This window comes from Clostridiales bacterium FE2011, from assembly GCA_017569305.1.
Taxonomy (GTDB): domain Bacteria; phylum Bacillota; class Clostridia; order Christensenellales; family Aristaeellaceae; genus Aristaeella.
Genome location: CP069418.1, coordinates 2,477,521 through 2,592,863, shown reverse-complemented (window position 1 = coordinate 2,592,863; position 115,343 = coordinate 2,477,521). Strand labels below are relative to the sequence as shown.

General features: G+C 55.8%; 109 protein-coding genes, 1 tRNA gene and 1 pseudogene (2 of these 111 only partly in view). 40 read left to right on the top strand and 71 right to left on the bottom strand.

Translation table 11 applies throughout. The annotated features are described in order from the left end of the window. Positions 1–614: the 5' portion of a class B sortase gene (locus JRC49_11695; GenBank protein QTE70456.1), read on the bottom strand. 352 nt of this gene lie to the left of the window's left edge; only the first 614 of its 966 coding nucleotides appear in the window; it begins with the start codon at positions 612–614; the stop codon falls past the left edge of the window. Between the two features lie 197 nt (positions 615–811). Between JRC49_11695 and JRC49_11690 the strand changes: the two genes are divergently transcribed. Further along, positions 812–2,311, top strand: coding sequence for a carboxypeptidase M32 (locus JRC49_11690; GenBank protein QTE70455.1), 1,500 nt, complete (start codon positions 812–814; stop codon positions 2,309–2,311). A 65-nt stretch (positions 2,312–2,376) separates the two neighbouring features. Here the strand turns inward: JRC49_11690 and JRC49_11685 are convergent, their stop codons facing one another. The 9 genes from JRC49_11685 to JRC49_11645 form a co-directional block, all read right to left on the bottom strand. After that, entirely contained in the window at positions 2,377–3,057 is a 681-nt protein-coding gene (locus JRC49_11685) for a dihydrofolate reductase family protein (GenBank protein QTE70454.1), read from the bottom strand. A gap of 160 nt (positions 3,058–3,217) precedes the next feature. After that, positions 3,218–3,853: a DUF4867 family protein gene (locus JRC49_11680; GenBank protein ID QTE70453.1), complete on the bottom strand. Its 636-nt coding sequence runs from the start codon at positions 3,851–3,853 to the stop codon at positions 3,218–3,220. 138 nt (positions 3,854–3,991) lie between these two features. Beyond that, on the bottom strand, positions 3,992–5,119 hold the full coding sequence (tgt, locus tag JRC49_11675) for a tRNA guanosine(34) transglycosylase Tgt (GenBank protein ID QTE70452.1): 1,128 nt from the start codon (positions 5,117–5,119) through the stop codon (positions 3,992–3,994). 194 nt (positions 5,120–5,313) lie between these two features. After that, positions 5,314–6,102 (bottom strand): RluA family pseudouridine synthase, encoded by a 789-nt coding sequence (locus JRC49_11670; protein QTE72872.1) that lies wholly within the window; start codon positions 6,100–6,102, stop codon positions 5,314–5,316. A 1-nt stretch (position 6,103) separates the two neighbouring features. Continuing rightward, entirely contained in the window at positions 6,104–6,967 is an 864-nt protein-coding gene (locus JRC49_11665; protein ID QTE70451.1) for a class I SAM-dependent methyltransferase, read from the bottom strand. A 168-nt stretch (positions 6,968–7,135) separates the two neighbouring features. Next, positions 7,136–8,434: a hypothetical protein gene (locus JRC49_11660; protein ID QTE70450.1), complete on the bottom strand. Its 1,299-nt coding sequence runs from the start codon at positions 8,432–8,434 to the stop codon at positions 7,136–7,138. Next, complete coding sequence (locus JRC49_11655) at positions 8,431–11,556, bottom strand: isoleucine--tRNA ligase (protein QTE70449.1); 3,126 nt, start codon at positions 11,554–11,556, stop codon at positions 8,431–8,433. Before JRC49_11655 ends, JRC49_11660 begins: the two co-directional genes overlap by 4 nt. Positions 11,557–11,627: 71 nt before the next feature. Further along, positions 11,628–12,359: a deoxyribose-phosphate aldolase gene (deoC, locus tag JRC49_11650; GenBank protein QTE70448.1), complete on the bottom strand. Its 732-nt coding sequence runs from the start codon at positions 12,357–12,359 to the stop codon at positions 11,628–11,630. Positions 12,360–12,462: 103 nt separating this feature from the next. Beyond that, entirely contained in the window at positions 12,463–13,872 is a 1,410-nt protein-coding gene (locus tag JRC49_11645) for a L,D-transpeptidase family protein (GenBank protein ID QTE70447.1), read from the bottom strand. A 188-nt stretch (positions 13,873–14,060) separates the two neighbouring features. Here JRC49_11645 and JRC49_11640 point away from each other — a divergent pair. The 3 genes from JRC49_11640 to JRC49_11630 all read left to right on the top strand — a co-directional run bounded on the left by JRC49_11640 (position 14,061) and on the right by JRC49_11630 (position 16,937). Beyond that, positions 14,061–14,133: transfer RNA gene (locus tag JRC49_11640), tRNA-Ala, on the top strand. A gap of 705 nt (positions 14,134–14,838) precedes the next feature. Continuing rightward, positions 14,839–16,365, top strand: a complete 1,527-nt coding sequence (locus tag JRC49_11635) for a CotH kinase family protein (GenBank protein QTE70446.1) — start codon at positions 14,839–14,841, stop codon at positions 16,363–16,365. Between the two features lie 17 nt (positions 16,366–16,382). Further along, positions 16,383–16,937, top strand: coding sequence for a flavodoxin family protein (locus tag JRC49_11630; protein ID QTE70445.1), 555 nt, complete (start codon positions 16,383–16,385; stop codon positions 16,935–16,937). A 213-nt stretch (positions 16,938–17,150) separates the two neighbouring features. On the opposite strand, the gene JRC49_11625 is transcribed toward JRC49_11630, so the two are convergent. Together JRC49_11625 and JRC49_11620 are read right to left on the bottom strand one after the other, a co-directional pair. After that, a complete protein-coding gene (locus JRC49_11625) occupies positions 17,151–17,948 on the bottom strand; it encodes a class I SAM-dependent methyltransferase (GenBank protein QTE70444.1) in 798 nt (265 codons plus the stop codon). Between the two features lie 722 nt (positions 17,949–18,670). After that, positions 18,671–19,420: an AAA family ATPase gene (locus JRC49_11620; GenBank protein ID QTE70443.1), complete on the bottom strand. Its 750-nt coding sequence runs from the start codon at positions 19,418–19,420 to the stop codon at positions 18,671–18,673. A gap of 198 nt (positions 19,421–19,618) precedes the next feature. Here JRC49_11620 and JRC49_11615 point away from each other — a divergent pair, with 198 nt between their 5' ends. From JRC49_11615 to JRC49_11595, 5 genes and pseudogenes are all read left to right on the top strand, one after another. Further along, a complete protein-coding gene (locus JRC49_11615) occupies positions 19,619–20,848 on the top strand; it encodes an aminopeptidase (protein QTE70442.1) in 1,230 nt (409 codons plus the stop codon). Between the two features lie 47 nt (positions 20,849–20,895). Then, positions 20,896–21,527, top strand: a pseudogene (locus tag JRC49_11610) (MBL fold metallo-hydrolase). Between the two features lie 33 nt (positions 21,528–21,560). Then, positions 21,561–22,319, top strand: a complete 759-nt coding sequence (locus JRC49_11605) for a class I SAM-dependent methyltransferase (protein ID QTE70441.1) — start codon at positions 21,561–21,563, stop codon at positions 22,317–22,319. 20 nt (positions 22,320–22,339) lie between these two features. After that, the gene (locus tag JRC49_11600; GenBank protein ID QTE70440.1) at positions 22,340–23,104 is read left to right on the top strand and encodes a class I SAM-dependent methyltransferase; all 765 of its coding nucleotides are present in this window, start codon (positions 22,340–22,342) and stop codon (positions 23,102–23,104) included. 41 nt (positions 23,105–23,145) lie between these two features. Next, on the top strand, positions 23,146–23,463 hold the full coding sequence (locus tag JRC49_11595) for a hypothetical protein (protein QTE70439.1): 318 nt from the start codon (positions 23,146–23,148) through the stop codon (positions 23,461–23,463). 65 nt (positions 23,464–23,528) lie between these two features. On the opposite strand, the gene JRC49_11590 is transcribed toward JRC49_11595, so the two are convergent. Further along, complete coding sequence (locus JRC49_11590) at positions 23,529–24,611, bottom strand: M48 family metallopeptidase (protein QTE70438.1); 1,083 nt, start codon at positions 24,609–24,611, stop codon at positions 23,529–23,531. A 270-nt stretch (positions 24,612–24,881) separates the two neighbouring features. On the opposite strand from JRC49_11590, the gene JRC49_11585 reads away from it, so the two are divergent. Continuing rightward, complete coding sequence (locus JRC49_11585) at positions 24,882–25,643, top strand: leucine-rich repeat domain-containing protein (protein QTE70437.1); 762 nt, start codon at positions 24,882–24,884, stop codon at positions 25,641–25,643. Between the two features lie 75 nt (positions 25,644–25,718). On the opposite strand, the gene JRC49_11580 is transcribed toward JRC49_11585, so the two are convergent. The 15 genes from JRC49_11580 to JRC49_11510 all read right to left on the bottom strand — a co-directional run bounded on the left by JRC49_11580 (position 25,719) and on the right by JRC49_11510 (position 38,850). Further along, the gene (locus JRC49_11580; GenBank protein QTE70436.1) at positions 25,719–26,669 is read right to left on the bottom strand and encodes a GNAT family N-acetyltransferase; all 951 of its coding nucleotides are present in this window, start codon (positions 26,667–26,669) and stop codon (positions 25,719–25,721) included. 254 nt (positions 26,670–26,923) lie between these two features. Beyond that, entirely contained in the window at positions 26,924–28,159 is a 1,236-nt protein-coding gene (locus tag JRC49_11575; protein ID QTE70435.1) for an amidase, read from the bottom strand. Between the two features lie 21 nt (positions 28,160–28,180). After that, the gene (locus JRC49_11570) at positions 28,181–28,834 is read right to left on the bottom strand and encodes a DUF402 domain-containing protein (GenBank protein QTE70434.1); all 654 of its coding nucleotides are present in this window, start codon (positions 28,832–28,834) and stop codon (positions 28,181–28,183) included. Beyond that, positions 28,764–28,955 (bottom strand): hypothetical protein, encoded by a 192-nt coding sequence (locus tag JRC49_11565; protein QTE70433.1) that lies wholly within the window; start codon positions 28,953–28,955, stop codon positions 28,764–28,766. Before JRC49_11565 ends, JRC49_11570 begins: the two co-directional genes overlap by 71 nt. 329 nt (positions 28,956–29,284) lie before the next feature. After that, the gene (locus JRC49_11560; protein QTE70432.1) at positions 29,285–30,172 is read right to left on the bottom strand and encodes an alpha/beta hydrolase; all 888 of its coding nucleotides are present in this window, start codon (positions 30,170–30,172) and stop codon (positions 29,285–29,287) included. 12 nt (positions 30,173–30,184) lie between these two features. Next, a complete protein-coding gene (locus tag JRC49_11555; GenBank protein ID QTE70431.1) occupies positions 30,185–30,760 on the bottom strand; it encodes a TetR/AcrR family transcriptional regulator in 576 nt (191 codons plus the stop codon). Between the two features lie 121 nt (positions 30,761–30,881). Further along, on the bottom strand, positions 30,882–32,141 hold the full coding sequence (locus JRC49_11550) for a hypothetical protein (protein QTE70430.1): 1,260 nt from the start codon (positions 32,139–32,141) through the stop codon (positions 30,882–30,884). Between the two features lie 29 nt (positions 32,142–32,170). Then, the gene (locus tag JRC49_11545; GenBank protein QTE70429.1) at positions 32,171–33,433 is read right to left on the bottom strand and encodes a hypothetical protein; all 1,263 of its coding nucleotides are present in this window, start codon (positions 33,431–33,433) and stop codon (positions 32,171–32,173) included. Positions 33,434–33,440: 7 nt separating this feature from the next. Continuing rightward, positions 33,441–34,580: a hypothetical protein gene (locus JRC49_11540; GenBank protein ID QTE70428.1), complete on the bottom strand. Its 1,140-nt coding sequence runs from the start codon at positions 34,578–34,580 to the stop codon at positions 33,441–33,443. 52 nt (positions 34,581–34,632) lie between these two features. Continuing rightward, complete coding sequence (locus JRC49_11535) at positions 34,633–34,782, bottom strand: hypothetical protein (GenBank protein ID QTE70427.1); 150 nt, start codon at positions 34,780–34,782, stop codon at positions 34,633–34,635. Next, positions 34,769–35,917 carry a hypothetical protein gene (locus tag JRC49_11530; protein ID QTE70426.1) on the bottom strand — a complete coding sequence of 383 codons (1,149 nt, stop codon included), beginning with the start codon at positions 35,915–35,917 and terminating at the stop codon, positions 34,769–34,771. Before JRC49_11530 ends, JRC49_11535 begins: the two co-directional genes overlap by 14 nt. Next, the gene (locus tag JRC49_11525; GenBank protein ID QTE70425.1) at positions 35,914–36,375 is read right to left on the bottom strand and encodes an RNA polymerase sigma factor; all 462 of its coding nucleotides are present in this window, start codon (positions 36,373–36,375) and stop codon (positions 35,914–35,916) included. The genes JRC49_11530 and JRC49_11525 overlap by 4 nt, the downstream gene beginning before the upstream one ends. 163 nt (positions 36,376–36,538) lie before the next feature. Continuing rightward, positions 36,539–37,252 carry a carbon-nitrogen hydrolase family protein gene (locus tag JRC49_11520; GenBank protein QTE70424.1) on the bottom strand — a complete coding sequence of 238 codons (714 nt, stop codon included), beginning with the start codon at positions 37,250–37,252 and terminating at the stop codon, positions 36,539–36,541. A gap of 10 nt (positions 37,253–37,262) precedes the next feature. Then, entirely contained in the window at positions 37,263–37,889 is a 627-nt protein-coding gene (locus JRC49_11515) for an HAD-IA family hydrolase (GenBank protein QTE70423.1), read from the bottom strand. Position 37,890: 1 nt separating this feature from the next. Then, positions 37,891–38,850, bottom strand: coding sequence for a hypothetical protein (locus JRC49_11510; GenBank protein ID QTE70422.1), 960 nt, complete (start codon positions 38,848–38,850; stop codon positions 37,891–37,893). Positions 38,851–39,142: 292 nt separating this feature from the next. Between JRC49_11510 and JRC49_11505 the strand changes: the two genes are divergently transcribed. The 5 genes from JRC49_11505 to JRC49_11485 all read left to right on the top strand — a co-directional run bounded on the left by JRC49_11505 (position 39,143) and on the right by JRC49_11485 (position 42,379). Beyond that, the gene (locus JRC49_11505; protein QTE70421.1) at positions 39,143–39,718 is read left to right on the top strand and encodes an ECF transporter S component; all 576 of its coding nucleotides are present in this window, start codon (positions 39,143–39,145) and stop codon (positions 39,716–39,718) included. Then, positions 39,715–40,989 carry a nickel pincer cofactor biosynthesis protein LarC gene (larC, locus tag JRC49_11500; protein QTE70420.1) on the top strand — a complete coding sequence of 425 codons (1,275 nt, stop codon included), beginning with the start codon at positions 39,715–39,717 and terminating at the stop codon, positions 40,987–40,989. The genes JRC49_11505 and larC overlap by 4 nt, the downstream gene beginning before the upstream one ends. Before the next feature lie 90 nt (positions 40,990–41,079). Beyond that, positions 41,080–41,487 (top strand): hypothetical protein, encoded by a 408-nt coding sequence (locus JRC49_11495; protein QTE70419.1) that lies wholly within the window; start codon positions 41,080–41,082, stop codon positions 41,485–41,487. Between the two features lie 14 nt (positions 41,488–41,501). After that, positions 41,502–41,822 carry a hypothetical protein gene (locus JRC49_11490; GenBank protein QTE70418.1) on the top strand — a complete coding sequence of 107 codons (321 nt, stop codon included), beginning with the start codon at positions 41,502–41,504 and terminating at the stop codon, positions 41,820–41,822. A gap of 26 nt (positions 41,823–41,848) precedes the next feature. Next, on the top strand, positions 41,849–42,379 hold the full coding sequence (locus JRC49_11485) for a nitroreductase family protein (protein ID QTE70417.1): 531 nt from the start codon (positions 41,849–41,851) through the stop codon (positions 42,377–42,379). 120 nt (positions 42,380–42,499) lie between these two features. On the opposite strand, the gene lepB is transcribed toward JRC49_11485, so the two are convergent. From lepB to JRC49_11440, 9 genes are all read right to left on the bottom strand, one after another. After that, positions 42,500–43,135: a signal peptidase I gene (lepB, locus tag JRC49_11480; GenBank protein ID QTE70416.1), complete on the bottom strand. Its 636-nt coding sequence runs from the start codon at positions 43,133–43,135 to the stop codon at positions 42,500–42,502. Positions 43,136–43,151: 16 nt separating this feature from the next. After that, positions 43,152–43,337: a hypothetical protein gene (locus JRC49_11475; GenBank protein ID QTE70415.1), complete on the bottom strand. Its 186-nt coding sequence runs from the start codon at positions 43,335–43,337 to the stop codon at positions 43,152–43,154. Further along, positions 43,330–43,860: a sigma-70 family RNA polymerase sigma factor gene (locus JRC49_11470; GenBank protein ID QTE70414.1), complete on the bottom strand. Its 531-nt coding sequence runs from the start codon at positions 43,858–43,860 to the stop codon at positions 43,330–43,332. The genes JRC49_11475 and JRC49_11470 overlap by 8 nt, the downstream gene beginning before the upstream one ends. A 66-nt stretch (positions 43,861–43,926) precedes the next feature. After that, entirely contained in the window at positions 43,927–44,688 is a 762-nt protein-coding gene (locus tag JRC49_11465; protein ID QTE70413.1) for a nucleoside phosphorylase, read from the bottom strand. Positions 44,689–44,701: 13 nt separating this feature from the next. Beyond that, the gene (locus JRC49_11460; GenBank protein QTE70412.1) at positions 44,702–45,154 is read right to left on the bottom strand and encodes a GNAT family N-acetyltransferase; all 453 of its coding nucleotides are present in this window, start codon (positions 45,152–45,154) and stop codon (positions 44,702–44,704) included. 17 nt (positions 45,155–45,171) lie between these two features. Next, on the bottom strand, positions 45,172–45,621 hold the full coding sequence (locus JRC49_11455; protein ID QTE70411.1) for an 8-oxo-dGTP diphosphatase: 450 nt from the start codon (positions 45,619–45,621) through the stop codon (positions 45,172–45,174). Beyond that, positions 45,608–46,078, bottom strand: coding sequence for a GNAT family N-acetyltransferase (locus JRC49_11450; protein QTE70410.1), 471 nt, complete (start codon positions 46,076–46,078; stop codon positions 45,608–45,610). The genes JRC49_11455 and JRC49_11450 overlap by 14 nt, the downstream gene beginning before the upstream one ends. A gap of 16 nt (positions 46,079–46,094) precedes the next feature. Further along, positions 46,095–46,910 carry a GNAT family N-acetyltransferase gene (locus tag JRC49_11445; protein QTE70409.1) on the bottom strand — a complete coding sequence of 272 codons (816 nt, stop codon included), beginning with the start codon at positions 46,908–46,910 and terminating at the stop codon, positions 46,095–46,097. 8 nt (positions 46,911–46,918) lie between these two features. Then, complete coding sequence (locus JRC49_11440; GenBank protein QTE70408.1) at positions 46,919–47,956, bottom strand: GNAT family N-acetyltransferase; 1,038 nt, start codon at positions 47,954–47,956, stop codon at positions 46,919–46,921. Between the two features lie 605 nt (positions 47,957–48,561). On the opposite strand from JRC49_11440, the gene JRC49_11435 reads away from it, so the two are divergent. From JRC49_11435 to JRC49_11395, 9 genes are all read left to right on the top strand, one after another. After that, on the top strand, positions 48,562–49,896 hold the full coding sequence (locus JRC49_11435; protein ID QTE70407.1) for a carbohydrate ABC transporter substrate-binding protein: 1,335 nt from the start codon (positions 48,562–48,564) through the stop codon (positions 49,894–49,896). A gap of 258 nt (positions 49,897–50,154) precedes the next feature. Further along, positions 50,155–50,982 carry a sugar ABC transporter permease gene (locus JRC49_11430; protein ID QTE72871.1) on the top strand — a complete coding sequence of 276 codons (828 nt, stop codon included), beginning with the start codon at positions 50,155–50,157 and terminating at the stop codon, positions 50,980–50,982. A gap of 17 nt (positions 50,983–50,999) precedes the next feature. Continuing rightward, entirely contained in the window at positions 51,000–51,875 is an 876-nt protein-coding gene (locus JRC49_11425; GenBank protein QTE70406.1) for a carbohydrate ABC transporter permease, read from the top strand. A 65-nt stretch (positions 51,876–51,940) separates the two neighbouring features. Next, entirely contained in the window at positions 51,941–53,230 is a 1,290-nt protein-coding gene (locus JRC49_11420) for an AGE family epimerase/isomerase (GenBank protein QTE72870.1), read from the top strand. Continuing rightward, positions 53,145–54,152 carry a LacI family DNA-binding transcriptional regulator gene (locus tag JRC49_11415; GenBank protein QTE70405.1) on the top strand — a complete coding sequence of 336 codons (1,008 nt, stop codon included), beginning with the start codon at positions 53,145–53,147 and terminating at the stop codon, positions 54,150–54,152. The genes JRC49_11420 and JRC49_11415 overlap by 86 nt, the downstream gene beginning before the upstream one ends. 178 nt (positions 54,153–54,330) lie before the next feature. Then, entirely contained in the window at positions 54,331–55,362 is a 1,032-nt protein-coding gene (locus tag JRC49_11410) for a glycoside hydrolase family 130 protein (protein QTE70404.1), read from the top strand. A 372-nt stretch (positions 55,363–55,734) separates the two neighbouring features. Then, positions 55,735–56,913, top strand: a complete 1,179-nt coding sequence (locus JRC49_11405) for a glycosidase (GenBank protein QTE70403.1) — start codon at positions 55,735–55,737, stop codon at positions 56,911–56,913. A gap of 6 nt (positions 56,914–56,919) precedes the next feature. After that, complete coding sequence (locus tag JRC49_11400) at positions 56,920–58,422, top strand: hypothetical protein (GenBank protein QTE70402.1); 1,503 nt, start codon at positions 56,920–56,922, stop codon at positions 58,420–58,422. 105 nt (positions 58,423–58,527) lie between these two features. Further along, complete coding sequence (locus JRC49_11395; protein QTE70401.1) at positions 58,528–59,478, top strand: class I mannose-6-phosphate isomerase; 951 nt, start codon at positions 58,528–58,530, stop codon at positions 59,476–59,478. 321 nt (positions 59,479–59,799) lie between these two features. On the opposite strand, the gene JRC49_11390 is transcribed toward JRC49_11395, so the two are convergent. Then, the gene (locus JRC49_11390; GenBank protein QTE72869.1) at positions 59,800–60,015 is read right to left on the bottom strand and encodes an aspartate dehydrogenase; all 216 of its coding nucleotides are present in this window, start codon (positions 60,013–60,015) and stop codon (positions 59,800–59,802) included. 577 nt (positions 60,016–60,592) lie between these two features. Between JRC49_11390 and JRC49_11385 the strand changes: the two genes are divergently transcribed. From JRC49_11385 to JRC49_11375, 3 genes are all read left to right on the top strand, one after another. Then, positions 60,593–62,185, top strand: coding sequence for a hypothetical protein (locus JRC49_11385; protein ID QTE70400.1), 1,593 nt, complete (start codon positions 60,593–60,595; stop codon positions 62,183–62,185). 355 nt (positions 62,186–62,540) lie between these two features. Beyond that, a complete protein-coding gene (locus JRC49_11380) occupies positions 62,541–64,403 on the top strand; it encodes an ABC transporter ATP-binding protein (protein QTE70399.1) in 1,863 nt (620 codons plus the stop codon). Next, complete coding sequence (locus tag JRC49_11375) at positions 64,400–66,181, top strand: ABC transporter ATP-binding protein (GenBank protein QTE70398.1); 1,782 nt, start codon at positions 64,400–64,402, stop codon at positions 66,179–66,181. The genes JRC49_11380 and JRC49_11375 overlap by 4 nt, the downstream gene beginning before the upstream one ends. A gap of 4 nt (positions 66,182–66,185) precedes the next feature. On the opposite strand, the gene JRC49_11370 is transcribed toward JRC49_11375, so the two are convergent. Next, positions 66,186–67,481 carry a C40 family peptidase gene (locus JRC49_11370; GenBank protein QTE70397.1) on the bottom strand — a complete coding sequence of 432 codons (1,296 nt, stop codon included), beginning with the start codon at positions 67,479–67,481 and terminating at the stop codon, positions 66,186–66,188. 279 nt (positions 67,482–67,760) lie between these two features. Here JRC49_11370 and JRC49_11365 point away from each other — a divergent pair, with 279 nt between their 5' ends. From JRC49_11365 to JRC49_11345, 5 genes are all read left to right on the top strand, one after another. Further along, the gene (locus tag JRC49_11365) at positions 67,761–68,213 is read left to right on the top strand and encodes an RNA polymerase sigma factor (protein ID QTE72868.1); all 453 of its coding nucleotides are present in this window, start codon (positions 67,761–67,763) and stop codon (positions 68,211–68,213) included. Next, a complete protein-coding gene (locus JRC49_11360) occupies positions 68,206–68,940 on the top strand; it encodes a zf-HC2 domain-containing protein (GenBank protein QTE70396.1) in 735 nt (244 codons plus the stop codon). The genes JRC49_11365 and JRC49_11360 overlap by 8 nt, the downstream gene beginning before the upstream one ends. Before the next feature lie 5 nt (positions 68,941–68,945). Beyond that, complete coding sequence (locus tag JRC49_11355; protein ID QTE70395.1) at positions 68,946–69,953, top strand: DUF4097 family beta strand repeat protein; 1,008 nt, start codon at positions 68,946–68,948, stop codon at positions 69,951–69,953. Between the two features lie 538 nt (positions 69,954–70,491). Continuing rightward, entirely contained in the window at positions 70,492–70,884 is a 393-nt protein-coding gene (locus JRC49_11350) for a pyridoxamine 5'-phosphate oxidase family protein (GenBank protein ID QTE70394.1), read from the top strand. A 143-nt stretch (positions 70,885–71,027) separates the two neighbouring features. Continuing rightward, complete coding sequence (locus tag JRC49_11345) at positions 71,028–71,702, top strand: SH3 domain-containing protein (GenBank protein QTE70393.1); 675 nt, start codon at positions 71,028–71,030, stop codon at positions 71,700–71,702. Between the two features lie 59 nt (positions 71,703–71,761). Here the strand turns inward: JRC49_11345 and JRC49_11340 are convergent, their stop codons facing one another. After that, positions 71,762–72,847: a hypothetical protein gene (locus JRC49_11340; protein QTE70392.1), complete on the bottom strand. Its 1,086-nt coding sequence runs from the start codon at positions 72,845–72,847 to the stop codon at positions 71,762–71,764. Between the two features lie 449 nt (positions 72,848–73,296). Here JRC49_11340 and JRC49_11335 point away from each other — a divergent pair, with 449 nt between their 5' ends. Further along, positions 73,297–73,986: an SH3 domain-containing protein gene (locus JRC49_11335; protein ID QTE70391.1), complete on the top strand. Its 690-nt coding sequence runs from the start codon at positions 73,297–73,299 to the stop codon at positions 73,984–73,986. A gap of 31 nt (positions 73,987–74,017) precedes the next feature. Beyond that, positions 74,018–74,563: a hypothetical protein gene (locus JRC49_11330; protein QTE70390.1), complete on the top strand. Its 546-nt coding sequence runs from the start codon at positions 74,018–74,020 to the stop codon at positions 74,561–74,563. Positions 74,564–74,704: 141 nt separating this feature from the next. On the opposite strand, the gene JRC49_11325 is transcribed toward JRC49_11330, so the two are convergent. Further along, the gene (locus JRC49_11325) at positions 74,705–75,709 is read right to left on the bottom strand and encodes a helix-turn-helix transcriptional regulator (protein QTE70389.1); all 1,005 of its coding nucleotides are present in this window, start codon (positions 75,707–75,709) and stop codon (positions 74,705–74,707) included. Then, entirely contained in the window at positions 75,709–77,079 is a 1,371-nt protein-coding gene (locus tag JRC49_11320; GenBank protein ID QTE70388.1) for an MATE family efflux transporter, read from the bottom strand. The genes JRC49_11325 and JRC49_11320 overlap by 1 nt, the downstream gene beginning before the upstream one ends. A 314-nt stretch (positions 77,080–77,393) precedes the next feature. On the opposite strand from JRC49_11320, the gene JRC49_11315 reads away from it, so the two are divergent. Then, on the top strand, positions 77,394–78,497 hold the full coding sequence (locus JRC49_11315; protein ID QTE70387.1) for an FMN-binding protein: 1,104 nt from the start codon (positions 77,394–77,396) through the stop codon (positions 78,495–78,497). Between the two features lie 80 nt (positions 78,498–78,577). On the opposite strand, the gene JRC49_11310 is transcribed toward JRC49_11315, so the two are convergent. The 7 genes from JRC49_11310 to JRC49_11280 form a co-directional block, all read right to left on the bottom strand. Further along, entirely contained in the window at positions 78,578–80,302 is a 1,725-nt protein-coding gene (locus JRC49_11310) for an ABC transporter ATP-binding protein (protein QTE70386.1), read from the bottom strand. Positions 80,303–80,306: 4 nt separating this feature from the next. Beyond that, positions 80,307–82,040 (bottom strand): ABC transporter ATP-binding protein, encoded by a 1,734-nt coding sequence (locus JRC49_11305; protein ID QTE70385.1) that lies wholly within the window; start codon positions 82,038–82,040, stop codon positions 80,307–80,309. A gap of 152 nt (positions 82,041–82,192) precedes the next feature. Beyond that, complete coding sequence (locus JRC49_11300; protein ID QTE70384.1) at positions 82,193–82,807, bottom strand: TetR/AcrR family transcriptional regulator; 615 nt, start codon at positions 82,805–82,807, stop codon at positions 82,193–82,195. A 169-nt stretch (positions 82,808–82,976) separates the two neighbouring features. Further along, complete coding sequence (gene gpmA, locus JRC49_11295; protein ID QTE72867.1) at positions 82,977–83,723, bottom strand: 2,3-diphosphoglycerate-dependent phosphoglycerate mutase; 747 nt, start codon at positions 83,721–83,723, stop codon at positions 82,977–82,979. 151 nt (positions 83,724–83,874) lie between these two features. Continuing rightward, the gene (gene eno / locus JRC49_11290; protein QTE70383.1) at positions 83,875–85,173 is read right to left on the bottom strand and encodes a phosphopyruvate hydratase; all 1,299 of its coding nucleotides are present in this window, start codon (positions 85,171–85,173) and stop codon (positions 83,875–83,877) included. A 264-nt stretch (positions 85,174–85,437) separates the two neighbouring features. Beyond that, complete coding sequence (locus JRC49_11285; GenBank protein QTE70382.1) at positions 85,438–87,735, bottom strand: ABC transporter permease; 2,298 nt, start codon at positions 87,733–87,735, stop codon at positions 85,438–85,440. A 73-nt stretch (positions 87,736–87,808) separates the two neighbouring features. Continuing rightward, on the bottom strand, positions 87,809–88,510 hold the full coding sequence (locus JRC49_11280; GenBank protein QTE70381.1) for an ABC transporter ATP-binding protein: 702 nt from the start codon (positions 88,508–88,510) through the stop codon (positions 87,809–87,811). Between the two features lie 260 nt (positions 88,511–88,770). Here JRC49_11280 and JRC49_11275 point away from each other — a divergent pair, with 260 nt between their 5' ends. The 5 genes from JRC49_11275 (at position 88,771) to JRC49_11255 (ending at position 94,978) form a co-directional block, all read left to right on the top strand. Then, on the top strand, positions 88,771–89,385 hold the full coding sequence (locus JRC49_11275; protein QTE70380.1) for a TetR/AcrR family transcriptional regulator: 615 nt from the start codon (positions 88,771–88,773) through the stop codon (positions 89,383–89,385). Between the two features lie 82 nt (positions 89,386–89,467). Then, entirely contained in the window at positions 89,468–91,231 is a 1,764-nt protein-coding gene (locus tag JRC49_11270) for an ABC transporter ATP-binding protein (protein ID QTE70379.1), read from the top strand. After that, entirely contained in the window at positions 91,224–92,960 is a 1,737-nt protein-coding gene (locus JRC49_11265) for an ABC transporter ATP-binding protein (GenBank protein QTE70378.1), read from the top strand. The genes JRC49_11270 and JRC49_11265 overlap by 8 nt, the downstream gene beginning before the upstream one ends. Positions 92,961–93,024: 64 nt before the next feature. After that, entirely contained in the window at positions 93,025–94,287 is a 1,263-nt protein-coding gene (locus JRC49_11260) for a hypothetical protein (GenBank protein ID QTE70377.1), read from the top strand. 46 nt (positions 94,288–94,333) lie between these two features. Continuing rightward, positions 94,334–94,978 (top strand): L-2-amino-thiazoline-4-carboxylic acid hydrolase, encoded by a 645-nt coding sequence (locus tag JRC49_11255; protein QTE70376.1) that lies wholly within the window; start codon positions 94,334–94,336, stop codon positions 94,976–94,978. Between the two features lie 73 nt (positions 94,979–95,051). On the opposite strand, the gene JRC49_11250 is transcribed toward JRC49_11255, so the two are convergent. From JRC49_11250 to JRC49_11145, 22 genes are all read right to left on the bottom strand, one after another. Continuing rightward, positions 95,052–95,687 carry an L-2-amino-thiazoline-4-carboxylic acid hydrolase gene (locus JRC49_11250; protein ID QTE70375.1) on the bottom strand — a complete coding sequence of 212 codons (636 nt, stop codon included), beginning with the start codon at positions 95,685–95,687 and terminating at the stop codon, positions 95,052–95,054. 34 nt (positions 95,688–95,721) lie between these two features. Next, a complete protein-coding gene (locus JRC49_11245) occupies positions 95,722–96,495 on the bottom strand; it encodes a hypothetical protein (protein ID QTE70374.1) in 774 nt (257 codons plus the stop codon). Beyond that, positions 96,492–97,103, bottom strand: coding sequence for a methyltransferase domain-containing protein (locus tag JRC49_11240; GenBank protein ID QTE70373.1), 612 nt, complete (start codon positions 97,101–97,103; stop codon positions 96,492–96,494). The genes JRC49_11245 and JRC49_11240 overlap by 4 nt, the downstream gene beginning before the upstream one ends. Positions 97,104–97,115: 12 nt before the next feature. Beyond that, positions 97,116–97,748 (bottom strand): L-2-amino-thiazoline-4-carboxylic acid hydrolase, encoded by a 633-nt coding sequence (locus JRC49_11235; protein QTE70372.1) that lies wholly within the window; start codon positions 97,746–97,748, stop codon positions 97,116–97,118. Positions 97,749–98,014: 266 nt separating this feature from the next. Then, positions 98,015–99,301 (bottom strand): hypothetical protein, encoded by a 1,287-nt coding sequence (locus tag JRC49_11230; GenBank protein QTE70371.1) that lies wholly within the window; start codon positions 99,299–99,301, stop codon positions 98,015–98,017. A 31-nt stretch (positions 99,302–99,332) separates the two neighbouring features. Further along, complete coding sequence (locus tag JRC49_11225; protein ID QTE70370.1) at positions 99,333–99,836, bottom strand: hypothetical protein; 504 nt, start codon at positions 99,834–99,836, stop codon at positions 99,333–99,335. Positions 99,837–99,862: 26 nt separating this feature from the next. Beyond that, the gene (locus tag JRC49_11220; GenBank protein QTE70369.1) at positions 99,863–101,605 is read right to left on the bottom strand and encodes an ABC transporter ATP-binding protein; all 1,743 of its coding nucleotides are present in this window, start codon (positions 101,603–101,605) and stop codon (positions 99,863–99,865) included. A gap of 2 nt (positions 101,606–101,607) precedes the next feature. Further along, on the bottom strand, positions 101,608–103,419 hold the full coding sequence (locus JRC49_11215) for an ABC transporter ATP-binding protein (protein QTE70368.1): 1,812 nt from the start codon (positions 103,417–103,419) through the stop codon (positions 101,608–101,610). Between the two features lie 35 nt (positions 103,420–103,454). Then, positions 103,455–104,234 (bottom strand): class I SAM-dependent methyltransferase, encoded by a 780-nt coding sequence (locus JRC49_11210; GenBank protein QTE70367.1) that lies wholly within the window; start codon positions 104,232–104,234, stop codon positions 103,455–103,457. A 57-nt stretch (positions 104,235–104,291) separates the two neighbouring features. Beyond that, entirely contained in the window at positions 104,292–105,083 is a 792-nt protein-coding gene (locus JRC49_11205; protein QTE70366.1) for a ZIP family metal transporter, read from the bottom strand. 118 nt (positions 105,084–105,201) lie between these two features. Next, positions 105,202–105,918, bottom strand: a complete 717-nt coding sequence (locus JRC49_11200) for a hypothetical protein (GenBank protein ID QTE70365.1) — start codon at positions 105,916–105,918, stop codon at positions 105,202–105,204. Between the two features lie 43 nt (positions 105,919–105,961). Continuing rightward, complete coding sequence (locus JRC49_11195) at positions 105,962–106,378, bottom strand: flavodoxin (protein ID QTE70364.1); 417 nt, start codon at positions 106,376–106,378, stop codon at positions 105,962–105,964. Continuing rightward, positions 106,375–106,974 carry a DUF3793 family protein gene (locus JRC49_11190; GenBank protein ID QTE70363.1) on the bottom strand — a complete coding sequence of 200 codons (600 nt, stop codon included), beginning with the start codon at positions 106,972–106,974 and terminating at the stop codon, positions 106,375–106,377. The genes JRC49_11195 and JRC49_11190 overlap by 4 nt, the downstream gene beginning before the upstream one ends. 170 nt (positions 106,975–107,144) lie before the next feature. After that, complete coding sequence (locus JRC49_11185) at positions 107,145–107,852, bottom strand: ABC transporter ATP-binding protein (protein QTE70362.1); 708 nt, start codon at positions 107,850–107,852, stop codon at positions 107,145–107,147. Position 107,853: 1 nt separating this feature from the next. Next, positions 107,854–109,059: an ABC transporter permease gene (locus JRC49_11180; protein ID QTE70361.1), complete on the bottom strand. Its 1,206-nt coding sequence runs from the start codon at positions 109,057–109,059 to the stop codon at positions 107,854–107,856. Continuing rightward, the gene (locus tag JRC49_11175) at positions 109,056–109,463 is read right to left on the bottom strand and encodes a DUF4418 family protein (protein ID QTE70360.1); all 408 of its coding nucleotides are present in this window, start codon (positions 109,461–109,463) and stop codon (positions 109,056–109,058) included. The genes JRC49_11180 and JRC49_11175 overlap by 4 nt, the downstream gene beginning before the upstream one ends. A 12-nt stretch (positions 109,464–109,475) precedes the next feature. Then, positions 109,476–110,183 (bottom strand): ABC transporter ATP-binding protein, encoded by a 708-nt coding sequence (locus JRC49_11170; GenBank protein QTE70359.1) that lies wholly within the window; start codon positions 110,181–110,183, stop codon positions 109,476–109,478. A gap of 190 nt (positions 110,184–110,373) precedes the next feature. Further along, entirely contained in the window at positions 110,374–111,834 is a 1,461-nt protein-coding gene (locus JRC49_11165; GenBank protein QTE70358.1) for an FtsX-like permease family protein, read from the bottom strand. 3 nt (positions 111,835–111,837) lie between these two features. After that, positions 111,838–113,136, bottom strand: a complete 1,299-nt coding sequence (locus tag JRC49_11160; GenBank protein QTE70357.1) for an ABC transporter permease — start codon at positions 113,134–113,136, stop codon at positions 111,838–111,840. A gap of 164 nt (positions 113,137–113,300) precedes the next feature. Continuing rightward, positions 113,301–114,590 (bottom strand): DUF2318 domain-containing protein, encoded by a 1,290-nt coding sequence (locus JRC49_11155; protein QTE70356.1) that lies wholly within the window; start codon positions 114,588–114,590, stop codon positions 113,301–113,303. 91 nt (positions 114,591–114,681) lie between these two features. Next, complete coding sequence (locus JRC49_11150; GenBank protein QTE70355.1) at positions 114,682–115,239, bottom strand: iron transporter; 558 nt, start codon at positions 115,237–115,239, stop codon at positions 114,682–114,684. An 88-nt stretch (positions 115,240–115,327) separates the two neighbouring features. After that, a protein-coding gene (locus JRC49_11145; GenBank protein QTE70354.1) for an FTR1 family iron permease crosses the window boundary here: on the bottom strand, positions 115,328–115,343 show its 3' portion. 1,730 nt of this gene lie beyond the right edge of the window; 16 of the gene's 1,746 nt are visible here — the last part of the coding sequence; the start codon falls outside the window, past its right edge; the stop codon is at positions 115,328–115,330.

The window sequence follows — 115,343 nt, the reverse complement described above, 5'->3', positions numbered from 1 at the left end:
CGCAGCCGGCCGAACATGTTCCCGCTCTTCATGTTATGGCCGAACAGAAATACCGTGTAGGGCCTTGTCAGCAGATTGATGCTGGAATCGGTAAAGATCGCGCCGTTCGCGTTTTTCTTTCCGTTGATGTCATGGGTCAGGAAGAAAGTGTTGTCCTTCAGGCCAACCGCTTCCTCCAGCTGGTCCACGCTCAGCCAGCCCATGATATAGCTGCTCTTCTTTTTCAGTTTCCGGAAGCGCTCCGAAACCTGGAGATTCGGATTATCCGGATACGGAACCGGCGGCAGGAAAACGGACTGTGTCGGTTCCGGTTCCGGGGTCGCCATTTCCTGCTGCGAGGCCGCTGTTACGGGCACAGCTGTCGGGGCCGCCGTCGGAGTGACAGCAACCGCCTCTGTAGGTTCTTCATAGAGTTCATAAAGGGCCTGGCTGGTCTCCCGGGAGGAATAGTATTCCGCGCCGTAGGCGATCAGCCGGATCACGCTGTATATAATCATCAGGGCAAACACGGCAGCAAGGATCAGCCGGCGGCGCTTTTTCCGCGCCGCGGCTTCTTCGATCCGCTTCCGCTCTTCCGCATACGGATCCGGTCTTCTCTCCGGATAATACGGCATGCCCTTGTCCCTCTTTTACTTCCTTCTCTTTTTGAAAGGAACCATCGCTGTTAATACAGCAAGTATACCTGCGCACAGGGTCATCAGGCAAGCCCGAAGGAAAATGTTTTTCATGGTCCCGGCATTCGGCGCCGGCTCGTCTTTCTTTTTCTCTCAGGTTTCTGCTATAATCATGCCCATAAAGGAGAGTGAACCCCATGACCCTGAATGAAGCAATCGCAAAACTTGATGAACTGGAAAAATCCACCTATGCCCTGAACCACGCCCAGAGCATTTTGTACGTGGATGGCGATACCGTCGCGCCCAAAAATTCCTGGAAAGGCCGGGGTATGGCCCTGGCTTACCTGACCGAGCTGGCCTACAAGCAGCTGGTCAACCCGGAAACCGGTGAAATGCTGGAGACCATCCTGCAGCATAAAGAGGAGACCGACGAAGTCACCTTCCGCAAGGCGGAACTGCTGAAGGAGAATTATGATGAATACAACATCCTGCCCATGGAGGAGTTCGTTGCCTATCAGGAGCTGACAAACGAATCCGGCGCCGTCTGGCATGACGCGAAGGAAAAGAGCGACTGGGACCTGTTTGCTCCCTATCTGGAAAAGATCGTAGCCTTCCGCCGCCGCTTCGCCTCCCTGAAGGATCCATCCAAGCCCGCCTATGACGTCCTGCTGGATCAGTTTGAAAAAGGCGCTTCCATGGAATCCCTGGATCCCTTCTTCCGCACCCTGCGGGAGGATCTGTCCCCGGTCATTAAGGAAGTGGCCGCCCGGGAAAAGCCGGTTCCTGCCTTTATGAAAGGACCCTGGGCCGTCAATGACCAGCGCCTGTTTTCCCGGAAGGTTATGGCCCTGGAAGGCATTGATCCCCTGAACTGCACCCTGGGCGAAACCGAGCACCCCTTCACCGACAGCACCAACAAGTGGGATGTGCGTATCACCACCCACTATTATGAGAATGATCCCTTCTCCAGCATGTACAGCGTCATCCATGAAGGCGGTCACGCCCTGTACGAGCTGAACATCCGGGACGACCTGCAGTTCTCCAATCTGGCCAGCGGCGTATCCATGGGCGTACATGAAAGCCAGTCCCGGTTCTATGAAAACCTCATCGGCCGCAGCCGCGCCTTCTGCACTCCCCTGCTGAAGATCATGAAGGAAGTCTTCCCCGCCCAGATGAAGGACGTCACGGAAGACGAGCTGTATTCCGCCATCAACCTGTCCAAGCCTTCCCTGATCCGGACCGAAGCGGACGAACTGACCTACTCCCTGCACGTCATGATCCGCTATGAACTGGAAAAGGCCATGATCGCCGGCGACCTGAAGGTGGCGGATGTTCCGGGTGAATGGAACCGGCTGTACAAGGAAGTGCTGGGCGTGGACGTGCCGGATCATAAGCGCGGTGTCCTGCAGGACAGCCACTGGTCCTTCGGCGGCATCGGCTACTTCCCCAGCTACGCCCTGGGCAGCGCCTACGGCGTGCAGATGCTGGGGCAGATGGAAAAGGACGTGGACGTCTGGACCACGGTGGAAAAGGGCGACCTTGCCCCCGTTACCGCCTGGCTGGCCGATAAGATTCACCAGTACGGCAGCCTGAAAAAGCCGCAGGATCTGCTGCCTGCCGCCATGGGCGGTCCGCTGGACGCGAAGGTTTATACAAACCACCTGAAGAAGAAATTCAGCGAACTGTATAAGCTTTAATTCACAGCATATGAATAAGCAAAGGACGCTGCGTCATTGCAGCGTCCTTTTCCTTTTGTCTTCTGTTATCCGATCACTTCATACCTCAGCCTGACGTATGAGTCTTCCAGCTGCTCGCAATCGATCAGCTTCAGTATCCCCAGCTTGTCCAGTTCCTCCCTGGTGGTAATGGATTCGCCGTCAATCAAGGTGGAGGTATTCGTTCCTCCGACCAGCACCGGCGCCACAACGATGTCCACAAAGTCAAAGAGCTTTTCCCTCAGGAACAGTCCGTTCACGGTTCCGCCACTCTGGATCGTGATCCTGTCGCACCCGTATTCTTCCTTCAGCCTCACAAGTGCCTCTTCCAGGCACTGTTTTTCCTGAAGGATAATCCCCAGGTTATCCGCCTTCACCCTGAAGGCCGGATGATCCGGATTGGTGGTAATCAGCACAAACTGCTTCGACAGTTCGCAGAAAAACCGGACTCCGTGCTCGTTCAGATGGGAATTATCGACCAGCACAAAAGAAACCGGTGTCTTGGGCGGCATCTCTTTTTCATTCACCCCAAGCTTTGCCTGCACCCTGCCGGTGTTCAGCGACCACAAGTCCGTGGTCTGCTCTATCTCATAATACTGATGAAGGCCTTCCTTGACGCCATCCATATAAGGGAAGTCCTGATCCACGTCCAGTACGTCAGATGCTCCCGTACTTATTTTTCCGTCCACCGACATCAGCATAAACAGTGTAGTAATGGGTCTGTCCATACTCTTTGCCTCCCGTCCTCGTATTGTTAATACATTAAACGATCCGCACGGAAACATCCTGTTTTTTCCTGCTTTGTTTTGTCAGCTTAACAGATATATTATACCACAACATGAAAAAGGACGCTGCGTTCATTGCAGCGTCCCCTGTTTATATTGCTGATCAGATCAGATCCGCGATGTCGGGGTTCACACCCTTGATGCAGACCTTCGCGCCGGAAGCGGCTTCAGCGGAATCCGCATGAGCCAGCAGCCACTTGTTGGCAGCGGTCATCAGTTCGTCTTCAGCGTTCTTCACGGTGAACTCGGGCTTCGCCAGGTTCGTTCCCTTGGGCAGAACCACGATCACTTTGAAGCCCTGGCCCTTCTTGGCGCTGCAGGGAGCATAGTGCAGGGTCGTGGCATATACTTCAACCATGGTGCCGGCGGGGCACAGATAGGCAACAACCTTGTCGGTGTCCAGAATGCCGTCCACGATATCTTCACGCTTGGCCAGCAGCAGGATGAAATCTTCCGTGCCGACGTTCAGCTCGCTGTCCCGGTGATACTCCAGGCAGTTCATCTTGGTGTTGTGGCCGTTGCACCAGCCGATCTGGATGGGCATTCCGCCATAGGCGTTGTTCCGCAGGTCCTTTTCGATGGCCAGCGCCTGCAGCTCGGGCTGCTCCGGCACATATTCCACACCGTCCGGGCAGGGAGTAACCTTGTCCAGGGTCTCCAGCAGTTCCTTCAGGTCGTAGCCGGTCATCACCTGGCCGTAGTTCTGGAATGACGGGTCGCTTACGGGTAAGATCTTCATGGGTTTGTCCTCCTTTATATAATGCATAATTCATAATGCATAATGCACAATGATACAGGACACGCACCGGGTAAATACACTAATCATAATTATGAATTATGAATTGTGAATTATGAATTCCTAAGAATTTCTGATCCATCAGAAATTCTTAGTGAGATCATATCTCTCGTAAAACTCCTTACGGTAGTCCAGCAAGCTGTCATTCGCGATCGCTTCCCGGATTTCCTCCATCATGTGGATCAGGAATCGCAGGTTGTGGATTGAGGCCAGCCGTCCGCCGGTGATCTCCTTCGCGTTGAACAGGTGCCGGATATAAGCCCGGGTGAAGTTCTTGCAGGCGTAACAGTCGCACTGGTCGTCCAGGGGGCTGAAGTCGTGGGCGTATTTCCCGTTCTTCACCACAACCCGGCCCTTGCTGGTCATCACGCTGCCGTTGCGGGCAATACGGGTGGCCAGTACGCAGTCAAACATGTCCACGCCCCGGATCACTGCCTCGATGAAGCAGTCCGGCGTTCCGACGCCCATCAGGTACCGGGGCTTCTGCTCCGGCATATGGGGCATCAGTTCATCCAGCATTTCATACATGATAGGCTTCGGCTCGCCCACGCTCAGGCCGCCGATGCCGTAGCCGATGAAATCCATATTGGAAAGCGCCTTGGCGCTCTCAACCCGCAGGTCCTTGTAGAATGCGCCCTGCACGATACCGAACAGTGCCTGATCTTCCCGGGTGTGGTGCTTCTTGCACCGTTCCGCCCACCTGTGGGTGATTTCCATGTTCTTCTTTGCCGTCTCCCAGTCGCAGGGATAGGGAGAGCACACGTCAAAGGCCATGGCGATGTCGGAACCCAGCGCCTGCTGGATATCCATGGACTCTTCCGGGCCGATAAACTGCCGGGAGCCGTCCAGATGGCTCTGGAAGGTAACGCCTTCCTCCTTGATCTTCCGGATTCCCGCCAGGGAGAACACCTGGAATCCGCCGCTGTCCGTCAGGATCGGGCCGTCCCAGCCCATGAACTTGTGCAGCCCGCCGGCTTCCTTCACCAGGGCTTCGCCCGGCCGCAAATGCAGGTGGTAGGTATTGGACAGCAGGATCTTGGTGCCGATTTCCTTCATTTCCCGGGGCGTCATCGCCTTGACGCAGGCACTGGTACCCACAGGCATATAAATCGGCGTGGGGATATCTCCATGCGGTGTGTGCAGCACGCCCAGCCGCGCGCCGGACTGCTTGCACACATGGAGCACTTCATAACTGAATGGTTTACTCAAGGCAAATCCTTTCTGAATTCATAATTCATAATTCACAATTCATAATTGAATATACTTATCTTCCTGAACTCCGTCAAAGCAGTGCAATCTCACTTTTCAGTCCGGATACAGAATCACAATTCAGCATACACTTCATAATTGTGAATTATGAATTATGAATTGTGAATTTGTAATCCAGCAGGTTTCCTGCTGTATTACAACAGTTCGTCTGTTTTGATTTCCTTGAACTTGTCGAACTCTTCCAGCTTCTGCACGACCTCTTCGCGCAGCACCAGCGCCGGGCGTTCCTTCGGGAGATCCGTATCCTCCGGAATTGTCAGCAGGTCTGCGTAAGTATCCCAGATGCCTCCGTCCGGCAGGGAGTGGAAGGTCATCAGCTCGTTCTGGGTGGGATGGCGGAAAGTCAGCTTGTAGCCCCACAGGGCGATCTGCTGTCCCGGGATGCCTTTGCCGTAGCGGTTGTCTCCCCACAGCGGCGCCCCGATATTGCTCATCTGTGCCCGGATCTGATGCTTCCGTCCGGTTTCCAGGCGGATCGCGCACAGGGCGGTTCCGTTCCGGCGGTCAATGCAGCGGCCATGGAGTATGGCCATCTTGCCGCCCTTTTCATCCGCCTCGCACACCACTTCCCGGTTCTTGATCTCGTCGTGGATCAGGTAATCGGTCAGGGTGAATTCATTCGGCACGTCGCCGGTCACCACGCACAGATACTGCCGGCCGATATCATGCTCCCGGAGCTGGGCGTCCAGTCGTGCTGCCGCCTTGCTCGTCCGGGCAAAGACCATCAGTCCGCCGACCGGCCGGTCCAGCCGGTGCACCAGGCCCAGATAGACATTGCCGGGCTTGTGATACTTCTCTTTAATATAGTTCTTCAGCACGCTCAGGATATCCGGATCCCCGGTCCTGTCTGCCTGGGACAGCATGTTCGGCGGTTTGACAGCCACCAGCACCTGGTTATCCTCGTACAGGATATCCCCGATCAGGTCAATCACGCTGCCACCTCCCGCTGGCGCCGCAGGGCAGCACACCGCCCGCGGTCACGGGCAGGCACAGCTCCTCGCTGTCCACCTTCCCGCCGAAGCGGCTCACCACGCACTTCTCCAGCATGTTGCTCAGCACGCTTGCCTGGAAGCCGGTGGTATAGCTGTTGATCAGGAAGAACAGGGGCTCCTTGCTCAGCGCCTGCGCGCAGGTTTCAATCAGCCCGTACAGTTCGTTTTCCAGTTTCCATACTTCGCCGGAAGGTCCCCGGCCGTAGCTGGGCGGATCCATCAGGATACCGTCATAGCTGTTGCCGCGCCGCAGCTCCCGCTGCACAAAGCGCAGGGCGTCTTCCACAATCCAGCGGAACCTGTCTTCCGGCAGCTTGCTCAGCTCCCGGTTTTCCTTGGCCCACTGCACCATGCCCTTGGCCGCGTCCACATGGGTCACATGCGCGCCCGCGGCAGCGCAGGCCAGCGTGGCGCCGCCGGTATAGCCGAACAGGTTCAGTACCTTGATATCTTTCCGTCCGTCCTTCCGGATCAGGTCGCTCATCCAGATCCAGTTAGCCGCCTGTTCCGGGAACAGGCCTGTATGTTTGAAGCCCGTGGGCCGCACATAGAAGGAAAGATCCCCGTGCTTCACGGTCCAGCGTTCCGGCAGTTTCTTCAGGAACTCCCATTCGCCGCCACCCCGTTCACTCCGGTGATAATGGGCCTGGGCGCTCTTCCAGAGCTTTTCCTGTGCTTTCGGCCAGATCGTCTGAGGATCCGGTCTGCGCAGGATAATATCGCCCCAGCGCTCAAGCTTTTCGCCGTCGCCGGTATCCAACACTTCATAGTCCTTCCAGCTGTCAGCTAAGAACATAAATCGGTTCCCTTTCAATTCATAATTCACAATTCATAATTCATAATGAAATATACTGCGCTAATCTATCCAAAGCTGATCACATACAATATGCTTACCACAGCAATGCCAGACTTTCCGGTTTCACACTTCATAATTGTGAATTATGAATTATGAATTGTGAATTGCTCAGAAGCGCGTCAGTACGTCTTCGTGCATCCTGATTAATGCGTCCACAACGTCACGGCAGTACAGCCGGTCCAGGCCGTCCAGCGCCGGATCTGTTTCCACATACTCCCGCAGGGCTTCCCGGTCGCCGAAGGCAGCCTTCGCCGCCAGCCGGTTCGCATTGTCCACTTCGCACAGGATATCCGCCAGCGCTTCCGGCACCCGGATCGCAGGCATCTCCTGCTTTCCGTCCTTCAGGATCAGGGCGGTCTCGATGATCGCTTCCGGAGACAGCTGCGGCATGGTGCCGCCATTCTTCCTCGCTACCGCGGGAATCTCCGCCGTCTCGTTACGCAGCAGCGCCAGCGCCAGCTTCATCGGCCGTACCGGCGGCACCTTGGAAAGCAGCAGCAGCTGGGCCATTGCGCCCTCACGGCTGTCCGCTCCCTGATCCCGCACGGTGTTCATATACAGGATGCGTTCCTTACGCTTTTCCACGGTCTCCCCGAATTCGGGGCGTTCATCCGGGATAAAGCCTTCCTGGGCGGGCAGGAACTCCGCGTGGTCCGTCACGTCCCCAACCGGGATCGCGTCCCACCATCCCAGCCAGCGCCTGGCCAGGCTGCCCAGTTCGCCGTTGTCCGCGGCTTTCTTCAGCTTTGTCAGCAGGTCCGTCTTTCCGTCCTTCATCTCGATCAGGAAAGCGAATCCCGGCAGGCCGGCGGTCACCGCCTGCACGTTTTCCGGGCGGATCTGCAGCCGCTTGGCATAGTTGTCTATACCGTTGGCGCCCCGCATAGGCGTCCGGCCCATGCCGTAGCAGCGGTATCCCCGGTCTTCAAACACCGCGGTGGTCCGCGCCACAGGCTGGCCCAGGTTGATCACCAGCGCCTTCGGGCAGTATTTGTCCATATCGTCGCAGAGCTTCAGGATCACTTCTCCGGCCCGCAGCGCGTGCAGCAGGCCTTCGATGCCGCCGTTCACCCGTGCCTGGTCCGTCAGGCCGGGATCTTCCTCCTCGTCGGAGTCCAGTGCGCTGCGGTCCTGGAAGAAACGGCTGGCAGCCTGGCAGTCGCCGGCGTAGATCACGCAGTCGGCGCCTTCCAGTACTTTTTCGCGCTCGGAAAAGACCTGAAAGGTTCCTCCCTTTCCGGCCTTTGCAAAGATCTTTTCCCCGTAGCCCTGCAGCAGCTCCTGCATCGCAGGATTGCCTTCCTCCACCGTCACTTCTGCGTTCGCTTCAGCTCCGGCAAAAAGCAGGTCAGTTAAAAGGGCGGGCAGGAGCGTCGGTACGTCCTGCCCGATCATGGCGATCCTCATGCTTTCGCGATCCCCAGTTCAGCTTTCTTTCCGTTGATATCCCACTTCTGGCTTACGCTGCCTTCCGGCGCGGTTCCCCGTGCCATGGAGGTGGCCAGTGTGGTCCGGCCGATCATTTCGGCGTAGGCTTCCAGTGCGGCGGCCAGCTCGTCATCGCCTTCGTAGTACAGGCTGATGCGGTCGGTCACTTCGAAGCCGGCGTCCTTACGCATGGTCTGCACCTTGGAGATGACCTCGCGGGCGTAGCCTTCGCGGATCAGCTCGTCATTCAGGTTGGTGTCCAGCACCACGGTCACGCCGCGGTCTTCCGCCGCGATGAATCCGGGCTTGTTCATGGGCGTGGTCAGCACGTCGTCCTTGTTCAGCTTCACTTCAGTGTCATCGATCATGAAGGAAACTTCCTCGCCGCGGGCGAAGGCGTCCACCACGTCGTTGCCGTCCATCTGGCCCAGGTACTGGCCGATCTTGCCCAGCAGCTTGCCGTACTTCGGTCCCAGTGTCCGCATCTGCGGCTTCAGCAGGTAGGTGGTGAAGGCGCGTGCGTCGTCGGTGAAGATTACTTCCTTCACGTTCAGTTCGTCTTCGCACAGTTCCTGGTAGGCCTTCTCGAATTTCGCGCCCTTGACGTACAGCTTCTGCACGGGCTGGCGCACCTTCAGGTTCGCGGTGTTGCGGCAGGCGCGGCCCAGCTGGATGGCTTCCACCAGGGCGTCCATCTGCTCTTCGATATCGGTGTTCACGGCAGCCTTGTCAGCCACCGGGAAGTCGCACAGGTGTACGCTTTCCGGAGCGCCGGGCACGTTGTTCACCACCAGGTTCTGGTAGATCTCTTCTGCCAGGAACGGGATGAAGGGCGCGCACAGCTTGCTCAGGGTCACCAGCACATGATACAGGGTGGCGAAAGCGGCTTCCTTGTCTCCGCCCATGCCCTTGCCCCAGAACCGTTCACGGCCGCGGCGCACGTACCAGTTGCTCAGCTCGTCCACGAAGGCTGCCAGCTTGTTGGCGCTCTCGGTCACCCGGTAGTTGGCCAGGTCATCGTCCACCTGGTCGATCAGGGTGTTCAGCTTGGACAGGATCCAGCGATCCATCAGGGTCAGCTCGGTCTTCTCCAGCGGATGGGCCACAGGATCGAATCCGTCGATCTGGGCGTACATGGCGAAGAACGCGTAGGTGTTCTGCAGGGTAGCCAGGAACTTCCGCTGTCCTTCCTGCACGGCCTCTTCGCTGAAGCGGCTGGGCAGCCACGGAGCGGAGGTGGTGTAGAAGTACCAGCGCAGCGCGTCGGCGCCGAATTTATCCAGCATTACGAAGGGATCCACCACGTTGCCCAGGTGCTTGGACATCTTGCGGCCTTCGGCGTCCTGCACGTGACCCAGCACGATACAGTTCTTGAAGGGTGCCCGGTCAAACAGCAGGGTGGAGATCGCTTCCAGGGTGTAGAACCATCCGCGGGTCTGGTCGATGGCTTCGGAGATGAAGTCCGCGGGGAAGTTCGCTTCAAACTCTTCCTTGTGTTCAAAGGGATAGTGCCACTGGGCAAAAGGCATGGAGCCGGAGTCGTACCAGCAGTCGATAACTTCCTTCACCCGGTGCATTTCCTTGCCGCACTCGGGGCAGCGGATGGTCACCGCGTCGATGAAGGGACGGTGCAGTTCGATGTCCGGACCCGGATCGTTGATGGCCATCTCGCGCAGCTCCTTGATGGAACCGATCACGTGCAGGTGGCCTTCTTCGCACTTCCATACCGGCAGGGGCGTTCCCCAGTACCGTTCACGGCTGAGGCCCCAGTCGATAACGTTCTCCAGGAAGTTGCCCATACGGCCTTCCTTGATGTTGTCCGGCATCCAGTTGATGGTCCGGTTGTTGCGCACCAGGTTGTCCCGCAGTGCGGTCATCTTGATGAACCATGTGGGCCGTGCGTAATACAGCAGGGGCGTGTCGCAGCGCCAGCAGAAGGGATAGTCATGGGCGAAGGGCACAGCCGCGAACAGCAGGCCGCGGTCCTTCAGGTCCTGCAGGATCAGGGGATCCGCATCCTTCACGAAGGTTCCGGCCCAGGTGGTTTCGGCAATGAACTTACCCTGGGTATCCACCAGGTTCACAAAGGGCACGTTGTTCTCGCGGCAGACCCGGTTGTCGTCTTCACCGAAGGCGGGAGCGATATGAACGATACCGGTACCGTCTTCCATGGTGACGTAGTCGTCGCAGACCACGAACCAGGCTTTCTTGTCCGGCTCCACAAAGCGGTACAGGGGTTCATACTCCATGCCCTTCAGGTCGGTGCCGACGAATTCGGCTTCAAAGGCCAGTTCCTGTCCCTCAAACACTTTCTCGGTCAGGGCCTTGGCCATGATGTATTTCTTTCCGTCCGGCGCGGTGAACTTGCAGTAGGTATCGCGGGGGTTCACGCACAGCGCCAGGTTGCTCGGTAGGGTCCACGGGGTGGTTGTCCAGGCCAGCAGATAGGTGTTCTCCTCACCCTTCACGGCAAAGCGGACAAACGCGGAAGTTTCCTTCACGTTCTTGTAGCCCTGGGCCACTTCGTGGCTGGACAGGGCGGTTCCGCAGCGGGGGCAGTAAGGCACGATCTTGTGGCCCTGGTACAGCAGTCCCTTTTCGTGGATCTGCTTCAGGCTCCACCACTCGGACTCGATGTAGTAGTTTTCATAGGTGATATAGGGATGTTCCATGTCGACCCAGTAGCCGACCTTCTCGGACATCTTTTCCCACTCGTGCAGGTACTTCCACACGCTCTTCTTGCACTCGCCGATGAAGGGCTCGATGCCGTATTTTTCGATCTGGGGCTTGCCGTCCAGGCCCAGGGCCTTTTCCACTTCCAGTTCAACGGGCAGGCCGTGGGTGTCCCAGCCGGCCTTGCGCAGCACGCTCTTGCCCTTCATGGTCTGGTAGCGCGGGATCAGGTCCTTGATAACGCGGGTTTCGATATGGCCGATATGGGGCTTGCCGTTTGCGGTAGGCGGTCCGTCAAAGAAGGTAAAGCGTTCGCTTCCATCCCGGTGATGATAGGACTTGCGGATGATGTCCTTCTCATTCCACATCTTCGCGATAGCCTGCTCCCGGGAAACAAAATTCATATCAGTCGCAACTTTAGTGTACATAGTCGATAACCTCTTCCAGTTATAATTCTGAATTCTGAATTCTTAATTCTGAATTTGTCTGTCCTTCGGACTCAATATCCACCAGACATCTCTTTGAGATCTTCAATCTCTTTCAGTGTGCCTTCCGCATACCGCTTCTCGGCTTCCGCCATGATCTTCTCCGTGGCGCTCACACCGCAGCGGCTTGCTCCGACGGCCCGTGCGGACAGGACCGTATCAAGGTCCCGGATGCCGCCGGAGCCCTTAATTCGGATTGCCTCCGACACATTGGCCCGCATCAGCTTCAGATCCTCAATCGTACATCCGGCAGAGCCGTAACCCGTGCTGGTCTTGACGAAGTCCGCACCGGCTTTCTCGCTCAGATGGCAGGCAAGGATCTTTTCCTCTTCTGTCAGGTAGCAGGTTTCGAGAATGACCTTCAGGATGGCGCCGGCCGCGTGGGCGGTCTCAGCCAGCTGACGGATCTCATTCTCCACATAGTCGGCGTCGCCGTGCTTCAGCTTGCCGATATTGAGGACCATGTCCAGCTCCTCGCAGCCTTCAGCCAGCGCCTGCTTTGCCTCAGCCACCTTGACGGCGGTCTGGTGCGCGCCGTGGGGGAAGCCGATTACGGTGCAGACCTTCACAGGGCTGCCCTTCAGCATTTCACTCAGGATCGGCACGTCGCAGGGGCGCGCGCACACGCTTGCTGTCTGATATTTCAGGGCGACCTCGCAGCCGCGCCGTATATCGTCTTCTGTCAGCCAGGGCTGAAGCGTTGAATGATCAAGCATCGCGGCGATATCTTTCGGGGTCAGAGCCATGGATACATCCTCCTTCATGCGATAAAAATCCGCATAATATACTAAATAGTTTTATTTCGTTGTCAATGACTTTTTTTCCTTCATTTATATAGGAAAAGATAAATTAGTCGTCCAGGATGAGGATTCGGGTGTGATACGGCAGGTGGATCCACAGCCAGTACATGTTGATCGGACTGCCTTCCCGGAGGAAAAGGCTGACCCTCGTGCAGCCGTGGGAAGCCTTCTTTCCCAGCAGCTGCTCGTTGTTGGAATAGTCCCGGGAACGGCCGTTCCGGACGTAGCCCACGCCGTGGATATAGTTGCCGCCGTCATACCGCAGCGGATACTCATACCGGTATCCCTCCTGGGCAAAGCTGGCGCCCGTATGCACATCCGTCAGGAATGCCCCGGGCGGCGTCTCCCGGTAGGAATTGCCCGGGGTCACCAGGCCGGTGGAAACCGGTACGGTGCCGATCCGCTTCCCGTCCTCAAATACGGTCAGCGTCTGTTCCTTCTTGTCAATCAGCACCCCGTAGTGCGGGTTCGGATTGTAAACCGTCAGGTTCTTGACCAGGTAATAGCCTTCCACCATCTGGCCGTCCTCGTGGCGGGCAGCCCGGACGTGCGCCCACACACCGTCAGTGTCCAGGATCTCCAGTCCCTGCAGGGCGCACCGCAGCGTACCGATCGGCCGTGTACCTGTCTTCGGCGTCCCGTACAGGTTAAAGCGGCGGAAGGTTCCGTTGTCGTTGATGACCACGGAGGGTTTCATCATGATCTCCCAGATTTCCTCATCGCTCATGCCCCTCTCCGGCATCACCGGGCCGGTAGCCGCGATTGCCGGCTTCTCCGGTGCTTTATCCACGATCGTCAGCGGGAAAGTGTGATCATAGGCCGGGTTCAGCTTGCTCCACATCCGGACCGTGTATTCCCCTGGGCTGAGCTTGTGCCGGGTATCGATCGATCCGCGCCAGTTGATGCAGACGCCGTCCGGATCCCGCACGCTTTCATCCCGGGTATAGACAATGTTGCCATCTTTATCCTTGACCTCCATCGCCACCAGGCAGGTCGCGGACACATAGCACTCCACAAACCATTTGTCCCCACCCTCCAGGTACATCGTATCCGAGGAAGGCAGCGCGTAAACCAGCGTCTCCGTTGTTCCGCTGATGTTGAATTTCTTTTCCTTCGCCAGTTCCTTTCCGTCCGGCGTCTTCACCTTTACCACAAAACGGTAGGGCCCGGCAAACATCCGCTCGCCGTTTTCTCCCAGTCCGTCCCAGGGCAGAATGTTTTCCCCGTCCTTCAGCTGTTCCTTCCGGACCATCCACAGGTTCTGCGTCCCGTCAAACAGCTTCAGTTCCGCCTCTCCGGCCACCGGGGACTGGATCACAATCTCGCAGGGCGTATATCCCTTCACCGTCTCCGGCAGGGAGATGCTCAGCTCCCCCGTTTCCGCCGAAACAGGCAAAATAAAAAAGAGCAGGCATGCTATACACAACCCAAGAAGCCAGGCCCGCATCCGCACAGCCATCTCCCTCTCTCCTTCACATTCATCTGTAATCCGGATTATACCGAAAACAAAGCCCTCCGTCAAAAATCCCTTGCCTTTTCTTCCCAACTGTGATATACTTCCGCACGCAGTCGAAAGACTGAGTCGTCTCCAGACCCGCAGACGTAAAACGCGGGAGACTACACCGGAGTTTTCCGGTAGTCATATATGGGGCATTAGCACAGTTGGTAGCGCGCGACATTCGCATTGTCGAGGTCAGGGGTTCGACTCCCCTATGCTCCACAAAACAAAATCACCACCCTTCATGGGTGGTGATTTTCGTTTATGTGTGCAAGGGGAAGTCGACCCCTGTCTCGACAACGCGAAGCATTGGAGAGGGGCGGAGCCGAAGCGCTGCCGGTGGCAGATGAAGCGAGGCGGAAGCCTGGTGAGCAAAGGAGTCTGCCGAACGGCAGAGAAGGCAGACGACTATTGCGAACCTGACCGAACGAACGAAGTGAAGTGAGACGGGGTTCGACTCCCCTATGCTCCACAAAAAATCAAGGCCACCCTTCACGGGTGGTCTTGTTTTTTGTTTGTCGCCTAGGGGGAGTCGAACCCCTGGGCTCTCCAATGCACAATGTGCATTGGAGAGGCAAACGAAGGAAGCGTCAGCCCAGTGGGCTGTCCTGCGCAGCAGGAAGCGACCTGAGTTTGTTAGCGCGAAAGGGAGGGCAAGTCCCGCTCCAAGGGACTTGAACGACCATTGAGCGAACGGAACAGGGGTTCGGCTCCCCTATGCGACTAAAACTTGTAAAGATCCGTGGACTGAACAAAAACCGAACACTTGATCAATAACCCCATCAGTTTTAAGTCTTAAGTTTTCAGTATTCATTCCCCTCATTTGACTTTCCCCTCCCCCTTCTGTAGAATGAACCCATAGCTTCCAAAACCCCACACCTTTTCAGTTCCTTTTTCCATACCTTTCTACAGGGAGGAACCTGCAGTATGAAACATACGAAAGCATTCCTTGCAGCACTGTTATTCACAGCACTCCTTCTTTGCTGCGCCTGTGCGCAGGCAGCCAGCAGGCTGCTGCCCCTGGTTTCCATCAAAACCGTTGACAAGAAAGAAGGTACCCGCTTTGTAACTGACCCTGTCAAGGGCAACGTCTCCGCGGCAATCGCCTCCTGGACGCCCAATTACAAGATTCCTCCCGAACCCTATTATGTCGAATGCACCGTCTCCTATACCGGAACCGACGGCAAAACCTCCGTCGACAAGATGCAGGCGCAGGTCAAGGTCAGGGGCAACTGGACCACCAGCTATGAGAAAAAGCCGCTGCGGATCAAATTCGCGGAAAAGCAGTCCATGGGTGAGCTCAACGGAGGCCAGGCTTTCAAAAACTGGCTTCTGCTGGCGGAATACAAGGACCTTTCCATGCTGCGGAACAAGACAGCCTTTAAAATGGCGCACCAGATCCTTGACGAAGGCCTTTACTGCTCCGACTGCGAGCTGGTCGAGGTGGAGATCAACGGCAAATACTGGGGCGTATACCTCCTCGCGGAGCAGCAGGAGGCGGCCAAGGGTCGCGTGAACGTACCGGAACCCAAAGAGGGAGAGGTCGAACCGGACGTGGGATACCTGGTAGAATTTGACGCGTATTACACGCTGGAAGACCCCCTGTACACTTTCACCATCGACTACAACGATTATGCGCCGCTGATTCCGTTTAACGGTGCCCCGACGCCGAAGGCATTCACGCCGCTTTGCACGGATTACAAACACAAAAAGGACCTTGTGGGCTACACAATCAAGAGCAATATCCGCTCCGAAGTCCAGCGTGACACGATCCGGAACTTTATCTCCAACGCATACGACATCATGTATTCCGCCGCCTATGACGGTACAGCCCTGGAGATGACCGAAGATTTCAGCAGTACCGTACCTTCGTCTATGACGCCCCGGGAAGCCGTCGAGGCTGTCGTCGACGTCCGCTCCCTTGCGGAAATGTATATCCTGAGTGAGATCACCTGCGATCCGGATATTTACTATTCCAGCTTTTTCATGAGTGCCGACCTCAGCAGCAACGGTGACAAAAAACTGCGGTTTGAGGCTCCCTGGGACTTCGATTCGTCCATGGGAAACCGTTATGTGATCGAATCCGGGCGCGGGTACCACGCGGCCAATGTGGTGGACGACGTGAATCATGAGTATCGGGCAATCAACCCCTGGCTCGCCGTGCTTATACAGCAGGATTGGTACAAGGACATCATCGCCAACAAGTGGACGGATCTTTACGACCGGGGAGTGTTCACCGAAATCATTGAGTCGATCCGTTCTGACAGCCAGAAATATAAATCTGCTTTCACGAAAAACTATAAACGCTGGAGCAATATGAGAGACAAGTCTCCCATCGACTATGAACTGAACCGGGAAGCCTTTGCCTGCAAAAACGAGGCGGAATCCGCCGAGCAGCTTGCGCACTGGCTTGAAAAACGGATCGCTTTCATGAACGAAGTATGGCATAAATAAGCAGAAACAGGAGCACAATGAAAACACTGATACTGAACGGTTCCCCGAGGGCAAACGGCGACACCGCCAGCCTGATCAAGGAACTGACGAAGAAACTGCCCGGGGAATACGAAATCGTAAACGCATATCAATGCGACGTTTCCCCCTGTGTTGACTGCCGTTACTGCTGGGAACACAGCGGCTGCGCCATCACCGACGGAATGCAGGAAATCTATGACTATATCCAGGAATGTGACAACATCCTGATCGCTTCCCCGGTGTATTTTTCAGAGCTGACAGGCAAACTGTTGGATCTGGGAAGCAGGCTCCAGACCTATTACTGCGCCGCGTTCTTTCGAAAGGAAAAACCAATCGCAAAAGAGAAAAAAGGCGCTGTGATCCTGGTTGGCGGCGGGGACGGCCGTATGGAAAAGGCTTACAGCACTGCCCGGACCCTTTTACGTCATATGAACTGTCAATCCATTCATGATCTGGTATCCAGCCACAACACCAATGAAACACCTGCCGCAGATGACGCAAATGCCCTTCAGGGTATAGACAGCATCATCAACTTCTTCACCAATCCCCACTAAACGCACAGCAGCCTCATCCTGATATATGCCCGGATTCCCGGACACATTGATGATCGATGCTCAACTCATAGTGCCCGCAGGCATTCATTGTTGCAGTTTTCAATGAGCCAAATATCAGCCTGGTGGGCTGTCAAATGAGGCAAACAGAAAATCCGAACCCATAAAAGGTTCGGATTCATTTTTTCGGCTGGCAGGGTATTTCCCCTCCCCATATTATCCCGCATATCCCCGGGCTATAAACATTCCGTACTCTTTGGGCAGATCCACCACACCGTTTACGGCATGCTCTGCTATGATTTCCTTCAGCCGTTCCACCGGAACGTCATTCAAAGCCTTGAGCGAAGCCAGACTGGTCAGATAGCTTACAAGATCGTCAATATCCGTTATGTGAAGGGAATCCTTGTAGATCCTTGCCTCAATCTCTGAAAAAGCAGTCTTTAATTTCTGTGCTCCGTTCTGCATCGTGAAATTATGGTTGGGATTGAAGTTCTCCCCGCTGAGCTTAAACCATTCGGCAAGCTGCTCAACAAAGTTGTTTTCTCCCAGGGTCGCACAATAGAACGTTCCGTCGTCCTTCAGTACTCTTCTGACTTCGCTGATTCCTTTATTGATGTCGGGAACATGATAAAGCATGGAATTGGCAATCACCATGTCAAAGGTGTTGTCCTCAAACGGCAGGTCCTGGATATCCGCCACCCGATACTCAATCTGATCCTTTTCTCCCAGGTTCTTTCTCGCAGTTTCGAGCATTCCCTCCGAAAAGTCCGTGAGCACAAGTTTTCCAAACTGACTGATCAGTTCATCCCTTCCGATCCACAGGCTTCCCGTACCGCATCCCAGTTCCAGGACCTTCATTCCTGCGCTGATCTGGTAATTTGAAACAATCCAGTTTCCATATCCAAGTTTGTTGGTTGAATACTTGTCATGGAACGAAATCCTGGTATCCAGTCCATTGGATGTTTTATACTGTTCCTTCACCGCTTCGGTATTATTGGAGCTTCCAATCTGCATATTTCTTCCTCCTGTATATTTTCAATGCTGGTCTTATCCGGTTTACCGGTCCAGCATTTTGCCCATTTCAATCCGCATATCATGTTTCTCCGGGTCATGGTTTGAATAGGCATATCTGTCAAAACCGATGACCTGGAAGCCGTTCTTCTTATAAAAGGATATCGCCTTGTAATAAAACTCTGGGTCTCATGCACGGCCATTTATATTCATCATAGTCCAGTTGCCTGATATCCATTTTTCTCTCCATCAATCTTGATAGGTGTACTTTTTTATTTACCTTCCGTGCAGCGGCACGCTCTTCTCTCTTCACTCATCACTCTGATGTTCAGATTGCGTTCCCGATTGCAAACGGGCTGGGAGATCTTTCGACGCGTTCGCTACGCTCACTTGCTCAAGATGACACCCAAAGCACATTGAATAACTCGCAGCGCCCACGTTGTCATTCCCGCCGCAGCGGATCATTCTGCATTCTTCATTCTTAATTGTTGAGGAGTTGTCCAAATCTATGATTTGGGTAACAACTCCCATGCTACAGCTGTCAAAGGCGCACAGCCGCTTTGGGCGAAGAACCGATGACCGCCAGTGGCGGAAATCTCATCGGGTCTAAGGTCAATCGAAAGGGAGCAAACTCCACAGTGTGGAGTTGCGACCATTGAGATTGCGGAATACAGCGATCACAGCATTTGTCATCGCAAAGCGATGACACCGCCTCCTACCTGTCTCTATTCCCTTCCCAGGATTTCGTCTACTGCGCTTTCCGGGTTCTGCAGGAACCTTACCGTTGTCCGGTAGTGATCCGTATCCTGGAAGCGCACGCTGTCAATTCCTTCCTCACGGATCTGGTAAACCTCCGCGCCCGGGAATGCCAGCAGCATCGGGGAATGAGTCGCGATAATAAACTGGCTGTCCCTCCGGACCAGCTCATCCATATTCTGCATCAGCCGGATGATTCCCCGGGGCGACATGGCCGCTTCCGGCTCATCCAGGATATACAGTCCCTGTCCTCCGAACCGGTTCTCCACAAGCGCCAGGAAGCTTTCTCCATGGGACTGCCTGTGCAGGGATACACCGCCGTAACTGTTAATCACAGGGCCCCCGCACCCGGGCTCCCTGTCCATCTGGTCAATGTTGGACGCCACGTTATAAAAACTCTCCGCCCGGAGGAAGAAACCGTCCCGCGGATGGAGAAATCCCCGCACAACCTTCAGGTAATTGCACAGCTCCGAATGGGAGTTCTCCGTGGAAAAATGGAAGTTCTTCGTTCCGCCCTCCGGATTGAAGCCCTGGGAGATCGCCAGCGCCTCAATCAGCGTGGATTTCCCGGATCCGTTCTCCCCGACAAAGAAAGTCACCTGCTTATGGAATGTAATCCCGTCGTCCGCCAGATGCTTTACCACCGGCAGCTTTGCCAGATAGTTTTCCCGGGGCAGCTGTTCCAGCAGGCCCATGCTCCGGATATACAGATCCCTCATTCAGCACTTTCCTTTCCGTCCGTAATGTATCTGTATTCATAATACCATGAATATCAAATACGCGTGTATTTTTCTTTCGTTTCCGCCGCGTATATGGTACAATTGGGAGCATTCATTCGTAAACCCGTCCAATAGCATTTGCAGTGTTCCCTGACCAAGATCATATCTATACCATATCATTCCCGGGAGGAACTCTTCATGAAACAGACCGTCCTTCGCAACTATGCGAAACTGATTGCCCGCATGGGCGTCAACATCCAGAAAGGCCAGGAGGTTATCATCTATTGTGAACTCGACCAGCCCAGATTCGTGGAAATGCTGGTGGACGAGTGCTATAAAGCCGGTGCCGGAAGAGTCAGAGTGGAATTCGGTCACCAGCCGCTCTATAAGCTGAACGTCCGTCACCGGAGTGTCACTTCCCTGGCTAAAGTTGAGGAATGGGAAAAGGTCCGCCTCCAGCACTATGTGGATACGCTGCCCGCCTCCATCACCCTGATCTCCGCCGATCCGGACGGCCTGAAGGGTATCAATCAGGCAAAGGTGGCGAAAGCGGATCAGAAAAGCTGGCCCATTTACAAGCCCTACTTTGATGCCATGGAGAACAAGTATCAGTGGTGTATCGCCGCTGTTCCCGGCGCCGCCTGGGCAAAGAAAGTCTTCCCCGGCCTGCCGAAGGGCAGAGCCATTGAAAAGCTCTGGGAAGCGATCCTTTTCACTTCCCGTGCCACCGATGATCCCATTGCCGCCTGGGAAGCCCACAACAAGGACCTGCATGACCGCTGCGTCTTCCTCAACAACCTGGGCATCGCTGAACTGCGCTACAGGGGTGATAACGGCACCAACCTGACCGTTGGACTGATCCCGGAGGGAACCTTCACCGGCGGCGTCGATACCACCATCGGCGGTGTCCCTTTCGACGCCAATATTCCCAGCGAGGAATGCTACACCTCTCCCATGCGTGGGAAAGCTGAAGGCATTGTCTATGCCACCAAGCCCCTTTCCTACAACGGCCAGCTCATTGAAAACTTCTGGGTACGCTTTGAAAACGGAAAGGCTGTGGAAGTCCATGCCGAAAAGAACCAGGCCCTGCTGGAGCAGATGATCTCCATGGATGAGGGCGCGGCTTACCTGGGCGAATGCGCCCTGGTGCCGGTCAATTCCCCGATTTCCGAATCCGGAATCCTGTTCTACGAAACCCTCTTTGATGAGAACGCCGCCTGCCATCTGGCGCTGGGCATGGGCTTCACCAACACCATCCGCGGCTTTGAAAACAAAACAGTGGATGAATGCCGCGAAATGGGTATCAACGATTCCATGGAACACAATGATTTCATGATCGGCTACGAAGGCCTGGATATCGACGCGGTCACCAGGGACGGCAAAACCGTTCCGATCTTCCGCCGGGGCAAATGGGCCTTTGACGTCTGAGTCAATCCATCTTCATCTTCACTTCACTTTCAGACAGGAGCAAATCTATGACTACAATCAAGCGGATCAAAGGCGGCACGGATAACTGCTACCTGATCACCGAAGCACCAAAGCAATCCTTGTGGACACCGCCAGCAAACAGTGTCTGGATCAGGTGATTGCGGAGTGCGATAAGTATGAAATGAAACTGATCGTGCTGACGCATGTCCATTTTGACCATGCGGAAAACGCGGCGGAATTATCCAAAAGATATGGTGTTCCCGTAGCCATCCATCCGAAGGACGAGGAGCTTTTTGAAAGCTTTGATAAACAGCCTTTAAAGTCTTCCGGCGTGGTGGGGACTGTGGTCCTCGGCATGTCCCTGAAGGTACTGAGAAACACCCCCGTCGAGCGGCCGAATAACCTGATCTTCGTCGGAGACGGAGATGACCTGAGCGCTTACGGCTTTAACGCCAGAGTGATCGAACTTCCCGGTCACACCCTGGGCTCCATCGGCGTGGACGTGGAGGAAAAGCACCTGCTCGTCGGCGATGAACTGGATAACTGGATCCGGCCCGGTGTGGGACACCTCTTCTATGACAGGGACGCTATCGAAAAGAGTGCCGAAAAGATCCGGGCCATGGGCGACCGGACAATCTGGTACGGTCACGGAAAGCCGACCCAAAACGGCCTGTTCTGATTTCCCCAATAAATACTTTGGAGGATAACCCCCATGAGTCATCTCTATGATCGGGCGGAGATCTATGACCTGATCGAAAACGAAAAACGGACTGAAATCATCCGGAATGACTGGAAGGAATTCCTGGGCGACCGGCAGATCCATACCCTTCTCGACGTCAGCATCGGTTCAGGCAGCATGACCCTGCCGCTCCAGGAACTCGGCATTGAGATCAGCGGATCCGACCTGAGTGAAACAATGCTTTCCCGGTGCGGGAAAAAGGCTGCCGCGAAGCAAAAACCCATTGAGCTGAAATGCAGCGATTTCAGGGATCTCTCCGTCTGGGAGGACAGGCAGTTTGACTGCGTCGCCAGCACCGGAAACTCGCTGGCCTACGTGACCAACGAAGACGTCCTGAAAGCCCTTGAAGGCATGGACGCCCACGTGAAGCCCGGCGGATACCTCTGTTTCGACTCCCGGAACTGGGAAAAGATCCGGCGGGAAAAGCAGCGTTTCTACCTGTACAATCCCTTCTTTCACAACGGCACAAGGGTCAATCTTGTCCAGGTCTGGGATCATAATCCGGACGGGTCGATCACCTTCAACCTGCTGTACACCTTTGAGCAGGAGAACAGGATCGTCCAGAAAGAAATCTTTGAGGAGCATTACAATCCCTTCCCGCTCTCTATCGTCGAAAAGAAGCTGGCGGAGCTGGGCTATGGTCCGGTCTCCCTGCGCCCGGTTCCCTGCAACTTTCCGGAAACGGACTTTGAGAAAATCGACTGGTACAGGATCATCGCGCAGAAACAATAACGGTTGTAAAGGAGATACTTATGTCCAATCAGATTCAGAATTACAGGAATGTAGTGGATCAACCCTGGGGCAGGATGTTCTATGACCTGATTTACAACCAGCTGAATCTCCCAAACGAAAAAAGGCTGAAGATCCTGGACTTTGGCGCCGGTTTCTGCCTCACGGCGGATCACTATGCGGAGCACCACGATGTCACCGCCGCGGAGCCGAACAAGGAAATGGTGAGCCTGCGCGTCAGGAGCAATAACTATACGCTGATCCCGAAGGGAACAGAATTCCTGTCTGCGGTTGCCGACAACACCTATGACGTTGTCATCTGCCACAACGTGCTGGAATATGTGGATGACATTGATTATATCCTGATACAGCTGGAACGGGTCCTGAAGCCCGGCGGAATCCTGTCGATTGTGAAGCACAATGACCTGGGCAGGGCTATGGGTTATGCGGTCCTGAATGACAATCCGAAGGCCGCCCTGGATCTGCTCAGCAAGGACCAGGCTGAGAGCAGCATGTTTGGAGACAGAAGCGTTTACAGCAACGAATACCTCGTGGATTTCCTGGCTGACCAGATGGTTCTTAAGGACGTTTTCGGGATCCGGACGTTCTACGGGCTGTCTTCCAATAATGAAATCAAGTTCACCAGTGATTGGTATCAATCCATGCTTGCCCTGGAAACAAAGGCCGCCGCAATGGATGAATACCGGAAGATCGCCTTCTTCAATCATCTGGTGTTTGAAAAAACAGCCGACAAAAGTTCACAAGAAATGACAAGAAACAATTCCTGAAACCTGCTACGATGATCCTGCACGAAGGAGGGATCATCACTATGAAACGTTGGACATCTATAGGCCCCGAATGGAAAACAGCTGACATCTTCCGCATCCGGGAGATCCTGAGGGATGAACACATTCCTTTCAAAATGCCTTTCTACGATGTCTTCTTTGCCAACACCTTCAACATGCCCTCGGAGGAGAAAAGATGGGGCATTCTGGTCCGGGTGAAGGATCTGGAAAAGGTCATTACCCTGCTGATCCGGGAAGGCCTGGCCTGCCGGGCCCTCTGGGAAGATTTCGCCGGAGAACCCTGCCGGGATGAAAGCCCCGAACGGGCTCCCGGCATCCTCTCCCCTGTCCCTTCCCGGTAATATCATTCCCGCACAGAAAACAGCCGCCGGCTTCAACAACCGGCGGCTGTATTTATTCTTTGGGATTATTCACCCAGCAGTTCCTTTTTCTTCTGCTCATACTGGTCCCAGGTGATCAGGCCTTCTTCCGCCATCTTCCGGTACCAGCGCAGTTCCTTCTCCGCTTCCGTTTCCACGGGTGCGGCCTGTACTGTCGGCTGCTCCGGTTTATCCTCGTCTTGTTTCTTCAGGCCCAGCAGGCCGAGGATATCAAACGGCTCCGGCTTCTGCGGCTCGGCAGGGGAAGCGGGAGCATCATTCACTGGTGCCTCCTCCGCGGGCTTTGCCTCCGCCGGATCCGGAATGCCGTTCAGGATCCGGTTGAACAGATCGCTCTTTGCCCACTCGCCGCACTCCATCGCCCGGACCGCGGTCAGCGGATGGCTGATCTGGCTCATGATCATATACTCCAGCGTCTTGTTCCAGGCGCTTCCATTAATCATTTCCTTGTAGTCCGCCGCCTGCTGCAGGAAGGCGTCGATGTTCGCGTCGGCCATAATGTCCTTGTCCCACCCGGCCAGACGCATACAGACTTCCTGCATTTTGCTTGCTGTTCCGTCACAGAGCACAGCCGCCCGGTCCGCGGAAAACTCACTGCACCGCATCCAGTAATAGAACGCCACCTGCAGCGGCACGGTCAGCAGGCCGCCCAGCTTTATCACCGAGGAGATGGCCGTGGACGCTCCGCTGAGCACCAGCCGGCCCATGGTCCTGTACAGCGCGTGATGGCAGGCGATATGCCCGCATTCATGGGCCAGGATGGTCGGGATCAGGTCTTCCGGAAGTGCTTTCAGCAATCCGGAGGTGAGCACAATAAAGGGATTGGAATCGCCGTAGGTATATGCGTTGGGTTTCACGTCCAGCTCCAGGTACAGATCCGGCACCGGAATCCCCAGCTTCTCGCAGATCGGCGGCAGCATGTCATAGTACTTCTTCATCTGGTTGTCCCCCAGCTTAATCCGGGTGGACATGTTCAGGATCTTCTCCTGGGGTTCATTCCATAGATTCATGAATCCCTTGGTCAGCAGGGAAAAACCCGGGATGGCCTGCAAAGCCTTCAGGGCTGACCTGTCGGAATCATGCGTATACCTTTCAGGATCAAAAGACATCTTTATTCCTCCTTCAGCATTTATATCATCTGATTATGTTCGTGCCGTTTCACATTCGCTTTGTATTATACACGATTCTCTGCCGCCGGGCACTTCATTTCCTTTTTCTATTTCCATTTTGCAAATTCTTTTCCGTTTGCATACTTTTTGCATTGTTTACACCATCGTTACATCGCTGTGAATTCACTGTAACACGCCTCATGTTACAGTCAGATTACAGTCAGGCCTGCCCGATACGGCCGGCCAAAATAAAAAAAGGGGGATATTATCATGAAAAAACTACTGGTTATGCTGCTGGCGCTGCTGCTCGCCTGCGGAGCAATCCTTGCCGGTGCCGCTGCTGAGGAACAAAGCCCGTATACCTACACGGTGAAGAGTGCCCACACCGCGGAGCTCCGCTGTATCGACGAAAACATTGAGACTGCCATCATCCCGGCGCAAATCGACGGATACTGGATCACATCCCTGGCTGAAGACGCGTTTTTCGGCTGCACAAAACTGAAGAAGGTCGTTATCCCGTCCACTGTTAAGGAACTGGGTGTTTGCGCTCTGTCCTGCTGCTACAGCCTGAAAGATCTTACAATCCCTCACGGCGTCACAACCATCAAGGGGCAGACCTTCATGTACAACATCGACATGCGGTCCATCTCCATCCCCAGCACCGTGAAAAAGATCGGCGACGGTGTATTCAACTACTGCGATCAGCTGAAGTATGTCCGTATTTCCCGCGGCAACAGCTACTATGAAACCAAAGGCAAGCTGCTGATCGAAAAGAAAACCAAGAGGATCGTAAGCTCCTTCGGCACCATCAATGGCGAATACACCATTCCCTTCGGCATCAAGGAAATTGCCAGCGTTGCCTTCCAGGGACAGAACGGCATGACCGTCCTCACCATCCCGAGCACCGTGAAGAAGATTGAGAATCTGGCATTCGTCAACTGCGACAACCTGACCTGCAAGGTCACCCTCGGTTCCTATGCCCACAAGTACTGCAAAGACAACGGCATTCCTTATATCATCGCTAAGAAATAATGGCTGACAGGGATCTCCATCCTATTCATAAAACGGGCTGCCTCATCCAGAGGCAGCCCACTTCTTTTCCCCATGTTATATTTCCCGGATCCAGGTGGTCATGTTTTCCCCGAAGCACAGTTCCCCAAAGGGTTTCAGTTCCCCGGTGTCCTCAAAGCCAAGCTTCCGATGCAAGTTCCTGGAAGCCTCATTGTCCTTTTCGATATAGGAGCAGACCGTTTCCCCGCCCGCGGCGCACCGGCCGATCCGGGTCAGCACCTTTCGGATCATCTTATCCGCGATCCCCTGTCCGCGGCAGTCTTCCGCCACGATCAGATCCCCGATGTACCAGCTCCGCGAATCTTCCGGGCTGCGCATGGCGTTCACCGCGCCGGCCACCCGTTCTCCCCGGAAGGCTGTCACCGTGAAAAACTTCGGATACTGTCCGGTCACTGATGCGTTCTTCAGGAACCACAGCAGGAAAGCCGGGTTCTCCTGCACCTCGTGCTGCAGCCCGTAAACCGCCAGCCGCGTATGATCCGGCATCGGGTGCTTCCGGTCAAAAATCTCATACCGGAAATCGCCCAGCGTATCCGTAATATACACCTTTGTCGGCTGCCCGTAATCGGTAAGATCCAGCCCGATCTCCTCAAAGCCGTACTGTTCATAGTATCCGATGTGATCCGTGCAGAGGTAGGCGGTGTCATATCCCATGCTGCCCAGCACGCCCCGTGCGTGGTTCAGGATCATCTCCCCGAACCCTTTTCCGCCGCGCATCCCGGGATCCACAAACAGCGTGGTGATGAAAGGCGTCAGCTCTGTATGGATGGTCAGCCGGTCTTTTTCTTCCAGCTGGTAAAACCCGGTCACCCGGGTCCCTTCCGGACTCGTCACCAGCATCACCCACGTCTGGGGAAACTGTTCCGCGCTGACGCTCCTGTCCGCCGTCCGGGCGAAGACGCCGCTGACCTTTTCCCACTTTTCCCGGCAGTAGGCCTTCACCTGTTCACAGAGCTCCGGATTATTCCTCACTGATTCAAATGTCATCTGCTTTATGCTCCTTCCGCAGTCAAACAAAAAAGTGTTCCCGAAATCGAGAACACTGTACTTTCCGTATCAACCTGTGCCCGCTGACTGCTTCAGGCGGCTTTCGGTGAATGACAGAAGTTCTCAATCCGGTATGCCTGGTAAACCATGTCACTCACCTGCCTTTCAAAGATTAATCTTATTACACCAGAAGTCTTTCCCCTTGTCAACCCGAAATTACCGGCCTCAGAAGCCCGGAATTTCCCGAATGCCCTTCACATTTTCAGCATCACCTGTTCAATCGCCAGGGCGGCTTCATACAGCCTGTATTCATCCTTTCCGTACAGGATCACTGCCTCATTCACGCCGTCCGGGTTTTTCATTTTTCCTGCCACCGTAACCGTCGGCAGACCGCAGAAATGCATGATGCTTGTCGGTCCCGTCATCAGGACAGCGTCATAATCCTCAATCTCCGCCGTGACCCTCGCAATGGTTTCCTTGCGAACTTCCAGGGCGTCCAGATAGGGTTTCTCCTGAAGCCCGCCGGGCATTTCATCCAGTGCTGCCCGCAGGAGAGTGTCCCCGTACTTCATCATGGTATCCGGATTGGCTTCATAATACGCCACGATCTCCGCCAGGGTTTTCCGTCCGGCTGTGGATTTAGCCAGGTAGTCTTCCAGCATCGGCCGGAATTCGCACTTCATGATCGTCACCATTTCAGGCGCCGCTCCCTGGTCCACCTCACCGGTCACGGCTCCGCCTGCTTTCAGATTCTTCAGCAAGCTGTTCAGAAAGCGTTCCTGGCACTGAAGATGCTCCCTGTTGGCCAGGTTCATCGCAATGCGAAGCTCGTCCAGTTTGAGGGGCTTCAGTTCCAGCAGTGGTTCCTCCCGCATGGCTGAATACAGTTTCAGCGCGTCGGTCAGGTTTCGTGCCATGGCTCCTGCGCTGTCCAGCGTCCGCGCAATGGGAACAATTCCTTCCGCCGACAGTGTGCCCACCGGCGGTTTCAGCCCGCAGATGCCGTTGAACATCGCGCAGGCGGTCACGGAGTGGGAGGTATCCGTTCCCACAGCCATCGGTACAATTCCTGCCGCAACCGCTACCGCCGATCCGGAGGAAGAACCAGTTGGCGAAAGCTTCGGATTCACCGCGTGAATCACCTGTCCGCCCCGGGAGCTGTACCCGCCCGGCATACCCTCGGTTGTGAAATTGGCGAACTCCGTCATGTTCGTTTTCCCCAGGATCACCGCACCGTTCCTGCGCAGGTTCCGGATCACCGGCGCGTCCTCCAGGGCAATATTGTCCGCCAGCGCCAAACTGCCCGCCGTGGTATGCAGGCCTTTCACATCAATATTATCTTTCACCAGTACGGGTACTCCGGCCAGCGGCTTTCCCTCTTTGTCCGCTTCCTGTGCTTTTGCCTGTTCCAACGCGGTTTCATCCAGTTCCGCAATGCAGTTCAGCCTATCGCTTTTTGCGAGAGCCAGCGCCTTCTCTGTCTGATTCATACCGGTTCCAGCCTTTCTGTATCAGGATTCTCCCTGCTTCTTTCTCCACTCCCGGACTTCCCGGCACATGGTAATGGGCTCCCCTGCCGCAACCCGGTCCTCCGCCAGCTGCCGCACCGCCGCACACCATGCGTCCAGTCCACGGATATCGTCGCCATATGCCCGCAGGATAGCTTCACCCTCTGCCAGGGCCGCCTCGTACTGCGCTTTGGTCAGGTCTCCGGAAGCGTACGCCGCGTCCAACTCATCCCGGTCGTCCACCTTCACATCGCCTTCCGGCGTCAGGATCACGTCCAGGTACTTGTCGATGAACACCGCGACGCCGTCTTCACCCGGCTCGATCCCCTCGATGATATCGATGTACCAGACGGACGGCTGGTATTTTTCATTGGCGGTCACCGGATACTGTTTCCGTTCCGGGTCATGAGTTCCGTCCGGGAAATACATAATGGTGATCATCCGCTGGGTATCGTCCGGGATCATCTCCAGCCAGGTCATCCCTTCACCGGTCACCTGAACTCTGCCGGCTTTCGGCGTTTCCCAGTAATTCTTTTCCCCGTCCGTAAACCGGATCAGGCAGACCATTCCGTGAAACAGTTCATGGTCAATCCGCATCTGGTAATACGGATAGTACTGGAATCCCCATTTGTCCCGGTTCAGTCGTTTGTGATTCATAAAAATCCCCTTTTATCTTTCTCCGGTGCATGCGGTCATCACGCCGTTCACCGTCAGGATTTCCTGCGTTTTTTTCGTAGCCGGATTCACCGGCGGTATAAAATAAGCTGTAGTAATACATTCGCTCGTAATTCTCCCCAGATTGGTAATGCTGTATCCTGTGGCGGCGTTATATCCAAAGTATATGCTGCTTACTCCGCTTTCTGGAATATCACTTGGTATGGCTGCCCATAATGTGTCGCTGCATGATTGAAACAATTCAATTATATAAAAGTCCCGTCTTCAATGAAGTTACCAACGGTATTAATCGTACATGCACAAATCATACCAATGGTCTGTCATGACACTCCCGGTTCCATGATGCTTATTGCCGGCTTATCACAATCGACTTCCGTTTTCGCTCCTACAGGTGATATAGGATTGTGCCGCTGATAGATAAAGCTGAACTGGTTATTCCGCCGCTCCCTGGAGAACACTGATCATCTTCCGGTTGATCTCCTCCGCTCGCTCATGGTTCAGCCCGTGTCCTGCTTTTTCATAGAACACCGCGTCCATGTGATTCTGCTCCAGGACTTCCCTTCCGCCGATCTTCTCAAACGGATCTTCCGTACCAACCAGATAGGTTACCTTATCCCGGATCCGATCCACCTCTTCCGTGGTGAACGCATGGAGCTTGTGGTATCCCATGGTCATGTTGTTGAAGCCCTTCAGCAGGCTTTTGTAATGGGCCATGATCTCCCGGTTTTCCGTGAAGACCGCGTAGTTTTCCCCGCTCAGCTTCTTGAGCAGTTTCGTCACGTTTTTATCCGTCGGAAACAGCGCCTCCGGCAGGAAGATCTTCATCATCGCCGCCATGGAGTTCTTCTTTCCGCCTACCGGTACAGTGCCGGAAATGCTGATGGTCTTCAGCACCCGTTCCGGGCGCATCAGCGTATAAATCTGCACCAGGTATCCGCCCATGGATACGCCCGCGAAAAAGGCCTTCTCGATGCCCAGCGCGTCCAGCACCCCGTCGATCCAACGCACGTCGTCAAATTCCTTGTTGTAGTTCTCGTTGGGCACACTCTTCCCCGGGCCGCCCATCGTGTCAATGGCGTAAAGGTGGAAATGCTTTCCCAGTTCAGGCGCGTTGTAAATCCACATCAGTGCGGAGTCGTCCCCCACCCCGTGGAAAAGCACCAGTGCCGGGCCATCCTCCGCCCCGCATTCGATCACGTGGGTGGTTCCGTATTCTGTCTCCACGTCTCTTTCCTTTGTCTCACACTGCCAGGTGGACAGGATCCGGTCATAGGTCTCCAGGATTGCCTGTCCGCTCTTTTCACTTCTGTACTTCTTCATGTCCTGTCTCCCTTATCTGTTAAATACTCTGTTGTAAAAAGCCGTCAGTTCCCGGGCCATCCTGTCCGTATCCCCGGTAAAATAGCCCAGCATGACAATCCCGTGATACTCCCCGGCCAGCCGGTCCGCGTCTGTTTCTCGGATCTCTCCCCGGGCGGCCAGCAGTTCAAATACCTTTGCCTCGTGCGCGATCGGATCGGTAAACATCATCCTCTGCCAGGCTTCCTCCGCGGCAGGTTCATGAAAGCGCTCGCTCTCCAGCATCCGCAGCAGGGGATCGATCTGCTCATGCCGCAGATAGGCTGTCACATACATGACTCCCGCGCGCACAAAAGGCTCGCATTCCACCTTCTCCGTGCCGCTCAGGATTCGGAAAAAGGAGTCACGGGCTTTCGCGGTCAGTTCGTTTGCCCGGGCAATCATATCCTGGGCCAGGTCTTGTTTGCTCGGGTAATAATGGTAGATCGTGCTTACACTGATGCCGACGGACTCCGCCAGATCCCGCATGGAAACGGCCGCGAATCCCTTTTCGGAAAACAGCTTCAGCGCTTCCCGGATAATCAGTTCCTTCTTGTTTTCCTTCGGCATAGTATCCTCCTGTATGTAAAACTAAATCGAACGTTCGTTCGATATCATATCCTGTGATTCCAAATCTGTCAAGAAAAAAGATCAGAACCGGCGATCCGGTCCTGATCCTGTTGTTTACACCTCACTGGCTTATTCTTTCCAGTTCCTGCGCGTATTTTTTCGCAGTCATTTTTGTATTCTTGATAAACTCCATCGCCATTTCATGTGACTTCCAACCATACTCGTCCTCACTGCCATACCAGAAATAATACTCGCTTATCCAGCAGGGAACGCCCTGGATCCGTCCGATACTGTCAAGCCACTGCTGCGTCATGTATCCGTCTTTGACTTCGGGATAATACTCCTCGTTGCATTCATCAGCGTCCATCCATTCCGGATGTGTATAGGCGGAATACGGAACCTCATGCTTCTCCGGCCAGTCCCGCGGCCTGATCAGGTTCTCCATATACCGGTTCACCTCTGCCGGATCAGCCTCAGGGTTACAGACACAGACAGCGCAATCACCCCATGCATTGACAAGCGGCGGCTGACTGGCATAGATCCGGTAAGGAATCATATGATCCCAGTTATACAATTCCCGGCTTACCTCTGTTTTGCCGCCATGGGATCCTCCTCCCGGGTTGGCAAGCAGTTCACGGAGGCCTTTCTGCTTCTTGTTCATCTTCGGCTCTTCCTTCTGCAGCCTGATAAGCAGCTTTTTCGTCCGGTCCAGAAGGCTGATAAACTCTTCACTTGTAAACCGGAATGGTTCTCCGGCATACTGCTGCTGTATCGTCCATGTGTGCAGCAGCATATTCAGAATCTCTTTTTCCACAAAATATTTTTCATTTGCCCAAGCACTCAGAAGGCAGAAGCCCTCATGCGGGGTATCCAGGTAAAATTCTGCGAAATCCAGGAATTCCTCGAAAGACGTCGGAGGTGTTCTGTCCCGGAACGGCGAGTCTGCCCACGCGTCGGGCACGTAAAAAAGCATAGCTTTCAAGTCGAAATAATCCGCGCATCCCCAGAACTGTCCATCCTCCGTCACCAGGTATTTCCGGATCAATTCCCGGGTAAAAGGCGGCATCGTCTCAAGATCGTTGACCAACGTTTCATTCGGCGTAAAAGGAACAATCGCTCCGGCGTCCTTGAGCGCCTCTAACTCACCGAACACCACCTGTGTAATGAGCAGGTCAGGCTCCTGACCGGATCGGACTCTGTCCAGCAACCTGGAAAAAGTTATAGACTCCCAGTGCAGGGCATCCTCTATGTGAGCCAATGCTTCCTTCAGGCTTACCACACTCACATGGAAATCATCCGTTGCAGCCTTCACACTGGTCCCGAATGTCAGGGTAAATACCAGCATTACTGCCGCCAGCAGAATACAGAATCGTCTTTTCATTTTCATCTCCCGGATTTTCAAACATCAGCTCACTGGCTCCAGCCTTCCCAGATCTCCGCATATTTCTCCGGCGTCATCTTCTCGCTGGTCATAAACTGACTGTTCACCCTGCCTAAAGAATCGCAATCAGAAGCAGTAGCCTTACCGCATATCCAATATGGATCTGTCATACAGGGAACACCCTGGATCCGCTGGATACTGTCAAGCCACTGCTGAGTGAACACTCCGTCCTTTTGGTAGGAATAATACCACTTGTTCAAGACTTCCACATCCATCTGTTCCGGATGAATGTATGTGGCTTCTACAACACCAGAGTGTCTGTCTCGTCTTCTGACTTTTTCCTCCATACACCTTGTTATTTCTGCCGGATCTGCACTGCTGTTTCCAGCAGAGATAAATGCGGTTTCTATATTAATCAACGGAGGCTGGTTGGCAAAAACCCGGTAAGGAATCATGTGATCCCAGTTATATAGTTCACGGCTGTAATTTGCTTTCCCGCCGTCATATGTTACTCCCGGATTAGTGAATAACTCCCGCAGTTTCTTTTGTTTCTTCTGAGTTAGCGGTTCCTCTTTTGCCAGCCTGGCAAACAGTTTCTTCGTCCGATCAAGAAGGCTGATAAACTCATCACTGGTAAACCGGTACGGTTCCCCTGCATATTGCTGCTGGATGATCCAGCTGTCCAGAAGCATACTCAGGATCTCACTCTGCACACACAGCTTCTCATTGCTCCAGTTATACAGAAGACAGAAGCCTTCATGCGGAGTATCCAGATAAACTTCCGCGAAATCCAGGAATTCTTCAAAGGAGGTCGGAGGCGTTCTGTCATGGAATGGGGAGTCTGCCCATGCGCTGGGTACATAAAAAAGCATGGTTTTGAGCCAGAGGCCGCCGCGGATACATCCCCAGAACTGTCCGTCTTTTGTTATCAGATATTTTCGTGTTGCTTCCCGGATAAAGGGCGGCATTGTTTCAAAATCTTTCACCAGCATCTCACTGGGAGTAAAAGGAACTATCGCACCAAGCTCCTTCAGTGTTTCAATATCGCCATACGTAATGATCAAATCCGGTGCCTGACCCGACCGGATTTCTTCCTGTAGTTCAGATAAATGTATGTCTCTCTCGGGATATAAGTCCGGATTCTCAAACTTTGCAAATGCATCAGCCAGACTTACCACAGTAACAATAAAATCTTTCTCTTCAGCCATTCCACCGGTACAGAGTATCAGACTCAGTGCCAACATAACTGCCAATAGCAAAACACAAATTCGTCTTTTCATTTGTTTCCCCATGTTTTTATCACTGAACCGGTTCAGCCCAATCGTTCATTTCATCCCATTTTGCCGCGAAATCTACAGCGGTAACCTCACCATTCAGGAGTTTCCCGAACAAAGCCATTTCCTCTTCATAGCTGTAATGGCTGCTGCGGTTTTCATTATCATCGGAGACAAGAGTCGGAATACCGTATTTATGGATGTCCCAGATGCTGTCGATATATTCCTGTGTGACCAGTTTCCAGGGATATTGTTTCCCGATTTTCTTCAGGAGAAGCCTGTTGTATTCTTCAACGTCGACTTTGTCCGGATTAATGAATTCATAGATCAAAGGTCGGTATTCCTTAGAACAATAAGCTTCCCGTCCCGGAATAATACGTTCCAGCAGCTCCGCCGCACGATCTTCATACGGGCTGCCGCTGCGTACACAGTAACAATCCACCGAAACATGAATCAGCGGTGGCTGGTCCTTTGTGAGCCTCCACGGAATCAGACTGGCATAAGTTATGGTATCCAGGTTGTTGCCTGTACGTCCACGGCTAGACATGTTATCCTGAAACAGCTGGCGTCCTTTCTGGTTTTTCATGCCCTTTTCCACTTTCTGCAGTCTGTTTAACAGATCCACTGTCCGCTCCAGCAGCCGGATAAACTCCGGGTTGTTATATCTCAGGGGAATCTTCGCGTAATTGCTCTGTATGGCCCAGCATCTCATCAGGAGAATCACATTCCAAAGCGGTCCCCCAAACCAGCCGTCAGTAACGTCGTGAAAAAAGCAGAAACCGTCATGGGGCGTATCCAGATAGATTTCCAGGAAATCCAGGATTTCCTCTATTGATGATGGCGGAGTCATTTCCCGATACGGAGATGCCGCCCAGGCATCCGGCACATAAAACCCCAGAGGTTGTACTTCAAGATTTCTCAAATATCCTGACAGTTTGCCGTCCTCTGTCATCAGGTTTTCCCGGAACACATCCTGCAGATACTGCGGCATGGCCGCCATCTCTTCCTTCATCAGTTCAGTAGGTTCGAAGGCTGCAACCATTCCAGCCTCTTTGAGTGCAAAAAAGTCATAGCCACAAATATCAGGTGCGGAATCTCCCTTTACCAGCTCCATGACAGATTCTGTACAATCAAGTTCGATCGGCGGATTTTCCAGTCCAAGCATTTCGGACCATTCCTTCGCTAGACTCTCGCCAGCTTCATACACAATGAGAGCCTCACCATTCTTTTCCGCCCAGGCAGTGCAGATGGAGATAAGTATCGCTGCTGCCAGCAGAAGACAGATGATTCGTTTCATAGTTCTCCTTATCAAATGGAGCGCCGCCTTGTTGTCCGGCGGCGCTCCGGTATTGTTTATTCTTTCTCATCTTCCAAAGGGAGAATTCTTATGCTTCCATCCGGCAGTGACAGGTTATGGATCTCTTTTTCATCCTTCATGGACATGATGAGCTTTTCCGGAATGCTGTCTACAGAAATCAGTCCCATCATGCTAACCTTCGGCCAGTTGTCCACATTGATGTCATAACTCAGATTCAGTCCCCATGGATACTCATTCCCGTCAGCGTCGAACCATTGCGGACAACCAAAGGCGTCCATATCAGCCTCTTCTCCCGCGGTAAAGTCAGTGAAAAGGTACAGCCCCGCAGGCGTCAGCTCACCATAGACGGCGTCCAGCGTCAGGCCGCTGACAGTATAAGTTTTAGGGAGAGAATAGGTTACGATGTCCATCGGTTTTGAAACCCGGATACTCAGTTCCGGACGTTCGATGAGTACCTCTTCCTTTTCTTCACCGGTCTGCAGATCAACTTCCGCTACCCGCAGGAAGAATTTCATGGGCAGTTCATCCCCCACTTTTGTACTGTCGAGCATCTGCATGCTGTAGTTCGTCATGGAGCCGTCAGAATCGTAGAGCACATCCTCCATCTCTTCCCCGCCCCAATACTCAGGATCCAGATCCAGGATTCCCCGCATGATATACAGAGGACAGTTCAGCTCCTCCGCGGCAGAGATCCAGTTCAGGGACGGATCCAGCCCCAGGGATTCGGCGTATTTCTCTCCGTTTTCTCCGCTTGCATCAAGGGAATCGTATTGGCTGCCGCTCATGGTCATCAATGCCCGGCTTCCATCCGCCATGGAAACCTTAACAGAAGCCAATGCGGTATGACTGTCAGCGTAGAGCTGCTGCACCGTAAAGGAAGCAGGCCCCACAACAAAGTTTTGTTCCTCCGTGGATTCCAGGATTTCCTGTGCAGCCTGTGGCACTTTGGTGTCATAGAAAATAGAGTAAAAATCCGTCCATCCGAGAATGCGACCGGCAGCATAAGCTACCGCCATCAGGGCAACAATGATACAAGCTGCTATCAAAACTGTTCTTGCAGTAAATCTTCTCACAGGTTCTTCCTCCCTCAGGCCGCTGAGAGCAGTGTTCAGCCTGTTGTGACATTCTTCTGTCATCGGCCAGAAGGCGTTCTGCAGGTCTATCTCTTTCATGTCGCGCTTCATTCCGCTTTCAGCTCCTTTCTCAATGCGTCTTTTCCCCGGTTGAGCCGGCCCCGCAGGGTGGTCATGGGAATCCGCAGCACATCCGCGGCTTCCTCATAACTCATGCCTTCGCAGTAGCACAGCACAAGGGGCAGCCGAAGTTTTTCCGGAACGGCTCTCAGCGCTATGGCCAGTTCCGGGTCCGGTGCTTTCGCATAGGTCTGGGCGGGAATCTTCTCCAGTGGAACGACATTCCGGTGCCTTCTTTGTATGTCATAGCATACGTTGATCAATATGCGGATCAGCCACGTGCGGAAATACTTTTCCTCCCGCACCTTGCTCCGCTTTTCCCAGGCTTTGAGTGCCGCGTCCTGCAGCGCGTCCTGCACGTCGGTCTCGTTCCGCAGGATCGACCAGGCTACCCGGTACATCGTTTCCGAGCAGGCTTCGATCTCCGCGATGAAGAATCCCTTGTCCACAGTATCATGCCTCCGGTTTTGTAACGTTACATACATTAGACGAATGAGGAGGGGCAATCTGCACGCCCTCGTCAACATTTTTATTTCCGGACAGTAAAACAGCTGTCCCGCCGGTCTTTTCAATCCGTTCCGGGACAGCCGTATCATTGGTCTGCCAGCCGCTTTACTCTGCTTCCACGATCAGGATCTGTTCGCTGTCAAAGGGAATGCGGTCCGTCACCCTGCCGTCCTGAAACCGGAACGCCCCGCCATGACTCATCGGATCGTTGTCCAGGGGATTGACCAGCAGTGCGTCCTTTGCTGCCAGTGCCGCCTGGGCGGCGTAATCTTCCACAGTCCCGTCTTCCCAGTCCTCCAGGGTATAATTCACATAGACAGGCCAGATCAGCAGGTGATCTGTTTTGAATCTTTCCGGATAATCCCACATATCCCCGCAAAGGGACAGCATGATCTTCTTCCCCTGCAGGCTGAACTCCCCGGTATCCGTTCCCTCCCGGTAGTGGTCGTCCGTCTGCGTATAGTCCTTCCAGCCCCGGGAAATCCGCCGGTAGTTGTGGATAGTCTTTCCCTCCGCCAGCACGATGCAGGAGGAATATAAGGTATCCCCTTCCCGCTCAATATAGCCGGTCAGCAAGGCGGTATGATACTGCACCGTCAGGTTCCGCAGCCGGTCCATGGTTTCCGAATCCTGCGCAACCGCAGTCTTTTTATCTGTTTCATACTTCCAGTCCAGGGAATCAAAGCCCTGGAGAAACGCTTCCCCGAAGCAGAGCAGGTCAACCTTTCCCTGCGCTTCTTTGAGCGCCCGCTCGATCTGCCCGATATTAAAATCCATGTTCCTGTTCTCGCTCCGGTAGGAAGCCAGTCCGATTCTCATTCTTTTCTCCTTATCCCAGTAACTCCGCCAGCTCCGCGAAGGAATTGACGATGGTGCCGGTATATTCCTCCTGATCCCTGTTGAACAGGATCGGTTCAATCCCCATCTCCTCGGCAACCAGCAGGTTCTTCACACTGTTGTCCACGAAACAGCATTCCTCCGGTTTCTTTCCGATCCGCTCCAGCGCAATCTCGTAGATCCTCCTGTCCGGCTTACGGCACTTCACGTCCCCGCTGACGATCTTATGGGTGAAATACTGATCCAGGTCATGATGCTTTGTAATGTAGGCGCTCCACTCGGCCACATCATTGGAAAGGAGCACAAAATCATACTTCGTGGAATACCTTTCAGCGAACTCCCTGAAGCCCTGGTCCAGGTGCAGAAAGTTGTCAATATAGTTGACCATGTGGTACTGCGGATCCTGAAATCCAAGCTGCGTCAGGAACTCGTCCGAGGTCATTTCCCCGTTCGCCGCCCTGGTAAACAGTTTTTCTTCCCTGAACTGCCTTGTCAGACGGTCATACTCCGCCTGGTCAAAGGAACCGAATGTATAGGGAATGAAATATCCCTTGCTTTCCTCCAGGATCACGCCATACATGTCCAGCAGGATCGTCGTGATATTCTTCATCGCAGGCATCTCATTTATCCTCCGTCAGCATTGCCTCCAAGCGTTCCCTGAGCCTTGCTTCGCCCGCTTCCCCCAGCGCTTTGTGGGAATAGTCCAGGTATTCCTGCCCGATCCATTCACGGTAGGTTTCAGTCATCTCCGGATAAAGGGCGTCCAGCAGGTACTCGTCAAAAACCAGCACCTGGTATTCTGCAATGTCATGGGATCCGTCCGCCATAAGGATACTCCGGTTCATCAGCGGGTCCGTGACGGAATGGGTGCATTCATGCAGGTACTGCAGGAAGCAGCCCGTAATCTCCTCCGGTTTTTCCGGGTAGGTCAGATAGACGATGATTTCTCCCGGCTGGAAAAATGCCCGGCCGTTCTTCCGCAGGCTGTATGAAAAGAGCACGGAAGGTTTCATCTCCAGGTTGTTGAAAAAAGCGCCAAGCCGGTCTGCGAGCGTCCGGAAACGGTCGTATACCTTATCCGTCTGCGCCGCCACCTCTTCATGATGCGCTGTCCACCACTCATAGAACCTTTCGGAGACCCTGTCACAGATTTCAATCATCGGATCCACAAAGGCTTCCATATCCCGGTCTGTCAGCTGGCCGCAGGAAACCAGCGCTTCCCTGAACTGCTGGGTGTTCTTCACTGCCAGCGGAATAAAGCCGGTAATCGCCAGCCGGTCATAATTCTCTTCATAATACTCCGTCAGTTTGGGAGGAATACCCGGAAAAATGCCCAGTTTGCCTGCCATTTCCGCCGTATATTCAGGATCTGATACGTCCGCTGCATAATCAATGGGCATATGTGCCAGCAGGTAGTAGTACAGATCCGCGAACCGGTTATACCGGAATTCTGTCTGTTGTCTGACGTCGATGTTGTTCATGGTGTTTCCTCTCTCTCCCGTGTCGGCAAAGGATGTGCACGCAGTCAGTGCCAGAACCAATACCAGCAGCAGGATCCCGGTCTTTTGCACTTTATTCATTACTGATGCTCTCATTTCTGTCTGATTTGTTTTGCCTTGTCCGATACGTATCTGTGCTGCGTTCCCTCTCATCCCGTTCTGTTTCTTTCCGTCCGTTTCTGCCGGGATTCCGGGAATCAGCTGTGTTCGCCGTTTATCATACAGGCGTCAGTCATATGAATAAAGGATGAAATCGGAAAAATAGAGTACCTTTTCCCGCCAGTTTTTCATTTATTGCATCCAGACTCTTGACTTGGAGTTTACTTTAAGGTTTAACATAAGTATACTTGAAGCAGATCACTGCCAACGATATATGAGAGGAGAACTGCCCTTGTCTTCCCTGAAAGTTCGCAAACTGACCTATGCCGCTTTACTGCTGGCTTTGGCTGTCATGATGCCAAGAGTTGCCGGACTCATTCCGGATATCGGTAAAACCCTGAATCTGATGCATATTCCTGTGCTGCTGTGTGGTTTCCTGTGCGGCTGGTCCTGGGGCCTCGTGGTTGGCTTTACAGCTCCGCTGCTCAGTTCCCTGCTGAACGGTATGCCCGGCATTTTCCCCGACGCCACGGTAATGGCCTTTGAACTGGCCACATACGGCGCCCTGTCCGGACTGCTGTATATGCTGCTGCCGAAAAAGAAATGGAGCATCTACGTTTCCCTGATCGTCGCCATGCTTGCGGGTCGTATTGTGTACGGCATCGTATACCTTCTCCTGACCAGCCTGGGCCTGGTAAAGATCAATGACGCCCTGCTGGCCTTTGTCTGGGTCAGGGCGTTTGCCAAGCCTGTCCTCGGGATTATCCTGCAGATCGTTCTGGTTCCCTTGCTTGTCATGGCCCTGGAACGGGGCCGCCTGATTCTGAATAACAGGAGAACAGCCAAATGAAGACACTGTATCTGGAATGCGCCATGGGCGCTGCCGGGGATATGCTGACCGCAGCCCTGCTGGAGCTGGCCGGCAACCGCCAGGCTTTCATTGACAAAATGAACGCCATTGGCCTGCCCGGCGTTACGGTTGCCGCTGAAGGATCGGTCAAGTGCGGTATCACCGGAACGCATGTGAAGGTTACCGTGGACGGCGTGGAGGAAGAAGCCGGAGACGCCCATGACCATGAGCATCACCACCATGATCACGATCATCATCACGAGCATGACCATGATCACCATGAAGAAGAACATGATCATCACCACGATCATGACCACGGGCATCATCACCATGCCTCCATGGCGGATATTGAAGCGCTGATCAACGGCCTGGATGTGTCCGACCGGGTCAAAGCCGACGCCAAGGCTGTGTATGCCCTGATTGCCGATGCGGAAAGCCGCGTGCACGGCCGTCCGGTCACTGAGATCCACTTCCATGAAGTGGGCACCCTGGACGCGGTGGCGGACGTGGTGGGCGTATGCCTGCTGATGGAACAGCTTTCCCCGGATCAGGTTATCGCTTCTCCCGTTCATACCGGCAGCGGCCATGTACACTGTGCCCACGGCATCCTGCCGGTTCCCGCCCCGGCCACCGCGCTGATCCTGGAGGGCATTCCCTCCTACGGCGGAGAAATCAGGGGCGAGCTCTGCACGCCCACAGGTGCCGCCCTGCTGAAGCACTTTGTTTCCCGTTTCGGTAATCGTCCCGTCATGGCTGTGGAAGCCATCGGCTACGGCATGGGCAAAAAGGATTTTGAACAGGCCAACTGTGTCCGTGCATTCCTGGGTCAAAGCGAAGGAGAGCTGGAAACCATTACCCGCCTCGAGTGCAACCTGGATGACATGACCGGCGAGGATATCGCCTTTGCCATGGAGCAGCTCTTTGCCGCCGGTGCCCGGGACGTCTACACTCAGCCCATCGGCATGAAGAAGAGCCGTCCGGGCATCCTGCTGTCGGTCATCTGCCTGGCGCAGGACGCGGATCATCTGGCGGCCGTGATGATGAAGCACACCACCACCCTGGGCATCCGCCGGCAGGACATGAGCCGGTATGTTCTGGACCGGAAGGAAGAAACCGTCTCCACGGAGTACGGCCCCGTCCGGGTCAAGCATGCCTCCGGCATGGGCGTGGATCGGGTCAAGCCGGAATATGAGGATATCGCGGCCCTGGCAAGGGAACATAATGTACCGCTGAGCGCCATCCGGGAAGCTGTCCTCAAAAGCCTGTCCTGACGCCGTTTTCCCTGTTGACTTAGAGTAAACTCAAATGTTTATACTGAACGCAGGAAATCCGCGTTCATGATATAAAAGGAGGAAGCAAATATGGCATGTTTTATCGTCCCCGCCGTGGAGGCAATCGTTGTGTCCGTTGCAAAAAAAGTGATCGAGAAGAAGGAAAAGCAGCCTGAAGAAGTCTCCGTCGTCCTGGACGGCACTCCGGAAACTGCGTATAAAGTCCCCTTCTCCCGGAAACTGAAGTGGCTCACCAACCTGCTCTGGGGCGGTTCCGCCCTGCTGGCTTTCGAGCACGTCTGGCACGGAGAGGTTGTACCGTGGTTCCCCTTCCTCACAGCAGCGGCCGATCCGGCTGACGCGGCCGAAATGCTGCATGAAATGGCAACTGTCGGTGTGTCCATGGCTGCCCTGGTCACCCTGGTCTGGCTGGCTATGCTGGGTGTGTCCGCCGTCATTGAAAAGCGGGCCCTCAAGGCTGAACCCGTCAAGGCGTAAGGGAGGACACAGACATGACACTGCTTGTATCTGTTTTTGCTGCCATTATCAGCACAGTCCTCTGGTATAAAAACGCTCCGAAAAACGAAATGAAGCTCGGCATCCTCTGCTGGCTCTTCTGGGGTGCCTCCCTGATGTGGCTGGTAGACGCTATCTTTGAATATGCGGAACTGAAGGCCGCTTACTTCACCCCGGCGCCTGCGGATATGCTGAATGATCTGTTCCTGGGCCTGTCTGTCGTGGCGCTCGCCCTGATCATCTGGCTGGTCATCCTCCTGGTGTCCGATCCCAAGGGCGTTGTGAAGAAGGCCCTGTTTAAGAAAAAAGCTGACTGACCGATAAACATAGAGGAGGCATAACGATGGAATTCAAAGACCTGATCGCCGCCCGCCGCAGCGTCCGGAGCTATCAGTCCGGCGCCTGCCACAAAGACCTGGAAGCCATCTGCAAAGCTGCCCAGCAGGCTCCCTCCTGGATGAACCAGCAGACCGCCCGCTGCTACGTGCTGGAAACGCCGGAGGTTCTGGAAACCCTGCGGGATGCCGCCCTTCCCGGTTTTAACAAAAAAAGCTCCGCCAACGCGGCCCTCATCGTCACCACCTTTGTCAAGGGCATCGTCGGTTTCGGCCCGGACGGCCAGCCTGTGGATGATATCGGCAACGGCTGGGGCATTTACGACCTGGGCCTGCATGACGCCTACCTGATTCTCGCGGCCAAAGACCTGGGCTACGATACCCTGATCATGGGCCTGCGGGATGTGGAACTGCTCCGGGACAAACTCGGCATTCCGGAAAACGAGGAGCTGATCTCCGTCATCGCCGTCGGCAAGAGCGACGCCGCTCCCGCCACTCCTCCCCGGAAGCCCCTGGAAGAAACCGTCAAATTCTTCTGATTAAATACTGAAAACTGCTTCCTTCCGGAAGCAGTTTTTTCCACCATTTTTAAGTTTTAAGTTTTAAGTTTTAAGTTTTAAGTAAAAAAAGTGGCATCGCCTCAAAGCGATGCCATTTTTTTATTCAATTCCCCGGATTTCGCCGAAGGGATACAGCACGGTGCGCACGTGCCCGATGATCATGTTTCGCGGCAGGGATCCCTGCATGCGGCTGTCATTGGAATTGTTCCGGTGGTCGCCCATTACAAAGTATTCGCCTTCCGGAACCTCGTACGGGCCGAAGCTGTTCAGCCGGCCGGTCCGGTATTCGTCCTTGATATACGGCTCGTCATACTTCTCTCCGTTCACGTACAGGTAGCCTTCCCGAACCTCCACCGTATCTCCAGGCAGGCCTACCACCCGCTTCACAAAGTTGGTGTCGCCCCGTCCCGGATACCGGCAGACCACCACGTCAAACCGCTGGGGATTGCCGCCGGTGGTGATGCGTGTTGCCTGCTCCTTGGTCCTGTTATCCTGCCACGGGAAGGAAAGCCAGGTGGTCGCGTAGTCAAACTTGGACACAAACATGATTTCCCCGTTGGCCAGGGTGCTGTTCATGGATTCCCCGTCCACCCGGACCATCTCAAACGCAAAAGCCCGGATCGGCAGCGCGATCACGACAGCCAGCACAATGGTCAGCACCCATTCCAGGATTTCCCGTGCCAGGGATTTCTTTTTTACCTGCTTTTTTTCGTTATTGTTATGCTTTTCTTCCATGGATAGTTTCCGCCTTTCACATCATCTGGAAGAAGGCGTGTGCTGTACAGACGGAAGGAAGAAAGGTCACCAGCATCCCGAAGGCGGCAGCCACCGCCCAGCGGATTACTGAGGTGTTTTTCGGATAAGACAGTGCGGCATGTTCCAGCACTGCCAGTTCGTTTCCGCGCCGGATAATCTGGTTCAGATACTCATCACGCATCGTCTTTCATTCCTTTCCTGATTCTTCTGCGGATCCTGTGCAGCCGGACCCGCACCTGACCGTCGGTCATGTTCATTTCCCCGGCGATCTCTTTCGTGGTCTTCCCTTCCAGTGAGAAAGCTGTCAGCAGTCTCCTGTCCGTCTCATCCAGTTCAGCCAGCATGTGGATCCGGTTCAGCCGGTCCCAGTGGTTGATGTATTCCGCTTCCGCCGAGGGAACCGGCGGATCGGGCAGCTCTCCCGGAAGATCCGGGAAGCGTTTCTTTTTCCGCAGCTCGTCTATACAGATCCGTTTTACGATCGTGTACAGATAGGCGGAGAAGGAACGGTTTTCATCGATGTCTGTCCGGACGACATAGAGTCTGGAGAAAGCTTCCTGTACGGCGTCTTCGGCGGCCTGGGAATCATGGAGGAGGCTGCAGGCATAGGCTTCTGCTCCGGCACGACAGCGTGTGATCATCTGTTCAAACGCGTCCGCGCTGCCGGTCTTCAGCAGTCTTACCAGTTCCTGCTCCCCGGTCATCCCTTCCACCTGCCTTCTTCACTGATATTACGAATGAAAAGCGGTAAATGTTACACCCTGCGGAAATTATTTTTGTGAAATATAGTCCGCCAGGGCCAGGGCGATGCTGAAGTGGCCCACGTCATGCTGGCCGCCGTCCTTGTAATCCTTGCCCCGGTCGTCCCATTCCGGCGCGTCCAGCAGGTCACCGCTTGTGAAGAAGGGATACAGTTCCAGTCCCCTGAAGTCACACATCGCCTGTGCGCCGGCGCACTCCATCTCCACGGAGATGCAGCCGTCTGCCTTCCGCTTCTCAAAGTTGTTCCGCGTTTCCCGGTAAAAGGAATCCGTAGTCCAGGTTTTCCCCAGCACATAGGGGATGCCGTTCGTCTTCATGAATTCCGCCACCGTATCAGATTTGCCCACGGTCACGTAGTCCGCAGCCGGGGCATAGTGGTAGGAGGTACCTTCATCCCGGTAGGCGGCGGTCGGCACCATCACCTTGCCGTGGGCGATTTCCTTGTTCAGGCAGCCTGCCCCACCGAAGAGGATGAACCTGTCGCAAGCCATCTCCGCCGCGGCGTCCTCCATCAGGCCGACGGTGATCGGCGCGCCCACATAGGTTTTGTAGAAGGCAAACCGCTTGCCGTTTTTCTCGATCAGGTAAACCGGCGTCCTTCCTGTGGCGCACCAGAGGGAAGTGATCTCCCCGGAGGCATAATTCTCCGCCACGTATTTCTCTATCTCATGGGAAAACGTCACGATGCAGGCGTCCACCGCCGGGGCGTTCTCCTTCCGTACCGGATTGATGATGGCCTGGGAAAGGTTATCAAAAGAATCGGTGATCATGTTCTGGTCCTCCTTACAGGTTATATTGCATAAAGTTTCCGTTTTTCTTGAATCCAAAGTCCGTGTACAGCAGCACGCCCATGTCGGAGGCGGTAATCTGCACGCATCCGCAGCCGTATGCCCGGGCTTCTTCCGTCACCCGACGGAGCAGCTCCTTCGCGATGCCCATACGCCGGTATTCCGGATCGGTGTACATGCTGGACAGAAGGCCGATACGCCCGCTGGGGCAGCTGAAGTACGGCGGTTTCTCCACAAAGGACATTCCGCTGGTGCCGACGATCTTCTCCCCGTCCAGTGCCAGCCAGGACACATAGGTTCCGTCCGCCAGGTGCCGGTGATAGTAATCCATCAGCGGCGGCACCAGGTCCACGTCCTCCGTTGCGCCTTCCTCCCGGAGCTGCGTAATCCGCATCCGGATAAAGGTCTCCAGGTCGTTTTCTGTCAGTTTTCTGTAGGAAATGCTCATTTCTGTTTCCTCCGGTATTATTTCAGCACCGGTTTCCAGTCGTCTGCCGGATCAAAGAACAGTTCCGTATAGTCCCCGTCCGCCATGATCCGCATCAGCTTATCCATTTCCCAGATCCAGTGGGACTCAAGCACCTTGTCCTTTTCCATCCAGAAAACCTTTCCCTCGTCAGAGGAAACCAGTTCTCCGGAAAACCGGTCGGTTTTGAACAGGAAGACCAGGTACCGGCTTCCATCCTCATTGATCCATTCCTTGATCCCGCACAGTTTCGGGCTCTCAATCGTCAGTCCGGTTTCTTCCTTCATTTCCCGGATCACCGAGTCCACGATGGGTTCATGTTCCTCCACATGGCCGCCGGGGAAAATAATCCCGCCGGCATCCTTGCCCACCTTTTCCTGTACCAGCACCTTTGTGCCGTCCTGGATCATGCACAGATTGGTCAGGATCACCCGTTCAGTTCGTTCCATCTTCGTTTTCCCCGCGGTCCAGGTCAAAGCGGTAAACCATAACCTGGCGCAGTCCCCTTTCATACATATCATGGTCTTCCGGAATATCCGCCGTTTCCAGATACTCTCCGCCCGCCAGCTCGCAGGTTCTCGAGGAAGCGGTGTTGGTCGGATCGCAGGTAATAATCACATACCCCAGATCATGCTTCCGGGCCTGCCGGAACAGCAGCCCGCAGGCTTTTGCCGCGTAATGGTGTCCCCGGTAGGCTTCATCGATCCCATAGCCGATGTTCCCGCCGATGTAGAGCCGGTCGTTGTGGCCGATCCGCAGGTCGCACTGCCCGATCCGCGTTCCGTCCGGAAGGCAGATTCCGAAGTAGTAAGCCGGTACCCAGCCTTTCTCCGGATACCCCTCTGCGGTTCTTTCCAGCTGCAGCCGGATTGCCCCGTCCTGCAGATCCTCTGTATCATAAAACATCTTTTTGCCTCCGTGATTATATCATCTTTTTTTCTTCCATGCGCTTAATCGTGCACAGCCTGCCCCGCAGTTCATAGCCGATTTTCTGATAGCAGGCATTGGACGCTGCGTAATTGGCGTCCGTATACAGCATGGGCAGATACCCCATGCCGGCGATCTTTTTTGTCACGGCATAGACCAGCTGCTGCGCGTAATGCTTCCTGCGGTATTCCGGTACGGTCCATACGCCGCCGATGGAGGCCATATCCTGGTTCGGCCTGTAATAGCAGCAGGCAACCGGCGTGCCCTCCGCCGTCTTCCACTGGAAAAACGCCCGGTTGCCGATGTATTCCTGTGCTTTGGCCAGGATACGTTCATCCGGCGGCAGTTCCCCGTCCAAATCCATAAAGAACCCGCCCAAGAATTTCACAACCTCGTCCGTATCTTCCGGCGTGCATTCGTACAGTTCCCCGTCCGCCGGAAATTCCGGTGTCTTGGGTTCCGGGCAATCATAGGCCATCATCTCCATCTGGCAGCCCATCTTCATGCCCTCCTTTTCCGCGCGGGCCATAAAGTATTCCGCCAGCTCGTATTTCATGATGATCTCGAAGCCCTCTTCCACCAGACGGAACTCTGATGCCAGTTTCCAGGCGGCTTCCTTCTCCGCCTCCGTCAGGCCGTCCGGCGTCCAGATCCAGACCGGATAGCGCGATGCGGAATGGCACAGGATCAGGCGTTCATGATCTGTCCGGATCAGCTCACATTCTTGCCTCAGAATCCTGTCCAGCACCTGGAAGGTACACCGGTCGTCAGCCAGCAGTTCAAAATCCTTCTCATTCACAAAAGCATCCATTGGCTTTATTACTCCGTTTCTTCCGTTTTGCCGAATCCGTTGAACCAGGCCCGTTCGGCAAAGGGCTTTTTCTTCGGTACAGTCGGTTCGCCTTCCATCTTTCCGACCGGCAGGATGCAGACCAGGTCGTATCCCTCCGGCACATTCAGGATTTCCGCGATCCGGTCGCAGATCCGGTCCTCATCGGTAATATGTCCTTCAAACCAGCAGCTCCCGTATCCCAGAGAGGAAATCGTCAGCAGCATGTTTTCAATGGCCGCGGAATAGTCCTGCGTCGCAAAGCACCGGTCCCGGAATGCGTTAATCCGCTGGGACAGGACGCAGATCATGGCCGGTGCCGTCTCGCAGACGGGAGGGTCAATCACCGCGTTGATCTGCTTCAGGATCTCCGGATCGTCCACCGCGATCAGGCTGGTGGTCTGCTTGTTGCAGCCGGAGGGCGCTGCCAGCCCCGCCTCCAGGATCGTCTTCAAGTCTTCCCGCGGCACCCTTTCCGGCCTGTATTTTCCCCGGTAGCTCCGGCGGGTCATGATCTGTTCCGGAAGAGTCCCCTTCAGGGACATCACATAAATCTGGCAGGGGTTATCTGCGTCCCACACCTGCGGAATCACTTCCAGTTCCCGGAAGCCGAGCCCCCGATAGAACCGGTTGGTCCGGTCGTAATCCTCATAGAACCCTTCCGCCACCGTCTTCACCTGCATGAATTCATATCCGGCGGCCACCGCGTATTCCTTTGCCGCTTCAAACAGCGCCCGTCCGATTCCCTGACGATGCAGCGCCTTCAGTACGCCTGTCACTGCCAGCTCCACGGTAGTCTTTCCCGTTTCCTTCAGGCACAGGAAGCCCACTACCCGGCCGTTCTGTTCAGCCGCTGCAAAGAACCATTTCCTGCATTCCCGGATATACTGTTCCCGGGATTCCGGAACCTCAAACCATTCCGGCAGCGCTTCCAGGATTTCCCAGGCAATCCGGGACTTCTCCTCCGGATCTGTCACCTGACGGATTACCGGAGCGTCATTCATTTCCCTGCCGTTCTGAATCATCATGTTTTCTGTTTTCCTTTCTTTCATTCCCCGCCCGGGGACAGGATACGAAGGCTTGTTTATCGTGTTGCGGTATCTCTCCCGATCCTTTTCCGGGTATGAAAAAAGCCGCTTACCTGTCAGAGATAAGCGGCTGGCCGATTCGGGTTTTTATATACCGGGCTGCTCTTCTCCGACTGCTGAATGACCGTATACGGAAATACCGCGGACGTACTTTTTTTCGCTCGCGGAAATAATAATCAGTTCAGAACCAATTCCGTTACGGTGCATGAGAAGGCATTCCTTTCTCAAAGATTGGAATGACTATACTACGGGATCGCACGCAGTGTCAATACCGGATTCGTCCTTTTGTATCCCGTCTGTATTTTTCCAAAAATAAATATTATTTTATGATCAATTTCAAGTGTTTTGTTAACCTATTTGTTAACCTGTTTTAAGCTGATTAACGGGTTCTTTTTGGATTGTCAACATGGCTTACAAACGTTAGTTTACAAGATTTAGCATAATTTGAGCAGTCTTGACAATCTTTGAGCAGTTGGTTAATATGTTAGCAAGCAAGGTTAATTTGTTAACCTAACTAAATCATCTATTTAATAGGAGGTCCAATCATGAAGAAGATCCTGTCACTGGTTCTGGCTCTGTGCATGCTGCTCGGCCTGACCTCTTTCGCTTCCGCGGAAGAAACCCTGCCCACCTTTGATCAGATCGTCCTGGGCGAGAACGCTGATCTGACCGCAAAAATCCACTTCGCCTATCACCGGACCGACATTCCGGACAAACTGAACGGTTATGTGGAAGAGTTCCGCAAGATCTACCCCAACGTGGAGATCGAGTACGAACTGATCACCGACTATGCCGAAAACGCCCTGCTGCGCGTTGACAACACCGACTGGACCATCATGGGCATCCCCACCGTCCAGAAGGATGAGCTCTCCAAGTACTTCGTACCGCTGGGCTCCCTGGAAGTGCTGGACAGCCTCTACAACTTCATGAGCACCCAGTCCTTCGAAGGCATCTGCTACGGCGTTCCTTCCACCGGCAATGCCAACGGCGTCCTGTACAACAAGCGGATCTTTGCGGAAGCCGGCGTGACCGAGCTGCCCAAGACCCCCGATGAGTTCATCGCCGCCCTGAAGGCTGTTAAGGAAAAGACCGACGCCATCCCGCTGTACACCAACTACGCTGCCGGCTGGACCATGGGCGCCTGGGATGCCTACATCGGCGTGGCCGCCACCGGCAATCCTGATTACATGAACCGTGTTCTGGCCCATGCCAAGGATCCCTTTGCGGACCAGGGCAACGGCACCGGCCCCTACGCCGTCTACAAGATCCTGTACGACGCCACGGCTGAAGGCCTGATCGAAGACGACTACACCACCACCGACTGGGAAGGCTGCAAGCCGATGCTGAACAACGGCCAGATCGCCTCCATGGTCCTGGGTTCCTGGGCCTTCACCCAGATGCGTGACGCTGAAGGCGGCGAGCATCCGGAAGATGTCGGCTACATGGCGTTCCCCGTCTCCATCGACGGAAAGCAGTACGCTCCCGCCGGCGGCGACTACAACTTTGGTATCAACGCCAAGGCCTCCTACGAGGAGAAGCTGGCTTCCCTGTACTACCTGAAGTGGCTGACCCATGAAAGCGGCTTCGCCTACAGCGAAGGCGGCGTTCCGATCGACAAGAACGGCGAATATCCGGATCTGTACGCTGCTTTCGACGGCATCGACATGCTGTCCGACACCGATGCTGTGGCCGGCGAGGAAACCCTGCTGAGCGAAATGAATGCCGAGTCTGAACTGAACTTCAACAACGGCGGCAACACCAAGGTGCAGGAAATCATTGAGCACGCTTTCAACCACGACAAGTCTTTCGATGACATCATGGCTGACTGGAACGCCGCCTGGAGCGACGCGCAGGCTGCCCTGAACGTGGAAGTCAAGTAATACCCCAGACCTCATAATTGACGGTTTTTCCATCATAGCCGTCATATCCTCCGGGCGGGCCCGGGAACACTCCCCCGGGCCCGCTTTCTTTCAGCCGAACATCACCAGGGAGGTGCGTCTCCAGTGAGTATCGTCAGTACCGTGCAGCCGGATCTGCACAGGAAGAAAATCAACACCCAGAAGGTGCTGGTCATTTTCCTGTTTGCCGTGGTCCCGCTGTTCCTGCTGATCCTGTTCACCTACATTCCCTTCGCGAAAATGATCCAGTTCAGCTTCCACAACATGAGCTACACGAAAGACAAGGGAATCGTTGGCTTCGACAATTACCTGCGGATCTTCACCAAGTCCGAGTATGTGGACGCCATGCTGCTGAGCCTGTACTACATGGCCGGCGCGGTGGTGCAGCTGGCCCTGGCCCTCTTTTTCGCCTCCATCCTCAGCCTGGAGCGGCTCCGGGGATCCGGGATCTATAAGGCGATCCTGTTCTTCCCCTTCCTGGTCAACGGTATCGCCATCGGCTACATCTTCAAGTATTTCTACACCCACGGTTTTGTGCTGGACAGCGTCCTGCAGGCCCTCGGGATCCCGCTGGAACGGCTTCCATACTGGCTGCGGGACCAGAGCGTCAACAACTGGTCCCTGGTCTTCACCTCCGTCTGGAAATACTGCGGCCAGAACATGGTGCTGTTCATCGGTGCCATCGCCTCCATCGATCCCACGCTTTACGAAGCCGCAACCATCGACGGAGCCAACCGCTGGCAGCAGTTCAAGGCCATCATCCTGCCGGGCATCAAGACCGTGTTCATGCTCAACCTGATCCTTTCCATCACCGGATCCCTCTCCGCCTTTGAGCCTGCCTACGTCGTAGGCAGCATGGGCGCAAACGGCACCGCCACCTTCTTTATCAAGATTCACCAGATGGCCCACGTTTCCCAGAAGGTCGGCCAGGCCTGTGCCATGGCCATGGTGCTCATGGCGCTGATCCTCCTGTTCACCGTGCTGCAGCGCCTGTTCTTCCGGTATGTGATGAAGGATTCCGACAGCACCTTCAACGCCAAGGCCAACAAGGCCAAGGCGCTGTGGTAAGAAGGGAGGCCGCGCAAATGTCTGTTGTGACCCACGCGGTCCGGGAAACCAACCGGAGTGCCCGGATGAAGCGTACCGTGATCAGGGTTCTGGAATACTTTGCCCTGTTCCTGGCCTGCTTTATCGCCCTGCTGCCAATCTGGTCCTCCTTCACCACCTCCTTCAAAGGTGCGGAGGAATATGCCACCACCAATGCCATGGCGCTCCCGCGGAACTGGTTCAACTTCGGCAACTATGTCCAGGTCTGGACGCAGGGCGATATGCTCCGCGCCTTCCTGACCTCCGCCTCTGTGGTTGTCGTCGTGGTCACCGTTTCCGTTATGATGGGTTCCATGCTGGCCTATGTGCTGAACCGTTTCCGGTTCCCCGGCAACGGGCTGATCCGGAACCTGTTCATGATCGCCACGCTGATCCCCGGTATCGCCATGCAGGTTACCACTTACCAGATCATGAAGGACCTGGGCTTCCTGAACTCCATTGTGGGCTACATGATCCTCATGAGCGGCACGGACGTCATCTCCATCTATATCTTCCTTCAGTATTTTGAAAACCTGGACGGGGCGCTGGATGAATCCGCCGTGCTGGAAGGCTGCACCTACTTCGGGGTGTTTTTCAAAATCCTGCTGCCCCTGACCAAACCGGCCATCATCACCGTGGCCGTACTGAAGGGTGTGGGCGTCTACAATGAGTACTACAGCGCCAATCTTTATCTCCAGTCCAACTCCTGGCGCACCATTTCCACCGCCCTGTACTCCTTCTCCGGTCCCTTCAAGAGCTCCTATAACATCATCTGCGCCGGCGTCCTGCTGACGCTGATCCCCAGTCTCATTATCTTCCTGGTCTTCCAGAAACAGGTTTACGCCGGCCTGGCCAGCGGATCTGTGAAGGGCTGATTCCCGTCCCTGCTTCAATTGACAGAAGCCGTCTTTTCCTTATAATGAATCGTGAGGTTAACAGCATGGTTAACAAAGAACCGGCCGCGCTTATATCCGAAGTCTGCGAACACCTGGAGCAGAAAATCCTTCCGTTCTGGGAAGCCTTGCTGGACAACACTTACGGCGGATATTACGGATATGTCGGCAGTGATTTACAGCTGAACCGGGAAGCAGACAAAGGCTGCATCCTGAACAGCCGTATCCTGTGGTTCTTTTCGACGGCTGCCGCTGTGCTGAAACGGCCGGACCTGCGGGTATACGCGGATCATGCCTATCGTTTCCTGGACCGCTTCGGGGATCCGGAAAACGGCGGCCTGTTCTGGTCTGTCACTTATGACGGAAAGCCGGCGGACACCACCAAGCATACCTACTGTCAGGCCTTCGCCGTTTACGGACTGGCAGCCTATTACCGGCTCACAGGCAATCCCGGTGCGCTGGACAGGGCCCGTTCCCTGTTCCGCATCATCGAAACCAAATGCCGGGACAAGGGCGGCTACCTGGAGGCGCAGAAAGCGGATTTCACGCCGGAAACCAATGAAAAGCTGAGCGAGAACGGGGTGCTTGCCTCCCGGACCATGAACACGCTCCTGCATGTGATCGAAGCCTATGCGGAGCTTTACCGTGCCCGTCCGGATGAGCAGGTCCGCCTTGCGGGCAAAGCCGGCCTCCGGCAATGCCTGAATCAGGTCATGAATCCGGTAAAGCGCCGCCTGGAGGTGTTTTTCGACGCCGCCTGGCGCCCCCTGCTGGACATGCAGAGCTACGGCCATGATATTGAAGCTTCCTGGCTGCTCTGGGACGCTGCGGAAACCCTGATCCTCAAGGCGGAAGATCGCGCCCCTTACCGGGCCATGTGCCTGGAGCTGCTGCGCAGCGTCACGGAACGCGGTCTCTCGGACCGCGGGCTTCTCTATGAATGCGTGAACGGTGAGGCCAGCACCTACCGGGCCTGGTGGCCCCAGGCGGAAACCGTGCTGGGCTTTGACTTCGGCCTCCGGCTCACGGGAGATCCGGTCTGGCTGGAGCGGATGGAACAGCAGTGGGACTATATCCGCAAGGCCTTTGTGGATCCCCGGAACGGCGGCGAATGGTTCAACGAACTGGATGAAAACGGGGTTTCCCTCGGCAAGCCCGAAGCGGACGAGTGGAAGTGCCCGTACCACAACGGAAGAATGTGCCTCCGGCTGATTGGTGAATACGCCGGAGCAGGAGAAAGGACTGGAACAATTGGCAGAGAAGAAAGCAACGATGCGGGACATCGCCAAGGCGGTGGGAACCAGCGCGGTTACGGTTTCCAAGGCGCTGGCGGGTAAAACCGGCATGAGCGAGAAGCTTCGCTCAAAAATCCTGAAAAAAGCAGATGAAATGAGCTATGAGTATCCCCGCGGAAACCGCCTGGTGCTGCGGGAGCACCTGGAAATCGGCATCCTGATCCCCGAACGGTATTTCGAGCCGGGTTCCTATTACGCCATCATCTGCAAGCAGCTGATCAAAAAGCTGACGGATATGGGGCATTTCGGCCTGCTGGAACTTCTGACCAATGAAAATGAGAAGCAGCTGACCCTGCCCAACCTGATGACCTCCGGCCATGCGGACGGGCTCATCCTCCTGGGCGAACCGTCCAAGCCCTATTACCGCAAGATTGCCCAGGCGGGCGTTCCCATCGTCTTCCTGGATTTTTATGACGAGCAAGCCAATGCCGACGCCGTGGCCGGCGACAACAGCTACGGTGCCTATCGTCTCACCTGCCATCTGATCCGCCGGGGCCACACAAAAATCGGCTTCGTTGGGAACACCAAGGCTACCAGCAGTATCATGGACCGCTTCCTGGGTTACTACCGGGCCATGCTGCTCAACGACTTGCAGGTTCGTGAGGAGTGGATCCTTTCGGACCGCGGCCTGACAGGCGGCCTGGTTGATCCGGTTCTGCCGGACGAACTGCCCACCGCTTTCGTCTGCAACTGCGATATCACCGCCCGGATGTTGATCCGCCTCCTGCAGGATAAAGGCCTGCGGGTTCCGGAAGACGTCTCCGTCACCGGGTTTGATGACTTCCCCGCCGGTGGACCCGGGGATGTGCCGCTCAGCACCTTCCGGATTGATACCAGCGGCATGATCGAGCTGGCAGTCAAAGCCCTGCTGGAGCGCTGTGCCGGAGAACGCAAGCCCTTCGGCCGCCTGGTTGTCGGCGGACAGCCCGTTTACAGGGAATCGGAGATCCCCTGCGGGAATTGATGAATTCATAATTCACAATTCATAATTCATAATGAATAGTGTTCATCACTGCATTCGCCGTTTATCATCAACACATTGGTAATTATATAAGCCCCAGATCAGACCAATTGGTTCAGCAATTCGTAATTATGAATTATGAATTATGAATTGTGAATTTGACTAAAAGGAGTGCAAACACATGGCAGATATTAAAATGCTCAACGTCTCTTCCCTCCCCAATATTCCCTGGCAGGACCGGCCTGCGGACCTGAAGACCGAAACGCCCGTCTGGCGTTATTCTGAAAACCCGGTGCTGGGCCGCAATCCCACCCCGGAAATCGCCCGGATTTTCAACAGCGCCGTCGTGCCGTGGGAAGACGGCTACATCGCGGTGCTCCGCGGCGAGCAGGTCAACGGCGTTCCCTACGTCTACCTCGGTCATTCCAAAGACGGTATCCACTGGGATGTGGAGCGGGAAAAGGTTCCCTTCACCGATGAAGACGGCAACCCCATGATGCCCCATTACGCCTATGATCCCCGCCTCGTGAAGGTGGAAGACACCTATTACATCATCTGGTGCGGCGATTTCCACGGCGCGTCCATCGGCATGGCGAAGACGAAGGATTTCAAAACCTTCACCCGCCTGGAAAATCCCTTCATTCCCTTCAACCGGAACGCCGTGCTCTTCCCCCGGAAGATCAACGGAACCTTCCGTCTCTTCTCCCGTCCTTCCGACAGCGGCCACACGCCCTTCGGCGATATCTTCCTCAGCGAGAGCCCGGACATGGTCTACTGGGGCAAACACCGCCATGTGATGGGCAGCGGCGGAGAATGGTGGCAGGGCGTCAAGATCGGTGCCGGCGCGGCTCCCATTGAAACCACCGAAGGCTGGCTGCTGTTCTACCATGGCGTCAGCTCCACCTGCAACGGCTTTGTGTATTCCATGGGCGGCGCCATCCTGGATATCAATGAGCCCAGCAAGGTGCTGTACCGCTGCGCCAACTACCTGCTGACGCCGGAAGAACCCTATGAAGTCAGCGGCTTCGTGCCCAATGTGGTCTTCCCCTGCGCCACCCTGCAGGATGGGGACACCGGCCGCATCGCCATCTACTACGGCGCAGCCGACACCCATGTCGGCCTGGCCTTCACCACCGTGGACTCCGTCGTCAACTACATCAAATCCCACAGCGTCCTCCACTATGGCGACGACGAAGCAAAACACAACTATTAATAATTCATAATTCACAATTCATAATTCATAATTACGAACAATGTGAACTTACAGAATTACCCCTAACGTAATGATTGTCATTCTGACCAAGGACACGAAGTGTCCGCGTGGAAGAATCTCCTCCGGAGATATAGACCTTCAACCTATACGGAACACCACTTCCTCCACAAGGTCACCCTGACAAAGGCGGTCAGTAACTAATCACGTTTGGCGAAGCCAAACATATCATGTTCGACGAAGTCGAACCTATCATTTCGACATTAAGTCGAAATATCATGTTGCGAAGCAACATATCATTCTTTTGCGAAGCAAAAGACAATACCTCCTCCCTCCTACTTCCTACCTCCTACCTAAAAACGTAAGGATGTTTTTATGAACACTCGCACTTTTGCCTCCCTCATGGAATCCTATGAGCAACTCATCGTCCTCCCCAACCCCGTTGATTCCCGCTTCTACAACGGCCTTTTTTCCCGCTACGCCAACCCCGTCCTCACCCGGGATCATATTCCGCCCTTCTGGATGTATGACGCGAATCCTGACACCAATCCCTTCATGATGCAGCGCCTGGGCGTCAATGCCACCCTGAACAGCGGCGCCATCAAGCTGAACGGAAAGTATTGCCTGGTGGTTCGCGTGGAAGGCATGGACCGGAAAAGCTTCTTCGCCGTGGCGGAAAGCGACAAGCCTACCGAAGGCTTCCGTTTCCGGGATTATCCGGTCATCCTGCCGGATACGGAAAAGCAGGAAACCAACGTCTATGACATGCGCCTGACTGCCCATGAGGACGGCTGGATCTACGGCGTCTTCTGCTCCGAGAGCAAGGATACCCGCAGCGCCGATCTTTCCGCCGCCGTTGCCGCGGCGGGCATCGTCCGGACAAAGGACCTGGAAACCTGGGAGCGCCTGCCGAACCTGATTACCCTGAATTCTCCCCAGCAGCGGAACGTGGTGCTCCATCCGGAGTTCGTGGATGGCAAGTATGCCTTCTATACCCGTCCCATGGACGACTTCATCGAGACCGGCTCCGGCGGGGGCATCGGTTTCGGTCTTTGCGGGGATATCACCCATCCGGTTATCGGCGAGGAGAAGATCATTTCCCGCCGGAAGTACCACACCCTGACCGAGTCCAAGAACGGTGCCGGTGCCGTGCCCATCAAGACGGACCGCGGCTGGATCCACATCGCCCACGGTGTGCGGAACACCGCCGCCGGACTGCGGTATGTGCTGTACGCCTTTGCAACGGATCTCCATGATCCCTCCCGCATCATTGCGGAGCCCTCCGGCATGCTCCTCGGTCCCCTTGGGCGGGAGCGCACCGGCGATGTAAGCAACGTTGTCTTCACCAACGGCGCCATCGCGGATGATGACGGCAAGGTCTATATCTACTACGCCTCTTCCGACACCCGCATGCATGTGGCGGAAACGGATCTGGAGAGGCTTAAGGACTATGTGTTCAACACTCCGGAGGATCCGCTCCGCAGCGCGGACTGTGTCCGCCAGCGGGCCGATCTGATCCGCAGGAATCTGGAATACCTGAAGGAAAGAAGGTAAGGTCCCATGCTGAAACCGGCGTCTCTGTTCACGGACGGCGCAGTGCTGTGCAGACGGAAAGAGATCCGGGTCTTCGGGGAGGTCTCCGAAGGGCTGACCGTAACCGTCCGGCTCCTCAGCCGGGAGGGTTCCCTCCTGGGAGAAGGCTCCGCCCGGGCGGACGGCACCCGTTTCCTGGTGTCCCTGCCCCCGCAGGAAGCGCAGACCGACTGCCGCCTGGTTCTCTCCACGGACGGTGAGCAATTCGAAGCGGATGACGTGGCCATCGGCGAGGTTTTCCTGGCCGGCGGCCAGAGCAACATGGAACTGGAGCTGCGCAACGCGGACGAAGGACCGAAAATCATCCGGCAGTATAACGATCCGCTCCTGCGCTTCTTCAACGTTCCGAAGCAGTCCGTGAAAGGCCCGGCTCAGCAAAAAGCCGTGGAGGAAACCCGCTGGCACGCCGTTTCCCCCGGAACCGGCGGGGCAAACAGCGCGGTGGCTTATTTCTTCGCCGCGAAGCTCCGGGAGCGCATGCCGGAGATCCCGGTCGGAATCATCGGCTGCTACTGGGGCGGCACCTCCATCACCTGCTGGATGGATGAAGCAACCCTCCGGACCGATCCGGAAGGCACCCGCTACCTGGAGGAATACATTGCACTCACCGCCGGTAAAACCATGGAAACCTGGCTCGCGGAAGAAAAGCAGTTCCAGGACACCTTCGGCGCCTGGAACCTGACCGTGGAAAAGTATAAACATGAGCATCCCGGCGCACACTGGGACGACGTGGTTGCCGCCTGCGGCCTTGTTCCCTGGAATCCTCCCGCCGGCCCCGGTTCACCTTACCGGCCTGCCGGGCTCGCGGAAACCATGGTACGGGAAATTCTTCCCGTCACCCTTACCGCGATCCTCTTCTACCAGGGAGAGGAGGACACGACCAAGACCGATCATTATGATGAACTGCTCACGCTGCTCATCCGGACCTGGCGGTCCTGGTTCATGGAGGACAATCTTCCCTTCCTCTTTGTCCAGCTTCCCATGTGGATCGATTCCGGGGCAGCGGACACCTTCCTCTGGCCCAAGCTCCGCAAGGCGCAGGCCGCGGTCCGGGATACCGTGCCCGGCACCGGCATGATCTGCCTGCTGGACCAGGGCGAATACGGCAACATCCACCCCACCGCAAAACGCCCCGTGGGCGAACGCCTGGCTGATCTCGCCGGCGTCCTGCTGTATGGCGGCGGAGAGGTTTCTCCCCGGGTTCTGGATCTGACGCCGCAGGGAGACGCGCTGATTCTCCGTCTTTCAGCGCCTGTTCAGCTCCGCGGGGATACTGCCTCCCTGCTGGAGATTGCGGAGGCGGATGGCCCCTGGATCCCCGCCCGGGCGGAAGTTTGCGGGGCCCAGTTGCTGCTCCGTGCAGACGATGTCCGGCAGCCGCTGCATGCCCGCTATGCCTGGACAGACTACGCGTCGCCGGTTCCCTTCTTCGGGGAGAACGGCTTACCGCTTGAACCCTTTGATTTATAAAGGTTTGTAATACAAGATAACCGCAAAAAGCATAGAACTGCTGTCAGGCTGAACCGGCCTGCCTGAGCCTTGCTTTTGCCCAAATGAACACAGGAGAACAGGAAAATGAATGTTTATCCGCTTATTATGACGCCCTCTTTCAGGCACGGTTCAGAGACTCCCTGGGGCGGTCATGCCCTGAAGGAGCTTTTCGGAAAGGACTCACCGGAGGATATCACCGGTGAAAGCCTGGAGGTGTCCGCCCTTCCCGGCCTGGAAAGCCGGGTGGCCAACGGGGAACTGGCCGGCATAACACTGCGGGATCTGCTCCCGCTCTGGGGAAAACGTCTCACCGGGTCGGACGAAGACGGTTTCCCGCTGCTGCTGAAATTTCTGGATACCCGCCAGCCGCTCTCTGTCCAGGTGCACCCGGATGACGCCTATGCCCTCTCCCATGAAGGGAAACCCGGCAAAAGCGAGGCCTGGTATATCCTGGACGCCGCACCCGGGGCACAGCTGGTATACGGAATCGACACCCACGGAGAGTCCCTCCGTTCCGTCCTGGATGCAGGAAAGCTGGAAAGCAGCCTCTGCCGGACGGAAGTGCATGCGGGTGACGTGTTTTACATTCCCGCCGGTACCGTTCATGCCCTGGGTTCCGGTATCCGCTGCTATGAAATCCAGCAGGCCAGCGATCTCACCTACCGTCTCTGGGACTGGGGCCGGATCGGAAAGGATGGCAAGCCCCGCCAGCTGCACATCGAGCAGGCCGTTGCCGTTTCAAATGTCAATTCCGTTCCCGTCCGCACCGAGGAGACAGAGGACCTGCCCGGCGGCCGGCGCACCCTGCTGGTCAGCGATCCGCACTTCCGGCTGTCTGCCTATGACCTGAGCGGGAAGCTGTCCCTGCCCACAGGCAAAATGCAGTTCCTGACTGCCACAGCCAAAGGCTGCACCCTGTGCTGGGAAAATCACCGCGAACCTCTTCTTCCCTGGCAAACCGCTGTTCTCCCTGCCGCCCTGCCGGACGTCTCCGTTGATGGCTTTGGTCGTTTTCTTGTATCCGCTGCCGTATAACAGCGGATACAAGAAAACACTTTTTCACTCTTCACTCATCACTATCGCGCAATGTGACAAAGGGACAGACCAACTGTCACGTTCTTCTGGAATGATGACAGTTGGTCTGTCCCTTTGTCACATCCATTCACTTCTCCACAGTGCCCACTCTGTCATTCTGCGCAAGCCTGCTTGCTGCCGCGTGGAGAAATCTCGTTCCTCTCTTTTTTGCGAAGCAAAAAAATCATTTAAATACTAAAAAACTGCTTCTTTCTGAAGCAGTTTTTTCCTCCATTTTTAAGTTTTCAGTTTTAAGTCTTAAGTATTCATTATTTTTCATCTTCAGTATTCAGTTTTCACTGAATCCAGATGATACATCTCCTTAAACCTTTCCTCATCCTTCATCGTCCTCAGCACCATCACCTCTGTAAAGTGCCCGTCCTCCTTACTCTTGAATCCCGCCACCTTTTCCCCAGTACAGATGGAACTTCTGATCACCGGTTCCTGTTTCTCCGGATCAAAGGAGACACCCGTTGTCAGTTCTCCGTTATCACGCACATCAGAACCCTGCTTTTTCCGGAATATCCCCACGCCGAAACAGGCCAGGATCCCCACAGCCAGTATAATAATCACCCACGAAATCCAGCCCATATCTCACCCTCCGTTCGATACAGCAGAATATGTTCACTTCGTCTATCTATATTTATATCATATCCCAAAGCAACCTCAGGATGCAACTCTGCACTGCCCAAAGGGCAACTCTACACTCTTCACTCATCACATTGCACTGCTGTCACATCCAAACACTTCTCCGTAGCCTTGCAATAAGAACATAGGCAGACACTAACTATCACGTTTGCCGAAGGCAAACATATCATATTCGCCTTTAGGCGAATCTATCATTTCGACATTAAGTCGAAATATCATGTTGCGAAGCAACATATCATTCTTTTGCGCAGCAAAAGACAATTACAATCAAAGGATGGCATAGCCATCCTTCCACTTTTGCTTTTTTTGTCCTCATGTTCTTTCCTCCGCGTATTGTGCCCGAAAAAACTTACGGGTTACAATATAAACTGACTGAATGTTCAACACAGCACACATTGACAACACCATATCTCAGGAGGACACACTCATGGCAATGATGGAAAGACCTGTGGTCCGGGACATCACCGGAGGAAAATGCTGGGAGCATACCTTTGATCAATTCTTTCTGAAGGTATATGTTCCGGATAATAAAATAGACGGACAGACAAACAACTACGGCTTCCGCGCGCCGCTGCTGCTGATTTTCGAAGAAGAAAAGCAGAGCATGGACAGTGCCGTGGACTTCGCCCGGGAAACCGGCCTGGCGAATATCGCCGCGAACGTCGATTCCAGCGTGCTCTTTGTCTATCCCACGGCGGAAGGCGGCTGGGCCGGCGCGGATGAAAGCTTCTATGCTTCCGTGATTGCCGAGATCAAGATGATCCAGGTCTATAAGGACGGCATCGTGGAGAACTTCGACTTTTTCACCCAGACCTTCAAGGGTTATTTCGTCCGCGGCGCCATCTTCCGCACGGACATCTACAGCTACGGTGCTTCCGCCGATTATGTGGCCAAGCATCTTCTCCGTTCCCTGCAGGGCGAGTACCTCTGGGGCCCCGGCGAGATCACCCCGGCCATGTGTTCCATGGAGCGCCTGAGCGTGGTGCCGGACGTGCAGCGCAAGGATATCCCGATCCTCAGCGTCGGCAACAGTGAGGAAATCAACAAGGCCTTTGACGGCTGCGAGCACCTGCTCATCAAGGGCAAAGCCCAGTACGAAGCGGACTTTGACGCCTTTGTCAAACACTTCAAGATGTGGTGCGGCAAGGTGGAGCTGGAGCCCGACTTCCAGGCCCTGAACATGACGGAAGACGCCGGCTGCGTCACCGTCAACACCTCTTCCGACAACCGGATCATCAAGGACGCCAAGACCCATAAGGTGGGCTACTTCGCCTACTACAACAACGGCCTGTTTGACAACGGCCCCGTTCCGCTGGTGCTCGGCTTCCACGGCGGCGGCGACTCCTCCATGTACCTGACCTTTGTCGCCGGCTGGTGGGAAATCTGCCACCGCTATAACTTCCTCTTCGTTTCCGTGGAAAACCACCAGAACGTTACTGCCACCGAAGCGGTGGAAGTCATTGAAGACCTGAAAAAGCGCTACCCCATTGATGAGCACCGCATCTATGCCACCGGCTTCTCCATGGGCAGCGGCAAAACCTGGGACTGCTACCAGGAGTATCCGAACGTCTTCGCCGGCATCATGCCTGCCAGCGCCCTCTTCCCCGTCTACAAGACCTTCTGGGGCGGCCCGCCTACCGAACGGCTGAACAAGACCGTGCCCGTGCCCGTCTTCTATTCCGGCGGCGAGGAATCCCACCTGCCCGAACTGCCCTTCCACTCCGACACGGCCCTGGAGCGGGTGCAGTATGTGGCGGAAGTCAATCAGCTGAAAAAGAAGTTCGACGGTGTTTCCTTTGAGCAGAAGGATTCCTGGGAGCAGCCCATCTGGGGCATCCCCGGTGACAAGGTGGAAAAGATCTATGATCCTTCCCGGGACAGCACCCTGACCGTCCATTATTACGAGAGCGAGGACGGCGTGATCCGCACCGCCTTCGCCAGCGTCAGCGGCCAGATCCATGAATGCCGCCATCACAGCTGCGAGAACGCCTGGAAGTTCATCTCCCGGTTCACGCGGTAATCCCTTGTGGTTCCCTGCACAGGTCCGCTGTGCAGCCTCCTTTCCCGGTCTGTTCATGCGGCAGGCCGGGTTTTTCGTTCTTCACCCATACTGCCAGTATAGGTAACAGTATTGTAAAATGTACTGACAACCCGTTGACACAGCCCGCTTTTTATGTTTGAATACCCTTAAGAAATTGAAGAAAGGAGGTCCGGGAATGAATCGTTTATTTCATAGCTTTACAACCGTGCAGGAAACACGGGCACCATTCTCCGGGCCTGGCTTTGTCGGATAACCCGGATTGATTGGACACTGTCCGCCCGTTCCCTGTGGAATGGGCGTTTTTCATGTATTATGCATTCAGGATGTGATACCAATGACCTTTAAGGAAAGTAAAGATAATCCCCTGCACCGGGACTTCGGTCTCTGGTCCAATACCCGTTTCGTGCTGAACCGGATGCGGAAGTACTGCCCCATTGTATTTCTGCTGGCCTTCACGGACCTGTTCTGCGCTTCTGTCCAGAGTTACCTTGGCGGTTTCCTGTCCAAGTTCATCATGGACGCGATCACAATTGACCTGCCCCTGGCGGAAAAGCAGCACCGGCTGATCGTAATCATCATCATCGGCGCACTCGTAGCCCTTGCCTTCTCCTTTGCCAGGATTATTGCCGGCAGCCTGGTCTGGCCCCGGTATATCGATATCCGCATGCACGTCATCCATGAGCGGGTGGCCAAGGCCATGCGCATGAATTATGCGCTGCTGGAAAAGCCGGAAGCCCTGGATCTTCACCAGCGCGCCCAGAACTCTACCGACGGCAACAACAACGGCTTCGAAGGCATGATGCACCTCATGCAGGACCTGGGCAAAAACCTGTTCACCACCATCGTCACCTTCACGGCCGTCCTCGTGCTGGATTTCCGGCTGATCCTGGCCCTGACGGTGATGGGCGTCCTCTCTTTCCTGTACTACCGGGTGATCCTGAAAAAGGATAAAAAGGAAGTCTGGGACCGGCTGGCTCCCGTCTGGCGGAAAAGCAGCTACATGGCCCGCGTCACCCAGCAGCCGGAATATGCCAAGGACATCCGCCTGTTTTCCATGGTGCCGTTCCTGCTGAAAAAGCAGCGGGCCGTTTTTGAAACCCGGGAGGAACGGATTGATTACCATCAGGACCTCTGGAACCGGAACATGCTCTTCGGCCAGGCGATGAACGTCATCTGCCGTTTCCTCACCTATGCCGTTCTCTATTTTGCGGTGATCCGCGAAATCAACCCCATGTCCATCGGCAGCTTCACCCTGTACCTGGCCCTGGCCAACGCCTTCTCCGGCGCGCTGATTTACCTGCTGCAGCGGTTTGGCGATTTCAACCGTGCTTCCATGGAAGTGGATGACCTCCGCTCCTTCCTGGAGCTGAACGGCGAAAGCACCGAAGACCTGCTGTCCCTGCCGGAAACGGATTCCCTGGAGCTGCAGTTCCACGACGTTTCCTACCGTTATCCGGAGGCGGACAAGGATGCCCTTTCCCACCTGAACCTGACCCTGCATCCCGGGGAAAAGCTGGCGGTGGTCGGCCTGAACGGCGCCGGCAAAACCACCATGATCAAGCTCCTGCTCCGGCTGTATGATCCCACGGAGGGATTGATCACCCTGAACGGGACGGATATCCGGAAATACCCGCGGGAGGATTATTACCGCCTGTTCTCTCCGGTTTTCCAGAATGTTGAACTCTTTGCCCTGCCCCTGGCGGAGAACGTCTCCATGCTGCCCATGCAGGAAACAGACCGGGAGAAAGCCGCCGCCTGCCTGCGGGAAGCCGGTCTCGGCGACAGGCTGGATGAACTGCCGAAGGGTCTGGATACGGAGCTGCTGAAAATCGCCTCGGAGGAGGGTGTCGACCTGTCCGGCGGCGAAAAGCAGAAGCTTGCCCTGGCCCGGGCGCTGTATAAAGGCGCGCCTGTAGTCGTGCTGGATGAACCCACCGCCGCCCTGGACGCCCTGGCGGAGAAGCAGCTTTATGAACGTTTTGACCGCATGATCGGCAAAAAGAGCGCCGTCTATATTTCCCACCGCCTGGCTTCCACCCGTTTCTGTGACCGGATTGCCATGTTTATGGACGGCCAGCTGGCGGAATACGGCACCCACGATGAGCTGATGGCCAGGAACGGCGAATACGCGCATCTCTTTGATGTGCAGGCACAGTATTACCGGGAGCATCCCGAAGGAGAGGAGGATGCCGAATGAAAAAGCTGAAAGAAATCATCCGCCTCATGTTCCCGGTGGCCGCAAAGCGGTTTCCGCTGTTCTTCCCCCTGGAAGCCCTGAAAACCCTTTGTGATATCCTGATGCCCTTCATCGCCATCTTCGTGACCCCTCTGATTGTCGATGAACTGGTCGGCGGAAAGGATCTGACCCGCCTGTTCGTCTATGCGGGTATCCTCATCCTCGGCGAATGCCTGCTGACCGTCATCCGCCAGCTTTCCGTCAATCAGCTGGGCAAGTACAAGGAACGGCTGGATAACTATTTCACCCGGCTGATCAGCGAGCATGCCATGGGGCTTGATTACCAGCTGACCGAAGACAAGAAGCTCCTGGACCAGCTGGAAAAGACCAACACCGGCATGAGCTGGTATTCCGAGGGCGTATACGGCATTTCCGAGCAGATCTTTTCCTTCATCGGCAACGCTGTCAAAATCGTCGGCCTGGTCACGGTCATCGCGCTGCACACGCCGCTGCTGCTGGCAGTGATCCTGCTGTGCGTCTGCCTGAACGCGTACCTGATGCGGCTGAGCAGCAAGGTGGAACTGAAGGCCTTTGAGCGGCTTTCCAAAGTGAACCGCATGTTCGGTTATTACGGCTGGGAAATGGTGGACTTCCGCTACGGTAAGGACATCCGCCTCTACGACGCTTCCGGCATGCTGCTGAACAAATGGAGCGGTTTCAGTGAGGAAAGCTATGAGGGCTGGAAATGGCAGGCCGATACCACCCGGAAGTATTCCCTGATCCAGGGCGCCCTGGCTGTCTTTCAGACTGCTTTCACCTATGGCTATACCGCGCTGAAGACCATCGGCGGCGTCTTCTCCCTGGGTATCTTTACCCAGATGGTCTCCGCGGCCGAATCCCTGTTCAACACACTGGGCGGTATCGCGTCCAATATTACGGACCTGCTGAAGAAAACAAACTACGCCTATGAATACGTCATCTTCATGAACTATCCCCAGGCCATGCCCAAGGGTGATAAGCCCGTCCCGGACGGCGAGCACCGGATTGAATTCCGCAACGTCTCCTTCGCCTATCCGGGCACGGAGAAAAAGGTGCTCGACGGCGTCAACCTGACCGTGGAAAAGGGCGAACGCCTGTCCATCGTCGGCCTGAACGGCGCCGGCAAAACCACCCTCATCAAGCTCCTGTGCCGTCTCTATGACCCCACGGACGGGCAGATCCTCCTGGACGGCACCGACATCCGTGAATACGATTATGACCAGTATATGAAGCAGTTCTCCCCCGTCTTCCAGGACTTCAAGCTCTTCGGTTTCACCGTCAGCGAAAACGTCACCCTGAAGGACCGGGAAAACATGGACGAAAAAGACCGGCTCCGTGTTTCAGATCTGCTGAAACAGGCCGGTCTGGAAAAGTTTGCGGATAAGCTGGAGAGCGGTGAGGACGCCAAGCTCTTCAAGTATATGGAGGAAGACGGCATTGAGCCCTCCGGCGGCGAGCAGCAGAAGATGGCCCTGGCCCGCGCCCTGTACAAGGACGCGCCGGTCATCATCCTGGACGAGCCCACAGCCGCCCTGGACCCTGTGGCTGAGTATGAGATTTATAAGCAGTTCAACTCCCTGATCCAGGATAAAACCGCCTTTTACATCTCCCACCGGCTTTCTTCCTGCCGCTTCTGCGATCACATCGCCGTGTTCTCGGAAGGCCGGGTGGCGGAATACGGCACCCATGATGAGCTGGTGAACATCCCGGACGGCGTCTACGCCGCCATGTTTGAGGCCCAGGCGCAGTACTACCGGTAAGCCTTTACTTTTCCGGTCCGTACCAGGCCATGTCCGTGCAGTCGTCCAGCGGGAAAACCAGCAGGGGCTGGTTGTCGATCACGTACCAGCCGAAATGTTTTCCCCAGGAAACGTCCATGCTGTGCGGGGCGTCCAGGTTGGTTTCCATGATCACGGAAACCGTCACGCCGCCGTCCGGCGGCAGGGTGTTCCTGTAGCCCTGTTCCTCAATGTATTTCTGATACCGTTCATAGTAGAACGGGCTGCCTCCGCAATGGATCACCAGCGGAGCATCCAGCAGGGGAAGCGCTTCCCCTGCGTTTTTTTCTGTCCAGCCGAACTGCCGCAGCGTCCCCAGGTACATCATGATATGGAAGGTGCCGTGCTTCACCGCGACGAGATCACCTGGTTTCATGAACGCCGACCATTTCATCGGATCGTTATTGACCATCAGGTCATGGCCGATGCCGTGGCGCAGCAGGTCCGAAATGGAAGGATGCCGCTCCAGTCCGCATTTTTCGTAGATCAGGTGCGTCATGCCCACGCAGTCCAGGCCGCACAGGTACATGTGGTCTTCCCGGTAATAGCGCGTGGTCGTGCTGGGGAAAAAGCGCCTGAGGAACTTGTCCTCGGTGCCCCCGGCATAATAGTAAGGCACGCCCAGCGGCAGGGATACCTGCATCAGGCTGCCCGCCGTTTCGTCATAGTGCGCCACAAAGGTGTTGCCCTCTTCCAGCATGCTCAGGCTGGATTCAAAGATCAGGCCGGTCTGCACTTTGTCCCGCGGGAAATCCGGCAGCTTCGCTGATGTGGTAAAGTTCAGCTGCAGGTAAACAGTCCCGTCCTGGATCCGCATGCCCCAGGGACCCTGCTTGTATACGGGGCTGATCTTCAGCTCCGTCTTCCTGTCCTCCAGCCAGGCGGAAATCACGTCCGTCACATCCCACAGGTTCCGTCCGGTCATCACCTTCTGGGGATCCGCGAAAGTCTTCCCGCATACCAGCGTATATCTCAGCTCGTCTCCGAAAAAGCTGCTGACCGTAAAGCGCAGCGCGGCGCCCCGCAGCTCAAAGCCCGGCAGGTTCTTCAGCTCTTCCAGCGTATAGGTTTCCTCATCATCCTCTGTGGAAACGCTGGTGGCCGGATCAATCACAATGCTTTTCTGGGTGCCCTTTTTATCCGTGCCCACAAAGCCGTTTCCGCCGCATTTCAGCATCACCGTATGCGGACCGTCCGCCAGCGCGGCCCCGGCCAGCAAAAGCAGTACTGCTGTCAATATCGCCGCAAACCAGCAGCGACGGGCAGAAAACAGGCTTTTCATTGCTCGGTCTCCCTTCAGAGATGAAAACATTTTTTCTATCATACCATACCGTTTCTTTTTCGGAAACCCGTCCGGCTGGACACTGCCCGCGTCCTGCTGTACAATCTCTTTCGGACCGGCCGGAAGGCTGCTTTTACCCTGCCAAAAAATTTCCGAAAATTTTTTTATTTTTTTCTGTAACGAAATCCGGATTACTCCGTCTAACCCATGTATTAACCGGGAAGGAGGTGATGATGTGTGAACAGCGAAACCTGTGAGAGGCTTTACAACGCTTACTACATGCGGGTCTTCTCCTATGTGATGACACTGGCCGGCGACCGGCATGCCGCTGAGGAGATCACCCAGGAAGCGTTCTTTCGGGCCTTCTCAAAATCCGTTTCCGCTTCCTTCCGGAATGAGTCAGATGAAGTGACCTGGCTGTGCGCCATCGCAAAGAACTGCTTTGTGGATGAAACGCGCCGCCGTAATAAAACGGCGCCAATCCCGGAAGAGCTTCCCGCTGCCGGAAAAAGTATTGAGCAGCAGGTTACAGACAAGGATTCCTCCTTCCGGATCCACGTCGCGCTCCACGCGCTGGATGAACCTTATCGGGAAGTCTTCGAGCTTCGGGTTTTCGGTGAACTGTCCTTCAGCCAGATTGGTACCATCTTCGGCAAGACAGAAAACTGGGCCCGCGTCACATATCATCGCGCGAAACTGAAACTGAGTGAAAGGATGGATACGCATGAATAAAGAATGCGAAGTAATCCGCGATCTGCTTCCGCTTTACGCGGACGACGTTTGCAGCGAGACAAGCCGTGAACTGATCCGGGAACATCTTCAGCAATGTCCGGAGTGCTCCGCTGTGCTGGAAAAGCTCCGGTCCCATGAAATAGAAAACGACCTCCGGGAAGAAAAGGACAGCGTGCTCGAGTACCAGGCCAAGCGCATCAAGCGCCGTACCACCACGGTCGGCTCCGTTGTCTCCGGTCTGTTTATGGTCCCGATTCTCATCTGCCTGATCGTCAACCTGTCTACCGGCCACACGCTGGACTGGTTCTATGTAGTGCTCGCCGGACTGGCGGTCTGTGCCTCCCTGATCATTGTCCCGATGACCGTCCAGCGGGATAAACTGTTCTGGACCTTCAGCGCCTTTACCGTGACCCTGCTGGTGCTTCTGGCCGTCTGCAGCTTCATCACCCACGGCGGCTGGTTCTACCTCACAGCCTCGGCCGTACTGTTCGGCTTCTCGCTGATCTTCCTGCCCTTCGTGCTGAAAGCCCGTCCCGTCCGGGAATTCATCGGCAGCTTCAGCCGTCCGGTAATCGTCCTGTCCGTGGACATGATCCTGTTCGCCAACATGATGAATATGATCACCCTGCATTCCAAGAGCTTCCTGTCAACAGGCTTTATGTTCGCCCTTTGCGGCGCGGGTGCCTGGCTGCTGTATTCTGCTATTAAATCGAAAAGAGAGGAATAATCCCTATGAATAAGTCAAGAATTCTGGTTGTTGCCCTCATTGTCGTTCTGCTCTGCCTGGCCGGCGGCTCCTACTCCATCTTCGGAGGCAAGGTCAGCATCGGCCTGGGCCTGGCCGCCTTCGCGAATACGGATAAATATACCATCGGCGATACTGAAATCACCTCCGCCGTGGAAAACCTGGACATCGACTGGACCTCCGGCAAGGTCAACATCGAGTATCACGCCGGTTCCGGCGTCAGCGTCTCCGAGATTGCCAACAGAGCCACCTCTGAAGATGAAAAACTCCGCTGGTGGCTGGACGGCACAACCCTGCGGATCAAGTATTCCAAACCCCAGCTGACCATTTTCAATAACCTGAAGAAAACCCTGACCGTGTCCCTGCCTGAGGGCATCACCCTCAAAAACGTCGATATCGACACAACCTCCGCCGATGTGAGCGTCCCCTCCATGACCGCGGATGAAATCAAGTTTGATACCACCTCCGGCGATGTGAATGCGGTCGTCACCACGAAGAAGCTCTCCGCTTCCTCCACCTCCGGTGACCTGAATATCCGCCAGGACAGCGAGATCAATACCGCTTCCTTCTCTACCACTTCCGGTACAGCAGTTTTCACGGTTCCCTCCGCGGAGAAAATCTCCATGGAGTCCACCTCCGGTGATCTCTCCGTCTCCGTGTCCGGAACCGTTGCAGACCTGCATCTGGATTCCACTTCCGGCGCTATCCGCCCGGATATCGGCACCGCGGATAAGGCAAAGTTCTCCTCCACCAGCGGCGACATTACCGCCACCCTGATTTCCTTCAAGGATCTGAATGTTGATGCCACCTCCGGTGACGTGACCCTGAAACTGCCCGAGATTTCCGGCTACACCCTGGATCTCGACGCACGGCCCAGCAAGCTGCACAGCAGCCTGGCCATGACGAAAAAAGGCGATGATCAGTACGTCTTCGGCGACGGCTCCGCCCGCCTGCGCATTGATACCACCTCCGGCGACATCCACATCGATAAATAATTGTCCCCTCTTCCTTTGAACCTGGGAATTCTTTCCCGGGTTCTTTTTTTCCCCGGACATAGTGTCTGGATAATTAATCTGGACCAAATCACCGGGCGGATACCGGGGACGGTTCTGTCACTGTCCACCTACGTGGATAGTCAGAACCGTCCCCTGGTGTCGCCTCCAATCGGAACGCCTTATGTCTACCCAACATAGACAATCATCTGAATCCTGAAAACAGCTTCTTCTGAAGCTGTTTTTTCCACCATTTTTAAGTTTTAAGTTTTCAGTATTCATTATATAATATAGTTACAAATCACCGGGCGGATACCGGGGACGGTTCTGTCACTGTCCACCTACGTGGATAGTCAGAACCGTCCCCTGGTGTCGCCTCCAATCGGAACACCTTATGTCTACCCAACATAGACAATCATCTGAATCCTGAAAACAGCTTCTTCTGAAGCTGTTTTTTCCACCATTTTTAAGTTTTAAGTTTTAAGTTTTCAGTATTCATTATATAATATAGTTATCAATTCCATGACAGGAGGCTATTATCATGAACGAAGTCTATGAATTCCTGAAAAAGTGCGGCACTTATTACCTGGCGACCGTGGAAGGCGACCAGCCCCGCGTTCGTCCTTTCGGCACCGTTGATATTTTCGAAGGCAAACTGTACATCCAAACCGGCATAATCAAGCCCGTCTCCAAGCAGCTCCAGGCCAACCCCAAGGCTGAAATCTGCGCCTTTGCGGATGGCACCTGGGTCCGCGTTGCCGGCAAGCTGATCCGTGACGACCGGATCGAAGCGAAAAAGCACATGCTGGAGCAGTATCCTGCCCTGCAGGCCATGTACTCCGCTGAGGACGACAACACCGAAGTCCTGTACTTCGAGGATGCCACCGCCACCTTCGCTTCCTTCGGCGGCGCTCCCAAAACCGTGACCTTCTGATTTTCTCCCGCACCGTCTTTTTCATGACCGTGTAGCCCTGAAACCCTTATGCCACAACATCTGGCGGTTGACAGGAGCACCATCGGATTTTACAATATAAGGTGAGTCTGAAATCATGAAAAAACGAATTGGAGACGGTGAACATGAAATCACTTCTGTTCCGTATGGGCCTTATCCTGGCCGTCCTGATGATCGCCGCGGTCATTCTGCCTGCCTCTGCCGATTCGGAGGATTATACCGTACCCGATCCGGTCAGCATAAACTATCCCTGGTGGGAGGTTTGTCCCCCGGTGGTTACGAAAACCCGCGTAGTGGTCCGCCAGGCTGAAACCATGATCGAGTCCATGCCTGCGGAAGGCTGGTGCTATACCGCCATCAAGCAGGTCAACGTCCGTTCCCAGCCCAGCATCCATGCTACCCGGGTCATGCGGATCAAGTCCGCCGGTACGGAATTCACCGTCACCGCCCGGGTCAAGAACAGCTCCGGGGAAATCTGGTACGCTGTCCAGCTGGCCAATGGCACCCTGGGCTACATCCGCTCCGATCTGCTCAATACGGATCATGTGATCCTGCATGAGGATCCCTATTCCTACGAGGCGGAAGTGAGCACCCACACCGCCGCGGCTTCCGAGTCGGCTTCCGATGTGATCAACATCATCAACCCGCCGGAAGCGGCCGCTCCCACCCCGCAGGTGATCTACATCATGCAGCAGCCCGCCGCGGAGCCGACGCCCACCCCGATCCTGGTGTTTGTGACGCCCGAACCGGCCCCCGCCGCACCGCAGGCCACACCCCAGGTCATCTACATCAACCCGTAACAGAATGCAAAATAAAACGCACAGAGCCGTCAGGCCCTGTGCGTTTTCTCTTTCTGTCCTTATTTGAAGATCCTGGGCAGGAAGGAGCGGATGCAGCGGCGCCACACCGTCCAGTCATGTCCGCCGGGGAAGGTTTCCCGGGTAATGTTCAGGGGCTTGTCCGCCAGGTAGGCGTCGTCCTTGTCAAAGGCTTCCCAGTAGGTATCTTCCGTACCCATGGCGCGGTAGAACACCTTGAAGCTCTCGTTGAACTTATCCGCTTCATGCAGCAGTTTCATGTGGGGCATTTCCTCGTCCGGATTCCACGGAGCCCGGAGGAAGCCGCTGAACAGGCCCGCGTAGCCGAACAGGTCCGGATTCGTCAGCGTGGTCACGCTGGTGTGGAAGCTGCCCATGCTCAGGCCGGCCATAGCCCGGTGCCACTTATCCGTCAGCACCTTGTAGTTCTTTTCAATGTAGGGGATCAGGTCCTTCACCACGATATTGGGGAACAGGGCAAAATCCCGGGGCTTGCTTTCGTCCTTGGGCTTGGCCATGCCGTTGCCCATGACGATGATCATCTCTTCCATCTTGCCTTCCGCAAGCAGTCTGTCGGCAATCCGGCCGGCATGTCCCTGGTAGATCCAGCCGGTCTCGTTCTCGCCGTATCCGTGCTGCAGGTACAGCACCGGATAAGCCTTTGCCGGATCATAGGCCGGCGGCGTCCACACCAGGCAGATCTCCGTCTTGCCGGTCACCGTGGAGTAGAAATAGCGCCGGGTCACCGCGCCGTGCTCCACGCCTTCCAGGTCGTCCCAGCCTTCCATATCGGCCACGGGCACGTCCACAAAGTTCATCGGGCGGCAGCAGCCGTATCCGATGGGCATGTAGGGGCACAGCACGTCCGCGCCGTCAACCTTCAGGAAGAAATACAGGAAGCCGGTTCCCATATCGAAGGTTCCTTCCCACGCCCCGTCTTCCACTTTGGAAAGCGGGAAAATGGTTCCGAACCGGTCGATCACGACCTCTTTTGCGTCTTTGGCGATAACCCTGAAGTGCACCTTTCCGTCCGGCAGGACCTCCGCGCCCTGGATGCCGTCCCGGCTGGGTTCACCGAAATACGGATCGAATGAAACCGTTACGTCCAACGGCCATTTCTGTTCCATGGAATTTCCCTCCTTATGCTGTTGAGCTTGCGCTTTGTCGTCCAAATATGTACGGACAACTTGTTGTTCCTACTATATTCCAATTCCCCCTGTTTTGTCAACGCAGGAAACATTTGCATTGAATTCATAATTCACAATTCATAATTCATAATTATATATAGTGTAACCCATATATGAGGTCTGAAAAGCTCGGAATTGAACAACTGCTCATAATGAACAATAAAATGCAGATGGGTTCAGATAATCTATGGTAAAAAAGACATAAAGCCGGACAGTGGCAGGACAAATCATAATTATGAATTGTGAATTATGAATTATGAATTGCAATTTTATTCCGGGAATAAAATCCCCCCCTCTCCCGTTTTTTTGGTATAATCGGTATATCCGGAAGGATACAAATCCTGTCGGATAACACTGACAACCGGTCCGCATGAAGGAGGGTATTTCTTATGAACAGAAAGCTGCTGTCTCTTGTGCTTGCGCTGGCTCTGCTGCTGGGCCTTGCTGCCGCCGTTGCTGAATCCGGCATCGGTACGGCCGCGTCCTCCCCCAACAGCTATACTTATCTGGATCAATCCGTCATGACCATGTATGTCTATACGGACAACGGCCAGGGACTGAACGTCCGGAGCACGCCCTATGTCGGCGAAAACATCATCGGCCTCGCTCCCTACGGTTCCAAGCTGAGCGTTATCCGCTTCCTGGATAACGGCTGGGCCTGCATCAAGTGGGATAAGATCGGTGAAGCTTACGTCCAGAGCCGTTTCCTGCAGTGGTTTGAGCCGGCTCCCCTGGTTGTCGTAACGCCCACGCCCATTCCCACCGCCATTCCGACGCTTGCGCCTACGGCAAGACCGAATGTTCTTCCCGCATATACCGATACCATGGCGGAGCTGAACAAGGAATTCCGCACCGCCCGCCTGATCACACCCTTCGTGGTCCAGGTTCGTCCCTCCCGCGCCAGCGGCTGGGTCAACATGCGCTGGGCCCCCAGCAAGGATGCTGAAGTGCTGGCAACCTACCGTTCCGGCTCCCAGCTGACTGTCATTGCTGAAACCCAGAGCTGGTACCAGGTTGCGGATCCCAACACGGAAGCCACCGGCTTCATCATGAAGAACTATGTGGTCCGTCAGTACTGACCGGATCCCGTCAAAAGGAGGTATTACCCGTATGAAAAAGATGCTTTCCCTTCTGCTGTGCGCAGTCCTGCTGCTCACCTGTGTTTCCGCCTTTGCGGAGGATAAAACCTCAATTGATTTCCAGAACCGTATGCAGTTCAGCGGTGTACTGCCGGAAGGCTATCACCTCTCCATTCTTTCCCAGAGTGAACTGACCATGGAATGCGCTGTGGTCAGCGAGGATCCCGCCGCGCCCCGCCTGAACATCTATGTTTCCTTCAACGAAAGCTACGCCAGCGTCAACAAGCTGGCCGACCTGGACGCGGAAAGCCTGGAGCGCCTGAAGATGGGCTTCAGCGAGGAAAACACCGTTACCTTTGACATGTTCAAAACTGATTCCGGCACAGACCTGCTGCTGGTTCGTGAAACCGGTGATGATCCGGACTTCCTGGACTTCTACACCATCTGCCTCGGCCACGAGATCGAGCTGACCCTGACCGCCGGCGATGAAGCCCCCGGCCTGGCCCTGACCGAAGAGCAGATCAACAACTGCCTGAACCTCATGCGCAGCCTGGATATCCTGCCGGTAAACGGCTGATCCTGATCATAAATCAACGCCCGGATCCATCACGGATCCGGGCGTTTTCGTTAATCCATACAAAGGACGACGCGGCGGGGGTGTGACAGAAGAGACAGCCCCGCCGTCAACATTTAATTCTTAATTCTTAATTCTGAATTCTTAATTTTCAGTGTTATCGCTTACAGCGATGACGTTGTTCCTCCGCCATTCTCCCGGCGTCATGCCGGTAATCCGGCGGAAGCAGGCCGCAAACTTGCTCGCGTTGCTGTAGCCGCACTGGCCTGCGATCTCCGTCACGCTCAGCCGGTCCTGCAGCAGCAGGTTTTTCGCTTCCTGCATCCTTACCTGGGTACGGTACTCGTAGATGCTCATGCCGTACATCTGCCGGAATACCTGCTGCAGGGTAGTGCGGTTCAGTTTGATTTTTTTCGCCAGCGTCTCCACGGACAGCTCGGAACCCAGGTCACAACCCAGCAGTTTCCGGGCTTCATGCACCTTATGCGCGGTGTCGCCGCTGAAATACCGGTGGCTGGTTTTCCGCCCGTCCCTTACGTCCAGCAGGGCAATCACCGCCTGCAGGGTCAGCAGCTTTCGGTGGTAATCCGCGTACTCCTCCGGGATCTGCTGGAGACCAGTAAAGATGTTCTCCAGCATCTCGTTGGCCGGAAAACAGATGCAGGACTCCGCATCCAGCACATCCGCGAACATCTGCTTCCGGTCAAACTCCCGGGTACCGAAGAAGCGGTTCAGCGTCTCCTCCAGGTCATCCAGGAATACCACAATGCTGATGCACCGCATGCCTCCCCTGCCCACGCGGCATTCCCGCGTGCCCACCCGGTTGTTGAAAAGCAGCACGTCTCCCTTGTCGGCACTGGCACAATGCCTGTTTTCCATTTCAAAATCGGCGTGGCCTTCCACCATGTACATCAGTTCCAGATACCGTACAAACTGCTTCTGCTCCTGGTACATCGGCGTATAGGATTCAATCTCCGAGTAGATCAGCTGCACGCCTTTCGCCACATTATGGCGGCGCATAATGCCCTCCCCCGTATCGTTTTTCAAACGATAGGTGATCTCGGAATCCTTCCGGCCGATCATAGACATGTACCGGTCAAACAGTTGGTCAGCATCCGGCGGGGTCTCCGCCCATTTTTCCTTTTCCATCAGGCTAATAATCTTTCTTCCTTTCGGATCGTTCTGAAGGCCTTGATCAGCAGGATAATACCGATCAGCAGCACAACAAGGTCAGTAAACATCTGCGCGTAGAATACGCCCTGCACGGGAACCGCGAACACGGTAGGCAGCAGCACCACCAGGGGCAGGAACAGCAGCACCTGCCGCAGCAGCGCCATTGCGGAAGCCGCGGACGCCTTGCCGATGGCCTGGAAGAAGGTAATCGCCAGGATCAGCACACCATAGCAGATATAGGTGGAGAACAGCACCCGCAGCATCGGGGCGCCCTGGGCACAGATTTCCGCATCCGTAATGAACATACTCAGCATGCCCTGCGGTGCCAGCATAATCGGGAGATAGAACACCAGGGCAAGCACCGTGGCAGCAATCATAAAGACCTTCGTGAAGGACCGCACCCGGTCATACTGTTTGGCGCCGTAGTTGGTGCCAATGGCCGGCTGGAAGCCCTGGCTGATGCCCCACAGCGGGATAAACGCGAAGGACTGCAGGCTCAGGCACGCGCCCAGGATGGTCTGCCAGCTGCCGCCGCCCCATCTTTCCACGGTATTGTACATAATGGTCTGCTGAACCATGGTCATTACCTGCATCAGCATGGCGGAAACGCCCACGCTCAGCACCGGGCCCACCAGGTTTCCATGGATCTTAATCTTGTGGATTCGTACGTTATCGCTCTTTTTCCGGAAGTACCAGAGGGTAAATACAGCCTGCAGCACCTGCGCAATCACGGTAGCCCATGCAGCGCCCAGGATGCCGTTTTCCTTGCCGATCAGGGAAATGAGCAGCGGATCCAGCGCGATGTTCAGCAGCGCGCCCGCGGCCATAATGCCCATTGCGATCTTCAGCTTACCCTCGCCGCGCATCACCATATTGGCGGACTGGGCAAAGTTCACAAACAGGGAGCCGATGTAGACAACCTTCAGGTATTTTTCCGCCTGGGTCAGGATTTCGCCCTTTGCGCCGGAGAGGGAAAGCAGTCCGGTTGTAAAGATTTCACCCACCGCGGTAATTATCACGGACAGCAGTACGATCATTGCGATCAGGTTGCCCATGATCTGGTTCACCGTTCCCTGGTCTTTCCGACCCACAGCCCGGGACAGGACCGAAGCCGATCCGGTACCGATCAGCGTAGCCACACCGCTGTTCAGCAGGGTGAAGGGATAGGAAACCTTGACCGCCGTCATGGCCTCCGGGCCTACCATCCGGCCCACAAAAACCGCGTCCATGAAATTGTACAGGCCGATGACCACCATGCCCAGGATCGCCGGGACGCTCAGCGACAGCATGGTTCTGAAGACGTTCCCGTTCAGCAGGTTCGACCTTGTGTCCTGTTTACCGTTCATACTCTGATACTTCCTTTCGTTCTCTGTTAGCTTTTGCTAACTGACGGAAGTATAAAAAAGGAGCGGCAAACCGTCCACTCCATTCTGCAATGGATGCTCCGTTCTGCAATCCGAAAATGACTGCCCGGCCCCGCGGACACTTTTCAGGGCCTTTCCGGAACACAAATGATTATATACCTTATGCTGCTCCGTTACAAGGAGCCCGGATCGCCGCGTTTTTGATCAATAGCAGGAATTGACACCCGGATCTGCGGACGATATCATCTTGCTGTTAGTTAATTCTAACCTTATTATATATAAGGAGGACCTTTTTGATGAAAATGCTCCGTTCCCTTCTCGCCCTGATGCTGGTACTGTCCCTGGCCGCCTGCGCCGGCTGTGCCCTGGCCGGCAAAACGCTCGAGGGCGACGCCAACGTGGATCAGCGTAATTATCCTTCCACAACGCCCTTTATCCATCCGCCCTTCTACAACGTGAAGCTTTCCGTGGAAGTTGATGACAACGGCGTCATCACCTCCGTGAAGGACAACGGCACCGGCGCCGCCGGCTCCGTGCAGGAAGGCAATGAGGAATTCTGGGAAAAGAAAAACAAGCCCTATTTTGACGCCGCCGTCAACGGTGGCTTGCTGGACAAGTTTGTCGGTAAAACCGTGGATGAAGTCAAAGCCATGGACATGACCGCAGGTATGGATGCCGTTTCCGGCGCCACCATGGTCAGCGCCGCCGCGCAGGAAGCCGTGATCAACGCCTTTGAAGGTAAAGCCGGCAAAACCTTCCTGGCTGTGGAAGGCTCCGCCCTCCCCTTTGAAAAGCTCGATGGAAATACCGTCACCCTGTCTAATGCCCTGCCGGAGGATTTTGACCTTCAGGTTCTGGATATCCGCTGGGGCGTCCGCAATGAGGAAATCGTTCCCGCCGACAGCTACACCGTGGAAATCGCCGACGGCAAGGTCAGTATCACCTTCAGTGATATCGCTGCCCTGAAGGCCGGCTATTACTATGTGAACGTGGTGGACGCCACCGCGAAGTACCGTTCTCCCTCCTTTGAAGGCGGTCCCGCCGCTGCCCAGGCGCCTTACTTCATCATCGACAGCGGCCTTTCTGCTGATGATATCTCCTTTGACGGTAAAGCAGTCACCCTTGCTTCCGGTTCCATGGCCGATTTCCTGCAGAACATCCAGCATGTGCAGATCCTGGCCGAAGGTGCCGAAAAGGCTGCCGAGCAGGAAATCGTGGGCCACCACGGTACCGTCGGTAACTTCATCGCCCTGGATGAAAACGGCGTCCTGAACGCGGACGGCGTCGTCAAGGCCCGCAACGGCGATGAAAGCCCCCTCTTCGAAGCCGGCACACAGTACACCGTGACCGTTGCCGCCTTCGGTTATCCGGAATTGGTTTTCCCCTACACCAAGCCCTGATTCTTTCTGAACAAGCAGGAAGCCGCCGATCACTTCGGCGGCTTCCTTTGTTTTTGCCGGCAGCACCGTTCCTTCGCGGATCACGATGCCTGCAGCGTCACCATATGGGCATAGGCTCCCTGCCGGTCCATCAGGGCCGCATGGTTTCCCTGCTCAGCAATCTGCCCGTCAGCAATCACCAGGATCTGATCCGCGTCCCGGATCGTCTTCAGCCTGTGGGCAATCACCAGCAGGGTCTTGTTCCGGCACAGCTCCGAGATGGCCTCCTGGATCGCCCTTTCATTGTCCGCGTCCACGCTAGCCGTTGCCTCGTCCAGGATGACGATCGGCGCGTCCTTCAGGATACACCGGGCGATGGAAATCCGCTGCTTTTCGCCTCCGGAAATGGATGCTCCGCCTTCACCAATCACGGTATCAAATCCATCCGGAAGCTGCATGATGAAATCATAGCACCTTGCCTTTTTCGCCGCTTCCTCCACCTCTTCCCGGGTCGCGTCCGGACGGGCAATGGCAATGTTGTTGTAAACCGTATCCTGGAACAGGTACACCCGCTGGAACACCATGCTGATCTGGTCCATCAGCCTGCCGAGGGATACTTCCCGGATATCCTTTCCCTTCACCAGGATCCTTCCGTTTCCAACGTCCCAGAAGCGTGCCAGCAGTGAAGCAATCGTGGATTTTCCGCCGCCGGACGGACCGACCAGCGCTGTCATTTCTCCCGGTTTCACTTTAAAGGATATGTCTTTCAGCACGTCCTTACCGGTGTAGCCGAAACTGACGTGGTCATACTCGATGGCTGCGGCTTCACTGTCCGCCTGCGTAAACGTCTTCCAGCCTTCATCCTTCATTTCTTCAGCGTCAAACACTTCCTCAATCCGGTCCAGGCTTGCGGATGTCACGGTCAGCCTGGCCATCTGGCTGTAATACCCCTTCACGGAGCCAAACAGGTCATACAGGAACAGCGCCATACCCACCATATAGGTATCCGGAATCACGCCCTGGCTGAAAAGGAATCCTGACAGCGCCAGCATCAGGGCCGTTCCGATGCCGAAGGTCAGATGCAGTGCCCTGGCCCAGGGGCCGTAGGCAATTTCAAACGCGATACTTTCCCGGCAGCTTTTCGCGAATTCATCGGTCAGCTTTTTCGATTTTTCCCCCAGCAGGTTGTAGGATTTGATCACGCCGATTCCTTCCGCGAAGTCAAGCACTTCCTCGGTCAGGGATTCGCTTCCCTCCTGCTTGATCACGGAATGCTTCAGCGAAACCTTCAGCATCAGGTTGCCTACAATCATGAACGCGGCCACAACCGCCAATGAAAGCAGGCCGAGCCAGGGATTCATTGCGAACATGGAAACCGTCATCAGTCCCTGGGCAATAATGAAGGATACCAGTTCCGACAGCACCCCCATACAGTTTTCCTCAATAAAAACCATATCCGTGCCCAGCACCGAGCTGATCTTGCCGATATTGCCCTCCGTGAAATAGCCCATGGGCAGCTTCCGCAGGTGATCGCCCAGCTTCATCCGCAGGTCGGCAAACACCATATAACCCGTTGCGGACTGCAGCACGTTGCTGACGTGTTCAAAAACCGCTGCCAGGATCACGCTGGCCACGATTGCGATGCCGAAGTACAGGCATTTCTGCGTGTCCATCTGTCCCTGCATGAACAGGCTGATCATGAAAAAGCTCAGGAACAGCGGAGCCTTCAGCATAATGCCCTTCAGGAAGGCCGGTATATAGGACAGCCGGATCCGCGTTTTGTATTCCCCGGTCATCCTGATAATTCTGCGCAGTATTTTCAGCATCGTCTTACGCCTCCTTGATCTTCCAGGCGCTCGCGCTGACGGAGGCATCCCAGAACTTTTTATACTCGGCACAGCCGGACAGGAGCTTATCATGTGTGTCTGCCGCTATGCAGGCTCCGTCTTTCATCACGCAGATCCGGTCCGCGTTCCGGACTGTCGACAGCCTGTGTGCGATCACAAACACCGTCTTGTTCCGGATAATTTCATCAATCGCCTGATTCAGCTTCTCTTCATTCTCCGGATCCATAAAGGCCGTAGCCTCATCCAGCACAATGATCGGTGCGTCCTTCAGGATAGCGCGGGCCAGGGAAATCCGCTGCCGTTCGCCGCCGGAAAGCTGTTTGCCGCCGTCACCCGCCTGGGTTTCAATGCCCTGGGGCAGCCGCTGCAGGAATTCGTCGCACTGTGCCCTGTGCGCAGCCTCCAGCACTTGTTCTCGGGTCGCGGCCGGTTTGCCGATCAGGATGTTTTCATACAGGGTAGTGTTAAACAGGAACTGCTCCTGTGATACGTACGCGATCTGGTCGTTCAGTGCTTCCAGGGACATCTCCGTGATATCCTGCCCGCCGATCCGGATCTTTCCGCTGTCCAGGTCGTAGTAGTGCACCAGCAGCTTGGCCAGCGTCGATTTGCCGCTGCCGGATTCCCCGACCAGCGCCGTTGTGGTTCCCTGTTTCAGGGACAGGCTGACGCCGTGCAGCACTTCCGTATCCTCATAGCTGAAGTGAACGTCCTCAAACGATATATCCCGGTTCTTTCCCGTAAATCCGGCGGTTCCTTCCTTCACCGGGGGATGATCCATCAGCTTCTCCAGCTCCGCAATCTTGTATTCCAGCTGCGGGAATTTCCCCGCGAAGTTCATCGCCTTCAGGAGGGAGGGACCCACGGCGAAGGACATACAGAGCACCAGCACCAGCTTGTCCAGTGCGATGCTTCCCGACAGCACCAGCAGGGCACCCACGGGAAGGATCAGCAGAGCCAGGCAGGGCAGCACGCTGGAATAGGCAGCCATCCACGGCCAGCACACCTTGTACCATGCGATGGTAAAGTCACGATAGCTGCGGACCACGTCCCCGAATTTCCGGTAGGATTCCCCGTCCTTGTTGAATACCTTCACAACCTCCATGCCGTTCACATACTCGACAATGGTGTTGTTCATCCTGGCCGCGGATTCGTAGTAGGCGTTCATTTTGGACATGCCCGCCTTCATCATCATGCTCATGGATATCATGCCCACAACCAGGGGAACCAGGGACAAAAGTCCCAGCTTCCAGCTGACAATGAACATCAGCACAACAATCAGCGCCGGAATGAAGATGTTGGCAATGCCTTCCGGAATCGCGTGTGCCAGCAGCAGTTCAATCTGGTCGATATCATCCGTAAAGACCTTTTTGATCCGTCCGGTGCCCAGTCCCTGTATGTTGCCCAGCGGCTGTTTTTCCAGCTTTCCCTGCAGGGAAACGCGCAGGTTCTTCAGCGTGTTGTAGGCGCTCACATGGGAAAAAGAAAGCCCCTGTACATAAAGAAATGAGAACAGAATCTCGCACACCGCCACCCCGGCCACCCGGATCATGATATAGCCCAGGTCAATGTGTTCTCCCCTGGTAAGCGGCGCGATAATCTGATAAAGGAAATAATACGGAATCACATGGGCCACAATACCCAGCGACATCAGCACGGCCGCCCAGACCGTGTATTTTTTGTATTCCCCGATATACGCAGAAACCTTTTTAAACATTTACTCCTCCTGTTCGCCCGCGGTACGCCTGTGACCCGGGCTTTCTTTCCGTCATTGGATCCCCGTTCCCCTGTTGTCTGTCTTTCTCACCTTCTGTTTATTAGTTAAAACTAACCATTCGTCTTATTTTAAGCCGTCTTTCGACGGCTTAATTATTTCAGACAGATTGCCCCGGCCCAGTCAAAGCACCGGCACAGCACCCGGCAGTGCTCCTCTATTTCCTCCCAGGTCATCCTGTGGATAAAGGGCTCATATACCGCCATCCAGAAGGAGGAGCAAAGCATATGCATCTCGGTTTCGGATATTTCCGCCTCCGCCAGTCCCCTTCTCCTCGTCTCCCGGTAATATTGCATGTAGGCGTCCGTCATCCGGAAGGCAAAATCATGCCCGTAGTTTTCATAGGCAGTTCCGGCGGATTTTTCCAGCAGCAGCACGAAGCCTTCACGGACATCCCACAGCATCCTGAACATGTCCAGGATGGCTTTCTCATCCATAATCCATGTCGCACGCACCTCATCGTCCGTCATCCGGGCAAAATCGATTTCCCGCCGCAGGGTAATAAAGCTGTCCAGCTTCTCCGTCGTTTCCTGCACCACCGCCCGGAAAAGCTCTTCCTTGCCCTTGTACCGTTTATAGACAGCGCCTGTGGTCACGCCCGCGTTATCGCAGATGGTTTTCAGTTCAGCCTTTAAAAACCCGCGGTCCATAAACTCTTTCCGGGCGCTTTCCAGCAGCCTGGGATCAATGCTCGTATCTCGTACCGACATTCGCACCTCTCACTGATAATCCATTTACTGATAATCCGGTTATCGGTGATACTTTAGCACGCCATGTTAGTCTTGTCAAACAACCGGTCAATATCAGGCAACCGCCGCAAACAAGAGCTCCCTGCATTGCCCGATGCAGGGAGCTCTTTCACAACATGTCCTTGCTTGATTACTGCTGTTTTTTGCCCTGGTTCGCCACTGCTTCCATCTTGGCCTTCAGTGCTTCCTGGTCTCCAAGGTAATAGGATCTGATTACCTTGAAATCATCATCAAACTCATAAACCAGCGGGGTTCCCGTCGGAATATTAACCCCGACGATCTCCTCATCGGAGATGTTGTCAAAGTATTTTACCAGGGCCCGCAGGCTGTTTCCGTGAGCCGCGATAATGACGCGCTTACCCTCCTGCATGTCAGGTTTGATCACTTCGTTGAAATAGGGCACCACACGCTCGATTGTGGTCTCCAGGCTTTCATTGGCAGGCAGCAGTCCCTTGTCCACATCACGGTACATCGGCTGTTTCAGCGCGGATCTTTCATCGTCCGCATCCAGGGCCGGCGGCTTGATGTTGAAGGAACGGCGCCAGATCTTTACCTGTTCCTCACCGTACTTTTCAGCCGTCTCCGACTTATTCAGCCCCTGCAATGCGCCGTAGTGGCGTTCGTTCAGCTTCCAGCTCTTGTTCACCGGCAGCCAGGCGCGGTCCATTTCATCCAGGATATGATACAGTGTGTGAATGGCCCGCTTGAGATAAGAGGTGTAGCACACGTCAAAATCATAGCCTTCTTCTTTCAGCAGCTTTCCCGCGTTTTTCGCTTCCTCGTGCCCCTTTTCACTCAGGTCCACATCAGTCCAGCCCGTGAACAGATTCAGCTTGTTCCACTCGCTCTCACCATGCCGTACCAGTACCAGTTTCATCATTCGAATTCTCCTTTCTGTCAGCGCACATTCAGTCTTCTCCCTGATCTGATTATCTTGTTCCTAAAAGCGTTTTCTTCGCTCAGCCATCTGAAATTGAACAATCCGCCGGTATTCTCCGGCGGACTGTCAGATAACCGGTATCAAAAACTTACTTCTTCACCTGGAAAGCGTCGAATCCGGGATAGACGGCGTTCGCACCCAGGCTTTCCTCAATGCGCAGCAGCTGGTTGTACTTTGCCACGCGCTCGGAGCGGCTGGGAGCACCCGTCTTGATCTGCCGGGTATTCAGTGCCACGGCCAGGTCCGCAATGGTGGTATCCTCCGTCTCACCGCTGCGATGGGAGGTGACGGCGGTATATCCGGCCTTGTGGGCCATCTTGATGGCTTCCAGCGTCTCAGAAACAGAACCGATCTGATTCAGCTTGATCAGGATGGAGTTGGCGCAGCCCAGCTTGATACCCTTGGCCAGGCGCTCCGTGTTGGTCACGAACAGGTCGTCGCCCACCAGCTGCACCCTGCTGCCCAGCTTCGCGGTCATCTTCTGCCAGCCTTCCCAGTCTTCCTCATCAAGGCCATCCTCAATGGAAATGATCGGGTACTTGTCGATCAAAGACTCCCAGTGGGCAATCAGCTCATCGGAGGTGAAGTCCTTGCCGGACTTGGGCTGATGATAATAACCCTTGCCCTTCTCGCTCTTCCATTCGGAGGAGGCGGCGTCCATGGCCAGCACAAAATCCTTGCCGGGTTCATATCCGGCGTCTTTCACAGCCTGCAGGATATGCTCAATCGTATCCTCGTCGCTCTTCAGGTTGGGAGCGAAACCGCCTTCATCGCCGACGGCGGTGGTCTCGCCTTCAGCCTTCAGCAGCTTCTGCAGGGCGTGGAACACTTCTGTGCACATACGCAGGCCTTCGCGGAAGGAGGAGGCACCCGCGGGCATAATCATGAATTCCTGCGTGTCCACAGAGTTGGAGGCATGCGCGCCGCCGTTGAGGATATTCATCATGGGAACCGGCAGGTTGTTGCCCTGCACGCCGCCCAGGAACTGGTGGAGGGAAACGCCCAGCGCTTCGGCGGCAGCCTTCGCGGCCGCGATGGAAACCGCCAGGATGGCGTTGGCGCCCAGGTTGGACTTATCTTTGGTACCGTCGGCCTTCAGCATGGCGCCGTCCACGGCGTAAGTGTCCCGGGCGTCGATGCCCTGGAGCACGTCGTTAATCATGGTATTGACGTTATTCACAGCCTTGGAAACGCCCTTGCCGCCGAACCGGCTCTTATCGCCGTCCCGGAGCTCCAGTGCTTCAAATTCACCGGTGGAAGCGCCGGACGGAGCCGCGCCGCGTCCGATAATGCCATTGGCGAGGGTTACCTCCGCCTCAACGGTAGGATTGCCGCGGGAGTCAATGATCTCGCGCCCTGTAACTTTTGTGATGGAGAAATTGTTCAAAGCTGATTCATCCTTTCCTGCTGTTTTGATTCAAAAAACCGGACGCCCAGGACAGAAGTGGAAGAGACCTGGACGCCCGGCCCTAAGTTGGTGGAAGAGGCCATCTTCCGGGAGGTATACTATCATCCGTTGTTAGTCATGTCAAACTCTTGACCATAATTCGTCTAAATCAGACAAACACACAATACAAAAACCCGGACCCTTTCGGATCCGGATAATTGTTTAACTAAATATAATTATGAATTATGAATTGTGAATTATGAATTATTCTTCCGTCTTCAGCGCCGCGACCATATCAATATTTCGGTTCTTCCGGGCTACCATCAGGCCCACAATCAGGGAAACGCCGAAGGTCAGCACAATGGAAAGCAGATAGGTTCCCGGACCCAGTGTCAGCTTCATCTCATATTCCGAAGCCAAAGCCGTCAGCAGGTACTGCAGCACGCCCACACCTGCCGGCAGGCCGATCAGGATACCGATCACCGTCAGCCACAGGTTCTGGCTGATCAGCAGCCGGCCGATCTTGCTGTTCTTGAAGCCGACCACCTTCAGCGTTGCCATCTCCCGGTACCGTTCCGTGTAGCTCATCACGCCCAGGTTGTACAGCACCACAATGCCCAGCGCCACCGCCGCAATCACCAGCAGCCAGATCATCTTGTTCATCAGGTCAACGAATGTCTCAAAGGAATCCATGATCGCCTGTTTGCTCTGGGTGTTCAGGATCCGGTCATTGTCTTCAATCTCTGCCGCGTCTGTAAACACCGCGTTAATCGTGTAGCTAACGCCGGTATTATCCGCATAGGCTTTCGTCATCATGATGCTCTCAGTCAGGCATTTATAAATGCCCGCAACAGGTACGGTGTAGCTTTCATCCGTGCCGTAGGGCGAGAAAGTAATCTCATCCCCGACAGCCACACCCGCCGCCGTTGCGACCCGCTCGGCGATGTAGGCGCCGTCGTCCCCCAGGGACGTAATGTTCATCTCCCCGTCCGCGAACCGGATCTTGTCATGGGTGATCTCATAAACCTCCAGCGTATATCCTTTATCGCCGATCTGCACGCTGCGCTGTGCCACCCAGTCGCCGTCATATTTCTCCGCCAGTGCGGCCGCTTCTTCATTGGTCACGTTCTCCGCGTCCAGGTTGATCCTTGTGGTGTAGTTGTAGGCCTGGTCAAAGAACACGTCCATAAAGGATGCCAATGTGTCCTTCATGCCCATGCCGCCCACAAGCAGCACCATGCAGCCCACCACGCCGAAAAGCGTCATCCAGGACCGGGATTTATGCCGCAGCAGGTCCCGCAGGTTCCATTTGATCCCGAAGCCCAGGGCTTTGAACCGCTTTGTTTCCTCCACAGCCAGGTGCTTCATCCGTTTGGGTGTATAAGGCCGAAGCGCGTCCGCCGCTGTGCCCTGCAGCATCTTCCGCACGGAAAGGAAGCCGATCAGGGTCAGGAATACATTGATCAGCACAATCACCAGCCAGCTGAAGGGCGGTGCGAACAGCGTCCAGTGCAGCATATCCAGGTAGGTAGCCATGGCGCTGTCCGGATTCAGGATGAACCAGCCCAGCCCGTAGCCGATGGCGATGCCCAGCACTGATCCGATCAGTCCGATGATCAGGGCATAGGAGGTATAGTGCGTCAGGATCCGCTTATTCTTGAATCCCAGCGCCTTCATCGTACCGATCTGCCGTTTTTCACTGGCCGTGATCCGGTGCATGGTGGTCACCATGGTCAGGATGGCAATAGCCAGGAACAACACCGGCAGGATGGAACCCATGGTCTTGCCTTCATCCACCTCACCCTGGGCTTCCGACCAGGTAAAGGTTTCATCCCTGGACAGCACCAGCAGCGTCCGGCCCAGCGCCTCGTCCAGCTTTTCCACAAAGTCCGCCTTCTCCAGGCCGCTCTTCACGTTCAGCTGCATATACAGCGATCCGCCGATGAACATCTTCGCCATGGCAGGGATCGCGTTGTCCATCATCTTCGGGGAGATGAAACCGAAACCGTGGGAGTTGTAGTCCGGCATCATCTGGGTCTCGTCCGGCAGGCAGATCAGGTATTCGCTGGACTTGACCAGGCCCTTCACGGTGCCGGTCACCTCGATCATCTTGTAGGTCAGGCTCAAACTGTCGCCAACCTGAATACCGTTTGCTGCGGCATAACGGTCTGAAAGCCAGATCCCGTCCTCGCTTTCCGGGTCATATTCTTCCCCGGAGGTCACCAGCAGGCCGGATACCTTCGGGTTCTCCACCACCGTCATGGCCAGGGTATCTTCCGTCCCCTTCACCGCCGTTATCACGGACAGGTACCGGGTGGCGTCCTCCACCCCGTCAATGGCCAGCACCTTCTGCAGGTCTTCCTCGCTGAAGGCTTTCTCGGCATAGATCCGGTAATCCGCATAACCGGTCGCGTCATAAATCTCTGTCAGGTTCTTTTCCAGGCTGTACCATTCAATATTGAATCCCAGGAACACTCCTACCCCAAAGGCAATCATCAATACCATGGAGATAAACTGTGCCTTGTACCTCCACAGCGTCCTGAATAACTTCTTTACAAGCATAACAATCCCTCATCAGTAAACTATTAATTCTGAATTCTGAATTCATAATTCTGAATTTCGAAGAAGCGGACTGTTACCAGTCCACTTCTTCGACCGTCAGCGGCTTTTCCTGTTCTTCGCAGGACTTGATCTTTCCGTTCTTCACCCGGATCACCACATCCGCCATCTTCGCGATGTTCTGGTTATGCGTCACAATGATGATCGTCTTCTTCATATCCCGGGCCATGGATAAAAGCAGCTTCAGCACCATCACGCCCGTCTCGGAATCCAGTGCGCCGGTAGGTTCGTCACACAGCAGGATCTGCGGGTTCTTGGCCAGCGCCCGGGCAATGGATACCCGCTGCTGTTCGCCGCCGGACAGTTCGGACGGAAACTGATGAATGTGATCCGCCAGGCCTACTTCCCGCAGCATGTCATGGCTGCTCAGCGGATTGGTGGCAATTTCCTTCACCAGGGCTACGTTCTCGATCACCGTCAGCGTCGGGATCAGGTTATAGCTCTGGAACACAAAACCCACGGTTTCCGCCCGGTAATCTGCCAGCTCGTTCTCCGTCAGGGTGGAAATGTCTTTTCCGTTCACAATAATGGTCCCCTCTGTCGGACTGTCCAGGCCGCCCAGCAGGTTCAGCAGCGTGCTCTTTCCGGCGCCGCTGGGTCCGAGAATCACAATGAACTTTCCCTCTTCCAGGGAAAGATCCACATGATCCAGCGCCCGCTGTTCATGATCACCGTTCCGGTAAACCCGGGAAACATTCTTCAGTTCCACGATACTCATTGGTTCGTCTCCTTTGTGCTTGTTAGATATGGCTAACCATAGGCCCTAAAAAAACTGCTCTCTGTCGATTTCTTTTCAGAGATCAGTTTCCACGGTGTTAGCCGTGTCTAAAATTGTATACCATACAGGGCGAAATTTGTCAAGTGCAAACGTTTGAAATTAGAAAATTCTAATTTTAGTGTTGACAGACCGTCCTGAACCGTGTATTCTGTCTGCCGTAAGTGAACAGTGTTCGCTTAAATCTGAGAGGAGGCGTCTCCATGGCTCGCGACAAATCCGCCCATCATGAAATGATCATTGCGGCAGCCCGGGAGGAGTTCATGACTTACGGTTTTACAGACGCCTCCATGCGGCGCATCGCCGCGGCCGCGGGCATGAGCGTCGCCGGCCTGTACAAGCACTTTACCGGCAAGGAGGAAATGTTCGCCGCCCTCGTGGAACCTGCCTGCCAGGGGCTGATCAGCCTCTACCGGCTGGAGGAGGCCGAAGAACAGGCAGCCCTGCAGACCGAATCCCTGGGGGATAAATGGAGCCAGGGCGGGGACGCGAAAATGGCCATGATCTTTATCTATGACCATCTGGACGCTTTCCGCCTGCTGATCTGCAAATCCGCCGGCACCCGGTATGAATCCTTCCTGCATGATCTGTCGGAGGCAGAGGAAAAAATCACCCTGGATATGATGTCTCTCCTGCGGGAACAGGGGATGCCGATCAGGGAAGTGGATCCGGAGGAGTTTCACCTGCTCGTCACCGCCAATATCGACGCTGTCTTCCAGGCGGTCATCCATGATTTCTCCCGGGAACAGGCCATGCATTACGCCGATACCCTGGACGCATTCTTTGCCCGGGGCTGGCAGGTACTTTTCGGCTACTGAGCCCCTTTATTCTTCGTAACATCGGGGCGTTTTTTTTCGCCCTTGTTGTTAGACAATTCTAACTTAGGAGGTCGATCTTCCCATGGCAAAACAGGCAAAAGCCCGTAAACGCAGCACCTTCAGCTGGGTGATGGAGTTTGCGGGCACCCGCAGGAGCAGTTACGTCATCAGCGTGCTGCTGGCAATCGCCAATGTGGTCTGCGGTTTCATTCCCTTTCTCTATCTGGCCAACATCGTCCGGAGGCTGCTGGAAGGTACAGCGGATTTCTCCTACTGCCTCTCGCAGGTCCTGTATATGGGTCTGTTCTGGGTGCTGAGCCGGCTGTTCCACACCTTCTCCACCACAATGTCCCATAAAGCCACCTTTGAGGTGCTTGCAGGCATCCGCCGGCAGCTGACGAGAAAACTGGCCCGGATGCCCCTGGGCGACGTGCTGGATGAATCCTCCGGCACCTATAAAAACATCATCGTGGAGCGGGTGGACTCCATGGAGACAACCCTCGCCCACATGATTCCGGAAGTCACCTCCAACCTCCTGATCCCCTTTGTGATCTTCGGTTATATGGTCAGTATCGACTGGCGCCTGGCGCTGCTTTCCCTGCTGACGGTGCCGGTAGGCTTCGCCTGCTTCGCCCTGATGATGCGCGGCATGAAGGAAGACTATACAAACACCATCGTCAAAACCAAGGCGCTGAACGATACCGCCGTGGAATACATCAACGGCATTGAAGTCATCAAGGCCTTCGGCAAGGCAAAAACCAGCTATGACAAGTTTGTGACCGCTGCAAAGGAAGGCTCCGACTGCTTCGTTCAGTGGATGCGCCGCTGCAACGTTTACCAGAACACGGCTATGGCCGTCCTGCCGGCTACCCTGCTGCCCCTGCTGCCCTTCGGCGTGAGCTATTTCATGAACGGCTCCGTCACCGCGCCGGACCTGGTCATGCTGATCATCCTGGCCATGGGCCTGATCACGCCCTTTATCATGGCCTCCAACTACATGGATGACCTGAGCAAATGCGGCACCATCATCGGCGAGGTAACCACCATCCTGACCAAGCCGGAGCTGAATCGTCCGGAACGGCTGACCGAAGCGCCCAAGGGCACCACGATCTGCCTGAACGATGTGCACTTTGCCTATAAGCAGGAAGAAGTGCTCCACGGCGTCAGCCTGACCATCAGAGAAGGCACCGTGAACGCGCTGGTCGGTCCCTCCGGTTCCGGCAAGAGCACCATTGCCAAGCTGATCTCCTCCTTCTGGGATGTGGACTGCGGCAGCATCACCTACGGCGGCACGGATATCCGGAAAATCCCCCTGGATACCTACCAGAAAGAGATCGCCTACGTTTCCCAGGACAATTACCTCTTTGACATGAGCGTTATGGAAAACATCCGCCTGGGCAATCCCATGGCCACCGACGCGGAAGTCATGGACGCGGCAAAGGCCTGCGGCTGCCATGACTTCATCGTGAATCTTGAAAACGGATACCAGACCGTCTGCGGCGGTGCCGGCGGCCACCTGTCCGGCGGCGAACGCCAGCGCATTTCTATCGCCCGGGCCATGCTGAAGGACGCCCCCGTGGTCATCCTGGACGAAGCCACTGCCTATACCGATCCGGAAAACGAAGCGCTGGTCCAGCAGAGCGTCGCGAAGCTGGTCCGGGGCCGTACGCTCCTGGTCATCGCCCACCGCCTGTCCACCATCGCCTCCGCGGATCAGATCATCCTGATCAACAACGGCCGCGTCGAAGCGTCCGGAACCCAGCAGGAGCTGCTGGATCACTGCGATCTGTACCGGAGCATGTGGCATGCTCATATTGCCGCGAAGGAGGCTGAGGACGTTGCTTAAGATCCTGAAGGAATACTTTGATTTCTGTAACCGGGAGGACCGGAATAAATTCTACCTGGCCGTTGTGCTGGGCGTGCTCCGGGCCATGTTTTCCGCCCTGCGGATCACCGCCGTCGCGGTCATGGTCCAGGGACTTATCGAAGGTCAGCTGACCTCACGCCACCTGTGGCTCTCCTTTGGCATCATGGCGGTCTCCGTCATCGGCCAGATCCTGATTACCCTCAAAACCACCATGCTCCAGTGTGAAGCCGGCTATCACTCCTGCTGCCACAAACGCATTGAAATTGCCGAGCACCTGCGTTACCTGCCCATGGGCTTCTTCAACCGCAACTCCCTGGGCGCCATTACCAACGTCACCACCAACACCATGGAATCCCTGGCGGACGTGGCCGCCCGCATCGTCATGGTCACCACCCAGGGCATCCTGACCACCTCTGTGATCGCCGTCTTTGTCCTGTGCTTTGACTGGCGGATCGGCCTGGTCCTGGTGGCCGGCATCCTGCTCTTCCTGCTGTTCAACTCCATCATGCAGAAGGCGACCATTCCGCTGGCTTCCCGCAAGCACCGGGCGGATGAGAACCTGGTTTCCCAGGTGATCGAATATGTGCAGGGCATTGCCGAAGTCAAGAACTACTCCATGACCGACAGCCGCGCCCAAAAGCTGGACGCCGCCATCAATGAGAAGAGGGACACCGACACCGCGGTGGAATTCACCGTCATGCCCTGGGTCACCATCCAGAACATCACCACCAAGCTGACCGGCATGCTGATGAGCATTCTCTCCCTGAAGTTCTATTTTGACGGCACCATGCCGCTGCTCTACTGCATCATGATGATGATTTCCGCCTTTATGGTCTTTGAAAGCCTGGAAGCCATGGGTTCCTTCTCCGCCCTGCTGCGGACCGTTCACGTGGCCGTAACCAAAACCAGGGAGATCATGGATATGCCGCCCATGGATATCGACGGTGCGGATATCACTCCTGCCAAACGGGATATCGAACTCAGGAATGTGGACTTCTCCTATGACAGGCGGAAGATTATCGACGGCGTATCCCTGACCATTCCGGAAAAAACCACCACCGCCTTCGTCGGTCCCTCCGGCGGCGGCAAAACCACCCTCTGCCATCTCATGGCCCGCTTCTGGGACGTGCAGGGCGGCCAGGTGCTCCTGGGCGGCCGGAACGTGAAGGACTACAGCTTCGATTCCCTGATGAAGAATTTCAGCTTTGTGTTCCAGAACGTTTACCTCTTTGAGGATACCATTGCCAACAACATCCGCTTCGGCGAGCCGGGCGCTTCCATGGACCGGGTCATCGACGCGGCAAAGAAAGCCCGCTGCCATGACTTCATCATGGCTCTTCCGGATGGTTACGATACGGTCATCGGTGAGGGCGGCGCCAGCCTGTCCGGCGGTGAAAAGCAGCGCATCTCCATCGCCCGGGCCATCATGAAGAACGCCCCGATCATCATCCTGGATGAAGCCACCGCCAACGTGGATCCGGAAAGCGAAACCGAGCTGACCGCCGCCATTGAAGCCCTGACAAAGGAAAAGACCATTATCATGATCGCCCACCGGCTCAAGACTGTCCGCAACGCGGATCAGATCTTCGTGGTGGATAACGGACAGATCGTCCAGCACGGCACCCATAATGAGCTGATCAGAAAGAACGGTATTTATAAAACCTTCGTGGAAGGCCGGCAGGAAGCGGCCTCCTGGAAGATTGCCTGATTCCCGGTGTCCCCGCGAAAGCGATGACATACAAACTATTTCCATAAAAGGAGGAAGTACCTCAATGAAAAAACTGTTTTCCATCCTGCTTGCCCTGACGCTGGCGCTGGGCATGAACGCGGCCTTTGCCGAAAGCAGCCCCTATGCCGGCGGAACCGGCACCGCTGAAGATCCTTACCAGATCGCCACCGCGGAGCAGCTGCTGGCCCTCTCCGCGGCCGTGAATGACGGCAGCGTGAACGGCTATCCCGGAACCTATTTTGTTCTCACAGAGGATATTGACCTTGCCGGCGTTGCCTGGCAGCCCATCGGTCATCTGGACATTGAAAACCAGAACAACATGAGCGTCATGTTCATGGGCGTCCTGGACGGCCAGGGCCACACCGTCTCCAACATGACCTTCAATTCCGATTACCCCGTCTGCGGCGTCGGAATCGTGGGCATCAACCTGGGAGGCGAGGTTAAGAACCTGAACGCGAAGAACATCAATGTCAACTGCACCCATGAGTTCTCCATGGCCATCGGCGATGTGGTCGGCTTCAATATGGGCGGTTCCGTTCATGACATCACCCTGACCGGTGAAAACAGCGTCGCGGGCATCAACTGCATCGGCGGAATCGTCGGCGGCAACTCCGGCGGTACTGTGGCCAACTGCACCGTGGAAGGCACCACCGTCCGCGTCCTGGGCGACAATGACTTCTCTTCCGGCCGCATTATCCAGTGCGATATGGCCGAATGCGGCGGCCTGGTCATCGGCGGCGGCCTCGGCGGCTCCATTGACAACTGCACCGCCCAGGGCAAGGTGATCGCGGAAGGCAACGAGCCCGTCGGTATGGGCGGCATTGCCGGCTGCCTGCAGATGATGGACACCGTCACCAACTGCACCGCGGATGTGGAAATCACCAGCGCTAAGGGCGGCCATGCCATCGGCGGCCTGTGCGGCTATGCCGGCACCCATTCCAACGGAAACATCATTGCGGAAAAGGAAGGCATTGTCACCACCAAGTATCCCGGAATCATTGACAACTGCAATGTGACCGTCAAAATGGATATCCCCGGCGCCACCCACGTAGGCGGCCTGGTAGGAACCGGCCTCTTCTTCTTCGGTGAGGATTCCGCCTTCAAGGTCACCAACTGCTCTGTCAAGGGTTCCATCACCGGTGCCGTCACTCCCGGTGCCGTGGCCGGCCGTGCCGTGAACAGCACGATTGAAAGCTGCAGCGCCGATGTGACCCTGGACGGCGAAGCGCTGGCAGCGGAAGTCGGCGAAACCACCGTTCCCTATGAAAGCGACGAGCAGGGCGAAGAGGCTGAAGACGCGGCCTGATCAGGCTCCTGTTTCCAAACAGTAAAAGCAAAAGAGGCGGACCAAAATGATGAAATACAAAGGGCTGTACCTGCGGCTGTTCTCCGTACTCCTCCGGAAACCGCTTCGGGAAGCCTACGGTAAGGAAACCACTCGCCGGGCGCTGAAAAATGCGCCCGGCATTTACCGGGAAATGCTCACCCAGGTGGACGACATCGGCGCGGATAACCCCATGGCCAGCAACATCTATATGTGCTTTGTCCTCATGGCTGTCTGGAAAGCTGCGGGCGGCGCCATCACGCCGGACGGCTTCCGTCCCGTAATCCGGAATATGGTCAAAACACCCCTGGTCACAAAGATCCTGGGCAAGCGGGATATGAACAAGCCGGAAGACCTGGCGCAGTCCTGGAAAGGGCTTTATGAAAAGAAAGAGTGGGCGGACAACCGTCCTCAGTACCGGGATAAAACCTGGGATTACAACATTGATAAAACAAAGCACCGGGACGGTGTATATTATTACTTCACCAACTGCCCGCTCAACAATTACGCACGGAAATACGGGTATATGGAAATCCTGCCCGTCTGCTGTGAGCTGGATTACCTGATCACCGAAGCAAACCACGCAGTTCTGCATCGGGACCAGACCCTGGCTTCCGGCGGAACCATGTGCGATTACTGGGTGGTTCCCGACAAAATCAAAGATCCCCGGTGAAACCGGAGCAAAAAAACGTACCGGTACGGTCCTTCCGATCGTGCCGGTTTTTTTCTTCTGTTTTCCTGTCCGGTCAGACGCTTTCAAACCTTTCCCAGCCGTCTCCGGCGTCCGTTTTATGGCGGATGAAGTCAAAGTCGCAGCAGTCCCCGCCCTGGCAGAGGGTTTTCGTCCTCCTGAAATCCGTATAGGGCAGCTTCCCGAAGTTGATCACGTCTGAATGGCAGAACATCGCGCCCAGTTTCATCAGGTTCCGCTCGCTGAAAATGTGCCAGTACACACATTCCCGGCATTCAAAGTGGAACCGGTCTTTCGGATCCTCCTCCAGGTGCCAGGTGTATTGCCAGCCGGCGCCGCTGCCGTGCCGGAATCCGAAGGGCAGGATCTTTTTCATCATCGGAAGGAAAAAGGACCGCCGGGCCATCTTCCGGTAGGATTCCGGCGTCAGGGCACCCCACATGGTTTCGGATATAATCCGGTAGGCTTCCGGCTCGCTTTTCCTGTGCATCTGCAGCACTTCGTACAGGGCGATGGTGGTCAGGATCTGGGCAATATGCTTATAGTTGCCCCTGTCGCACCACTTTTCCTCTTCCTTCAGCAGCACCAGCATCCGGCTGTAAACATCCTGCCGGACCTCCTCCGGCAGCGTCGGGAACAACTTTTTATACCGGCTGATCTTCACCAGGTTCTCCGGTGTATAGGCTTTCATGCCTGTCCTCCATCATTCTGAATTTCGTTTCGGTTTACCGCATGCATGCCGCAATGGCGTCCAGCACCGGCTGCCGCCACTGTTTCTGGAACAGCCAGGCTTCATGCTGCATGTCGAACCGCAGCAGTTCCGGATCCCGGAAATGCTGCAGGTACCGCTTTTCGTATTTCGGCCCCATCTTCAGGGCATAGATCACATGCACCTTTGTGCCCTCCGCGTGGAGGTCGTTCCCCAGGGGCGTCACGTAGTCGGAGTAGTATTCCCGGCCCACCGTTTTCGGGTGCAGCGAGGCGATGCTCTGCGCAAACTGCTCCATAAAGTCGTTCGTCTCTGCGTCGTTGTCCACGCCAAAGGCTTTCACCAGCAGCTTCTTCAGCTTTTCCTTCTTTTTTTCGCTCTTTCCGGCATTTCCGATCAGGCGGCCCACAAGCCCCGTCATGATCCTGCCGACAAGCGGACTCCCCTGGTCCAGGTCGGATCCGCCGATGAACACATGGTCCATGTGGATCCTTCCCCGCTCCAGCAGCAGCCCCGCGAAGCTTCCGCCCAGGGAGGAACCGTAGGCGCCGTCCACCCGGCCGCCGTGGTTTTCCAGGATATAATCCTCAATCTTTTTCGTCACGGTCAGCATGTCGGTAAACGGCTTGCTGCTGTCCCCGTCGAATCCGTCATAGTTGACGCAGATCAGATGGTACTGTGCCTTCAGGTCCTCCAGCACCTCACGGAAATTGATCTCCCAGGTGCAGCCCGTCCCCGGCAGCAGCACCAGGGTCTTTCCTGACCTGTTTCCCGTCTCGGTGATCTTCATTTCTTCTCCGCCTCCCGGCATTCCGTGTACATCAATGCGATCCGCGCCGCCATTTCCTTGCTGAATTCCACCTTCCAGCCGTTATCCTCCAGGAACTTCAGGTATTCCTGCGCGGACCACTGGTGCTCAAACCGGATTCCCGCAATCCGCAGGATCCGGGACCAGATGCGGCTGCCCAGGGTCCCCTTATGCTCCACAAACGTCGGGGCAATCAGCAGTCCGCCCGGCCGCAGCACGCGGCTGATCTCCCGCAGCGCCTTCTGCGGATCCGGCACAATGTGCAGGGCGTTGGCAATCAGCACCGCGTCAAAGCTGCCGTCGGCGTAGGGCAGGCTCATGGCGTCCGCCACCTCAAATTCCAGGTTGGCAGGCCGCGGTCCTTTCTTTGCCTCGGCGATCATGCCGTCGGAATAGTCCGTGGCGATCATCCGCCTGGCCGCCGGCGCCACATGCCTGGCCAGCAGTCCGGGGCCGGTGGCAATCTCCAGCACTTCCATACCCCGGATCTTCTGCGGGATGCGCTCATACATAAAGTTGTATATCTTCTGATCCGCCTTCATCGCCTGTTTATAGATCGGCGCGTACAGGTCCCAAATCTTTTTCTTCATGGCAGCACGTCCTCAGTTCAGTTTTTTATATCCGCAGTCGCAGTACGGCCCGCCGGACGCCAGGGTGTATTCCCGCACAAACCGGCTTGCTCCGCTCGCGTCCGCCATGGTGTAGTCCAGCCTGCACATGGCCGGAACGTATTCATAAAGGTTCAGTTCCTTCATCAGCCGGCAGATCCCGCACCGGAAGAACCTGGCCTCGTACCCGGAGCCGTCCTGATACGGAATGTATATCATGTTCCAGGAATAGGGATTCCGGTCCGCCGCCCGAAGCGCTTCCGTCTTCTTCATTCCCTCAATGTCCTTTGCGGTAAACTTCTTCCTGCCGGAAAGCCGGCAGAAGAAGCGCATGGCGGGAATCATCATGGACCGGTTGTAAAACTCCGTCATCTGTTCCATGGTCGGCTTTGGATGCATATGCAGGCAGAAAGCTGAAAAAAGGGCGCAGTTCACAATATTCATTTTGAACCGGTCTCCCTTTTCAAATTCGGGCAGTCTCCGGATCAGCATCCGGTAATCCTTTTTTGCCTTTTCCGTAACTTCCCCGGCCTTTTCCCGGTCATACCCCAGCACGTCGCCCAGGTTTTTCCGGAAGGATTTTCTGAACAGCGTCCACATGCCTGCCGGCATTCCCGCGTATCTCATTTTTCCTGTGCCTCTTTCTGTTCCGTTCTTTTCCCAGTCCTGCTTGTTATATATGCCTATATTTTCCCGTTCGCAGCCGGTTCCTGCTTTATTCCCTGTCGCTGGCAGGACTCATTCTTTAATCATTAGTTTAAACTAACATCATAGGAGTATAGCACTCTTTCCGGGGAAAAGAAAGGGGCTTTCGCACAGAAAAAAGAGAATTTCAGAAAAAAAGGGCGCCGCCCGTCACAGGCGGCGCTCCTCCCGGTCATGCCGGATTGTGCTTACTGCATTTCAGAAACCTGGGCCACCGTTTTCGCGTCGGTGTATTCGGAGCCGTCCGCCAGGAAAATCTTCACGTCCGCGGTACTGTTGATGCTGTCCGCCGCGATTCCGGTTTCCGTGATGTCCAGGATTTTGCCGTCGGCACCCGTAAACTGGCTGCCGACCGCCTGGCCGAGCAGGAGACCCGTGGCGTTTTCAGCCGGGTTTTCCGCGTCTGTGGATATTTTTACGTTTACAGCCTTGCAGCCGTCAATCAGGAAGCTCTGGGGCGTGCCTCCCTCGGAAAATCCGCCGCCGACAAAACCGCCGACGAAGGGCACGCCGTCCGTAATGCTGATTTCCACATTTTCCACTGTGCAGCCGCTGATCTGCATCCGCTTTGCGTCCGGTCCGGCCAGCACGTTGCCGCAGGCGCCGGTCAGGCCGCCGACGTAGGAGCCCTTGCCGCTGACGGTAATTTTGCTGTCCGTCACCGCGCAGTTCTTCACATACCATTCGTCGGGATTGTAGTCATCCAGGTTGACGCAGCCGGACAGGCCACCGATCCAGGCGCCTTCCGTCATACCGAAAGCCGGGACCTCGCCCAGCACAGCGGTGAGCGTGGAATTCCGGACCGTGCAGTTCTCCAGCGCGGGCTTGGAGAAGCCGCCGCCGAAAATGCCGGAGTTGCCGCCGGGCGCGGCTGTAATGTCGGTGTTTTCCACGCTGCAGTTCACGCAGGCGGAGCAGGTCAGGCCGCCGATCAGGCCGCCGGCCATCACCATGGTGCTTTCCACGCTGTTGCGGTCCGCCGCGGTCAGGTTCACATTGTCCAGCGTGCAGCGGAACGCGTATCCCACCACGCCGCCGACCAGCATGTTGCCCTTGACCCGGATATCCTTCACCGTCAGGTTCTTCACCGTACCGCCTTCGCCCACGCAGGGGAACAGGCCGACGCCGAAGAAGTGCGCCCCGTCTTCGGTGGCGTCAATCGTCAGGTTGGAAATCGTATGGCCGTTTCCGTCAAAGTTTCCCGTAAAGGCGTATTCCGCTACCGGATCCTCGCCTTCCTCGCTCTTTTCGTCCATCATATAGGCGCCGATCATGGGGAAGTTTTCATAGCCGGAAAGGTCGATATCCGCGGTCAGCACATAGCTGCCCGCCAGGTCGTTGTTCACCGCGATCAGGTCTTCCGCCGTGGCAATCTCCCTGACAGCCGTTTTTTCGGCGGCCTCCGCCGCCGCGCCGCCCGCGGCCAGGGTCAGGGCCAGGACCATGGCGGTCATCAGACTCAGCAGTTTTTTCATCAGAATATACTCTCCTTTTGTTTGAATATTTTCAGCAGAACAGCCCGGTCAGCAGGCCGATGCCTGCCACGAACAGTCCCGCCAGGGGACACATCACCAGGGTCCACATCAGTCCGTGTTCCGGAATGGCCAGCGTTTTCAGCCATTCCTTCCGTTCCCATCCCCTGCAGCCCTCCGCTCCTTTGATCATATGGGTGATCCTCTGCGGCAGGATGCAGTCCAGGATGATGAAATCGGTAATGCTTACCATGGTCATTTCCGCATAGCCTGCCCAGAACAGCGGCCAGAAGCCGGTCATTCCCGCCATCCGCCCGCTGACGCCCCAGAAGAGAACCAGCAGGATATACAGCGGGTGCAGGATCCATTTCATGATCCGTACGTCCTTCTTCTCCACATACGGTGCGGCTGCTTCTTTAATGTCTTTGGGAAACATGGTGCTGTAAGCCTGGGGCACCACCAGGAAGCCCAGCAGCGCCACCGCGTTGAAAACCGCGGCCATCGTAAGCCCGTCCAGGATAATCCGGGGCCAGTTCATTCTCTATTCCCCCCTTGCCGGTCCGGTCAGATGCTCCATTCCGCACCGGCTGTCTGCAGCCGGGTCATGCGGCGGAACAGGCCGTCTTCCTTCTTCAGCAGTTCTGCGGGGCTGCCTTCCTCGGCCACCTTGCCGTCGGCCAGCACCACAATTTTATCCGCAGCTTCCACCGTGCGCATCCGGTGGGCGATCACCAGTACCGTCTTTCCCGTCAGCAGGCGGGACAGGGCACCCTGCACCTTTGTTTCGTTCTCCACATCCAGGGAGGCCGTTGCCTCGTCCAGCAGGACGATGGGCGCGTTCTTCAGCAGTGCCCGGGCAATGGAGATCCGCTGGCGTTCACCGCCGGAAAGCTTGGCGCCGTTTTCACCGATCGGCGTGGCATAGCCGTTGGGCAGTTTGTCCACAAACTCGTCACAGTTGGCCGCCTTCGCCGCTGCCAGTACTTCTTCGTCCGTGGCGCCGTATTTGCCAAGCCGGATGTTTTCCATCACGGTGTCATCAAACAGCACCACATCCTGGAACACCATGGAATAATCGCTCAGCAGCACTTCCGGATCAATGCCTCCAATGTCAACGCCGCCCACCAGGATTTCTCCCCTGTCAGCGTCCCACAGCCGGGCCGCCAGCCGGGCGCAGGTGCTCTTGCCGGAGCCGGAAGGGCCGACCAGCGCCGTAACCTCTCCCTCCCTGGCGGTAAAGCTGACGCCGCTGAGCACCTCCTGGTTGTCATAGGCGAAGCTGACGTTGCGGAATTCGATATCGTGACCCCCTGGCATGAACACTTCCGTACCTTCCGCTGTCGGGGTATCGTGCACCTCCTGCAGCCTGTTCGCGGACACCTGGGACACAAACATCTCAGCAATCAGCGCCAGTGCCTGGTCAAAAGGCGCGTAAATCCGGGTAATGGCCAGCAGGAACATGAACAGCTGCATGAAGTCAATCTGTCCGGAAAGGATCATCCCCGTACCGGTCAGGATGGTGGTCGCCACGCCCAGGCGCATAATGACACCAGCCAGGTTAACAAAGATCCCGATGGTCAGTTCGCCCTTGATCTGGACCTTTTCGCTCCGGTCGATCTTTCCGTTCAGTTCCTCCAGAAAGCGCTCTTCCCGGTTGGTTGCCCGGATTTCCCGGATGTTCTCCAGAGTTTCCTGGATACCGTCAGCCACCTGCACAGCGGCCTTCTTATGGTTTGCAGACTGGGCTTTGTGTACCTTCCGGCTGCCGAAGAGCAGGAGGAAGGCGACCGGCACACCCCACAGGCAGGCAAGCGCCATTTTCCAGTTGTAGATCAGCATCCCCGCTGCGATCACCGTTGTGGAAATCCAGGAGCCGTAAAGGTAGCTCAGGCAGTGGGACCACACGTGCTCCAGCCGGTTCACATCCCCCATCAGGGTCTCCGTCAGGTCCGCCAGATCCCTCTTTCCGAAATATCCCAAAGGCAGCCGGCGCAGGCGTTCCGCCAGGCCGATCCGTGCGATTTTCACCTCGCCGTATACCAGGCCGTAGGTTGCTTTGTACTGCTGCAGGTGCGCCAGGTAGGAAATCAGCAGGAAAACCGCCGTAACGCCGGTAAACAGCAGCGCGTTCGGAAGCGGTGTTCCTTTTGTCAGCGTATTCATAAAGCCGGTCATCAGCAGGTAAAGAATGCTCATGCCGGAGATCACGATCAGGTTCACAACCACCGTCCAGGCCGTTCCCTTTTTGATATTCCTGATACCGTTGTCCGTCAGTGCATATTTCCGCTGTACATTCTTCCAGAACATGTTCATTTCGCCTCCCCTTCGGTCGTAATCCGCCACGCGGCCGCCTGGTTGTAGTCCGCCCACATCCGGGCATACAGGCCGCCGGCTTTGACCAGTTCGGCATGGGTACCGCTTTCCACAGCCTGTCCTTCGTTCAGTACGATGATCCTGTCCGCGTTCACTACCGTGGAAAGCCTGTGGGCGATCATAATCACCGTCCGTCCTTTGGTCAGGGTGGCAAACGCCTTCTGGATCAGAACCTCATTCTCCGGATCGGCAAAGGCTGTCGCCTCATCCAGCACCACAATCGGCGCATCCTTGAGGATCGCCCTTGCCAGCGCCACGCGCTGCTGTTCTCCGCCGGAAAGATAGGTGCCTTCCGAACCGATCAGCGTATCCACACCCTGCGGCAGTTTGGCAATGATATCATCACACTGGGCAGCTTTCAGCGCAGCCATGGCTTCTTCACGGGTAGCCTCCGGCCGGGAAGCCCGGACGTTCTCCAGGATGGAGGTCTTGAACAGCCGGTTGTTCTGGAACACAAATGCCACCTGGTCCATCAGCACGTGAGGATCCATCTTCCGCACGTCCACGCCGCCGACCTCCACCGCGCCGCCGGTTACGTCCCAGAAGCGGGGAATCAGGCTGGCGGCTGTGGTTTTACCGCCGCCGGACGGGCCTACCAGCGCCACCGTCTGTCCGGGTTCCACCCGGAAGGATACGTGAGACAGTGCCGGCAGTTCCGCCCCGTCATAGGTAAAGGAAACGTCTTTGAATTCCACGGTATTATCCTTCGGGTTCTTCGGGCTGGCCGGAACGGTCAGTACAGGGGCGCCCATCACCTCATTGATCCGCGTAAGCGCGTTGGTGGCCTGCATCATACCGCTGGCCATGAACATGATCCGCGCAAGCGCCGTGGAGATAATGGCGGAGAAAACCGCATAAAAGGCAAAGTTCGTCACAAAGTCCGCGAAGTTTCCGCTTTTCAGGGCGGAAGGGGCAATCAGCAGTGCCGCGGGAACCAGGAAGGCGAACGCAGCCTCCGTAAAGGTCAGGTTCGCGGCCTGGGGCTTGCTGCACGCGCCGCAGGAGAAATCCTCCGCCTTTTTGCTGTAATCCTCGATGGCCTGCCGGAAGGCCCTGAAGGAATAAACCGTCTGCTGGAAAATCTTCACCACGGGAATACCCCGAACGTACTCCGTACCGGCCTTGCTGATGTAATCCTGGGCTTTCTGGTAATCCGCGATCATCTTCGCGTTCTTTCCGCCCATCATGCGGGACATGGCCGCGATGGAAATCACTGCCGCCAGCAGGCACGCGCCGCCCATGCGCCAGTCGAAAACAAACATCAGCACCAGCATGGAAACAAACATGGCTATCGTGCCGACGATATCCGCCAGGTTGTGGGCCAGCAGCGTCTCTGTCTCCGCAGCTGCCCCGTCCAGGCGGTTCCGGAGCAGGCCGGACGCATTGGAATCAAAAAAGCCCAGCGGCGCCTTCATCAGGTGCGCCATGCCCTGTTTCCGGATATTGCTTGCCGTGCGGAAGGCCGCCAGGTGGGTGCACATCAGCGCCGCGAAATATACCAGGATGCCGCCCACCATGGCGGCAAACGCCAGCCAGCCGTACCGGGAAATGCCGGCAGCCCTCGTCCACTCCGGCGCCACGGCAATCAGGTCCCGCATTCCCAGCCAGATACAGAAATACGGAACCATTCCCAGCACCATGGCCGCACCGGAAAGCCCCATACCCAGCCAGGTCAGCTTCCGGTAGCTGCCCGCGTATTTCAGGAGTGCCGCCACATCATTCTGCTTTTTCCCTTGTTTTGAGCTCATCGTTCCCTCTCCTTTTCCCTTTCCGGGAGTATGGTTTACTTTTTCCCGATCAGCAGGGCCGATCCGCCCAGGCCCATCCAGCCTGCTTCGCCTTTTTTCATGAATTTGCCGTTCGTCGTGCCAATCAGCTCCGCTTTCTCATATCCCAGGTCTTTCAGCTTTTTCACAAAAGCGTTCATGTCGCCGTATTTGGAAACGGACATAATATCGTGAATCACGAAGGTGCCGCCCTTCTTCAGCGTCCGCAGCGTCTCCAGCAGGATCGCCTGCCGGTCGCCCGGGATGTTGTGATAAACGTAATTGCTGGTGACAGCGTCAAAGGTTTCATTCGGGAATTCCAGCCGGGTCGCGTCCCCCTGCCGGAAGCTCACATTCTTTACGCCTTCCGCCCGGGCGTTATCCTCGCACAGCTTTCTGCTGAAGGAGGCGTATTCCTTTCCCCAGCGGTCAACGCCGATCACGGCTGCGTCCGGATTCCGTTTGGCCACGGCAATGGACAGGGCGCCGCTTCCGCAGCCCACATCCAGGCATTTCCCGCCCTTGGGCACCTTGACGTATTCCGCCGTTCCCTCGATGATCTGGCGGGACATCCGGCGTTTTCCATGGTAGTCAAAAGCCCGGTACATCATCACCGACCAGATCGAAAGGCCCAGGAAAACCAGTGCCAGCACGCCAAACACAATCATCAGGACTGTCCTGGCCGTTCCCTGGGCCAGCAGTGCTGCAAGTACCAGCACAGCGCACAGTCCCAGGAAAGCAAAGTTGAATCCCCGTACCATTCCCTTAGGCATCCAGTTCTTATAATCAGGTTTCATCTTCGGTTCCCTCTCACTTAATTGTTCATTTTTCATTTTTCATTCTTCATTCGTTCTTTATCCCAGCGCCACGTCCAGCGCCATCATCAGCGTAAAGCCGAAGGAAAACATCAGCACCCCGATGTCTGAGTGTTCCCCGGCGGACATCTCCGGAATCAGTTCTTCCACCACCACATAGATCATGGCGCCCGCCGCGAAGCTGAGCAGGTAAGGCATGGCCGGCACGATCAGCGACGCGGCCAGGATGGTCAGCACCGCGCCGATGGGTTCCACCGCTCCGGACAGCACACCGTCCAGGAAAGCCTTCCCCTTATCCTTGCCTTCCGCCCGCAGGGGCATGGAAATAATCGCTCCCTCCGGGAAATTCTGGATTGCGATACCCAGGGCCAGCGCCAGTGCGCCGCCCGCGGTAATCTCCGCGGATCCGGAAAGCAGTCCGGCATAAACCACGCCCACCGCCATTCCCTCCGGAATGTTGTGCAGCGTCACAGCCAGTACCATCATGCTGGTCCGGGCCAGGCGGGTCCTGGGTCCTTCCGCCTTTTCCGCGAACATGTGCAGGTGCGGAATTACCTTATCCAGCAGCAGGAGAAACAGAATGCCGATCCAGAAACCGGCCGCCGCCGGCAGGAAAGCCCATTTCCCCATTCCTTCCGCCTGCTGCATCGCCGGGATCAGCAGGCTCCATATGGAAGCCGCGACCATGACTCCGCCCGCAAATCCGGTCAGTGCGCGCTGCACATTCTGCTTCAGGTTTTTCCTCATGAAAAACACGCAGGCAGAACCGGCAGCGGTTCCCGCAAAGGGAATCAGCAGGCCCAAAATCACATCAGCGGACCATCCGTTCATTGCTTGACATCCTCCTTGGTTAGTTATGACTAACTTGTTATATCACTATGATACCTGTATGTCAAGCAAAAGGGACGCGATCCTTTCGGACCGCGTCCTGTGTTTTGCTGTGCAGGGATCAGGCCGCGTTTTCGCTCTCTTCTTCCGCCAGGTTTTCTTCGCAATACAGGGTGATCACTTTGTTGATCAGCTCCGCGTCCGCGTCCACCGGGAAGCCGGCAGCCAGCCAGTAGGCATAGGGCCCTTCCATGATTTTCGCCAGATCATCAACGTTGCTGCCGTAGCGGAACTCAAGATGATAGGTGGTGGCAGGAGTATCGGGCATCATGTAGAAGTATTTGAACTCGCCCGCGTCCTCATCCGCAGTCTCGAACAGATAGCCTTCCATCGCACCGGACAGGGACAGCTTGCTGACATAGGCATATTCATGGCTGAACACAGTCTTGCCGCTCTCATCCGCGCCGCTGATGGTCTTGCCGTCAAAGGTGATTGTGGCCACACCGTTGATGAATCCGCAGGCAAACTGCATGCCGTTGGATCCGTCACCGTAGGTGTCGATTGCTTCCTGGCCGTAGATCGTGCCGGCGCAGTAGCTCTTCATCATGTCAGCCATTGCTTTTCCGTCTTCTTCACCCAGGGCCTTCACGCAGGGCTCCTGCCAGATGGAATCATATTCTGCGGCAGTAATCACCGGGAACAGGGGCTCGTAGGTACCCTTGATGTTCTCCAGCAGTTCCAGGGCTTCCGCGGAATCGTCCGCGGTTTCCGCCACGCCGAAGGCGGCGGTCATCATCAGCAGGCAAAGGGTCAGTACAAGGGAAATTACTTTCTTCATTTTGGTTTCGTCCTTTCGATTCTGATACCGTGTTTTTCCTGATTTATGCCAGTGCTTTACCCAGCGCCTTGCAGGACGCTGTGGCAGCATCGTCAGGGGCTTCGTTCGCCATTACGCTTTCCGCAGCCAGGGCAATGCCCTTCTCCGCGCAGCGGGCTTCCCAGGAGCGCATCCATTCGCCGTCGCCCCAGCCGTAGGAGCCGAACAGCGCGACTTTCTTTCCGGCCAGTGCCGGTTCAATGCTTTCAAGCATCGGCAGGAATTCGCTGTCTTCCAGCTCTTCCGCGCCCATAGCCGGGCAGCCCAGTGCCGCCGCGTCATAGGCGGAGATATCGCCCACGTCAGCGCAGGTCAGCAGATCCGCTTCCGCGCCGGCTTCTTTTGCGCCCGCCGCAACCGCTTCCGCCATTGCCTGCGTATTGCCGGTGCCGCTCCAATAGATCACCGCGATCTTACTCATGTGGTTTCCTTCCTTTCCAGCCTTTCGGCTTCTCTGTATGAAAACTGTCCCGGCCGGATTGTCAGCCTCGACAGGTCCCATCCTTCCCGGTTGCGCTGCAGGTAAGCTTTTGTGCAGTGCCTGCACCGCGCGAAGGTGCGTTGTGCCTGGGGTACGTCGCTCTCATAGACCTTCCACAGGCCGGTGCACTTGCACTCCCCGTGCCGGATAAATCCCCGCACGTCCACCGCCGGATATCCGAGGAACAGCCCGATCTCATGGGGAAAGGTTTCCGATTCCTTCAGCCGGCGGATCAGCCAGGCAATATGCCCGGAAGCGCTTCCGCCGGGATACCCGGCGTCTTTCAGCAGTTCGGCCGCCACCGGATTCCGCAGGTCCTCTTCCAGCATGGACGGGCGGTAGAGGTAAATCAGCGCCTTCCCGTTCTCATACCGGAGGGGCATCGCGCACACACCCTTGGGGAGCAGGCTTTTGTTAATCGCCCGCAGGCTGGCTGTCATCTCTTCCCGGCTTTCAAATGGGCTGTTGAAAAGGCTGCCGGTTTTGATGGCTGCCAGCGTCGGTGCGCAGCAGCGGATTACGGTTTCGTCCGACATCTGTCTCTCCTTTGATTAGTATTAACTAACTTCTTTTCTTAAAAGGAGCTGCTCTCTGGCACATCCCTACACCAAAGAGCAGCTAGAAGAGGTTAGTCATGTCTAATACAAAATAACAGACATTATTCTTTCTGTCAATAGCAATTTTTTATGTGTCACAAACAGACAAATCACTCATTGACAGATGACGGCTGCTGCGTTTTGGAGCCGTCTGCGATGAAGCTGCCCGCGTCCATGCGGATCACCTCATCAGCATAGGCTTCCACGTCATCCTCATGGCTGACCACCAGCACTGCCTTGCCGGCTTTTGCAGCCTGGCGCAGTGCGTCCAGCACTATGACCGTGTTCTCATTGTCCAGGTCACCGGTGGGTTCGTCCGCCAGGATCACGTCCGGATCAGCGGTCAGCGTCCGTGCGATGGCCATCCTGCGCAGCTCTCCCCCGGACAGTTCCGCGGGCATCACGTCCCGCAGGCTGCAGATATCCAGCGCCTCCATCCAGCTTTCTGCCGCTTCCGTCCGGGGTTTGCCGCCGTAAAGCAGTCCCGGCAGGAGGATATTCTCATACACCGTCAGCGTATCCACGGCGCTGCGGCCCTGGGGAACCACGCCGATCTTTTCATTGCGTACCCTGGACAGCTCCGCGTCCTCCAGGGCATACAGATCCGTATCGTCCAGGAAAACCTTCCCTTCCGACGGATTCAGCAGTCCCGCCAGCATATGCAGCAGCGTGGTCTTGCCGGATCCGCTCCTGCCTTTCAGCACGGTCATTTTTCCGCCCCGGAGCGTCAGGGATACCGGTTTGACCGCTTCAAAAAAGTTTGCTTCTCCCCGCTTCCGGAAGTACCGGCGGGAGATGTTTTCCGCTCTCAGTTCCATGTCAGGCGCCCTCCCTCAGTGTGCTGCCCGGGTCCACCCGGCTCAGCTTCGACGCCGTATGCAGGCTTGCCGCGCATCCGGCAGCCACCGTGACCGCGATTGCCAGGACCGCAAATACCGCGGTTGTTCCGGCTGACGGGGCCAGGTAAGGCAGCTTCAGGCTGGTTTCAATCAGCGTGGTAAAGGGGAATACCAGCACCGCGCCGAGCAGCACGCCGCAAAGCGCCCCTGCCAGGCTGCACAGGGCCGTTTCCTTCAGGATCATTCCGGAAAGCATTTTCCGACTCATCCCCACCAGGCGGTAAACCGCCAGTTCCCGCCGGCGTTCATTCACCATCATGGAGAAGGCAATAAACAGGATCGCCAGTGCCAGGATCCAGACCGCGGCGATCAGGATCGCCACCGTCCTGGATACCCCGCCCAGGCTGTCCGATACTTCTGTGATCATGCCGGTCGTCCGGACGGATGTCGCCTTCCGGATCTTTCCGTTCAGCCGGTTGTTGACCAGGCCGATATCCGCTCCCGGAACCGTCTTCACGTAGATGGCGGATACCACCTCCACGTCGTTTCCGGAATCAATTTTATGGCTGACGCCTTTTTCCTCCGCCGCCTGGAGCAGCGTATGGATTGTATTCATGTTGCAGTACACCGCGGTATCCAGGCCGGTGCCGGTCGGCGCCAGTTTGGCCGCCACCAGGCATTTCCGGTCGTAAATCCGGAAGTTATCGCCCACGTCCGTTCCCACGCGGCTGCCGACCACGATTTCCATATCGCCCAGCGGGCGGTTCAGGCTTTCGGCAATCCAGGGCTGCACCACAAAGTCGTTTTCCGGATCAAAGCCGATGATCTGTACCTTCACGGAGCAGCAGTCCGCCTTCATGGAGGAAAGGAAAATCTGGGCGGATGCTTTCTGCACTCCCTCTGTTTCCTTCACCTTGTCCAGTGCGGAAGCGTCCATATAGAAGGTACCGATGGTTCCCTGCAGCAGCATGTTCTTCAGGCTGGATTTGGATTCAGCCTCTGCCGGAACCACAATGATATCCGCGCCCAGGCGGTTTTCCATGCTGCCGAGTCCACGGCGAAGGGATGAAACCACCAGCGTTCCTGCAAAAACAGATAAAGCAAGGAAAGCCGTCAGCAGAATCAGCGCGGTGGTTCTTCCCGGTTTCCTTGTCAGGTTCCGGATCACCGGTGAAAAGCGCTTCATCCCTTCATTCTCCTGCTTCTGCGCTGTTCTGTAATAATCCCGATCAGCGATGTGATTGCCGCGACGCCGGACAGGATGATTACCGCCGGCTGCATTACCGCCCGGCAGTGCATCGTGTCCATTTTGCAAAGGGGCATCAGGGTGCCCGGCAGCAGGACGCCAACCGCCGCGGCGCAGAAAGCCGCCGCAAACAGGATAATACGGATGCCGGGTTTGCGGATCAGCAGCGCCAGCAGTGCCAGGGCTGCCATCACGCAGCCGTCAATCAGGATTGCCCTGCCCGTTCCGGTGCAGGCTGCCGCGCTGCCGTCCGCATGGACGCAGGGGCCGATTACAGTCACGGATCCCACGGCAATCAGCGCCGCGAGAACCAGGACCAGGATTGCGAATAAACTCTTTTTCATATATACCTCTCTTCAGCCCTTTAACCTGGCCAGCCATTCCTTCTGCTGTTCATCAAAGTTTTCATTAATGACTTCCCGCGCCACCTTGCCGTGTTCCAGCACGATGGTACGCTGTGCCGCTTCCGCCACCTCCGGGTCGTGGGTCACGACGATCAGGGTCGTTCCCTCCGCGTGCAGGCGTGCAAACAGATCCAGCACGATGTTCTCGTTCGCTTCGTCCAGGTTGCCCGTCGGTTCATCCGCCAGGATCAGCTCCGGATGGTTGATCAGCGCCCGGGCTACGCAGACCCGCTGCTGTTCGCCGCCGGACAGCTGGCTGGGCAGGTGGTGCGCCCGTTCCCGCAGGCCGACCCGGCCCAGGGCTTCCAGCGCTTCCTGCTCATCCGGCATGGAGTGGTAATACTGGCTGACCATCACGTTCTCCACGGCGGTCAGGTAATTGACCATGTGGAACTGCTGGAAGATCAGGCCGATCTTATCCCGACGGATATCCGTCAGCTTCTTGCTGCTCTCCCGGGCGATGTCCACGCCGTCCAGCAGCACTTCTCCCAGCGTCGGTTTATCCATACAGCCGATGATATTCATCATCGTGCTCTTTCCGGAGCCGGAAGGTCCCATGATCGCGACCCATTCACCCTTATCCACATGAATGCTCACGTTATCCAGGGCCTTCAGGTCACCGTAGATCTTGGAAATGTTTTTTAATTCCAGAAGACTCATGTCTACACCCCTTTAATCAATTCACAATTCACAATTCATAATTCATAATTAAATATACTGATTCGGCCTGGTTTTCTATTCATAATCCAGTCTTCACAAAACGCACTATTCGTTGTTATTCGGTTTCCGGTTTAACAAAACATAATTATGAATTGTGAATTATGAATTATGAATTTGGTAAAAAACGAGTTTACTCGTCTTTTAACACAATCGCCGGGTCAATGGCAACCGCGCGCTTAATCGGCTGCAGGCAGCTCAGGGCCGCCACCGCGATGGATACGATAATCGCCGCAGGCAGCAGCAGCGGCTGGAAAGTGATGGAGGAACCGAACACGTTCACGCTTACCACCTGGGCAAACACAAAACCCAGCAGGCCGCCCAGCAAACCGCCCAGCAGGCCCAGGAACACGCCTTCACCCAGGAACTCTGCCCGGATGCTGCTGTCGGATGCGCCCAGTGCCTTCCGCAGGCCGATCTCCCGGCGCCGTTCCGAAACAACCGCCATCATGGTGGTGGATACGCAGATCATGGTCAGCACCAGCACCACCGCGGTTACCAGGAATACCAGGCTCTGCAGTTTTCCCAGCACGGCGGTTTCCGAACGCGTCACCCGCTTCACCAGCCGGGCCTTGATACCGTGCTGCTCCTCCGTAATCCGGTTCACGTAGGCTTCCAGTTCCTCCGCCGAGGCGCTTACGCTCAGCTCCGCCACGTCCACCTTATCTTCGTCTGTCAGGTTCGCCATATCCTCCAGGCTCATGAACACATAGGCTTCTTCTTCGCCGCCCGTAGTCAGGATGCCGGAGACAGTGCATTTCACCGTCCGGGCTGTGGCCCTGTTTTCCGCGTTCCGGGCGGTGTTCAGGGCGTCCACCACCGCCGTGGAGGTCACCGTGGCGCCGCTGAGCGCGTCCACGTCCTGCCCCAGGGTCAGCGGCAGCGTCTTGCCGATAAACTGGGCATTGAAGGCTTCGTCCGTCTGGGCCAGTCCGCCGATTTCCGGCGTCTGGGTACCCGCGTCAACGGTCATGGAGGCAATCCTGGATTCATCGTCCAGCTTCACCGTCACATAGACCTTTCCGCCGCTCCAGCCTTCCGCGCTGCCGGTCAGCACCGCGCCGGGCTTCCGGTCCTCTTCCGGATCGCTTTCCGTTTCACTCGCCGAAGGCTGCCAGGTCAGTTCCATGCCCGACCCGATCCTTACGCCGATCGTCTCTGCGATTTCCTTGCCCACCAGCACTTCCCGGGGATTCTCCGGATACCGGCCGTCCACGCTGAAATAGGGGCTTGTTTTTGTAATCTGGCTGAAGTCCGTGCCCGCCGCCGTAAAAGACTGCTGGCGCGTGGTCATGTCCACCCGCACGTAGCGGTAGGGCGCCGCGCCCACCAGCTGGTCCGTGTTAATGGTTTTCAGAGCCTCATCCAGTTCCCCGGCTGTCATGCTCTTTCCCTCATCCGCAAGCAGCAGCATATTCGCGCCGAAGGAGCGGAACTGGGCGCCCATCTGCCGGGGCACGTCCACATATATCGTCACCAGGCCTGCCAGGATTGTCGCGCCGATGCCGATGGAAAGCAGCGCGATCAGCATCCGGCTCCGCCGCCGGAGCAGCGAGGCGGTGATCATTCTCAGGAACATTCTGCGTCTTGTCATCGTTCAGTGACCTCCATGCAGCACTTCGGCCGGCTTCAGCCTGAGCACCGTCCGGATCGCCGGCAGGCTGCCCGCCAGCGTCACCAGAGCCACCAGGCCCGCCACGATCGGCACCACCGCCGGTTTCATTTCCACCGCCGCGCCGAATACGCTCCGGCCGATCAGCTGGGCAAATCCGAAGCCCATAAAGTATCCTGCCGCGCCGCCGATCAGCGCCGTGACCAGGATTTCCGTCATGATAACGCCCGTGATGGAATGATCCCGCGCGCCGATGGCCTTCAGCAGGCCGATTTCCTTTGCCCGCTCCATCACGCTGGCCGTCACCAGGTTGCTGATGCCCAGGGCGGAACCGATCAGGCTCAGCGCCGTAATCAGGATCATCAGCAGCTGTGTCTTTTCCAGCACGGCGCCTTCACCTTCCGCAACCTTACGGACCGCGGCGGCCACGGATCCGGGAATCGCTTCCTGGATCTGGTAGCAGATCGCGCTCACATAAGCCGTGCAGTACCAGGTTTCATAGTCCCGGCCGGACAATGCCGCCGGATTCCTGGCCGCCCGGCGGGCCAGCTCGTTGTCCGGGGTGGTGATGGCGGAAACCTCTACCGAGGCCACCTTGCCTTCCCGTCCGGTCAGCTCCTGCACCAGGGCCAGCGTGCCGAAGATCTGTTCATCCTCGTCTCCGCCCGCATCATAGATACCGGCCACCGTCACGGTCTTTTCACCCTTGCTGCCCTGCAGCGTCACCGTGTCGCCGGCTTTCCAGCCCTGAGCCTGGGCTACCGTCATACCGGCCATGATTTCCGCGTTCGCGTTCTCGTCCTTTTCATCCAGCCAGCGTCCGTCCGTCACGTCCCACCAGGAGCGCATGCCGACCACGCCGGCGTCCAGCTCCTCGCCCGTGGGCAGGGACAGGTGATGGTTGAACCAGCTTCCGTTCAGTTTGACCGCGCTGCCGTCCGGCAGTACGGCCTGGGTATCCAGGAACGGCGCGAAGTCCACGATATTGAACGCCCAGAAGATCGTCTTGATCTTGCCCAGGTCATCCTCCTTCAGCCAGGCGGTGTTCAGCTCTTCCCCGCCTTCGCCCACGTCATAAATATCGGACAGAAGGGAGGAATCCTTCGGCTTCACCACAATATTGGCGCCGTAATTCTTCAGTTCCTGGTTGACCTTGTCTCCCACGTCCATCATAACGTTCAGCATGCCCGTAGCCAGGCTGGCGCCCAGCGCAATCGTAAATGCGATCAGCAGCATTTTCCCTTTCTGATGGAACAGTACGCCGCGAATCATCCGCAACAGCATTTCTTTTCCTCCTATTCCGGATTCATCCCGATGAATCCGGAATCAACCATTAATTATGAATTGTTGAGCAGCTGTCCAAATCTTTGATTTGGGTAACGGCTGCCACATTACAGCCGTCAAAGTTCCCGTTGGAACTTTGGTAACGGCGATCATGGAATTCTGAATTACCTGAACTCCTTTTCGCCGGATAATAAATCTTCAAGGCGGAAGACGAGGTTGCCTCCGCTCACTTCGTATGCCAGCGGAATCGGGTTGCAGCCGCCTTTGAAGCCGATGGTATTGATGTTCATGACAACGTCGCAGCGTTTGCAAACCACCTGGCTGCCCCGCTCGTAGTAGCCCGCGCTGCCGCAGACCTCACAGGCGTCAAAGCCGACGCCGTAGGTGGCGGAGTTGGGTTTCTTCACCACAATCCAGCGGATGGTTACGTTCCGCTCCGTTGTGTATTCAAACCGGTGCAGGTGGCCGTCATTGACACTTTCTGCGGAAACCAGGATCCTGTCCCCGTCCACGGTATAGGTTTCCGGGGCGGAAAGCACAACTTCCCGGGTGTCATAAGCCTTCACCACGGTCAGCGTCAGCACGAACAGCAGGATCATCACCAGCGTGGCAATTGCCAGCCGACGGCGTTTCCGGTTCCCGGCACGGAGCTTGCGCAGCTGCGCCGCGTGCTCATAGGGTTCCGTCACCCTGGTGTTCTCCAGCAGGAACAGCAGGGCTGTCAATGCTGCCAGTGCCGCGATGATCCAGATAAAGATCATGGCATTGGTTGCCGTCCACATGGTAAAGGAGCCGATCCAGCCGTACTGGGCTTCGGTATATTTCACAGACCAGCCCAGCCATTTAGCCCGGCTGATCCACGGAACAAAGAACCGTCCCAGGCAGTAGACCGCGTAAATCAGGACGCCTGCGCGGAGCACCCGCCGCGGCACAGCGCCCTTCCGGATATGTACAGCGCATCCGTACAGGAGGCGCGAATAGACGAACAGCAGAAGAAGCGCCAGCGCCCAGCCGCCCAGCCGCTCCATGTAGTAAGCTGAGAAGAAACCGTTGCCCATGGTGTTGAAGCTGAAGGGATACAGCAGCACCGTCGGCAGCCGGAAGAAGATCATTCCCGCGGAGGCCGCGGCCCCGCAAAGGATCAGGCAGATCCCGCCCGCAGCCGGCTTCTTTCCTTCCTTCCGGCCCAGGAACAGGGACAACATGAAAAATGCCACTATGAAAGCCATCAGATAAGCGTAGGTCCAATGGTTCCAGTGACTGGATATGATTTTATTGGTGGTCTGTTTCACAACGGCCAGCGCCGTGCCGGCAGCAACTCCGGCGATCAGGCCGATCGCGTGCCCCCGGCGTCCTGTCCGGCCGTACAGCCTTCCCAGGAACGCGTGCATCAGCGTTGTGATTGTCACTGTGTAAAACAGGTCCTGTATAACACTCCAGAGATAATACAGCAAGTTTATGCCCTCCAGACAGCTGAATATACCGGCGCAGGATCCCCCGCGGATCCCGCGCCGGTCGTCGCAAAGTCTTCAGTTCAGGGGTTAATTACCACTGCTTGACAAACTTCCAGCCGGTCCAGGTCGCTTCCAGGGGCTCGGTCCAGAAACCATCCTTGGCGTCGACGCCGGTCTCGGAGTCAACATGCAGCAGGTAGCCGTTCTCAGCCGGGCTCTTGATGTACAGGGTAATGCTGTACTCGCCGTCAGCCAGCTTGATGTTGTTGCCGTAGTGGGGGCCGTCAGAAGCCGCCATGGGCATCATGGAACCGGAGGTCACTTCTTTGCCTTCGGTGTCACGGATCACGAAATCAATGGTCAGGTAGGGAACCCACTGGTCCACCGGGAAAGCATAACCGTTCTCGTTGGCAGTCAGGTCCACTTCGATATGCAGGTCCGTATTTTCCTTGGCGGTAGCCTGGTCAACGGGAGCCATATCCACGGGCTGGAAGTAAACCATAGCCATGGTCATGAAGCCAACTTCCTGTTCGCCTTCAACGCCCAGTTCGAATTCATCGAAACCGGCTTCTTCATCTTCTGCCATCGCGACAGCAGACAGGGAGAACAGCATCATAGCAGCCAGAACCAGAGAAAGCAGTTTTTTCATTTTGGGGGATCCTCCTTTAATAACAGTCCTTTATAGGGGATTTGGTATTCTTCAGCGCAGTGCGCGGGGCACCGCGCGAAAAATCTGATTAATGGGCGGCCGTC

Coding starts and splice junctions, on each gene's coding strand:
- JRC49_11690 (QTE70455.1), top strand. CDS start 812: ATGACCCTGAATGAAGCAATCGCAAAACTTGATGAACTGGAAAAATCC.
- JRC49_11685 (QTE70454.1), bottom strand. CDS start 3,057: ATGGACAGACCCATTACTACACTGTTTATGCTGATGTCGGTGGACGGA.
- JRC49_11680 (QTE70453.1), bottom strand. CDS start 3,853: ATGAAGATCTTACCCGTAAGCGACCCGTCATTCCAGAACTACGGCCAG.
- JRC49_11665 (QTE70451.1), bottom strand. CDS start 6,967: ATGTTCTTAGCTGACAGCTGGAAGGACTATGAAGTGTTGGATACCGGC.
- JRC49_11660 (QTE70450.1), bottom strand. CDS start 8,434: ATGAGGATCGCCATGATCGGGCAGGACGTACCGACGCTCCTGCCCGCC.
- JRC49_11655 (QTE70449.1), bottom strand. CDS start 11,556: ATGTACACTAAAGTTGCGACTGATATGAATTTTGTTTCCCGGGAGCAG.
- deoC (QTE70448.1), bottom strand. CDS start 12,359: ATGGCTCTGACCCCGAAAGATATCGCCGCGATGCTTGATCATTCAACG.
- JRC49_11645 (QTE70447.1), bottom strand. CDS start 13,872: ATGGCTGTGCGGATGCGGGCCTGGCTTCTTGGGTTGTGTATAGCATGC.
- JRC49_11635 (QTE70446.1), top strand. CDS start 14,839: ATGAAACATACGAAAGCATTCCTTGCAGCACTGTTATTCACAGCACTC.
- JRC49_11630 (QTE70445.1), top strand. CDS start 16,383: ATGAAAACACTGATACTGAACGGTTCCCCGAGGGCAAACGGCGACACC.
- JRC49_11625 (QTE70444.1), bottom strand. CDS start 17,948: ATGCAGATTGGAAGCTCCAATAATACCGAAGCGGTGAAGGAACAGTAT.
- JRC49_11620 (QTE70443.1), bottom strand. CDS start 19,420: ATGAGGGATCTGTATATCCGGAGCATGGGCCTGCTGGAACAGCTGCCC.
- JRC49_11615 (QTE70442.1), top strand. CDS start 19,619: ATGAAACAGACCGTCCTTCGCAACTATGCGAAACTGATTGCCCGCATG.
- JRC49_11605 (QTE70441.1), top strand. CDS start 21,561: ATGAGTCATCTCTATGATCGGGCGGAGATCTATGACCTGATCGAAAAC.
- JRC49_11600 (QTE70440.1), top strand. CDS start 22,340: ATGTCCAATCAGATTCAGAATTACAGGAATGTAGTGGATCAACCCTGG.
- JRC49_11595 (QTE70439.1), top strand. CDS start 23,146: ATGAAACGTTGGACATCTATAGGCCCCGAATGGAAAACAGCTGACATC.
- JRC49_11590 (QTE70438.1), bottom strand. CDS start 24,611: ATGTCTTTTGATCCTGAAAGGTATACGCATGATTCCGACAGGTCAGCC.
- JRC49_11585 (QTE70437.1), top strand. CDS start 24,882: ATGAAAAAACTACTGGTTATGCTGCTGGCGCTGCTGCTCGCCTGCGGA.
- JRC49_11580 (QTE70436.1), bottom strand. CDS start 26,669: ATGACATTTGAATCAGTGAGGAATAATCCGGAGCTCTGTGAACAGGTG.
- JRC49_11575 (QTE70435.1), bottom strand. CDS start 28,159: ATGAATCAGACAGAGAAGGCGCTGGCTCTCGCAAAAAGCGATAGGCTG.
- JRC49_11570 (QTE70434.1), bottom strand. CDS start 28,834: ATGAATCACAAACGACTGAACCGGGACAAATGGGGATTCCAGTACTAT.
- JRC49_11565 (QTE70433.1), bottom strand. CDS start 28,955: ATGTATTACTACAGCTTATTTTATACCGCCGGTGAATCCGGCTACGAA.
- JRC49_11560 (QTE70432.1), bottom strand. CDS start 30,172: ATGAAGAAGTACAGAAGTGAAAAGAGCGGACAGGCAATCCTGGAGACC.
- JRC49_11555 (QTE70431.1), bottom strand. CDS start 30,760: ATGCCGAAGGAAAACAAGAAGGAACTGATTATCCGGGAAGCGCTGAAG.
- JRC49_11550 (QTE70430.1), bottom strand. CDS start 32,141: ATGAAAAGACGATTCTGTATTCTGCTGGCGGCAGTAATGCTGGTATTT.
- JRC49_11545 (QTE70429.1), bottom strand. CDS start 33,433: ATGGGGAAACAAATGAAAAGACGAATTTGTGTTTTGCTATTGGCAGTT.
- JRC49_11540 (QTE70428.1), bottom strand. CDS start 34,580: ATGCTTGGACTGGAAAATCCGCCGATCGAACTTGATTGTACAGAATCT.
- JRC49_11535 (QTE70427.1), bottom strand. CDS start 34,782: ATGAGAAAGAATAAACAATACCGGAGCGCCGCCGGACAACAAGGCGGC.
- JRC49_11530 (QTE70426.1), bottom strand. CDS start 35,917: ATGAAGCGCGACATGAAAGAGATAGACCTGCAGAACGCCTTCTGGCCG.
- JRC49_11520 (QTE70424.1), bottom strand. CDS start 37,252: ATGAGAATCGGACTGGCTTCCTACCGGAGCGAGAACAGGAACATGGAT.
- JRC49_11515 (QTE70423.1), bottom strand. CDS start 37,889: ATGCCTGCGATGAAGAATATCACGACGATCCTGCTGGACATGTATGGC.
- JRC49_11510 (QTE70422.1), bottom strand. CDS start 38,850: ATGAATAAAGTGCAAAAGACCGGGATCCTGCTGCTGGTATTGGTTCTG.
- JRC49_11505 (QTE70421.1), top strand. CDS start 39,143: ATGAGAGGAGAACTGCCCTTGTCTTCCCTGAAAGTTCGCAAACTGACC.
- larC (QTE70420.1), top strand. CDS start 39,715: ATGAAGACACTGTATCTGGAATGCGCCATGGGCGCTGCCGGGGATATG.
- JRC49_11495 (QTE70419.1), top strand. CDS start 41,080: ATGGCATGTTTTATCGTCCCCGCCGTGGAGGCAATCGTTGTGTCCGTT.
- JRC49_11490 (QTE70418.1), top strand. CDS start 41,502: ATGACACTGCTTGTATCTGTTTTTGCTGCCATTATCAGCACAGTCCTC.
- JRC49_11485 (QTE70417.1), top strand. CDS start 41,849: ATGGAATTCAAAGACCTGATCGCCGCCCGCCGCAGCGTCCGGAGCTAT.
- lepB (QTE70416.1), bottom strand. CDS start 43,135: ATGGAAGAAAAGCATAACAATAACGAAAAAAAGCAGGTAAAAAAGAAA.
- JRC49_11475 (QTE70415.1), bottom strand. CDS start 43,337: ATGCGTGATGAGTATCTGAACCAGATTATCCGGCGCGGAAACGAACTG.
- JRC49_11470 (QTE70414.1), bottom strand. CDS start 43,860: ATGACCGGGGAGCAGGAACTGGTAAGACTGCTGAAGACCGGCAGCGCG.
- JRC49_11465 (QTE70413.1), bottom strand. CDS start 44,688: ATGATCACCGATTCTTTTGATAACCTTTCCCAGGCCATCATCAATCCG.
- JRC49_11460 (QTE70412.1), bottom strand. CDS start 45,154: ATGAGCATTTCCTACAGAAAACTGACAGAAAACGACCTGGAGACCTTT.
- JRC49_11455 (QTE70411.1), bottom strand. CDS start 45,621: ATGGAACGAACTGAACGGGTGATCCTGACCAATCTGTGCATGATCCAG.
- JRC49_11450 (QTE70410.1), bottom strand. CDS start 46,078: ATGTTTTATGATACAGAGGATCTGCAGGACGGGGCAATCCGGCTGCAG.
- JRC49_11445 (QTE70409.1), bottom strand. CDS start 46,910: ATGGATGCTTTTGTGAATGAGAAGGATTTTGAACTGCTGGCTGACGAC.
- JRC49_11440 (QTE70408.1), bottom strand. CDS start 47,956: ATGATGATTCAGAACGGCAGGGAAATGAATGACGCTCCGGTAATCCGT.
- JRC49_11435 (QTE70407.1), top strand. CDS start 48,562: ATGAAGAAGATCCTGTCACTGGTTCTGGCTCTGTGCATGCTGCTCGGC.
- JRC49_11430 (QTE72871.1), top strand. CDS start 50,155: ATGATCCAGTTCAGCTTCCACAACATGAGCTACACGAAAGACAAGGGA.
- JRC49_11425 (QTE70406.1), top strand. CDS start 51,000: ATGTCTGTTGTGACCCACGCGGTCCGGGAAACCAACCGGAGTGCCCGG.
- JRC49_11420 (QTE72870.1), top strand. CDS start 51,941: ATGGTTAACAAAGAACCGGCCGCGCTTATATCCGAAGTCTGCGAACAC.
- JRC49_11410 (QTE70404.1), top strand. CDS start 54,331: ATGGCAGATATTAAAATGCTCAACGTCTCTTCCCTCCCCAATATTCCC.
- JRC49_11405 (QTE70403.1), top strand. CDS start 55,735: ATGAACACTCGCACTTTTGCCTCCCTCATGGAATCCTATGAGCAACTC.
- JRC49_11400 (QTE70402.1), top strand. CDS start 56,920: ATGCTGAAACCGGCGTCTCTGTTCACGGACGGCGCAGTGCTGTGCAGA.
- JRC49_11395 (QTE70401.1), top strand. CDS start 58,528: ATGAATGTTTATCCGCTTATTATGACGCCCTCTTTCAGGCACGGTTCA.
- JRC49_11385 (QTE70400.1), top strand. CDS start 60,593: ATGGCAATGATGGAAAGACCTGTGGTCCGGGACATCACCGGAGGAAAA.
- JRC49_11380 (QTE70399.1), top strand. CDS start 62,541: ATGACCTTTAAGGAAAGTAAAGATAATCCCCTGCACCGGGACTTCGGT.
- JRC49_11375 (QTE70398.1), top strand. CDS start 64,400: ATGAAAAAGCTGAAAGAAATCATCCGCCTCATGTTCCCGGTGGCCGCA.
- JRC49_11370 (QTE70397.1), bottom strand. CDS start 67,481: ATGAAAAGCCTGTTTTCTGCCCGTCGCTGCTGGTTTGCGGCGATATTG.
- JRC49_11365 (QTE72868.1), top strand. CDS start 67,761: ATGCGGGTCTTCTCCTATGTGATGACACTGGCCGGCGACCGGCATGCC.
- JRC49_11360 (QTE70396.1), top strand. CDS start 68,206: ATGAATAAAGAATGCGAAGTAATCCGCGATCTGCTTCCGCTTTACGCG.
- JRC49_11355 (QTE70395.1), top strand. CDS start 68,946: ATGAATAAGTCAAGAATTCTGGTTGTTGCCCTCATTGTCGTTCTGCTC.
- JRC49_11350 (QTE70394.1), top strand. CDS start 70,492: ATGAACGAAGTCTATGAATTCCTGAAAAAGTGCGGCACTTATTACCTG.
- JRC49_11345 (QTE70393.1), top strand. CDS start 71,028: ATGAAATCACTTCTGTTCCGTATGGGCCTTATCCTGGCCGTCCTGATG.
- JRC49_11340 (QTE70392.1), bottom strand. CDS start 72,847: ATGGAACAGAAATGGCCGTTGGACGTAACGGTTTCATTCGATCCGTAT.
- JRC49_11335 (QTE70391.1), top strand. CDS start 73,297: ATGAACAGAAAGCTGCTGTCTCTTGTGCTTGCGCTGGCTCTGCTGCTG.
- JRC49_11330 (QTE70390.1), top strand. CDS start 74,018: ATGAAAAAGATGCTTTCCCTTCTGCTGTGCGCAGTCCTGCTGCTCACC.
- JRC49_11325 (QTE70389.1), bottom strand. CDS start 75,709: ATGGAAAAGGAAAAATGGGCGGAGACCCCGCCGGATGCTGACCAACTG.
- JRC49_11320 (QTE70388.1), bottom strand. CDS start 77,079: ATGAACGGTAAACAGGACACAAGGTCGAACCTGCTGAACGGGAACGTC.
- JRC49_11315 (QTE70387.1), top strand. CDS start 77,394: ATGAAAATGCTCCGTTCCCTTCTCGCCCTGATGCTGGTACTGTCCCTG.
- JRC49_11310 (QTE70386.1), bottom strand. CDS start 80,302: ATGCTGAAAATACTGCGCAGAATTATCAGGATGACCGGGGAATACAAA.
- JRC49_11305 (QTE70385.1), bottom strand. CDS start 82,040: ATGTTTAAAAAGGTTTCTGCGTATATCGGGGAATACAAAAAATACACG.
- JRC49_11300 (QTE70384.1), bottom strand. CDS start 82,807: ATGTCGGTACGAGATACGAGCATTGATCCCAGGCTGCTGGAAAGCGCC.
- gpmA (QTE72867.1), bottom strand. CDS start 83,723: ATGAAACTGGTACTGGTACGGCATGGTGAGAGCGAGTGGAACAAGCTG.
- JRC49_11285 (QTE70382.1), bottom strand. CDS start 87,735: ATGCTTGTAAAGAAGTTATTCAGGACGCTGTGGAGGTACAAGGCACAG.
- JRC49_11280 (QTE70381.1), bottom strand. CDS start 88,510: ATGAGTATCGTGGAACTGAAGAATGTTTCCCGGGTTTACCGGAACGGT.
- JRC49_11275 (QTE70380.1), top strand. CDS start 88,771: ATGGCTCGCGACAAATCCGCCCATCATGAAATGATCATTGCGGCAGCC.
- JRC49_11270 (QTE70379.1), top strand. CDS start 89,468: ATGGCAAAACAGGCAAAAGCCCGTAAACGCAGCACCTTCAGCTGGGTG.
- JRC49_11260 (QTE70377.1), top strand. CDS start 93,025: ATGAAAAAACTGTTTTCCATCCTGCTTGCCCTGACGCTGGCGCTGGGC.
- JRC49_11255 (QTE70376.1), top strand. CDS start 94,334: ATGATGAAATACAAAGGGCTGTACCTGCGGCTGTTCTCCGTACTCCTC.
- JRC49_11250 (QTE70375.1), bottom strand. CDS start 95,687: ATGAAAGCCTATACACCGGAGAACCTGGTGAAGATCAGCCGGTATAAA.
- JRC49_11245 (QTE70374.1), bottom strand. CDS start 96,495: ATGAAGATCACCGAGACGGGAAACAGGTCAGGAAAGACCCTGGTGCTG.
- JRC49_11240 (QTE70373.1), bottom strand. CDS start 97,103: ATGAAGAAAAAGATTTGGGACCTGTACGCGCCGATCTATAAACAGGCG.
- JRC49_11235 (QTE70372.1), bottom strand. CDS start 97,748: ATGAGATACGCGGGAATGCCGGCAGGCATGTGGACGCTGTTCAGAAAA.
- JRC49_11230 (QTE70371.1), bottom strand. CDS start 99,301: ATGAAAAAACTGCTGAGTCTGATGACCGCCATGGTCCTGGCCCTGACC.
- JRC49_11225 (QTE70370.1), bottom strand. CDS start 99,836: ATGAACTGGCCCCGGATTATCCTGGACGGGCTTACGATGGCCGCGGTT.
- JRC49_11220 (QTE70369.1), bottom strand. CDS start 101,605: ATGTTCTGGAAGAATGTACAGCGGAAATATGCACTGACGGACAACGGT.
- JRC49_11215 (QTE70368.1), bottom strand. CDS start 103,419: ATGAGCTCAAAACAAGGGAAAAAGCAGAATGATGTGGCGGCACTCCTG.
- JRC49_11210 (QTE70367.1), bottom strand. CDS start 104,234: ATGAAACCTGATTATAAGAACTGGATGCCTAAGGGAATGGTACGGGGA.
- JRC49_11205 (QTE70366.1), bottom strand. CDS start 105,083: ATGAACGGATGGTCCGCTGATGTGATTTTGGGCCTGCTGATTCCCTTT.
- JRC49_11200 (QTE70365.1), bottom strand. CDS start 105,918: ATGAAGAAAGTAATTTCCCTTGTACTGACCCTTTGCCTGCTGATGATG.
- JRC49_11195 (QTE70364.1), bottom strand. CDS start 106,378: ATGAGTAAGATCGCGGTGATCTATTGGAGCGGCACCGGCAATACGCAG.
- JRC49_11190 (QTE70363.1), bottom strand. CDS start 106,974: ATGTCGGACGAAACCGTAATCCGCTGCTGCGCACCGACGCTGGCAGCC.
- JRC49_11185 (QTE70362.1), bottom strand. CDS start 107,852: ATGGAACTGAGAGCGGAAAACATCTCCCGCCGGTACTTCCGGAAGCGG.
- JRC49_11180 (QTE70361.1), bottom strand. CDS start 109,059: ATGAAGCGCTTTTCACCGGTGATCCGGAACCTGACAAGGAAACCGGGA.
- JRC49_11175 (QTE70360.1), bottom strand. CDS start 109,463: ATGAAAAAGAGTTTATTCGCAATCCTGGTCCTGGTTCTCGCGGCGCTG.
- JRC49_11170 (QTE70359.1), bottom strand. CDS start 110,183: ATGAGTCTTCTGGAATTAAAAAACATTTCCAAGATCTACGGTGACCTG.
- JRC49_11165 (QTE70358.1), bottom strand. CDS start 111,834: ATGACAAGACGCAGAATGTTCCTGAGAATGATCACCGCCTCGCTGCTC.
- JRC49_11160 (QTE70357.1), bottom strand. CDS start 113,136: ATGCTGTTGCGGATGATTCGCGGCGTACTGTTCCATCAGAAAGGGAAA.
- JRC49_11150 (QTE70355.1), bottom strand. CDS start 115,239: ATGAAAAAACTGCTTTCTCTGGTTCTGGCTGCTATGATGCTGTTCTCC.